Here is a 112,830-nt window from a genome sequence, read left to right as displayed (position 1 = left end):
GGCCGGGAGCGCCATCCGGCTCGTGCGGAAGACCAGGCACGCGGCGGCGAGACCGACCAGCCACAGCATGTACTGGGGGCTGATCACGCGACTGGTGGTGGTGAAGAGCAGGACCGCGGTGAAGGCCGTGTCGCAGGTCGTGCTCGCGCCGAACTTCCGTGCGGTCAGCCGCCAGAACAGCAGCCAGCCGAAGGCGGCGACGGTGAGGGCGAGTGCGAGGGCCGAGACCGTGGAGACGTACGGGCCGAGGAACTCCACCGATCCGTAGTTGAGCAGCACTTGGCCGTGCCACCCGAAGTGCCGGGCCACATGGAAGACCATCGCGCCCAGCGACTCGACCTCCGTGCCGCGGTCGCGCTGGAAGGTGAGGAAGGCCAGCGAGCCCGGCATCACGGCGGCGAAGAACAGGAGCAGACCGACCGCCGTGACGGCGGCGGCGGTCCAGGACGTACGGGTGACGCGCCCGCGCGGGGTGCCCGCGAGCAGCAGCACCGGCCAGACCTTCAGCAGCGTGCCGAGGGCGGCCAGGGCGCCCATGGTGCGCGGGTGGCGGGCGCCGGCGAGCAGGGCGGCGACGGCGACGGCGGTGACCATCAGGTCGTAACGGGCGTACGCGGTCGGTCCGAGCAGCGCGACACCCGCGACCCACACCCAGGCGCCGGCGAGCCGCCTGCCGGGGTGCCGGGCCGCGCGCAGGAGCAGTGCGAGGACCGCCGCGTCGCAGAGGAGGGCGAGGACGAAGAAGGCGGAGGCGTAGGAGAGGAAGGGCAGCAGGGCGGGGGAGAGGATGACGAGCGCGGCGGCCGGCGGGTACTGCCAGGTGACGTCGTCGAGGGGATAGGTGCCGGTCTTCAGGATCTCGTACCAGCCCTGGTAGATCACCGAGACATCGCCCGTGACATCGACACCGGGGGCGGTCAGTACATGGAAGACGCAGAGGAGCAGCACGGCTCTGGTGAGGGCCCAGACCGCGAGGATCGACTTTGTGCTGTTTGCGCCCGGCATGACCCGCCTCATCCGCTTTGGGTGTGTAGGGGAGTCATCATGCCGGGCGGCGCTGTGCGCGAGCCGTCAAGCAGGGCCGTCGGACGCCGAGTCGGAAACGGTACTGTCGGCGGCGATGCACAAGACCTTGATCGTGACCAATGACTTCCCGCCGCGCCCCGGCGGGATCCAGGCGTTCCTGCACAACATGGCGCTGCGCCTGGACCCCGAACAGATCGTCGTCTACGCCTCCACGTGGAAACGCGGCAGCGAGGGCGCCGAGGCGACGGCCGCCTTCGACGCCGAGCAGCCCTTCACGGTCGTACGCGACCGCACGACGATGCTGCTGCCGACCCCGCGCGTCACCCGAAGGGCGACGGAGCTGCTGCGTGAACACGGCTGCAGGTCCGTGTGGTTCGGCGCCGCCGCGCCGCTCGGGCTGATGGCCCCCGCGCTGCGCAAGGCCGGGGCCGAGCGCCTGGTGGCGACCACGCACGGACACGAGGCGGGATGGGCGCAGCTGCCCGCGGCCCGCCAACTGCTGCGCAGGATCGGCGAGTCGACGGACACGATCACCTATCTGGGCGAGTACACGCGCTCGCGCATCGCCTCCGCGCTGACTCCCGAGGCGGCGGGCCGGATGGCCCAACTGCCGCCGGGCGTCGACGAGAAGGCCTTCCACCCCGGCTCGGGCGGCGCCGAGGTCCGGGCCGGGCTGGGGCTCTCCGACCGTCCGGTGGTCGTCTGTGTCTCACGGCTGGTGCCGCGCAAGGGCCAGGACACGCTGATCCTGGCGATGCCCGCGATCCTGGCGAAGGTGCCGGACGCGGTGCTGCTGATCGTCGGCGGCGGGCCGTACGAGGAGGAGCTGCGCAAGCTGGCGGCCGAGACCCGTGTCGTGGACTCCGTCCGCTTCACCGGGTCCGTCCCGTGGGCCGAACTCCCTGCCCACTACGGCGCCGGTGACGTCTTCGCCATGCCCTGCCGTACGCGCAGGGGCGGCCTGGACGTCGAGGGCCTGGGCATCGTGTACCTGGAGGCGTCCGCGACCGGGATCCCGGTGGTCGGCGGGGATTCGGGCGGTGCGCCCGATGCCGTACTCGACGGGGAGACGGGCTGGGTGGTCCGCGGCGGCTCGCCCGAGGACGCGGCCGACCGGATCGTCACGCTGCTCCAGGACCCGGAGCTGCGGCGGCGGATGGGCGAGCGCGGCCGGGCCTGGGTCGAGGAGAAATGGCGCTGGGACCTGCTCGCGGAGAAGTTGAAGGCCCTGCTGTGACGCCCGAGGGGGCGCCGTCCTGACCAGGACAGCGCCCCCTCGACGTACGTACCGAACGGCCTGCTCAGCCGCGGTAGATCGCCTCGATCTCGTCCGCGAAGTCCTTCGCGACCACATTGCGCTTCAGCTTCAGGGACGGCGTGATGTGGCCCGCCTCCTCGGTGAACGTGACCGGCAGGATGCGGAACTTGCGCACCGACTCCGCCTTGGAGACCGCCGCGTTGCCGTCGTCCACCGCCCGCTGCACCTCGGCGATGAGATCGGCGTCGTCACGCAGCGAAGCCGCGGTGGAGGAGGCCGGCTTGCCGTTCTCCTCGGCCCAGCGGCCCAGGAACTCGTCGTCCAGCGTGACCAGCGCGCCCACGAAGGGCCGCCCGTCGCCGACCACCATGCACTCCGCGACCAGGGCGTGCGCCCGGATGCGGTCCTCGATCACCGCGGGGGCGACGTTCTTGCCGCCCGCCGTGACGATGATCTCCTTCTTGCGGCCGGTGATGGCGAGGTAGCCGTCCTCGTCGAGGGTGCCGATGTCGCCGGTGTGGAACCAGCCGTCGGCGAGCGCCTCGGCGGTCGCCGCCTCGTTGTTCCAGTACCCGGAGAACAGGTGCTCGCCGTGGAGCAGCACCTCGCCGTCGTCGGCGATCCGGACGACCGAACCGGGCAGCGGCTGGCCGACCGTGCCGATCTTCTGCCGGTCCCAGGGGTTGAACGCGGTGGCGGCGCAGGACTCGGTCAGTCCGTAGCCCTCCAGGACCGTGAAGCCGATGCCCCGGTAGAAGTGGCCGAGCCGCTCGCCGAGCGGCGCACCGCCCGAGATCGCGTACTCGCCGCGGCCGCCGAGCACCGCGCGCAGCTTGGAGAAGACGAGGCGGTCGAAGACCTTGTGCTTGAACTTCAGCCCGACGGACGGACCCTGGGGGGTGCCGAGCGCGCGGCTGTAGGCGATCGCGGTGTGCGCGGCCTTGTCGAAGATCTTGCCCTTGCCGTCGGCCTGGGCCTTGGCGCGCGCCGAGTTGTAGACCTTCTCGAAGACCCGCGGGACGCCGAGGATCAGCGTCGGGCGGAAGGACGCCAGCTCGTCGGTGAGGTTCTTGATGTCCGGGACGCAGCCGATCTTGATCGGCGCCATCACCGAGGCCACCTCGACCAGCCGGCCGAAGACGTGCGCGGCGGGCAGGAAGAGCAGCACCGAACACTCGCCCGTACGGAACAGGGGCTTGAGCCGCTCGACGATGTTGCCGCACTCCGCGAAGAAGCTGCGGTGGGTCAGCACACAGCCCTTGGGGCGGCCTGTGGTGCCCGAGGTGTAGACGATCGTGGCCGGGTCGTCGGCCTTCGCGCTGGAGCTGCGCTCCTCCACGGTGGCGTCGGGGACGTCGGCGCCCGCGGCGCGCAGCTGGTCGACCGCGCCCTTGTCGATCTGCCAGACGTGCTGGAGGCCGGGCAGGGAATGCCGTACGGAATCGACGGCGAGCGCGTGTGCGTCCGCCTCCACGATCACCGCGACCGCGCCGGAATCACCGAGGATCCACTGCACCTGCTCGGGCGAGCTGGTCTCGTACACCGGCACCGTGACGGCGCCCGCGCTCCAGATCGCGAAGTCCAGCTGCACCCACTCGTAGCGGGTACGGGACATCAGGGCGACCCGGTCGCCGGGCTGGATGCCCGACGCGATCAGGCCCTTCGCCGCCGCTCTGACCTCGGCCAGGAACTGGGTGGCTGTGACATCCGTCCAGACACCCGCCACCTTGCGGCCCATCACCGCCACATCGGGGTGCTGTGCGGCATTGCGGCGGATGAGATCCGTCAGATTGCCGTCCGTAGGGACCTCGTACAGGGCCGGAAGGCTGAACTCGCGCAAGACTGCTGCTCCTCTGGGCGCCATCGCCGCTATTGGACTGCCCGGACGTTACCCGCGAGTAAAGCGTTCCCGATAGGGGGTCCTGGCCAGATGTTCCATGCGTCACATGGATCGGCGGTGCTTCGCGCACAGTAGTCCACCCATATGCGGACTCGGAAGTAATCGCAGGTCCGACCCCCTCTATCCAGTCAAAGGGCATAGTTCTAGGGTGATCGCATGCGCGTGCATGTGGTCAGTGACGTCCATGGCAACACCGAGGGCCTGGCGAGGGCGGGGGACGGTGCCGACGCTCTGATCTGCCTCGGTGACCTGGTGCTCTTCCTCGACTACGCCGATCATTCGCGGGGCATCTTCCCCGAACTCTTCGGCGTCGAGAACGCCGACCGCATCGTGGAGCTGCGCACGGCGAGGCGGTTCGAGGAGGCCCGTGAGCTGGGCAGGTCCCTCTGGTCGGGGATAGACCGGGACTCGGCCATCGAGGGCGCGGTGCGCAAGCAGTACGCCGAAATGTTCGCGGCGCTGCCCACCCCGACGTACGCCACGTACGGCAATGTCGACATCCCGACCCTCTGGCCTCAGTACGCGGGCCCGGGCACCACCGTCCTCGACGGGGAGCGCGTCGAGATCGGCGGCCGGGTCTTCGGCTTCGTCGGCGGCGGACTGCGCACCCCGATGCGCACCCCCTTCGAGATCAGCGACGAGGAGTACGCGGCCAAGATCGAGGCCATCGGCGAGGTCGACGTGCTCTGCTCGCACATCCCGCCCGAGGTCCCCGAGCTGGTGTACGACACCGTGGCGCGCCGCTTTGAGCGCGGCAGCAAGGCGCTGCTGGAAGCGATCCGGCGCACGAAACCGCGGTACGCGCTCTTCGGCCACGTCCACCAGCCGCTCGCCCAGCGGGTCCGTATCGGCCGCACGGAATGCGTGAACGTGGGCCACTTCGCCTCGTCCGGCCGCCCCTGGGCGCTGGAGTGGTGAACTGCGCACACGCGATAGCCTGCAGAGCACATACGTCACCCCCCTGCCGGATCCCGCACTGGAGGCTCCACCGCGATGGCTGAACACACCAGCTCGAGCATCACGATCGAGGCTGCACCGGCCGACGTCATGGGGGTGATCGCGGACTTCGCCCGCTACCCGGAGTGGACCGGCGAGGTCAAGGAGGCCGAGGTCCTCACCAGCGACGACAAGGGGCGCGCCGAGAAGGTGCGCCTCGTCCTCGACGCCGGGGCGATCAAGGACGACCACACCCTCGCGTACACCTGGACCGGCGAGAACGAGGTCAGCTGGACGCTGGTCAAGTCGCAGATGCTGCGCTCACTCGACGGTTCGTACCGGCTCAGCTCCAAGGGCGAGGGCACCGAGGTCACCTACCAGCTGACCGTCGACGTCAAGATCCCGATGCTCGGCATGATCAAGCGCAAGGCGGAGAAGGTCATCATCGACCGCGCCCTGGCGGGTCTGAAGAAGCGTGTGGAGAGCGAGCGAGAGGCCTGATGTCCGGCCCCTCCACGGTCCTCGTCACCGGCTCGGGCGGCAGTGGCCGTACGACCGTCGCGGCGGCGACCGCGCTCGCGGCCGCCCGTGGCGGCCGGCGGGTGCTGCTGCTGACCGACGGCGCGCCGCCGGTCTTCGGCGAACCGGGGCTGACCGTCTCGCGGATCGACTCCGGGGCCCATTTCCGCAGTGAACTGATGGCGCTCCAGGAGCGCTCCGCCGTCGCGCTCGACCTGCTCGGTGCGGACCGCCTCGACGAGGGCGAGCTGACCGAACTGCCGGGAGCCGAGCAGTTCGCGCTGCTCAGTGCCCTGCTGGAGGCGTCCGCAGGCGAGAGCGACCTGGTCGTCGTCGACATGCCGCCGACAGCGCAGGCCCTCGCCGTACTGGCCCTGCCCGAGCAGCTGCGCCGCTATCTGCGCCGCCTCGTCCCGCCCGAGCGCCAGGCGGCCAGGGCGCTGCGGCCGATGCTGGCGCAGCTCGCCGGCGTACCGATGCCGGCGCAGTGGCTGTACGAGACCGCGGCGCGCTGGCAGCTCCAACTGGCCGCCGTACAGGCCGTGACAGACGACCCCGGCACCGTCGTACGGCTCGTCGCGGAGCCGGGGCCCGCCGCCACCGAGGCGCTGCGCAGCGCCAGGCTCGGTCTCGCGCTGCACGGCCACACCCTCGACATGGTCACCGCCAACCGGCTGCTGCCCACGGAATCGCCCGACCCCTGGCTGTCCGCGCTCGCAGCCCAGCAGCAGGAACACCTGAAGGCGATGTACGCCGACTTCGGCGACGTCACCGAACTCCCGCACCTCGGCCGCGACCCGCGCTCCGCCGACGACCTGCACCTCATCGGGCGCCCTGACGCACCGATCGCGGCGGGCCCCGGCTGGACGGTCGAGGACCGGCGCGGCGAGGACGGCGAAGGCGGCGGGGTGCTCGTATGGCGGCTGCCGCTGCCCGGAGCGTCCAAGGACGACCTCGGTCTGGTCCGGCGCGGGGACGAACTCCTGCTCACCGTCGGCCCGTTCCGCAGAATCGTCCCCCTGCCCTCCGCGCTGCGCCGCTGCACGGTGTCGGGCGCGGGGCTCTCGGACGGGGTGCTGAGCGTACGGTTCACGCCGGATCCCGCTCTGTGGCCGCAGACACGGTGAACGCCGTACGCCCATTCGGGTAACGTCGAGTGCAGGCACCAGAGCCCCCGTCCCTCCGCAGGAGTCCGTCATGAGCGAAGACACCGAGCGTCCCGCCACCGACTCGGACGCCTGGGAGAAGGCGTGCGCGGAGGACCTGGCCGCCGAGAAGGCCCGGCGCCGTACGCAGTACGGCACGCCGCCCGGATCGGCCGCCGAAGAGCTGCGCAAACTGCTCGACGCCGTCGCCGACAAGGTCACCTCCTTCCAGTCCTCGCTGCCCGGAATGGCCGCGCAGGGCGCCGTGCAGCAGGTGCTCAATCAGGCCAAGGCCGCGGTCGAGCCCGTCATCGAGCGCAACCCCGACGTCTTCGACCACCTCGCGGCGGCCGGCGGCGAACTCCTCGCGGCCTATCGCTCGGCGGTGGAGAACCACGAGAAGCGCTGGACGAACGACCCCAAGAAGGACGAAGGCGACAGCGGCGCAGCCGAGCACATCGACCTCGACTGACACCCCTTGGGTATGGTTGGGCGTAGCGGGGCTCGACCGAAAACTGAGGGACTAATGGGACTCACCATCGGCGTCGATATCGGCGGCACGAAGATCGCGGCCGGAGTGGTCGATGAGGAAGGCAACATCCTCTCGACATTCAAGGTGCCGACGCCCAGCACGGCGCCGTCCATCGTGGACGCGATCGCATCGGCCGTGGAAGGCGCCAGGGCCGGGCACGAGATCGTCGGCGTGGGTATCGGCGCCGCGGGATACGTCAACCGTCAGCGTTCCACCGTGTACTTCGCGCCGAACATCGACTGGCGGCAGGAGCCGCTGAAGGCCAAGGTCGAGGAGCGCGTGGGGCTGCCGGTCGTCGTCGAGAACGACGCGAACGCGGCCGCCTGGGGCGAGTACAAGTTCGGTGCCGGCAAGGGCCACCGCAACGTCATCTGCATCACGCTCGGCACCGGTCTCGGTGGCGGCATCATCATCGGCAACAAGCTGCGCCGCGGCCACTTCGGCGTCGCCGCCGAGTTCGGCCACATCCGGATGGTCCCCGACGGTCTGCTCTGCGGCTGCGGGAGCCAGGGCTGCTGGGAGCAGTACGCCTCGGGCCGGGCGCTCGTCCGGTACGCGATGCAGCGCGCCAACGCCACCCCGGAGAACGCCGAGTACCTGCTCTCGCTGGGCGACGGCACCCCCGAGGGCATTGAGGGCAAGCACATCTCGATGGCCGCGCGCCAGGGCGACCTGGTCGCCGTCGACTCCTACCGCGAGCTGGCCCGCTGGGCCGGTGCCGGTCTCGCCGACCTGGCCTCGCTCTTCGACCCGTCGGCGTTCATCGTCGGCGGCGGTCTCTCGGACGAGGGCGAACTGGTCCTCGACCCGATCCGCAAGTCGTACAAGCGCTGGCTGGTGGGCGGCAACTGGCGCCCGGTGGCCGACGTGATCGCCGCCCAGCTCGGCAACAAGGCCGGACTGGTCGGAGCGGCCGACCTGGCGCGGGAGCCCGACCCCGTCATGTGACCGCACGACCGCTTGCGACTCTGCCCGCCGTGCCCCCTGGGGACCCGGCGGGCATCGTCGTATCGTGGCGCCCATGGTGATCACCGAACTTCCCAACTCCCGCACCGAGCCGGACGGTTCGGCCGTGATCCGGGTGCTCAGCTACAACATCCGCTCGATGCGCGACGACCGCGAGGCGCTGGTACGGGTGATCCGTGCCTGCGAGCCCGATCTGGTCCTGATCCAGGAGGCGCCGCGCTTCTTCCGCTGGCGCAAGCGGGCGGCCTGGCTGGCCTCGCAGACCGACCTGGTGGTGCTCGGCGGCGGGGCGACCGCTTCGGGGCCGCTGCTGCTGTGTTCGCTGCGGGCCACGGTGGAGCGTACGGAGGACGTACTGCTGCCGCGTACGCCCGGACTGCACCAGCGCGGGTTCGCGACCGCTGTCGTACGGATCGGGGCCGCCCGGATCGGGCTGCTCAGCTGCCACTTGAGCCTGCGGAGCGACGAGCGGTACGCCCAGGCCGGGCTGCTGCTCGAGCGACTGGAGGCGATGGACGTCCCGTACGCGATCGCGGGCGGCGACCTGAACGAAGGCCCTGGGGGGCGGAGCTTCCGGCGGCTGGCGGAACGGATGCAGGACTGCTGGGCGGCGAAGCCGTGGGGTGGCGAGCACACGTCTCCGGCCGCGGCGCCGCGGCAGCGTATCGACGCGTTGTTCGCGACGCCGGGGGTCGAAGTGCTGGGCTGCGGGGTGCCGTTGGGGATCTCGGACGCTGATCTGCGCGCGGCGACGGATCACCTGCCGGTGCTGGCGGCGGTGCGGGTGCCGGCGGCGTGACGGGGGCTCTGCCCCCGTGCCCCCGCTCCTCGATCGCCGGAGGGGTGCGAACGAAGTCCAGCAAAAATCAGCCCGTCCGGCGATTGAGGACGAGCGGCCGAAGGGCCGCGATCGGGGGTGCAGGGGGCGCAGCCCCCGCTTACCGGGAGCCCCCCCGGCCTCAGACCACCGCGCCGCGCCCCGGATCGTCCCCGTCCTCGTCATCGTGCTTCATCCGCGCCACCAGCGTCCCGAACCCGCCGAGGAAGCCGCCGACCCCGAGCAGCGTGAGCCACCACGTCATCTCCCAGCCGAGGAGTACGGCCAGGAGCAGCAGCACGGGACCGCCGACCACGGCCAGCCAGGCGAACTTGGAGGTGACATCGGCCTCCGGGAGCTCCGGGTCCGGCGGGACGAAGTGGCCCTCGTCGCTGTCGTCGAGGTCGTCGTCCTTGGGCTCGGCCACGCTGAAGTCACGCGGGCCGCCGACCCCGGGGGCGAAGACCACCGAGCTGCCCAACGCCGGCTTCTCGGGCTTCTCCGGCTTCGTGGCGGGAGAAGGCGTCTCGTTGACGTCGTCCTCCAGGAGGGCGAGGTCTTCCACCGACTTGAACGGCTTGGTGCCCGTGGGGTCCTTCGGCTCCTCGCCGTACCCCGCGACAATCGCCGCCCAGACCGCTTCCTCGTCGATCGGCTGCGGCTCGCGCTCAGCGTCGTTCTCAGCCACCTGTGGTGCTCCCCTTCTTCCCGACACTCGGAGCGAGGCGGCCGATGAACGCGTAACTCTTCTCGAAAATCCGCTCCGCATCGTGGTCCAACGTCGCGACGTGGTAGCTCTGTTCCAGCAGGATCTCCTCGACATCGGTCGACGAGATCCGGCCCAGGATGCGCGCCGAGTCGACCGGCGGCACCACATGGTCCTGCGGGCTGTGCAGCAGCACCACAGGCTGGGTGACCTGTGGAAGGTCGCGGTCGACCAGCTTGCAGAAGTTACGGAAGGAGTGGGCCGCGTGCAGCGGCACCCGGTCGTAACCGACCTCCTCCGAGCCTTCGAGGGCGATGTCGCTGGCGATACCGGGCGTGGAGCGGACCAGATGCCGGACCACAGGCAGCGCCTGCGCCGCCAGGCCGTGCACCTTGTTCGCCGGGTTGACGAGGACCAGGCCGGCGACCGCGTCCCCGTGTTTGGCGGCGAGCCGCAGCGTGAGGGTGCCGCCCATGGAGAGGCCGAAGACGAAGACCGTGGTGCACCGCTCCAGCAGAGCGCGCAGCTCGCGGTCGACCTCCGCGTACCAGTCCTGCCAGCCGGTGAGCTGCATGTCCTGCCAGCGGGTGCCGTGACCGGGCAGCAGCGGCAGCGAGACGGTCAGGCCGCGCTCCGCCAGATACTCCGCCCAGGGGCGCAGCGACTGGGGGGAACCGGTGAAGCCGTGACAGAGGAGGACGCCGACCTCGCCGCCCTCGTGGCGGTAGGGCTCGGCTCCAGGAAGGACCGGCACCAGGGCCTCCTGCGTGTGTGATGGGGAAGTTCTACTCACCGTACGCGACCGGACCGACACCGACCAGGGCCGTCGTCCGCTCGGAAAGAGAGCGCGGGCCGCCCACGGGATAGGGTCGGGGCGGGCATATACAGGAGGAACCCGAGTTGATCTACGGCGCAATGAAGTTCTCCATCGGGGGATCCCTGAAGCTGGCTTTCAGGCCCTGGGTGGAGGGGATCGAGAACATTCCCGTCGAGGGGCCTGCGATCCTGGCGAGCAACCACCTGTCCTTCTCGGACTCCTTCTTCCTGCCCGCGGTCCTGGACCGCAAGGTCACCTTCATCGCGAAGGCGGAGTACTTCACTTCGCCCGGGGTGAAGGGCAAGCTGACCGCGGCCTTCTTCAAGGGCGTCGGCCAGCTGCCGGTGGACCGCTCGGGCGGTCGCGGTGCGGGTGAGGCGGCGATCAAGGCCGGCATCAACGTCATCGAGGGCGGCGGCCTCTTCGGTATCTACCCGGAGGGCACGCGCTCGCCCGACGGCCGCCTCTACCGGGGCAAGCCCGGTGGCCTGGCGCGCGTGGCACTGGCCACGGGGGCGCCCGTCATCCCGGTCGCGATGATCGACACCGAGAAGATCCAGCCGCCGGGACAGGTGATGCCCAAGCTGATGAGGCCGGGCATCAAGATCGGCAAGCCGCTGGACTTCAGCCGGTACCACGGCATGGAGAACGACCGCTTCATCCTGCGTTCGGTGACCGACGAGGTCATGTACGAGATCATGAAGCTCTCCGGCCAGGAGTACGTCGACATCTACGCGACCGCGGCCAAGCGCCAGATCGCGGACGCGGCGAAGGCGGAGAAGGCCGAGAAGGCGGCGAAGGCCGAAAAGGCCGGCAAGGCTTAGGGGCAACAGCCCATGGGGGTGGGGGAGATGACCAGACGCGAGAAGAGCGACCGCGTCATACGGATGTCGGTCGAGCAGCCGCTGTGGCGTGCTCTGACCGGCTACCGCGTGCTGACCATGGTGTACGCGATCGTGCTGTTCGGCTCGGCCTGGGAGAAGTTCGTACGCCCCTGGATAGCCGTCGGCTATCTCTCCGTGCTCGCCGTCTGGACCCTGGCCACGCTCCCCAGGGTCGCCAACGCCGTCAGCTGCACCAAACGCTTCCTCACCGCCGACCTGACGGTCGCGCTCGTCGGCATCCTGCTGACCCCCATCACCGATGCCCACCAACGCATCGTGGAGGGCGGTCCGACGCTGCCGTCCATATGGACCGCGGGCTCCGTCATCGCCTTCGCGATCAAGGGCGGCTGGCGGTGGGCGGGATTCGCCTCCTCGCTGGTCGCCGTCGCCAATATCGTCGAGCGCGGCCGGCCCACCCAGGACACCCTGCACAACATCCTGCTGGTGTGGATCGCCTCCATCGCGATCGGCTACATCGTCGAGGTCGCCCGCGCCTCCGAGCGCACCCTCGCCCGCGCCCTGGAGATCGAGGCGGCGACGCGTGAGCGCGAGCGCCTCGCCCGGGACATCCACGACGGTGTCCTGCAGGTCCTTGCCATGGTGCAGCGCCGCGGGAACGCGCTGGGCGGCGAGGCGGCGGAGCTCGGCCGGATGGCGGGGGAGCAGGAGGTCGCCCTGCGGACCCTGGTCTCCAGCGGTCTTCTGCCCGCCCAGGGCGGGCCGCCGCGCGAGGAGTCCGGCCCGGGGGCCGAGGCGGCAGGCCCGTGCGACGTACGGACGCTGCTCGCTCCGCACGCGGGGTCGCGGATCACCCTCTCGGACCCGGGTGCCCCGGTGATGCTTCCTGCCGCCGCCGCGATGGAGCTGGCGTCCGCTGTCAGTGCCGCCCTGGACAATGTCCGCAGGCACGCGGGCGAGGACGCCCAGGCCTGGATCCTGGTCGAGGACGAACCGGACGAGGTGATCGTGACCGTACGGGACGACGGCCCGGGCATCCCGGCAGGGCGGCTCGCGGTGGCCGAGGGCGAAGGACGGCTGGGCGTCGCCCAGTCGATCCGGGGGCGGTTGCGGGATCTGGGCGGCACGGCCGAACTGATCTCGGTTCCGGGGCAGGGCACGGAAGTAGAACTGAAGGTTCCACGGGGGAAGGCAGGACAGGGAAGATGACCGAGCAGCAGACGATCAAGGTGATGGTGGTCGACGACCACCCGATGTGGCGGGACGCGGTCGCCCGCGACCTGGCGGCGGCGGGCTTCGACGTGGTCGCCACGGCGGGGGACGGACCGCAGGCGGTCCGCAGGGCGACGGCCGTCGATCCCGACGTCCTGGTCCTGGACCTGAATCTGCCCGGCATGCCCGGCGTCCAGGTCTGCAAGGAGCTCGTCTCCACCGATCCGGGGCTGCGCGTGCTGGTGCTCTCCGCGAGCGGTGAGCACGCCGACGTACTGGAAGCGGTGAAATCCGGGGCGACGGGCTATCTGCTGAAGTCGGCCAGCACCGAGGAGCTGACCGACGCCGTCCGGAGGACCGCCGTCGGCGACCCCGTCTTCACCCCCGGCCTCGCGGGCCTGGTGCTCGGCGAGTACCGCCGGCTGGCCTCCGACCCGGCGCCCGCGGGCGCCGACGAACCCAAGGTCCCGCAGCTCACCGACCGCGAGACCGAGGTGCTGCGCCTGGTCGCCAAGGGGCTGAGCTACAAGCAGATCGCCGAGCGCCTCGTCATCTCCCACCGCACGGTGCAGAACCACGTCCAGAACACCCTGGGCAAGCTTCAGTTGCACAACCGCGTGGAGCTCGTCCGCTATGCGATAGAGCGCGGTCTGGACGATGCCTGACGCTCTCTAGTGACGTGGGTCACCTCACCCGTAGCTTGGGACGCACGACATCTTCCACAGTGAAGGGACGTGGTTCCATGCGGGTCGGAGTCCTGACCGGAGGCGGCGACTGCCCCGGTCTCAACGCGGTCATCCGAGGCATCGTCCGCAAGGGCGTGCAGGAGTACGGCTACGACTTCACCGGGTTCAAGGACGGCTGGCGGGGCCCCCTGGAAGGCGCCACCGTCCGGCTCGACATCCCGGCGGTGCGCGGCATCCTGCCGCGCGGCGGCACCATCCTCGGGTCCTCGCGCACCAACCCGCTCAAGGCGGAGAACGGCATCCGCCGCGTCAAGGAGAACCTCGCCAAGTACGAGGTCGACTCGCTGATCGTGATCGGCGGGGAGGACACCCTGGGCGTGGCCGCCCGGCTGAACGACGAGTACGGCATCCCCTGCGTCGGCGTCCCCAAGACCATCGACAACGATCTCTCGGGCACGGACTACACCTTCGGCTTCGACACCGCCGTCGGCATCGCCACCGAGGCCATCGACCGCCTCCACACCACCGCCGAATCCCACATGCGCGTCCTGGTCGTCGAGGTCATGGGCCGCCACGCCGGCTGGATCGCGCTGCACTCCGGGCTCGCGGGCGGCGCCAACGTCATCCTCATCCCCGAGCAGCGCTTCGACCTCGACCAGGTCTGCGCCTGGGTGACCTCCCGCTTCAAGGCTTCGTACGCCCCGATCGTCGTCGTCGCCGAGGGCGCCATGCCCAAGGACGGCGACGCGGTCCTCAAGGACGGCACCCTCGACTCCTTCGGGCATGTCCGGCTCTCCGGTGTCGGCGAGTGGCTGGCCAAGGAGATCGAGAAGCGGACCGGCAAGGAGGCCCGTACGACCGTCCTCGGCCATGTCCAGCGCGGCGGCACCCCCAGCGCCTTCGATCGCTGGCTGGCGACCCGCTTCGGGCTCCATGCGATCGAGGCGGTGCGCGACGGCGACTTCGGCCGGATGGTCGCGCTGCGCGGCACGGACATCCTGCGCGTCCCCATCGCGGAGGCGACCGCGCGGCTCAAGACGGTGGATCCCTCGCTGTACAGCGAGGTGAGCGTCTTCTTCGGCTGAGCGGGGCCGGGCTATGGGCCGTATATTCGCGATATCCGGCCCATAGTCGTACGTTCCGGGAGTCAGCGTGGAAATCATTGCATTCGGTGTGCAGGCCGATGAGAAGCCGCTGATCGAAGCGGCCTTCGAAGGCCGCTACCCGATCCACTGCCTGGACACCTTCCTCAACGAGGACACCGCGCCCCTCGCCGCCGGACACCAGGTCGTCAGCTCCAGCGTCAACGGCATCCTGGACGCCCGCGTCCTGCGCATCCTGGCGGCGGGCGGCACCAAGCTGATCGCCCAGCGTTCCACCGGCTTCAACAACATCGACCTCGACGTCGCCAAGGAGCTGGGCCTCACCGTCGCCCGGGTCTCGTACTACTCGCCGTACTCGGTCGCCGAATTCGCCTGGACCCTCGCCATGGCGGTCAACCGCCGCATCGTCCGCGCATCGGCCCGCACCCGCGACTTCGACTTCCGGCTCGACGGGCTGATGGGGCGCGACATGCGCGGCCGTACGGTCGGCGTGCTCGGCACCGGCAAGATCGGCGAAGCGTTCACCCGAATCGCCCACGGCTTCGGCATGAACCTGCTCGGCTGGGACGTCGCACCGAACCCGGCCTGCGTGGAGCTCGGCATGAAGTACGTCGAGAAGGACGAACTCCTCGTCGAGTCCGACGTGATCACCCTGCACGTCCCGCTGCTGCCCTCGACGCACCACATCATCAACTCCGCCGCCCTGCGCTCCATGAAGGACGACGCGATCCTCATCAACTCCAGCCGCGGCGGGCTCATCGACAGCGAGGCGCTGGTCCACGAGCTGCGCCAGGGGCGTTTCGCGGGTGTGGGGCTCGATGTGTACGAGGCCGAGGCCGGTCTCTTCTACCTCGACAAGTCCCTGGAGGTCGTCGAGGACGACACCCTCGCCCGGCTCGTCACCTTCCCGAACGTGCTGGTCACCTCGCACCAGGCCTACTACACGGTCGACGCACTGGGCCAGATCATCGAGGCCACCGTCCAGAACGTCCAGGACTTCGAGGCCGGCCGGCGCAGCGAGAATGTCCTGGTCCCCGCCGCGCCGCAGGACTGACCGGCTATACGAGGACCCCCGCGAGCAGCGTCGCGGTGATCGCGGCCCCGTCCAGGGTCAGCACCGACTCCGGGTGGAACTGCACGCCGGCGAACCCGGGCCCGCGCAGCGCATGGATGTCGCCGCTCGCCGCATCCCGGCTCAACTCGACGCGGTGCAGCGCCAGTTCGGCCACCGTCTGCTCGTCGCAGCGGGCCGTGAAGCTGTTGTAGAAGCCGACCGCCTCCTCGCGCCCGAAGAAGTCGATCCGCTCCTGCGCGCCCTGGAACGGCACGTCCTTGCGTACGAGTTCCAGCCCCAGCTCCGCCGCGATCAGCTCATGGCCGAGGCAGACGCCGAGCAGTCCGCCCCGGTGCTCCCGGAGCAGGTCGGCCGCCAGCTCGCGCAGGAAGCGCATCTTCGGGTCGGTCGCGTCCGCCGGATTCCCGGGGCCGGGGCCGAGCACCACGGGCCCCTCGTGGGCGCGGACCGCATCGCGCAGCCCGGGCTCGTCGTAGCGCCGTACCGTCACCTCAAGGCCGGAGCCGCGCAGCAGATGCGCCAGCATCGAGGTGAAGGTGTCCTCCGCGTCCACCACCAGCGCGTGCCCGGTCAGCTCGGCCGCCGCCTCCTGCATCCGCAGCCAGAACGGCGCCAGATCCGCCCGCCGGGCAGCCAGCGCCGCCTGCACCCGCGGATCGTCCGCGAGCCGGGGGCGCTCGGCCTCGGCGGCCGGGCGCCCGGGACGTACACCCAGAGCCGCCAGCACACCGGCCGCCTTGGCGTGCGTCTCGGCGACCTCGCCCGCCGGATCCGAGTGCCGTACGAGCGTCGCGCCGACCGGGACCCGCAGCCGGCCCTCGTGGTCGATGTCGGCGGTACGGATCAGGATCGGCGAGTCCAGGGTCTGGGCGCCGCCCGCGTCCCGCCCGATCAGCGCCAGCGCGCCCGCGTAGTAGCCGCGCCCGCCGATCTCATGGCGTTCGATGACCCGGCAGGCGTTCTGCACCGGGGACCCGGTGACGGTCGCCGCGAACATCGTCTCCTTCAGCACCTCGCGCACGTCCAGGGAGCTGCGCCCCCTCAACTCGTACTCGGTGTGCGCGAGATGGGCCATCTCCTTGAGCCGCGGCCCGATCACCACCCCGCCCTTGTCGCCCACCGTGCACATCATCTTCAGCTCCTCGTCGACCACCATGGAGAGCTCCTCGGTCTCCTTGCGGTCACCCAGGAAGTCGAGCAGCGCCTCGGCGCTCGGCCCCTCGGGCGGGTAGCGGAAGGTGCCGCTGATGGGGTTCATGACGACCGTCCCGCCGGACATCCGCACATGCACCTCGGGGCTCGCGCCGACCAGCGTCCGCTCCCCGGTGTGCACGACGAAGGTCCAGTACGCGCCCTGCTCGCCGGTGAGCAGCCGCCGGAAGAGCGCGAGCGCGTCGGCTCTGCCGAAGCCGGGGATCTCGCCCGTGTACGTACGCCTGATGACGAAGTTGGCGCCCTCGCCCCGGCCGATCTCGTCCTCGATGACCCGCCCGACGATGCCCGCGTACTCCTCGTCGCCGACGTCGAAGGCACCGCCCTCCACCCGTACGTCGTGCGCGGGGAGCCGGGCGAGCACCTCGTCGAGGGGGAGCTCGTACGTCTCCTCGGGGACCAGCACGGACAGCGGCGTCCCGTCGTCGCGCACATCGAAGCCGCGCTCCCTGATCTGCCGGAACGGTACGAGGGCGAGCGCGCGGTCCGGGATGTCCGCGAGGCGCTCGGCCTCGCGGACGTCGCCGATCAGGACCTCCACGAGGTCGTGGTCGCGGCCCGGGGTGCGGCGGCGCAGCAGGGCGAAGGGCGGGCAGTCGGCGCCGAGGAGCTTCTCGATGATCGGAGAGGTGTTCATGGGTGCGGTTCCTTCCAGAGAATCCAGTGGAGAGGAACGGCCCGCGGAAACGGAAAAGGCCGCCCTCTGGGGGCGGCCTTCGCGAACGGTGTGTACGCGCAGTCAGTGGGCCGCCGGATGAGCGGTCCACCACCAATTCTGGGTCGTCTGCGTGAACATGGGCCCGACCCTAGCGCATCCGTCCGCGCCGTGTGGCGCTGTGTGGATCAGAACAGCAGGTTGTACGAACCCCAGCCGGTGCCTACCTGCACCCGCGGGGCGAAGGGCGCGGTGGTGCTGTAGACGCCCTTGTAGAGCCACAGACCGCCACTGGCATCGCGGGCGATCATGTCGGGCTTTCCGTCGCCGGAGAGGTCGCTCACGCCTACGAGGCTGTTGTAGGCGGACCAGCCCGAGCCGATCCTCACGCGCGGCTCGAAGGGCGCCGTGGTGCTGTTGGCGCCCTGGTAGAGCCAGAGCACGCCCGTGGAGTCGCGGGCGACCATGTCGGGCTTGCCGTCGCCGGTGATGTCCCCGGTGGCGACCATCGCGTTGTAGGCGTTCCAGCCGCTGCCGACCCGCACCCGCGGCTCGAACGGGGCGGAGGGGGTGCCGGTGCCCGCGTAGAACCAGAAGACACCGGTGGTGTCCCTGGCCAGCATGTCCGCCTTCCCGTCGCCGGTGACGTCACGGATGCCGACCAGGCTGCTGTACGCCCCCCAGCCCGAGCCCACCTTCAGGCGGGAGAGGAACGGCGAGGACGGGTTCCCGCTGCCCCGGTAGTACCAGAGCACCCCGGTCCCGGTCGTGTCGCGGGCCACCATGTCGCCGGTGCCGTCCGCGCGCAGCGCCGTCATGGGGGAGATGGCGTCGAAGCCCTGCCAGCCGCCGCCGACGCGGAAGCGCGTGTAGTACGGCGAGGCGGCGTTGCCGGTGCCCTGGTACTGCCATACGACGCCCGAGGTGTCCCGCGCCAGGATGTTGTAGCGGGTGGTGCCCGCGTCCGGGACGGTGCTCGCCACCTGCTGCACATCGGAGGCCTTCAGCCAGGCGATGCGGTGGTTGTAGCGGATCGGGTAGAAGGAGTTGGTGCCCTTGACCAGGGTCCGCGATCCGACGCCCGTGCCGTCCGCGGTCCCGCCGAAGTAGTAGTCGCCGGTCACGGGCGCACCGGCGAGTGCGTACTTCTGGCCGGCCGGGATCGTGTACTTGGTCAGCGAGGCGGAGTTGCTGGTCTGGACGGGGACGTTGGTGCCCGCGTACGCGGCGTCCTCGGGGTACGCGCGACCGTAGACCGGGATGGACGTGGCCCCGGCCTTGGCCGTGATCACCGTCTGGGAGGTCTTGCCGACGGGGGCCGTGAACTGGCCGCCCGGGTTGGAGAACCAGGCCTTCTGGCCGCCGTACCAGACGGCGGTCCAGTTGTCCTGGGCCTCGGCGACGACGTAGGAACCGCCCGCGACCAGCTTGTTGGACCAGTTGGGGGCGTCGGTGGACGTCTGCGTGCCCAGGTACGCGTCGGTGAGCGGCTTGCCGCTGGTCGACGGAGTCGCGTACAGGTAGCCGAAGTTGGCGGGCTGGGTGGCGACGGCCTTGCCGCCGTAGGTCAGCTTGGGCTGGTTGGCGCTGGTGAACGGCGGTACGTAGCGGACCAGTTCACCTGCCTTGAGCGGGCCGCCGGCGCCGCTGGCGCCCGTGGGGGCACCGACCAGCGTCATGTAGTGGTTCCAGTCCCAGAAGGGGCCCGGGTCCCAGTGCTGGCCGCCGACATTGGCGTCCAGAGGACCGGGCACCTCGTCGTGGCCGATGATGTGCTCGCGGTCCAGCGGGATGGAGAACTTGGCCGCCAGGTACTTCACCAGGGTCGCCGAGGACTCGTACTGCGGCTCGGTGTACCAGCTGCCCGCCTTGATGGCGTAGCCCTCGTGCTCGATGCCGATGGCGTGCATGTTCACGGTCTTGTTGGCCGCGTGCCAGGCCTCGTCCTTCGTCTGCACCATCTGCGTGACCAGGCCGTCGGAGGCCCGGATCAGGTAGTGGGTGGACGTGTAGGTGGCCTTGTTCTGGAAGGTCGCGAGGGCTCCGGCGTAGCTGCCCTCGGTGTCGTGGATGACGATCTGGCGGATGTCCGCGCCGTTGGCGGGGCGGTTGGCGACGTTGTAGTTGCCGTAGTCGTCAGGAGCGCCGTTGGCGCCGTAGCCGGCCGGGACGAAGTTGCAGTTCAGCGTGGTCGGGCACTCAGGTGCGGGCGCCGCGGCCGTGCTCGCGTACGTCGCCGCGAGGGGCAGCTTCGAGGGCTTGACCGGGGTCACCGAGGGCTCGGCGGCGAGCGTCAGCCGCTGGCCGTCGGCGGTCAGCCGGCTCTCGCCGGTCCTGATCGAGTCGAAGACGCGCGTCGCGAAGAGCTGGGCGCCCTTGGCGTCGGGCGACTGGCTGTAACGGGCGACGGCCGGATACCACTTGCCCGCGTCCTGCGACAGAGAGGCGCCGGATTCGCGCTGGTACTCGGCGAGCAGCGCCGCGCCCGCGCGGATGGACCGTGCGGAGTCCGTCTTCAGCGAGTCCGCCGGGGCGTCGATCAGCTTGGCGGCCTTTTCGAGGGTGTGCAGCCGGGGGTCCGAGGTGTCGACCGTCGCCGGTGCGGCCTGCAGCGCGCGCTTGGCGTTGAAATGCTTCGTGACGGTCGGGTCGCCGCTCATGTTGAGGTGCGAGAGCCGGTCGTCGGTGCTCGGCTGCTCCACGTCCTGCGGGATCACCCGGGTCAGGCCCATGACGTTGTAGGCGCCGGTCGTGCTCGGCAGCCCGTCGTGCGTCTCCCAGAGCGTCTGCCGGTACGAGACCGCCATGAGCACGCTCTGCGGTACGTCGTACTCCTTCGCGGCGTCCGCGAACTGCGCCTGCAGCGACGCGGGGGCGGCCGGCTTCCCGTCGGACGGCGACTCCGGCGAGGCGACGGCCACGGTCGTGATCGCGCCGGCGGCCACCAGGGCCGCGGCGACGCCGTACGCAACGAACTGCTTCTTGCGGTCTCTTCTGTGTCTTCGGTTCAACACGCACCCCACCGATCGCCTGAATCACTCGTGAAAACCGCGTGAGAGTAGCAGTTACCGGAGTGACAGGTGGGCGTCTCAGCCACTGAGCACGGCGAAAAGCAGTGGACGCGACCCCGTAATGTGGAGCGCGTGACCGTGAACGTAAACACCTGGCGAGACCTTCCCGCGGCGCAGCAGCCCGAGTACCCCGATGCCGAGGCTCTGCGCGATGTGATCGCGGACCTCGAGTCGTATCCGCCGCTCGTCTTCGCGGGCGAGTGCGACCAGCTGCGTGCCCGACTGGGAGCCGTCGCCAAGGGCGAGGCGTTCCTTCTGCAGGGCGGCGACTGCGCCGAGGCCTTCGACGCCGTATCCGCAGACCACATCCGTGCCAAGCTCAAGACCCTGCTCCAGATGAGCGCCGTCCTGACCTACGCGGCCTCCGTGCCGGTGGTCAAGGTCGGCCGCATCGCCGGGCAGTACTCCAAGCCGCGCTCCAAGGGCACCGAGACCCGCGACGGCGTGACGCTGCCCACCTACCGCGGCGACTCCGTCAACGGCTTCGGCTTCGACGAGAAGTCCCGTATCCCGGACCCCGAGCGCCTCAAGCGGATGTACAACGCCTCCGCCTCCACGCTCAACCTGGTGCGCGCCTTCACCACCGGCGGTTACGCCGACCTGCGCCAGGTGCACGCCTGGAACCAGGACTTCGTGAAGTCGTCCCCCTCCGGGCAGCGCTACGAGCAGCTGGCCCGCGAGATCGACAACGCGCTGAACTTCATGAAGGCCTGCGGCACCGACCCGGCCGAGTTCAAGGCGGTCGAGTTCTACGCCTCGCACGAGGCGCTGCTGCTCGACTACGAATCGGCGCTGACCCGCACCGATTCGCGTACGGGCAAGCTCTACGACACCTCCGGCCACATGGTCTGGGTCGGCGAGCGCACCCGGCAGCTGGACCACGCGCACATCGAGTTCGCGGCCCAGATCCGCAACCCGATCGGTGTGAAGCTCGGCCCGACCACCACCCCGGAGGACGCGCTCACCTACATCGAGCGCCTCGACCCCGACCGCGAGCCCGGCCGCCTGACCTTCATCGTCCGCATGGGCGCAGACAAGGTCCGCGACAAGCTGCCGAACCTGGTCGAGAAGGTCACCGCGTCCGGTGCCCAGGTCGTCTGGGTCACCGACCCGATGCACGGCAACACCTTCGAGGCCGCCTCGGGCCACAAGACCCGCCGCTTCGACGACGTGCTCGACGAGGTCAAGGGCTTCTTCGAGGTCCACAAGGGTCTGGGTACGCACCCGGGCGGCATCCACGTCGAGCTCACCGGTGACGACGTCACCGAGTGCGTGGGCGGCGGCGACGAGATCTTCGTCGACGACCTCCACCAGCGCTACGAGACGGCCTGCGACCCGCGCCTCAACCGCAGCCAGTCCCTGGACCTGGCGTTCCTGGTCGCCGAGATGTACCGCGACCAGTAGGAATCACGCGACAAGGGCCGTGGGGCGCGGATCACATCGATCCGGACCCCACGGCCCTTTTACGTCTCGCACGCGGCGGGTAAGGTTAGGTTAGCCTCACCGATTAATCGGGACGGGCGTTACTTATCGATCCCGTCGGGAGGTGAACCGCGTGTACGTCTGCTCGTGCTTCGGCGTCACCGAGAAGCAGGTCAAGCAGCACGCGGACGCGGGTGCCTGCACCCCGCGGCAGATAGCCTCCGCCTGCAAGGCCGGCACCGACTGCGGCGGCTGCGTACGACGGATCCAGGCCCTCCTCGGCCGGGGCGCCTGCCCGCAGCGCGAGCTCATCGACCAGGGTGTACCGGCCCTGGCGGCAGCGCAGGAACTGGCGGCCGAGCCGGAGCGCCTGGACCTTCCCGAAGCCGCCTGAGCGCCTACGCGCCGCTCGGCTGCTCGATCAGCTGCGCGATGTAGAGCGGCTCTCCGAGCTTCTCCACCAGCTCCAGCTGGGTGTCGAGATAGTCGATGTGGTGCTCCTCGTCCGCGAGGATCGACTCGAAGATGTTCGCCGACGTGATGTCGCCCTTGCCCCGCATGACCTCGATGCCGCGCTTGAGGCGGTCGATGGCCTCCAGCTCGACCTGGCGGTCGGCCTGGAACATCTCGGTGACCGTCTGGCCGACCCGTACATGGAAGAGCCGCTGGTAGTTCGGCAGGCCGTCCAGGAAGAGGATCCGGTCGGTGAGCACCTCCGCGTGCTTCATCTCGTCGATCGACTCGGAACGGGTGTACGCCGCGAGCTTCGTCCAGCCGAAGTTCTCCTGCATCTTCGCGTGCAGGAAGTACTGGTTGATGGCGGTGAGTTCGGCGGTCAGCTGCTCGTTGAGGAACTCGATGACCTCGGTGTCGCCCTGCATCGCAGAGGCTCCTTCCAAACGGTGAACCAGGCAGGTTTCGCGCATCCTTGCATCGCGCTCCTGGGCCGTCCAGTAAGTACACGCTTAGTCGGAGTTGCCCGGATCCCAAGGGTGGCTGGTCATGACCACCCCGTGCTGTCTGTCACCATGGAGGCATGGATCAGTCCGAGCTTCCGCCGGGACAACGGCTGCAGCGTGGCTGGCCGGTGACGCACTACGGGCCCGTGCCGAAGTTCAAGCCCGAGCGCTGGGAATTCCGGGTCTTCGGGGCCACCGCCGACGGCGACAAACACTGCTGGAACCACGAGGAGTTCTCGGCGCTGCCGTTCTCCTCGGTCGTCGCCGATCTGCACTGCGTCACGAAATTCTCGATGCTGGGAGCCGAATGGGGCGGCGTGCTCGCCCGTACGCTCACCGAGCTCGCACCGCCGGCGCCCGATGTCACGCATGTCATGGTCTGGGCCGAGTACGGCTACAGCGCCAATATGCGGCTCGAGGACTTCACCGCGGAGCGCACGCTCTTCGCCACCCACAAGGCCGGTGACCTGCTCACCGCGGAGCACGGCTTCCCGCTGCGCCTGGTGGTCCCGCATCTGTACGCCTGGAAGGGGCCCAAGTGGGTCCGCGGCGTCGAGTACATGACGGCGGACCGCCGGGGCTTCTGGGAGGAGCGGGGCTACCACAACCTCGGCGACCCCTGGCGCGAGCAGCGCTACTCGTACCAGGAAGAGCTGGGCGAAGGCCCGGAGTTGTAGGGGCCCTGCCGCCAGTGGCCGCCGCGTGATCAGTGGTGGTACCGGTGGACCACCGCATGGCCCTTGCCGCGGCCGATCATCCACTTGTTGACCGGGGTGGTGACGAGGAAGGCCAGGGCCAGGGAGGCGGCGAGCGCGCCCCAGAAGAGGGCGTCGGCGAGGGTGGCGTCCATGGCGTCGGGCCACAGGGCGATCACTCCGTTGTCGATCAGCTCCATCACGGCGATCGAGAGGGTGTCGGCGGCCAGGGCGACCTTGAAGGCTGTCTTGAAGTCGACGCCCGCCTTGGTGACGGAGCGCAGGGTCAGGGCGTATCCGAAGAAGAACGCCAGGACGATCGCGGTGATCATCGTCGGCATGTTGCCCCAGCCGAGCGCGGTGCCGATGACCATGCCGAGGATCTCGCCGATGGCGCAGCCCGTGAGGCAGTGGAGTGTGGCCTGGGCGGCCATGGACCAGCTGACCTTGCCGGTGCCCGCGCCGTGGTGCTGGTGAGCGGAATGGTCGGAGTGCGCCGTGTGGTCGCCGTGCGCTGTGTGGTCGTGCTCGGCATGCGTCTCGTGCTGCATGGCTGGGCCCCCATCGCCGGATAGCGGTTCCTGTCGATGACAGGAACCGTATACCCCCCAGGGGTATTCCCTCAAGGGCGCAGCGACTTCAGCAGCGCCACGTCCGCCGCATGTCCCTCCGGGCCGCCGGGGGTCTCGATGATCAGCGGAACGCCCTCGGTCGCCGGGTGCGAGAGCAGCTCGCGGAAAGGCTCCTCCCCGATGTGACCTGCGCCGATGTTCTCGTGACGGTCCTTGTGCGCCCCGGTCACGTCCTTGGAGTCATTGGCGTGGATCAGCTGGAGACGGCCCTCGCCGACCGTGTCCACGAGCAGATCGAGGGTCTCCTTCATCCCGCCGGGACCGGCGAGATCGTGGCCCGCGGCGAAGATGTGGCAGGTGTCCAGGCAGACACCCAGCTTCGGATGCGAGTCGAGCGCTTCGAAGTACGGGCCGAAGTCCCAGGTGCGCGAGCAGAGCGAGGAGCCCTGGCCGGCCGTCGACTCCAGGAGCAGGGCCGGGTCGTCGTCGTGGGTGAGTTCGTCGAGCAGGGGCAGCAGATGGGTGCGCACCTGGGCGAGCGCCTCGGCGCGGGGGCGGCCGCCGGTCGCCGAACCGGTGTGCACCACCACGCCCAGCGCGCCGATCTCGCGGCCGCGGCGCAGCGAGTGGCGCAGCGAATCCACGGACTTCTCCACGGTCGCCTCGGTGTGCGAGCCGAAGTTGATCAGATACGGGGCGTGGACGTACGCCGGGATCGCCGCCGCCTCGCACTCGGACCTGAACTGCTCGTCCTGGGCCGGGTTCCCGTCCGGGGTGGCCCAGCCGCGCGGGTTGGCCACGAAGACCTGGACGGTCTCGGCGCCGAGCTCGCGGGCGTACGGAAGGCCGACCTTGGCGAGGCCGCCGGCCACGGGGACATGGCCGCCGATGGGATTGCGCATGAGGTGGATCAGAGTCCCTTGGTCTTGATGGTGATGGTGTCGCCCTGCAGGGCCGTCTCGCCGCCCTCGACGGACTGGCTCGCGATGGTGTCGGAGAGGAAGGGGAAGGGGCGGTCGACCTTGACCTCGAAGCCCGCCGCCTTCAGGTCCTTCGTCGCCTCGTCGATGCTCTCGCCGGTGACGTCGGGGACCTCGATCTCCTTGGGGCCCTTGGAGATGGTGAGGGTGATGGTGTCGCCCGTCGCCGCCTGCGCGCCCTCGTCCGGGGACTGCGTGGCCACGGAACCCTCGTCCTCGGGGGAGTTGACCTGCTCCGGCGCGATGGCGACCTTGAACCCCTCGTCCTCGAGGGCGGAGCGGGCGTCGTCCTCGGCATCACCGATCACGGACGGGACCTCGACCGGGGAGCCCTTGGAGACGGTGAGGGCCACGGCGGAGTCCGCCCTGCGCTCGGTGCCCGGGGCCGGATCCGTACGGATGACACTGCCCTGGTCGGCGTCCTCGCTGAACTCCCGGGTGACCAGGCCGGGGGCCAGGCCCTTCCGCTTGAGCTCCGCCCGGGCGTCGGCGAGGGACTTGCCCGTGACGTCGGGGACCGTCACGGTCCGGGGGCCGTCGGAGACGGTGAGGCCCACCGCGCCGTTGTCGCGGATACGGCTGCCCGACGCGGGGTCGGAGGCCATGACGGTGCCGCGCGTGTAGCTGTCGCTGTAGTCGTGCTCGACCTTCTTCACGTCGAGCCCGGCCGAGGCGAGCCGCGACTTGGCTTCCTTCTGGGTCTGGCCCAGGAGCGAAGGAACGCGGGTGAACTGGCCCGAGTTGATGTACCAGACGCCGGCGCCCAGGCCGAGGACGAGCAGGACGACAGCGGTGACGATCGCGATCGGGCCACGTCTGCTGCGCCGCTGCCGCTGCCGCGCGGGGTGCGCCGGATACGGCGGCTGAGGTGCGTCGGGCGCCAGGGGCGCCATCTCCAGGCGGCTGGTGCGGTGGACGGCGTCCTCGGGGGGCAGGGCGCGCGGAATCACGCTCGTACGGTCCTCGGTGCCGCTCTGCTCGATGGTCCTGGCCTGCGGCGGGACCGCGTCCAGCTGATCGTCGGAGAGCGTGGCGCGGGCTTCCTGGGCCATGCCGAGCAGCGCCACCGCGTCGTACGGGCGGAGCTCCTGATTGCGGGCGGTCGCGGCCGCGACCAGGTCGTCGAGGGCGGCCGCGAGGCCGGGCACGGAGGCGGACGGCGGGGGCACGTCCTCGTTCAGGTGGCGGTAGAGGACCTGGGCCGGGGTCTCGCCGGTGTGCGGCTTGGCGCCGGTCAGCATCTCGTACAGCACGACACCGCAGGCATAGACGTCCGCGCGGGGGTCGGCCGTACCGTGCTCGATCTGCTCCGGCGCCAGATAGGAGACCGTGCCGAGCAGGGTGCCTGTGGTGCTCGTCACCGTGTCCACGGCCAGTACGAGACCGAAGTCGGCGACCTTGACCCGGCCGTCGTCCCCTATCAGGACGTTCTCCGGCTTCATGTCGCGGTGGACGAAACCGGCGCGGTGGGCGGCGCCGAGCGCGGCCAGGACCGGCTCCAGGATGTCCAGGGCGGCGCGCGGCTGCAGAGCGCCGCGCTCGCGCAGCACGTCGCGCAGGGTGCACCCGGCGACGTACTCCATCGCGAGATAGACGTACGCGCCCTGCGCACCCTGGTCGAAGACGCCGACCACATTGGGGTGCGCGAGGCGCGCGACGGACTTGGCCTCGCGGATGAACCGCTCGACGAAAGCGGCGTCGGCGGCGAGGGCCGGGTGCATCACCTTGAGGGCGAGCACGCGGTCGAGGCGGGTGTCGACGGCCCGGTAGACCGTGGCCATGCCACCGACGGCGATGCGCGCCTCCACCCGGTAGCGGCCGTCGAGCAGCTGCCCGACCAGGGGGTCCTGAAGGGTCGTATCCACGCAGCGAGTCTACGAGGCGGGGCTGACACCCTGGTCCGGGCAGGTGCCGTCGGTGCCGGACTGAAGCCGAGCTGTGACAGGGACGGAGCCCCGGGGCTCAGAACGCCGGCCGCTCCGGGTCCAGCTCCGCCCGCCCCTCCGCAGGGGACGACGCCTCCGCGAAATGGCGGCGCGGGATGCGGCCGGCCCGGTACGCGAGCCGGCCCGCCTCCACCCCGTGGCGCATCGCCTCCGCCATCAGCACCGGCTCCTGGGCCCGCGTGACCGCCGAGGCCAGCATCACCGCCGCGCACCCCAGCTCCATGGCGAGCGTCACATCGGACGCGGTGCCCGCGCCCGCGTCCAGGATCACCGGGACCCCGGCCCGTTCGGTGATCAGCTGGAAGTTGTGCGGGTTGCGGATGCCGAGCCCCGAGCCGATCGGGGAGCCCAGCGGCATGATCGCCGCGCAGCCGACGTCCTCCAGCTTCCGGGCCAGGACCGGGTCGTCGTTGGTGTACGGAAGGACCGTGAAGCCGTCGTCCACGAGGGTCTCCGCGGCGTCCAGGAGCTCGATCGGGTCGGGCAGCAGCGTGCGCTCGTCCGCGACCACCTCCAGCTTGATCCAGTCCGTGCCCAGCGCCTCACGGGCGAGGCGCGCGGTCAGCACCGCCTCGCCCGCCGTGAAGCAGCCCGCCGTGTTCGGCAGGACCCGGATCGAGAGGCGGTCCAGTACGGAAAGCACCGAACCCTGGACCGTCGGGTCCAGGCGCCGCATCGCCACGGTCGTCAGCTCGGTGCCGGACGCGACGAGGGCGCGCTCCAGTACGTCCAGGCTGGGTGCGCCGCCCGTTCCCATGATCAGGCGCGAGGTGAAGGCGGTGCCCGCGACGGTCAGCTGGTCGTCGGCCATGGTCAGCCCCCCTGGACTGCGGTGAGGATCTCGACACGGTCGCCGTCGCCGAGCGCGGTGGCGGGCCACTGCCCGCGCGGTACGACCGTCTCGTTGACGGCCGCCGCGACGCCGGAGGGTGCCGCGCTGAGCGTGGCGACCAGCAGGTCGAGGGTGGTCCCCGGTGTGAGGGTGCGGGCGTCCCCGTTGACCGAGATGTTCATACGGACTGCTCCTGTCGTACGAGGGGGAAGCGCCGGGGCGTGAACGGCCGCGCCTCTTCGGGGAGTTCACCGGTGACCAGCACATGCGCCATGACGTCGCCGGTCACCGGCGTCAGGAGCACCCCGTTGCGGAAGTGCCCGGTGGCCAGGTGCAGCCCAGGTACCTCGGTGGGGCCGAGCAGCGGAGCGTTGTCGGGGGAGCCAGGGCGGAGCCCGGCCCGGGTCTCGGTGAGGGGGAGTTCCGTGATGCCGGGGACGAGTTCATGGGCGTCGCGCAGCAGCTCGTACACCCCGCCCGCCGTGACCGTGGTGTCCCAGCCGAGCTCCTCGCTGGTCGCGCCGACGACGAGCTCGCCGTTCTCGCGCGGCACGAGATAGATGTGGCTGCCCCGGACCACGGCCCGCACCGTCCGCGAGAGGAAGGGCGCGTACGCGGGCGGCACCGTCAGCCGCAGGACCTGGCCCTTCACCGGGCGTACGGCGACGTCCGCGAGCCGCCCGCTGAGGCTGCCCGCGGCCACCACCACCTGGTCGGCGGCCAGCTCCGTGCCGTCGGTGAGAACCGCGCCCGCGGCCCGGTCGCGTACGAGAGCGAGCCGCTCCACCCAACCGCGGTGGAAGACGACCCCGGCCCGCTCGCACGCCACCACCAGCGCCGCGGTCAGCCGCCGCGGATCGACCTGGTGGTCGCCGTCGACCCGCAGGCCCCCACGTACGCCCGGCGCGAGCATTGGCTCCAGGCGCCGGCACTCGCGCCCCGTGAGCCACTCCGATTCGAGGCCCGAGCGGCGCTGCAGGGCGTGCAGTTCGCGCAGGTGGGCGCGGTCGTCGGTGTCCAGGGCGACCGCGAGGGTGCCGCAGGTGCGGTAGCCGATGTCGCGCCCCGAGGCCTCTTCCAGCTCGGCGGCGAAGGCCGGATAGCGTGCGGCGGAGGCCACGTTGAGGGCGAGCAGGGTCTCCTCGCCGTAGTGCAGCTCGGTGACGGCGGCGAGCATGCCCGCCGCGACCTGCGCGGCACCGCCGCCGGGTTCGGGGTCGGCGAGCGCGGTCCGCAGCCCGCGCTGCGCCGCCCGCCAGGCCGTGACGAGACCGATGATCCCGCCTCCGACCACGAGAACATCTGAAGAGTTACGTGGATGCATGGGCGTCCAGCCCCTCCCTTCGCCGGCATGACCCGGATCAGGTTCGTACGGTCGGAGGCCGCCCAGCCTCCCTCTCAGCCCGGTGCGTCCGGGCTCCCGCGAGTGCCTTACGGTGGCCACCCTAGCCCCCGGTCCCAACCCCCAGTAAGGGAGCAGTCGCTGTGGCACGGTCGCTCGACGGACTCGTCCTCAGCCCGGTCGCCGACCAGGCCCCCGGGCAGGTCGGCACCAGGACCCGCTTCACGTATCACGAGCAGGGCGGCCGGATCTGGGCCGAGTACGAGGGCGGCGACGTGGAGCTCGGACGGCTCGTCGGCACGCGTGCGGGGGACCGGATCGACTTCCGTTATGTCCAGTTGAAGCGCGACGGGCAGACCGCCTCGGGGCACTGTGTGTCGGTCGTCGTCGAACTCCCCGACGGGCGGATCCGTCTCGAGGAGACCTGGGAGTGGGAGTCGCAGCAGGGGAGCGGCACGAGCGTGGTGGAGCAGCTCGTGGAGCAGCCCCTTTCCTGACGGTCCGTCAGATAGTTAGGGTGGCGGGGTGAGCGAACTGAGGAAAGTCGTCATCGTCGGCGCCGGCATGGCGGGCGTCCAGACCGCGGTGGCCCTGCGCGAACAGGGCTTCGGGGGCGCCGTCACGCTGATCGGCGACGAACCGCACCCGCCGTACGACCGGCCGCCGCTCTCCAAGGCGGTTCTCCTCGGGACGGCGGAAAGCTCCGCCTTCGACGTCGACTTCGAGGCGCTCGGCGTCGAACTCCTCCTGGGGCGCGAGGTCACAGGCCTGCGCCCGCAGGCGCGCGAGCTGGACACCACGGCCGGCCCCGTTCCGTACGACACCCTGGTCGTCGCCACCGGCGCGTACCCCCTGACGCTTCCCGGCACGGAAGGCGTCCCTGGCATCCATCTGCTCCGTACGCTCGACGACGCCGGACGGCTGCGGCCGGTCCTCGCCGCGCGCCAGGACGTGGTCGTCGTCGGGGCGGGCTGGATCGGCGCGGAGTTCGCGACGGCCGCGCGCGCGGCCGGCTGCACGGTGACCGTGGTCGAGGCGGCCGGGCGGCCCCTCGCGGGCGCGCTGCCCGCCGAGATCACCGCACCGATGGCCCACTGGTACGCGGAGAGCGGCGTCGAACTCCTCACCGGAGCAAGGGTCCTGGCGATCGAACCGGGGACGGTCGTGCTGGAGGACGGCCGCAGGCTGTCCGCCGGGGCCGTGGTCGTCGGGATCGGCGCACGGCCCGCGACCGGGTGGCTCGCGGGCTCCGGTATCGCGCTCGGCCCGGACGGCGCCGTCACCGCCGACGCGCAGCTGCGGTCCTCGCTGCCCGAGGTGTACGCCGTCGGGGACTGCGCCTCCTTCCCGTCGGGGCGCTACGGCGAGCGCCTCCTCGTCCACCACTGGGACAACGCGCTGCAGGGGCCGCGCACGGTCGCGGCGAACATCATCGGGACGGCCGGGGAGACCTACGACCCGGTCCCGTACTTCTGGTCCGAGCAGTTCGGCCGCTTCGTCCAGTACGCCGGCCACCACGCCGCCGCCGACACCCTGCTGTGGCGCGGCGACCCGCTCTCGCCCTCCTGGTCCGTGTGCTGGCTGCGCGAGGGGCGCCTGGCCGCGGTCCTCGCCGTGGGCAGGCCGCGCGACCTGGCGCAGGGGCGCAAGCTCATCGACTCGGGGGCCGGGCTGGATCCGGCGCGGGCCGCCGATCCTTCCGTACCGCTGAAGTCGGCCGTGCTGACCTAGCGCTGCGGTCCTGGCGCCGCAGTACGAGAACGGTGCGCGTCCTTCCGTCCCCCGGCCGGGGGAAGCGCAGCAGCGAACTGCTGATCCGGTGCCTTCCGAGGGCGAAACGCAGGTCGTCCAGGTGCGGGCTGCGGCGGCCGTGCGCGTCGTGCAGCGGATGGACGCGCACCTCGCCGCCTGGGGCGGTGACCCGGACCAGTTCCAGCAGCCCGGCCAGCTGGTCGGCGGGCCGGAAGACCCCCGGATAGGCGAAGAGGAGATAGGAACTCAGGGTCGTCGCGAACACCCCGTCGGCGAACGGCAGCCGGGGCAGCCGGGCCGCGACGTAGTCGCCGGGGTGCCGGCCCGCATCTGCGGCGAACAGCTCCCTGGCCCGGTCCCAGCTGCGCAGATACGCGTCGGGGCGGCCGCTCAGCGCCGCCGGCGAGACCTCGGGCGCCTCGGTCAGCTGGGCCTGCATGGCCGCCCGCCCCTTCAGGGCCCGGCCGGGGACCTCGGCCATCTCCGCGTACACCGGATCGACCGCCACGGCCCGGCCGCCGAGCGCGCGCACCTCGGCCACCAGGGCGGCCGCACCTCCGGGGCAGTCGAGCAGAGGCCCCGCGGTCAGGGCGCGGGCCAGGGACGCTCTCGTCAGGCCGAACAGGGCGCAGTACTCGTCGAGCGGGCGCGATGTGACCAGGATCATGCCCCGATCCGAACATCGGCGCGCTCCTGGCGCACGCCGGGACCGGCCCGGGTACCGACTGTCGGTCCCAGATGGCAGGCTTGTCCTGTGACCGAGAATGACGCAAAAATCGAAGCTCTCGTCCCTGCCTGGCTGTACCTCCCCGACATCGCCGAGATGTTCGACGTCGAGGTGACGAAGGTGCGCCAGCTGGTCAAGGACGGCCAGCTGATCGCCATGCGGCGCGGTGAGAACCGCTCGCTGCAGGTGCCCGCCGCCTTCATCGATGGCGGACAGATCGTCAAGGGCCTGACCGGGCTCCTGACGGTCCTGCGGGACGACGGCTTCAGCGACGAAGAGATGCTGGAGTGGCTCTTCACTCCCGACGAGAGCCTGCCCGGGACTCCCGCGCAGGCCCTGAGTGAGAATCGGGGTACGGAGGTGAAGCGCCGGGCCCAGGCGCTCGCTCTCTGACCTAGACAGATCGACGGTGTACGGGGGCCGGGCCGCGTGGCCCGGCCCCCGCACACCGGACGTTCACTGGCGCACCGACCACGGGGGAACGCTCGATGACCACGGAACAAGCTCCTGAGCTGCTCTCCGACGCCCGGCTGTATCTGTGCACGGACGCCCGCAAGCGCCAGGGCGACCTCCCGGATTTCCTCGACGCGGTCCTCACCAGCGGTGTCGACATCGTGCAGCTGCGCGACAAGGGGATGGAGGCCGCCGAGGAGCTGGAGCACCTCCAGGTCTTCGCCGACGCCTGCCGCAGGCACGGCAAGCTCCTCGCCGTGAACGACCGCGCGGACGTCGCGCACGCCATCGGGGCCGATGTGCTGCACCTCGGCCAGGGTGACCTCCCGGTCCCCGCCGCCCGCGCGATCCTCGGCCGGAACGTACTCATCGGCCGCTCCACGCACGGCGAGTCCGAGGTGGACGCGGCGGCCGCCGAGGTCGGCGTGGACTACTTCTGCACCGGACCCTGCTGGCCCACCCCGACCAAGCCGGGCCGCTATGCCCCGGGCCTGGACCTCGTGCGGTACGCGGCCGGGCTCACCACGCTGCGCCCCTGGTTCGCCATCGGCGGGATCGATGCCGTCAATCTCGACGAGGTGCTCGACGCGGGAGCGCGCAGAGTCGTCGTCGTACGGGCGATCACGGAGGCGGACGATCCCGCGGCGGCGGCAGCCGATCTGGCCAAGAGGGTCAGGGCGCGTAACCCTTAAGTGTCCGAAGCGTGGACAAGTAACGGACAAACATGGCAATTCATACAGCTCTGGTTGGGGGACAGGTCGGCCCTGACTACGCTGCGAACATGGCCTCTGGCACAGCTTCCACCAGGACTGATCGCGCACGGACCGTGCGTGACTATCTCGCGACCGGTAAGACGTCGTACTCCTTCGAGTTCCCGGCGCCCAAGACCGAGAAGGGCGAGCGGAACCTGTGGAACGCGCTGCGCCGCATCGAGGCGGTGGCCCCCAGCTTCGTCTCCGTGACGTACGGCGCGGGCGGCACCTCGCGTGAAGGCACCGTGCGGGCCACCGAGCAGATCACCTCGAACACCACGCTCACCCCGGTCGCGCACCTCACGGCGGTGAACCACTCCGTCGCCGAACTGCGCAACATCATCGGCCAGTTCGCCGACGCAGGGATCCGTAACATCCTCGCGGTCAGGGGCGACCCGGCCGGTGACCCGCTCGGCGAGTGGGTGCAGCACCCCGAGGGCGTGCTGTACGCGGCCGACCTGGTGCGCCTCATCAAGGAGTCGGGCGACTTCTGTGTCGGCGTCGCCGCCTTCCCCGAGATGCACCCGCGCTCGGCCGACTGGGAAAGCGACATCCGTCACTTCGTCGACAAGTGCCGGGCGGGCGCCGACTACGCCATCACGCAGATGTTCTTCGACCCGGAGAGCTATCTGCGACTGCGCGACCGGGTCTCCGCCGCAGGCTGCGAGACGCCCATCATCCCCGAGGTCATGCCGGTCACCACGGTCAAGATGCTGGAGCGGCTCCCGCAGCTCTCCACGGCTGTTTTCCCGCCCGCACTGAAAGATCGGATCCACGCCGCCAAGGACGACCCCGCGGCTGTACGCTCCATTGGCATCGAGTTCGCCACAGAATTCTGTGCGAGGCTGCTTGCCGAGGGAGTCCCCGGGATGCACTTCATTACGCTGAACAACTCCACGGCGACCCTCGAAATCTACGAGAATCTCGGACTGCACGCGCAGTCGTGACCGGTCGTACCCGCCCCAGTCCCGGGCGGTGGCCGTAGGAGAGGGGCGGACATGGGCTGGACGGTCCTCTATATCGCGTTCGGACTCGTTGCGCTGTGGCTGCTGGGCGAGGTTCTGCTGCAGTACAAGGCGCGGCTGCGGTGGCGTCTGGTGGCCTTCGTCGGCTTCCTCGGCGTGGTCATCGGGGTGCTCCTCGCCAATGTCCTGGTGATCGGGCTCGGTGCCGTCACCTTCGCGCTCGGCCAGACGTACGTCACGATGTCCTTCCGCCGCGGCTTCTCCACGGGCTGGGCGATCGGCGGCAGCCCCGGCGCCAGCCGCCGGCGCAAGGGCAACGACGAGGCCGAGGAGCAGGAGCCGACGCTCCAGGTCTCGGAGCTGGAGTACGAACAGGCCGGCTACGGAGCGGGCTTCGATACGCAGGGATCCCAGGGGCAGGGCTTCGAGACCACCTCCTTCGAGGCACCCTCCTACGGCAGCCCCATGGCCGCCGAGTCCGCCGGGGTCTATGCCCCGCAGCCGATGCCGGACGACACGGGTCAGTACGGCATCTACAGCGAGGCGGCGTACGGATCAGGCGCCCAGGCGCCGTACGGCGGCGGTTACGACGGCTACGCCGGTTACGACCAGCAGCAGGGGCAGCAGGGCCAGTACGACTACAACGCCACCGGCCAGCAGCAGTACGCCGCCTACTCGGACCCGTACATCGGCAGCAACACCGGCCAGTACGACAACTCCTACGGCCAGCAGCCCTATGCGGAGCCCTACAACCAGGGATACGGCGGCGAGACCCCGCCCGGCGGGGTCTGGGTCCCGCAGCAGCGCGACGGCGAGCAGCCGTACGGCACGGGAGACCAGCAGCAACAGCAGCAGGATCCGTACTACAACAACGGCAACGAGCAGCAGTACCGCTACTGATACCGCTCCCGCACCAGGCCCCCCGTCACTGCGAGCCGCGGAAAGCGTCCCCCTCGACGATCAGCCCGGCGACCAGCGCCCCCGACATCCCCGCATGGGCGAGCCCGCCGCCCGGGTGCGACCAGCCGCCCGCGCGGTAGAGCCCGGGCAGCTCCGACCGGTTGGCGGCGGCCAGGAACGCCCCGCCCGCCCCGGCCAGCGCCGGACCGCGCGCAGCGCCGGCGACGGAGGTCTCCTGCCACAGGAGGCGTGAGCGCAGCCCGGGCACCGCGGTCTCGGCCGCGGCCAGGACCTGATCCAGCTGCCCGGCGCCCGCCCCGGGCGCGGTGAGCCGCACGGCTTCGTGACCGGAGTCGGGAACGGCGGCAGGGTCGTCGGGCCGCTCCACCGTCACCACCGGCAGCGCATCACCGTCCCCGTGGACCACCGTCCGGTGGACCGTGTCCGTGGGCCGCCCGCCGCTCAGCGCCAGAAAGACCACCAGCGCGCCCGCGCCCTGCTCGCCGCGCGGCCACCCGGCCGAGGGCAGCGGCACACCCGCGACCACCTGGTCGGCCTCCACTTCCTGGCCGTCGGCCAGTTCGAGCCCGCAGGCCCGGCCTTCCTTCTCCCGTACGCCCGCGACCTCGGCGTCGAAGACGAACTCCACCTTCCGTGCCAGACACCGTTCGTACACCGCCCGCGCCAGCTCGCGCATCCCGCCGCGTACGTACCAACTGCCGAAGGTCTGCTCCATGTACGGCAGTACGGCGGCCGATGCGGGCGCGGTGTGCGGATCGAAGCCGTAGAGCCGCGCATAGCTCCCCAGGAGCGCGGCCAGCCGGGGATCACGCAACTCCCGCAGCCCCACGTCCTCCACCGTCCGAGCGGTGCGGCGCAGCAGTCCGGACTTGAGCGCCGGATACGGATCGCGCTCCAGCGGCGAGACATCGGCGGGCAGCGGCTCTTCGAGCAGCGGCCGCCGGGTCCGGTCCCAGGTCGCACGGGCCCGGTCCAGATACGCCCCCCAGCGCTCGCCCGCGCCCCCACCGAGGGCCGCGTCCAGTGCGTCGACCACACCGGCCCGCGAGGCGTTGGGCAGCGTCACCGTGCTGCCGTCGGCGAAGAGATGGCGTGCGGCGGGGTCCACCTGGACCAGCTCCACACACTTCTCCAGCGGCTCGCGGCCCGTCTTCACGAACACGTCCCGCCAGACCGCGGGCAGATGCAGCAGCCCGGGTCCGGTGTCGAAGACGAACCCGTCCCGCTCGAAGCGGCCCACCGCCCCGCCGTACGTCCCCGAGCGCTCGTACACCGTCACCCGGTGCCCCGCCACGGCCAGCCGGGCGGCCGCCGCCATCGCGCCCATACCCGCGCCGATCACCGCAATCCTTGCCATGTCAGGGACTGTAGCCCGCGCCACTGACAACGCACTCAGCCGGACTGGGGTCGAACACCCGGGCCTGAGTATCCGTACTCAGTAGAGGAGATGAGTAGGTACGCGGATGGGCCCGACCTGCGAAGACGGCAGAGTGGTGACCACGGAAGGGGCGCGGCTCCGGAACCGCCGACACGGGGCGGCGGAAACGGTGCGGCACCCCTGACGCGTACGGGGGACGTACGGGGGAATCGCCGGTCCGGTGGGGCTCGAGAGAATTCGAGCTCCGCCGGACCGGCGTCCCGCGTTCAGGGCGCCCGCCTCGACGGCGGCCAGGGTTCAACGCCGCCCGCTGACCCGCCCGTACAGCAGCCGCGACAGCGCCGCGTGCACATCGTCGAGCGACCGCTCGCTCTGGAAGGCCTGCCAGTCCAGCGCGGCCACCAGCACCATCCCGACCAGTGCGGCGGCCGTCAGCGGAATGTCGATCTCCTCGTGCAGCTCACCGGCCTCGATGCCCTCCCGCAGCACGGTCTCGACGACGGCGACCGCCTCCTGGCGCACCACCAGAAGCGTCGACTGCCAGGCCCGGTTGGTGCGCCACAGCTCGGCGACGTACAGCTGCGTGAAGGCCGGATAGCGGTCGATGAAGACCAGGCCGGCCCGGATCATCCCGTCCAGGGCCTCGACCTTGGTGCCGCCGCGCGCCGCGCTCTCGTCCGCCGCGGCCTTCAGCGACGCGGTCAACAGGCCCACGCCGTGCCGCAGCAGCTCCTCGAAGAGCTCGGTCTTGGACTTGAAGTTGTAGTAGACCGTGCCCTTGGCGACCCCGGCGCGCTCCGCGATCTCGTCCACGGTGGTGGAGGAGAAGCCCTTTTCCGCGATGAGGGTGACGGCCGCCTCGTAGAGCTTCTGGCGGGTGGCCTGCCGTCTGGTGCTGGTGTCCATGGCGTTGATTGTCACAGGCTCAGCTCCGGGTGGAGACGGTCCAGCGTCCACACCTGCTTCGAGCGTGCGGAGAGCGCGGTGAGCGCCAGGGCCCCCACCGTGAAGGCGGCGAGCACCGCGCAGCCCGTCCAGACCGGGGTCAGCGGGCCGCCGGTGATCAGTCTCCGCAGGCCCTCGACGACGTAACTCATCGGCAGGAACGGGTGGATGGCGCCGAAGAAGCGCGGGCTGGTCTGGACGGGATAGGTGCCGCCCGCCGACGTCAGCTGCAGCATCAGGAAGGCGAGCACGAGAATCCGGCCCGCTGCTCCGAAGCGCGCGTTGAGCCACTGCACGATCGCGGCGAAGCAGCAGCTGACCAGGGCCAGGAAGCCGAGCGTGCCGGCCGCTCGCACCATCTGCAGGCCGATCGCCCAGTGCAGTACGGACATCAGTGCGGCGATCTGCAGCACACCGATCGCGGCCACCGGCAGCCAGCCCGCGAGGGCGATCCGCCAGGGGTGCGCGCCGGCGGCCAGGGCGCGGCGGTTGAGCGGCTGGATGAGCATGTACGCGACCATCGCGCCGACCCAGAGGGAGAGCGGGATGAAGTACGGGGCGAATCCGGTGCCGTAGTTGGGCGCCGCGTGCAGGGGTGAGGAGGCCAGGCGGACCGGATCGGCCATCACCCCGGTGCGCTGGTCGCGGTCCTTCTTGTCGTAGTCGGGGATCTTCGCCACGCCGTCGTGCAGCCCGGAGGCGAGCTCTCCGGAGCCGTCGGCCAGGCGGTAGAGGCCGCTGTCGAGGGTGTGCGCCCCGGACTTCAGCCGCCCCACGCCCGTGTCCAGGTCGGCCGATCCCGTCCTCGCCGCGGTGAGCCCGGAGTGCAGCTTGCCGGCACCGGCAGCGACCTGCTGGGCGCCGCTGTTCAGCCGGTCGATCTTCGCGACGGCGGAGTCGAGGTCCTCGCTGAGGGTGGGAGCGTGCCGGGCCAGGTCGCGGGCCTGCTTCTGGAGAGTCGCCAACTGCCCGTCCAGTACGGAGAGATCGCTGTCCTGGTCCCGTACGAGAACATCCACATCACCGGCGATGCGGGCGGACTCCGCCGCCGCGTCCTTGGCCTTCTTCAGGAGCGGGCAGGCCGGATCGGGAAGCACCCGGTGCAGGCAGCGCGCCGCGTACACGGCGTCCAGGTCGTGGGAGGCCTTGCGGGAGCCGTCCGCCGCGAGAGGGGCCGCCTTCACCAGGAGGGCGAGGTGATTCCGTACGGCCTGGGTGGAATCGGCGACCAGCCGGGCCGCGTCACCGATCGTCCTGCCGTTGTCCTTGAGATACGGGCGGACCGAGTCCGCGGCACCGTCGACCGTGTCGGCGAGGGTCTTGGTGCCCGCGGCGACCTGGCGCGCGCCGTCCTGGAGATCGGCCGATCCCGAGTCGAGTTTCTTCATCCCGGCGGCCAGTTTCCCGCTGCCGGTCTTGGCCTCGCCGAGACCGTCGGCGAGATCCTTCGAGCCCTTCTTCGCCTTGCCGATGCCGTCTTCGAGCTGGGCCGCACCGTCCGCGGCCCTGGCCGTGGCGTCGTGCAGATCCGAGAACGAGATGAAGATGTGGTCGAGGAACGAGCGCGAGGCGTGCGTCGATGCGGCGGTCCGCACCTCGGAGAAGACGGTCCTGGCGATCTGCCCGACGATGTAGTTGTTGGCGTCGTTCGTCCGCACCTGGAGTGCACCGGTCTCGGGGGAGTCGCCCGAACTGGAGGCGATACGGCTGCTGAAGTCCGAAGGCATCGTCAGCGACAGGTAGTACGAACCGTCCTCGACCCCCTTGCGGGCCTCGGCCGCGGTCGTCTCGTGCCAGTCGAAGACCTTGCTCTCGCGCAGCCCTCTGGTGATGTCGTCGCCGGCCCGGATGTCGGTGCCCGCGGCCGTGGCGCCCCGGTCGGTGTTGACCAGGGCGACGGGTATCTTGTCGAGCCGCCCGTAGGGATCCCAGAAGGACCACAGATACAGCGCCCCGTACAGCAGCGGCAGCAGGAGCAGGGCGACCAGCGCGGCGCGCGGCATCCGCCCCCTGCCGAACCGCTTCAGCTCAAGCGCGGCCAGTCTCGGCGAGCGCATCGGCCGCCCCCTCTTCCTCTGTGGGTCCAGCTCCGGTGCGTACGGTGATCGCGCCCTCGGGCGCCTGGCTGCACACGGCGACGACGGTGATGCCGCCGTCGGCGAGCGTGCGCAGCAGCTTCCAGGCCTCGGCGCGCTCGGCGTCGGAGAGCTTGAGGTCGGTGTCGTCGACGGCGAGCACCTGCGGCCGCTCGATCAGGGCCAGCGCGACGGAGAGCCGCAGCGCCTGGAGCCTTTCCAGATCGCGTACGGAGGTGCGTCCGGCCTTCGGGAGCGCTGCGAGATCCAGCCCCGCGGACTCCAGTGCGGCGTCGATACGCGAGCGGGCCTCGGCGGCGCGCTCGGTGCGGGGCCGGAGCAGGGAGCGCAGCGAACCCGTGAACCGCCGCTGCAGCAGAGCCCGTTCGCGCAGATGCTCGGCGACAGTCAGTGCGGGGTCGAGCTCGCTGACGCCGGGGACCGGGCCGAGCGCGGTGATCCGGCGTACGGCGGTGAGCCGGCCGGGCAGCGGGAGACCGGCGACCTCCGCATGTCCCTCGGTGGTCCGCATCCGGCCCGTGAGGGCGAGCAGCAGACAGGTGCGCCCGGATCCGGAAGGGCCCTCGATCGCGACGAGCGCTCCGGGTGCGGCGGTGAGGCACACGCCCCGGAATGCCCAGCCGCGTGGGCCCTTCAGCCCGAGATTCTCGGCGGTGATCACACGGCCTCCCCCAACTTTTAAACTGACCAGTCAGTGCAAAAAGGTAGCGTCGAACCTGCGCTCGACGCAAAGCCGCAGGTCAGGGCCGATTGTCAGTGGTGACCCTCACAGTGGACACATACGGCCACAGTGCCGTCACACGACGACAGGAGGTTCGTCATGGCCAGCACCAAAGCCGCATCAGCCGCGCACCGCTCGGCGGGCGACATCCACCCCGTCCTGCGCCGGGCGACAGCGCCGCCGGCCGCCCTCGACCTGCTCGCCCAGGCCCGCACGGGTCTCGACGAAGCAGCCGACCTCGAGCAGCCGAACGACCGCTACGCCACCGCCCATCTCGCCGCCCTGCGCACCGCGGCCGCCGTGCTCGCCGCGCGGGGCCGCCCCGAAACGACTCCGCGCAGGCGGCGCCAGATCCGCAGCGCCTGGGAAGTCCTTCCGGAGATCGCCCCCGAACTGATCGAGTGGAGCGCCCTGTTCGCCTCGGGCGCCCGCCGCCGGGCCAGGGCCGAGGCAGGCATACCGGGCGCGGCCACGGTCCGCGACGCCGACGATCTGCTGCGCGACGCGGCCATGTTCCTGCGCCTGGTCGAACGGCTCCTCGTGCTCCAGCCCGTGCTGCCCCAGCCCAGGGAGGAGCACCCGAAGGCGGGATGACCAGGGGCGGCGGCGGAGGCAATAAGCTGGAGCAGCCCGCCCCGTAATTGCCCCGCCGAGGAGTCAACCGCCGTGTCGGACCCGCTGCGCCCCCGCGCCTCCCTTCGTACCGCCGTGGTGTGGGACGTCCTCAAGGACGCCCTCGACCGCAGGGCCGAGGCGAGCGGGCGGGACACCCTGGATGTCCTCGACACCGGAGGCGGCACGGGCAACTTCGCGGTGCCCGTCGCCCGCCTGGGCCACCGCGTCACCGTGGTCGACCCCAGCCCCAACGCACTCTTCGCGCTCGAGCGCAGGGCCGCGGAGGCAGGCGTCGCCGACCAGGTGCGCGGAGTGCAGGGCGACGTGCTGGGCCTCTTCGACGTCGAAGGAGTGGAGCGCGGCGGCTACGACGCGGTGCTCTGCCACGGAGTCCTCGAATACGTAGAGGACCCGGCCGAAGGCGTGCGCAACGCCGTGGAGGCGCTGCGCCCCGCAGGCGCGCTCTCCCTGCTCGCCGCTGGTCTCGGCGGTGCGGTCCTGGCCAGGGCACTGGCCGGCCACTTCAACGAGGCCAGGCACGCACTCACCGACCCGGCGGGCCGCTGGGGCGAGGGTGACCCGGTACCCCGGCGCTTCACCGCCGAACAGCTCGGGGAGCTGGTCGGTGCGGCCGGGCTGAAGGTCGGTTCGGTGCAGGGTGTACGCGTCTTCGCCGACCTGGTTCCCGGCGTCCTGGTGGACACCGAACCCGGCGCCTTGGAGGCGCTCCTGAAGCTGGAGGCGGCGGCTGCCGAGCTCCCCGCCTTCCACTCGGTCGCCACCCAACTGCACGTCCTCGGCGAGAAGCAGGGCTGATCAGCGACGCAGTCCCAGACGGAGTAGGCCACAGGCCCCCGATCGGAGGCTTCGCGCCGTATGATCGGGGTACACCATCTCCGGATTGGCGAATTGGCGTAGAGGGCGGGTTTCACGGGGGCGATTCCCTGCCTATTCTGAAAGGGCCGCACTACGGTCGCCCCCCGCGACCGACGAGTAGGAGGACTCCGTGCCGCTCTCGGAGCACGAGCAGCGCATGCTCGAGCAGATGGAGCGAGCGCTGTACGCCGAAGATCCCAAGTTCGCGACAGCGCTCCAGGGATCCGGGCTGCGTACATATACCCGGCGACGGGTCTACCAGGCAGTTGCTGGCTTCCTGGTGGGAATCGCGCTCCTCATGGCCGGAATGGTCGCCCAGCAGATCTGGATCAGCGTGGTCGGGTTCCTCGTCATGCTCGGCTGCGCGGTGCTCGCGGTCACCGGATGGCGCAAGGCGCCCAAACCAGGTGAACAGCCGCCGACCGCCGCAGATCCCGCAGCACGCAGGCAGGCCAGGCAGCGCCGCTCGGTGATGGACCGTATCGAGCAGCGGTGGCAGCGCCGCCGCGACGAACAGGGCCAGTAGAACTTCACGCCGGACGAGTGAGGGGCGACCGCTTCGGCGGCCGCCCCTCACCCATGTCCTTGCCGGGACCCTGCCGTTCTAGCCCTGGTCCCTGGACGGCCTGCGCAGCAGCCCCGACCACCGGTCGGTTCCGGCCCGGCGCCTGCTGCTCCAGCGCTCGGTCGTCGCCGACCAGCGCTCGGAGATCGCCCACACCACCCGTACAGCCGAGCGCGGTGCGAGTACTGCCCGCAGCCGCTGCCTCCGCCCGGCCCCGGCCCGCAGTCCGGCCCGTATCTGCGCCACATCGTCGGCGAGACCGCTCACCGGCTGCGGCTGCGGCGCGTACAGCACCTGCTCCACCGCACCGGCCGAACGGTGGACCGCATCCGCAGCCCGGCCCTCCAGCGACCCGAGGCGCACGATCCGCGCGGCCGTCTTGCGCGGAGTCTGCGAGTCGTCCGGCTCGACGCCGTGGTCCCAGGCCGAGTCGGTGATCTCGCGCCAGGCGTTCAGCGTCCGGGCGGCAGCGTCCGCGGGGCTGCGCCCACCGGAGGCCAGCCGTTCCCTGCGCGCCCTCAACCGCCAGAGCAGGGGCAGCAGCGGGAGCAGTACGAGCAGACCCACAGCCACGGAAACGCCCACCACGGTGGAGAGCGGCGTCCCGGTGTCGGTGGGACCGGAGTCCGCGGCCGCCGCTGCCGAACCGCACTCGTTCATCCGGCGCAGCTGCGGCGGGCAGCTGTCGGTCACCGACGGCGCCGCAGAGGGCGCGGCCGTGGTGCTGGGCTGCGGCTTCGCCGGTGTGTCCGTCCCGCCGCCAGGGGTGCTCGCCTGGGTGTACGAGGGTACGGAACCACGCGAGGGCGTCGGCTCGAACCGCGTCCACCCCACACCCTCGAAGTACAGCTCCGGCCAGGCGTGCGCATCGCGCAGACCGACCGACATCGTGCCGTCCTGCTGGGCGGCGCCCGGAGTGAAGCCGACCGCGACCCGTGCCGGGATGCCCAGCGTCCTGGCCATCGCGGCCATGGAGAAGGAGAAGTGGACGCAGAAGCCCTTCTTCTCCTGCAGGAAGCGGGTGATCGCCGACGATCCCGTGCCGGACTGCACCTGGGTGTCGTAGGTGAAACCGCCCTCGGAGGAGAACCAGTCCTGCAGCTTCACCGCACGCTCGTAGTCGTTGGCCGAGCCCCGGGTCACGTCCAGTGCCGTGGACTTCACCACGGACGGCAGCGACTCGGGGACCTTGGTGTACTCCTTCACCAGCGCGGCAGAGGCGGGCGGAGCCTGGGCCAGCTGCTGGGCCGTCGGCTCCACGAGCAGGCTGGTCACCGAGTACTGCACACCGCGGGTCGTCTGCCCGCGGTCGCCGACGAGGGTGCGCCCCTCCGGCTCGAACCGCCACTTCCCCTTGATGCCCACCTGCATGGCCGGATAGGGCAGAGGCAGCCAGTTCTGTGCGTACCAGCCGGCCGACGAGACATTGGTCTTGATCTCGGCCGTGCCGATGTCACCGCTCAGTCCCGGCGGCTTCGGAAGCTCCTTGGGCACATCGGTGACCTTGCGCTCCGAGGACTTCCACGCCGTGCCGTCGAACTGGTCGAGTGCCACGATCCGCAGATAGAGGCTCTGTACGTCCGTCGCGTTGGTGCGGTACCGGATCACCTCGCGGTCCTCGGGCTGGTTGAGGCTGTTCTGCAGCGACACCAGAGGGTTGACCGCGGAGATCGTTCCGCCGCCGCTCCCGGTGCCGGCCCCCGCGCCCGTACCACCGATGAGCCCGGAGTCCAGTGCGGGCAGCACGGCCGGGATCACCAGAGCGATCCCCAGTGCGACGGCTCCGATACGCCGGCCCGTGCGGGCCGGAGCCGTGGCGCTGCCGCCCGGGGCCTCGAAGGGCCGGCCGGTCGACCGCGTCGCGCCGCCGAAGACCCTGCCCCACTGCGAGAGCCGGTCGCGGCCCTCGGCGAGCAGGAGCAGCAGATAGCCGGAGGCCGCGAGCACGAACCACAGCCAGGCACCGCTGCCCTTGGAGAGCCCTGCCGCCACCGAGTAGAGCGCGAGCAGCGGCAGCCCGGCGGGCGCCGCGCTGCGGAACGTCACCGCGAGCGCGTCCACCGCGAGCCCGATCAGCAGGACCCCGCCGATCAGCATGAGCCGGATGGACTCGTTGGCCGGTGCCGGGATGGCGAACTGGCTGACGTCCTCACCGCCCTGCTGCAGCAACTGCCCCAGGTGCCGGAAGACTTCAGGGGTGGGCAGGACGCCGCCGAGCGCCTGGTGGTGGGCGAAGACCATCGTGAGCAGCAGCAGCACCACCAGGGCCTGGGCCCCGACGGTGAGCGGCCGTGCCAGCGGCACCCGCCGGGCGAGCGCGCCCACAGCGCTGACGATCGCCGTCAGGAACGCCGCCTGCAGGATCCAGGACGCCGGACTGACCAGCGGCAGCATCGCGCAGGTCGCCATCATCGTGGCCGCATAGGCGCACAGCGCCAGCCTTCCGCGACCGCTCATGACCAACCCCCTGTCTTTCCCGGTGTGTTGGACGTGTGTTCCCGGCCCGCCTGGCGCCACAGATCGGCCAGCTGGACCCCGGGGCGTGCCTGGAGGACGGTCCACCCGGATTCGCGCAGCTTCCGGATCCGTTCCATGGCCTGGGCCGAATCGGGCTCGCCCTCCACCCAGGCGGCACTGTCCGCGACGAAGGCGACGGCCGCGTTGCTGCGCTGCCGCATCCGGGCCGCCACGGCGGACTGCTCCTCGTCCAGATCGCCGAAGAAGGCGATCAGCAGCCCTTCGTTGCCACCGCGCAGGACGTCGTACGAGGGCGAGAGCCCGGTGCCGTCCGAGTGCCCGACGACCGCCAGGGTGTCCATCATCAGCCCCGCCGAATCCGCCGAGTCCTGGGTGGCCCCGGCGAATCCGCTGCTCCCGTCGCCGGGCACCGAGCTTCCGGTGTCCGTCAACAGCCGCACCGAGAAGCCCTGTTCCAGCATGTGCACCAGCGCGGAGGCGGCGCCCGAGACCGCCCACTCGAAAGCGGAATCCGGCCCGGCACCCTGGAAGGCGATCCGCCGGGTGTCGAGGAGAACCGTGCACCTGGCCCGCTGCGGCTGCTCCTCGCGGCGCACCATCAGCTCGCCGTAGCGAGCGGTGGAGCGCCAGTGGACGCGGCGCAGATCGTCGCCGTGCCGGTACTCGCGCGGAAGCACGTCGTCCTCACCGGCCAGCGCGAGCGAGCGCTGACGCCCGTCGCCATAGCCCGCGGCCTCGCCCGCGAGCCGTACCGGCGGCAGCGGCTCGGTGCGCGGGATGACGGTGAGGGTGTCGTACGCACTGAAGGAGCGGGTCATTTCGCACATCCCGAACGGATCGCTCAGCCGCAGCTGCAGCGGGCCCAGCGGGTAGCGCCCGCGCAGATCGGAGCGCACCCGATAGGACACCTCGCGCCGGCCGCCCGCCTCGACCCGGTCGAGGACGAACCGGGGCCGCGGCCCCAGGACGTATGGCACCCGGTCCTGGAGCATGAGCAGGCCCGTGGGCAGCCGGGAGACGTTGTCCATCCGCAGATGGACGCGTGCCTCGGAGCCCGCGGGCACCCGCGCGGGGGAGAGCCTCCTGCTGCCCGCGACGCGGTAGCGGGTGCGCTGCAGCACGCCCACGCAGACCAGCGGCAGCACGGCGAGCAGCATGCCGACCCGCAGCAGATCCCCTTGGCCCAGCGCGTACGCGCAGATCCCGGCGGCGATACCGGCCGCGAGGAACGACCGGCCGCGCGTGGTCAGCCCGGAGAGTGCGGCCCGCAGGCCGCCCTGTTCCTCGTCGACGCCGGGCGAGGCCCCGTCAGGGGGCAACCCCGCCGCCATCACAACCGCCGCGTGCCGGGCTGCTGGTGGTTGTAGACGGGGGCTCCACCGGGCGGCGGCGCCTGCTGGGGGGCGGCGGGGCCACGGTGGGGAGCGGCCGCGCTCGGTACGGGAGTGCGCTGCAGGATCTCCGTCACCACCTGCTCGGCGGTACGGCGGTTCAACTGCGCCTGAGCCGTGGGCAGCAGCCGGTGCGCGAGCACCGCCACCGCCAGTGCCTGGATGTCGTCCGGCAGGGCGTAATCGCGCCCGCTGAGCGCGGCGGAGGCCTTCGCGGCGCGCAGCAGATGGAGCGTCGCGCGCGGCGAGGCGCCGAGTCTGAGATCCGGGTGGTTACGGGTGGCCGAGACCAGCTCGACCGCGTAACGCCGTACCGAATCGGCGACATGCACGGTGCGCACCGCGTCGATCAGCTTCACCATCTCGTGCGCGTGCGCCACCGGCTGCAGATCGTCCAGCGGGGAGACCCCGCCGTGCACATCGAGCATCTGCAGTTCGGCCTCCGCGCTCGGATAGCCGATCGAGACCCGTGCCATGAAGCGGTCGCGCTGCGCCTCGGGGAGCGGGTAGGTGCCCTCCATCTCCACCGGGTTCTGGGTGGCCACCACCATGAAGGGAATGGGCAGTTCGTAGGTCTGCCCGTCGATGGTGACCTGTCGCTCCTCCATCGACTCCAGCAGCGCCGACTGGGTCTTGGGCGATGCGCGGTTGATCTCGTCGCCGATCACGATCTGCGCGAAGATCGCCCCGGGCTTGAACTCGAAGTCCCGCCGCTGCTGGTCGAAAATCGACACACCGGTGATGTCGGACGGCAGCAGGTCCGGCGTGAACTGGATACGCCGTACCGAACAGTCGATGGACCGTGCCAGCGCTTTGGCCAGCATTGTCTTGCCCACGCCCGGCACATCCTCGATCAAGAGGTGTCCCTCGGCGAGAAGCACGGTCAGCGAAAGCCGTACGACCTCCGGCTTGCCCTCGATCACACCCTCCACCGACCTGCGGATGCGCTCCGCTGTGGTGGTCAGATCTGTGAGGCTCGCTCGATCGTCATAGGTCGTCACCCGGCCCTCCTCGGCCCTTCCACTCCACGGGCCGTCGCGTTTCAGACAGCCCGGCCCACCCCGAAATACGAACACCACGCCCGGATGGTTCGACCGGGCGAGGTGTCACACTCGCATTCTTGTTGCCGTTACCGCTTCGTGTCACTCGCCTGTGGACAAGTGGGCGTGAAATGCCAGGGTTTGCCGTATTTTCTTACGTCGTTCTACGCGGACGGATCGATCTCGCGGAGCAGTCCCGTCTTCACGTCGAAGACGAAGCCGCGCACGTCGTCCGTGTGCGGAAGGAACGGAGAGGTCCGTACGCGCTGCATCGACTGGCGTACGTCCTGGTCGACGTCCTTGAAGGATTCGACGGCCCAGGCCGGCCGCTGACCCACTTCCTGCTCCAGCTCCTGCCGGAAGTCCTCGGTGAGACTCTCGAGGCCGCAGCTGGTGTGGTGGATCAGTATCACGCTGCGTGTTCCCAGCGCGCGCTGGCTGATGGTGAGGGAACGTATCGCGTCGTCGGTGACCACGCCGCCCGCATTGCGGATGGTGTGGCAGTCGCCGAGCTCGAGACCGAGCGCGGCGTGCAGGTCGAGGCGGGCGTCCATGCAGGCGACGACGGCGACGTGCAGGACCGGGGCGGCGCCCATGCCGGGGTCCTGGAAGTCGGCCGCGTACCGGCGGTTCGCCTCGACGAGTCGGTCGGTCACCGTGCCACCGTGACGGACGGTGAGGTGAGGGCCTGAAGAGGTGCCCTCTGCGGGGAGGTGCGCAGGAGTCGACATGTCAATGACGGTAGTCGGAGCTGATCGCGTAGTCCCGCCAAGGGGTGGGAAAAATACCGCCAACCCGGCCTGGTGTGACCCAACCCACAGGCCTGACCCTCCGTAGCCCGTTGGAGTGAATGACCTGCCGCGTGGCGCGCTGGCCGGTTGATTGACCGGCGGTACCAGTGGACTAAAGTGGCGCGAACCGGGAGGCGTGATCCGCCCCCCTCGTGCTTGACGCACCACCCCGCACACCCCCGCATGCGCGGCGTACGCACGGCTCGGCCCTCTCCCGCTCGCCGGCCGGCCGACGCCCCTCAACCGGCGCCGGCAGACCGTTCCCCTTCCGAGCGGGCGGGGACCCGGACGTACGTGCGACCGTGCCGTACCTGAGAGGGCGCATGAGCGAGACCCGACATGTCCCGGTGATGCTCCAGCGATGCCTGGACGTGTTGGCCCCGGCCCTCGCGGAGCCCGGAGCGGTGGTCGTCGACTGCACGCTCGGCCTCGGCGGACACAGCGAAGCACTCCTTTCCACCTTCCCCGCCGCCCGGCTGGTCGCCCTCGACCGGGACAAGGAGGCGCTGCGCCTCTCCGGCGAGCGCCTCGCCCCCTTCGGGGAGCGGGCCACGCTGGTGCACGCCGTCTACGACGAACTGCCCGAGGTGCTGGAGCGGCTCGAGATCCCGCGCGTCCAGGGCATCCTCTTCGACCTCGGCGTCTCCTCCATGCAGCTCGACGAGGCCGACCGCGGATTCGCGTACGCCCAGGACGCCCCGCTCGACATGCGCATGGACCAGACGACCGGGATCAGCGCCGCCGAGGTCCTCAACACCTACGCACCCGGTGAGCTGGTGCGGATCCTGCGCGCGTACGGCGAGGAGAAGCAGGCCAAGCGGATCGTCTCCGCGGTGGTGCGCGAGCGCGACAAGGACCCCTTCACCAACAGCGCCCGCCTCGTGGAGCTGATCCGCGACTCCCTCCCGCAGGCCGCCAAGCGCACCGGCGGCAACCCCGCCAAGCGCACCTTCCAGGCCCTGCGCATCGAGGTCAACGGTGAACTCTCCGTCCTGGAGCGGGCGATCCCGGCCGCGGTGAAGGCCCTCGCCGTGGGCGGCCGGATCGCCGTGCTCTCGTACCAGTCGCTCGAAGACCGCCTGGTCAAGCAGGTCTTCGCAGCCGGCGCCGCCAACACCGCGCCGCCCGGCCTGCCCGTCGTACCCGAGCGCTACCAGCCCCGGCTGAAGCTGCTCACCCGGGGCGCGGAGCTGCCCACCGAGGAGGAGGTCGCCGAGAACCGGCGCGCGGCCCCCGCACGGCTGCGGGGTGCGCAGCGCATCCGCGAGGAGGCGGTATGACCACAGCGGCCAGGCAGTTGAAGGGGCGGGCCGCGAGGCTCGCGCGACTGCTGCCGTCCGGGCCCAACACCGCGGCCCGTACGCCCTTCGTGCTTCTTGTCGTCGTGCTCCTGGGCGGCGGTCTCATCACGCTGCTGCTGCTCAACTCGGCACTCAATGCCGGATCGTTCCAGCTGAGCGAGCTCAAGAAGAAGACCACCGAACTCACCGACGAGCAGCAGGCGCTGCAGCGCGACGTCGACGACCGCTCCGCGCCCGACGCGCTGGAGCAGCGGGCCCGTGAGCTCGGCATGGTCCCCGGTGACGCCCCCGCTTTCCTGAACCCCGACGGCTCGGTCAAGGGCGTCCCCGGTGCGGCCTCCGCCGTGCCCCAGGCCCTGGTGGTCCCGGCCTCGCCTTCGCCGACGCCCACGCCCTCGGCCACGGCGTCCCCGGCGGGCAGCGCGAGCCCGCCTCCGTCGTCCCCCACGGGCAACCCGCCCGGCAGCCCCGCGCATCCGTCGGCCGGTACGTCCACGAAGCCGACCCAGACCCCCGGCAGGTGACGCAGTGCCGCCCAAGCAGCCAGATCCACCGCGCCGCCGCGTCCCCGCGCCCGCCCGTCGGGCACGCCCCGCCGCGCGCCCGTCGCGCCCCGCGCAGCGCCGTCCGCGCCCGGCTTCCCGATCCGCCGGGTCCGCGCGCACGCTCCGGCTCGGCAGTCCGCGCCCCCGCCTGCGGCTGGTCAGCCTCGGCCTGACCCTGGTGATGCTGGCCTTCGTCGTACGGCTGCTGCAGGTGCAGGCCGTCGATGCGAACGCGTACGCGGCCAAGGCCGAGAAGAACCGCTACCAGGACGTGACGCTGACCGCCGAGCGCGGCCAGATCACCGACCGCGGCGGCGTCGCCATGGCCACCAGCGTCGACGCGTACGACATCACGGCCGACCCGACGATGTTCACCGCGAAGTCGACCGGGGTCGCCGACGCCCCCGAGCAGGCGGGCGCGCTCCTGGCCCCGATCCTCGGTGTGGACGCCGCGGATCTCACCAAGAAGCTCAGGACCCCCAAGACCCGCTACGTCAAGCTCGCCAGCCGCCAGACCCCCCAGGTCTGGAACCAGATCAAGGACCTGCAGAGCGTCTTCACCAAGAAGGCGGCGGCCGCCCAGGCCAAGGCCCCCAAGACCTCCGAGGACACCGAGATCAGCAGCGTGCTGGCCGGCATCTTCAATGTCCCCACCAGCAAGCGCCTCTACCCCAACGGCGATCTCGCCGCCGGGATACTGGGCTGGGTCAACGCAGAGGGCAAGGGCGCGGGCGGTCTGGAGTCCTCCCTGGACAAACAGCTCGCGGGCAAGGACGGAAAGATCAGGTACGCCCAGGCCGGCGGCCGTCTGGTGCCCACCGTCGGCACCCAGGAGACCCCGGCCGTCCAGGGTTCCGACATCGCCCTGACCATCGACCGCGACCTCCAGTGGTACGCCCAGAAGGCCATCGCCGACCAGGTGAAGGAGTCCAAGGCGGACCGCGGCTACGTGATAGTGCAGGACAACCAGACCGGCGAGGTCCTGGCCATGGCCAACGCGCCCGGCTTCGACCCCAACGACCTGTCCAGGGCGAGCTCGGCCAACCTCGGCAACGCGGCTCTCCAGGACGCGTTCGAACCCGGCTCGACGTCCAAGGTCATGTCGATGGCCGCCGTACTCGAAGAAGGCGCGGCCACCGCCGACACCCACGTCACCGTCCCCAACCGGCTGCACCGCGGCGACCGGCTCTTCAAGGACGACATGGACCACGAGACCTGGTACCTCACGCTCAACGGCGTCCTCGCCAGGTCCAGCAACATCGGCACCATCCTGGCGACCGGCCAGCTCGGCAAGACCCAGCCGCAGGCCAACCAGGTCCTCTACTCCTACCTCCGCAAATTCGGCATCGGCTCCCCGACCGGCCTCGGCTACCCGGGGGAGACGCCCGGCATCCTCGCCAAGCCGCAGGACTGGTCCACCTCGCAGCAGTACACGATCCCCTTCGGCCAGGGCCTCTCGCTCAACGCCATGCAGGCGGCCTCCGTCTACTCCACGATCGCCAACGGCGGCGTACGCATCACCCCCACCCTGATCCGCGGCACCACGGGCGCCGACGGCCGCTTCACGCCGGCAGCGGCCCCGAAGAAGACCCGGGTCGTCAGCGAGAAGACCGCCAGGACACTCGCGAAGATGCTCGAGTCGGTCGTCGGCGACGCGCAGGGCACCGGCGTCAAGGCCAAGATCCCCGGCTACCGGGTCGCGGGCAAGACCGGAACCGCCAACCGCGTGGACCCCAAGACCGGCCGCTACCGCGGCTACACGGCCTCCTTCGCGGGCTTCGCACCCGCCGACAATCCGCGTGTCACCGTCTACTGCGCCATCCAGAACCCCACCAAGGGCAGCTACTTCGGCGGCCAGATCTGCGGTCCCGTCTACAAGAAGGTCATGGAGTTCGCACTGAAGACCCTCCAAGTGCCGCCCACCGGCGCCGCATCGTCCAACCTGCCGGTCACCTTCGACCCGCGCCGGTGACCCGGGATGCACTCGTGACGACCATCACCCAGGATCCGGGGAACCGCCGGTCACTTCGCGGCGGGCCGGGTGAGCCCGGTACGCTCACCGCCGTGCACCAAGCTGATCAGTCCCAAACCACCCAGAAGGACGCCTTTGTGACCTATCCGGGAGCGCCCCGTCCGGCCGAGGTCCGCCCGACCCCCCTCGGGTCGCTGGCCGAGCGGCTGGGTACCACGGCGCTGAGCGACAGCGACACGGCACCGGGCGCCGGTGAGATCACCGGCATCACACACGACTCCAGGGCGGTACGTCCCGGAGACCTGTACGCGGCCCTGCCCGGCGCCCGCTTCCACGGCGCCGACTTCGCCGTACAGGCGGCCGGCCTGGGCGCCGCCGCGATCCTCACCGACCCGGCCGGCGCCGAACGCGCGGCCGCGACCGGCCTGCCGGTCCTCGCCGTGCCCGACCCGCGCGCCGTGATGGGCGAACTCGCCGCCGAGATCTACGGCCGCCCCGGCCGCGACCTGCTCCAGATCGGCATCACCGGCACCTCGGGCAAGACCACCACCGCGTACCTCGTCGAAGGCGGAATCCGCGCCGCCGGCCGGTGCTCGGGCCTCATCGGTACGGTCGAGACGCGCATCGGCGACGAGCGCATCAAGTCCGAGCGCACCACCCCCGAAGCCACCGATCTGCAGGCCCTCTTCGCGGTGATGCGCGAACGCGGCGTCGAGTCGGTCGCCATGGAGGTCTCCAGCCACGCGCTGGTGCTCGGCCGGGTCGACGGCTGTGTCTTCGACGTCGCCGTCTTCAACAACCTCAGCCCCGAGCACATGGAATTCCACTCCGGCATGGAGGACTACTTCCAGGCGAAGGCGCAGCTGTTCACCCCGCAGCGCAGCCGCGTGGGAGTGGTCAACTTCGACGACGAGTACGGCCGCAGGCTCATCACCGAGGCAGGCGTGCCCATCACGACCTTCTCCGCCGAGGGCGACCCCGACGCCGACTGGCGGGCCGAGGACATCCAAGTCGGCCCGATGGACTCGACGTTCACCGCGGTCGGCCCCAAGGGCGAGCGCATCCGCGCCAAGTCCCCGCTCGCCGGTCCCTTCAACGTAGCCAACTCCCTGGCCGCGATCGTCACCCTCGCCGTCGCCGGCGTCGACCCGCAGACCGCGGCCGACGGCATCGCCGCGGTCCCCGGTGTCCCAGGCCGCCTGGAGCGCGTGGACGCGGGCCAGCCGTACCTCGCGGTCGTCGACTACGCGCACAAGACCGACGCCGTCGAATCGGTCCTGCGCGCCCTGCGCAAGGTCACCGAGGGCAGGCTGCACATCGTGCTGGGCTGCGGAGGCGACCGCGACACCACCAAACGCGGCCCGATGGGCGCGGCAGCCGCCCGCCTGGCCGACACCGCTGTACTGACGTCCGACAACCCCCGCTCCGAGGACCCCCTCGCGATCCTCGCCGCGATGCTCGCGGGTGCCGCAGAGGTGCCCGTGCACGAGCGCGGCGACGTCCTGGTCGACTCCGACCGGGCCGCCGCCATCGCCGCCGCCGTCGCACGCGCCCAGCCCGGCGACACGGTGCTGGTCGCGGGCAAGGGCCACGAACAGGGCCAGGACCTCGCCGGAGTGGTACGCCCCTTCGACGACCGACTTGTGCTCCGTACCGCCATCCAGAAACAGTCAGGGATGAAGTAGTGATCGCCCTCTCCCTCGCCGAGATCACCGCCATCGTCGGCGGGACGTCGTACGACATACCGGATCCGTCGCGCACGGTCACCGGCCCTGTCGTCATCGACTCCCGCCTGGTGGAGTCCGGCAGCCTCTTCGCCGCCTTCGACGGCGAACACGTCGACGGGCACGACTACGCGCAGCGCGCCGTCGAGGCGGGTGCGGCAGCAGTGCTGGCCACCCGCCCCGTCGGCGTTCCCGCGATCGTCGTCGACGACGTGGAGCGGGCGCTCGGCGCCCTCGCCCGCGCTGTCGTCCAGCGACTCGGCGCGACCGTCGTCGGCCTCACCGGATCGGCCGGCAAGACCAGCACCAAGGACCTGACGGCGCAGCTGCTGCAGCGTCACGGTCCGACGGTCTGGACGCCCGGCTCCCTCAACGGCGAGATCGGACTGCCGCTGAGCGCCCTGCGCGCGGACGAGGACACCCGTTTCCTCGTCCTGGAGATGGGGGCCCGGGGGATCGGGCACATCAGCTACCTGACCGAGCTGACCCCGCCGAAGATCGGTGTCGTGCTCAACGTCGGGACCGCCCACATCGGCGAGTTCGGCGGCCGGGAGCAGATCGCCCAGGCCAAGGGCGAGTTGGTGGAGTCCCTGCCGGCCGACGGGGTGGCCGTCCTGAACGCGGACGATCCGCTGGTACGGGCCATGGCACCGCGCACCCGAGCCCGCGTCCTGCTCTTCGGAGAGGCCCCGGACGCCGACGTACGTGCCGACAATGTCCGTCTCACAGACTCCGGACAGCCTGCCTTCACGCTGACCACACCCACCGGGTGCGGTGACGTGACCATGCGGCTGTACGGTGAGCACCACGTGTCGAACGCGCTCGCCGCGGCCGCCGTCGCCCATGAGCTGGGCATGTCCGCTTCCCAGATCGCCACGGCGCTCTCCGAGGCAGGCACGCTGTCCCGCTGGCGCATGGAGGTCACCGAGTGTCCGGACGGCGTGACGGTCGTCAACGACGCCTACAACGCGAACCCCGAATCCATGCGAGCCGCCCTGCGTGCGCTCGTGGCCATGGGCAAGGGGCGCCGTACGTGGGCGGTGCTCGGCCCCATGGCCGAGCTCGGTGACGAATCGCTCGCCGAGCACGACGCTGTCGGGCGGCTCGCCGTCCGGCTCAACGTCAGCAAGCTCGTGGCAGTCGGGGGCAGGGAAGCGTCCTGGCTGCAACTGGGCGCCTATAACGAGGGTTCGTGGGGTGAGGAGTCGGTGCACGTGTCCGACGCACAGGCGGCCGTCGACCTGCTGCGCAGTCAACTGCGCGAGGGAGACGTCGTGCTGGTGAAGGCTTCCAGGTCGATCGGCCTGGAAAAGGTGGCACTCGCGCTGGTCGAGGGCGCCACCGAGGGCGAGGTCGCCACCCGATGAAGCAGATCCTCTTCTCGGGAGTCATCGGACTCTTCCTGACCCTGGTCGGCACTCCGCTGCTGATCAAACTCCTGGCCCGCAAGGGGTACGGACAGTTCATCCGTGACGACGGCCCACGCGGTCACCACGGCAAGCGCGGCACGCCGACCATGGGTGGCATCGCGTTCATCCTGGCCACGCTCATCGCGTACTTCGCCACCAAACTGATCACCGGCGCCCCGACGACCTTCTCCGGTCTTCTCGTCCTCTTCCTGATGGGGGGCATGGGCCTGGTCGGCTTCCTCGACGACTACATCAAGATCGTCAAGCAGCGGTCGCTGGGTCTGCGCGCCAAGGCGAAGATGGCCGGCCAGCTGATCGTCGGCATCGCCTTCGCCGTCCTGTCCCTGCAGTTCGCGGACGTGCGCGGCAACACCGCCGCCTCCACCAAGCTCTCGTTCGTCACGGACTTCGGCTGGTCGATCGGCCCGGTGCTGTTCGTCGTCTGGGCGCTGTTCATGATCCTGGCGATGTCCAACGGTGTGAACCTCACCGACGGCCTCGACGGTCTGGCCACCGGCGCCTCGGTGATGGTCTTCGGTGCGTACACCTTCATCGGTGTCTGGCAGTTCCAGGAGTCCTGCGCCAACGCCACCACCCTGACCAACCCCGGCGCCTGCTTCGAGGTCAGGGACCCACTGGACCTCGCGGTCGTCGCCTCCGCCCTGATGGGCGCCTGCTTCGGCTTCCTGTGGTGGAACACCTCGCCCGCCAAGATCTTCATGGGCGACACCGGCTCGCTGGCACTCGGCGGCGCGCTCGCGGGTCTCGCCATCTGCTCCCGTACGGAAATGCTCATGGCGATCCTGGGCGGCCTCTTCGTCCTGATCACCATGTCCGTCGTCATCCAGGTCGGCTCCTTCAAGATGACCGGCAAGCGCGTCTTCAAGATGGCGCCGCTGCAGCACCACTTCGAACTCAAGGGCTGGTCCGAAGTCCTTGTCGTGGTCCGCTTCTGGATCATCCAGGGCATGTGCGTGATCGTCGGACTCGGACTCTTCTACGCAGGATGGGCAGCCGACAAGTGACCGCTTGGCACGGCAGGAACATCACCGTCGCCGGTCTCGGCGTGAGCGGCATCAGTGCCGCCCGCGCCCTGGCCGGCCTCGGCGCATCGGTGACCGTCGTCGACGGCGGCGACAGCGATACGCACCGACAGCGCGCCACCGGGCTGCGGGCGGAGGGCATTTCGGTACGGCTCTCCGACGCGGCCACCCTCCCCGATGGCACCGACCTGGTCGTCACCTCGCCCGGCTGGAAGCCCGAGAGCCCGCTGTTCGCGGCCGCCGCGGAGGCTGGCGTGGACGTGGTGGGCGATGTCGAGATCGCCTGGCAGCTGCGCGGCCCCGACGCGGCCCCCTGGCTCGCGATCACCGGCACCAACGGCAAGACCACCACCACCCAGATGCTCGCCTCGATCCTGACCGCGGCAGGGAAGCGTACGGCCGCCGTCGGCAACATCGGCACCCCGATCATCGACGTGGTGCTCGCCGAGGAGCCGTATGACGTCCTGGCCGTGGAGCTCTCCAGCTACCAGCTGCACTGGGCGCCCTCGCTGCGCGCCCACTCGGCGGCCGTACTGAACCTGGCCCCCGACCACCTCGACTGGCACGGCTCCATGGCGGCGTACGCCGCCGACAAGGGCCGCATCTACGAGGGCAATTCGGTCGCCTGCGTCTACAACGTCGCCGACCGGGCCACCGAGGACCTGGTCCGCGAGGCGGACGTCGAGGAGGGCTGCCGTGCCATCGGCTTCACCCTCGGGCCCCCCGGACCCTCCCAACTCGGTGTCGTGGACGGCATCCTGGTGGACCGCGCCTTCGTCACCAACCGGCAGAAGAACGCCCAGGAACTGGCCGAGGTCTCCGACATCACCCCCGCCGCGCCGCACAACATCGCCAACGCCCTGGCCGCGGCGGCCCTGGCCCGTGCGTACGGCGTGGAACCGAAGGCCGTACGCGAGGGACTGCGCGCCTTCCGCCCCGACGCCCACCGCATCGAGCATGTGGCGGATGTGGCGGACGTCGCGTACATCGACGACTCCAAAGCCACCAACACCCATGCCGCACAGGCCTCCCTGGCCGCGTACGAGTCCATCGTCTGGATCGCCGGCGGACTCGCCAAGGGCGCGACCTTCGACGACCTGGTCATCGGGGCCGCGAAGCACCTGCGCGGTGTCGTCCTGATCGGCGCGGAGCGTGCGTTGATCGCCGAAGCCCTCGCGCGACACGCCCCGCAAGTACCGGTGGTCGACCTCGACCGGACCGACACTGGGGCGATGCTGGCTGCGGTCCACGAAGCGGCAGGGCTCGCGAAGCCAGGGGACACCGTACTGATGGCCCCGGCCTGCGCCTCGATGGACATGTTCGCCAACTACAACAAGCGCGGCGAGGCCTTTGCCGACGCGGTACGCGAGTTGGCCGCAGCCGGCCGTTAGGTGAAACCGCCGGTGTACGGCCCGTGGAGGGGACAGGGACATGCCGGCCTATGACAGGGGCGGGCGCGGGGTGACGAAGACGGCCCGCCGCCCCGCAGCCCCGCGCCGCACCACCGCGCCGCCGCGACCGCGGGGCAACGGCCCCTTCGGCCGGGCGCGGAACGTCTACGACCAGGCGCGCCGCACCTGGGACCGGCCGCTGACGGCGTACTACCTCATCGTCGGCGCCGGACTGCTGATCCTGGTGCTCGGCCTGGTGATGGTCTACTCCGCCTCGATGATCAAGGCGCTGGAACTGTCGCTGCCCGGTTCGTACTTCTTCCGCAAGCAGCTGCTCGCCGCGGTCCTCGGCTCCGGGTTGATGATCATCGCGACCCGTGTCCCGCTGAAACTGCTCCGGGCGTTCACCTATCCGCTGCTCGCCGGCACGGTCTTCGCGATGTGCCTGGTGCAGATCCCCGGCATAGGAGTCTCCCAGGGCGGCAACCGCAACTGGATCTCGCTCGGCGGCCCGTTCATGCTCCAGCCCAGCGAATTCGGCAAGCTCGCCCTCATCCTGTGGGGCGCCGACCTCCTCGCCCGTAAGCAGGACAAGAGGCTGCTGACCCAGTGGAAGCACATGCTGGTGCCGCTCGTCCCGGTCGCCTTCATGCTCCTCGGGCTGATCATGCTCGGCGGCGACATGGGCACGGCGATCGTCCTCACCGCGATCCTCTTCGGCCTGCTCTGGCTCGCGGGCGCACCCACCCGGCTCTTCGCCGGCGTGCTCGCCTTCGCCGGATTCCTCGGTTTCATACTGATCAGCTCCAACCCCAACCGGATGTCGAGGCTCAACTGCATCGGCGCCACCGACATCGGCCCCCAGGGCCAGTGCTGGCAGGCGGTGCACGGAATCTACGCGCTGGCCTCCGGCGGATGGTTCGGATCCGGCCTCGGTGCGAGTGTGGAAAAATGGGGTCAACTCCCCGAGCCCCACAACGACTTCATCTTCGCCGTCACCGGTGAGGAACTGGGGCTGGCGGGGACGCTGTCAGTACTCGCCCTGTTCGCGGCTCTAGGCTATGCGGGTATCCGCGTGGCCGGACGCACGGAGGACCCCTTCGTGAGGTACGCCGCGGGAGGTGTGACCACCTGGATCACCGCTCAGGCAGTGATCAACATCGGTGCGGTGCTCGGTCTGCTGCCGATCGCCGGTGTCCCTCTCCCGCTGTTCTCCTACGGGGGTTCCGCCCTGCTGCCGACCATGTTCGCGGTCGGGTTGCTGATCGCCTTCGCGCGGGAGGAACCCGGTGCGAAGGCGGCCCTCGCCATGCGGAGGCCCAGGGTGAGTTGGAAGTCGATGAGACGGCGCGTCAAGAAGCGTCCGTCCGGAGAGCGGTGAATTTCGGTGCATGTCGTACTCGCCGGTGGGGGGACCGCCGGCCACATCGAGCCGGCGCTCGCCCTCGCGGATGCCCTGCGCAGGCAGGACCCGACCGTGGGCATCACCGCCCTCGGCACGGAACGCGGCCTTGAGACCCGTCTCGTGCCGGAGCGGGGTTACGAGCTCGGGCTGATCCCCGCCGTACCCCTGCCCCGCAGGCCCACGCCCGAACTGATCACCGTCCCCGGACGGTTGCGCGGCACCATCAAGGCCGCCGAGCAGATCCTGGAGCGTACGAAGGCAGACTGTGTCGTCGGCTTCGGCGGCTACGTCGCGCTGCCCGGCTATCTCGCGGCCAAGCGCCTCGGCGTGCCGATCATCGTCCACGAGGCCAACGCGCGCCCCGGCCTGGCCAACAAGATCGGCTCCCGTTACGCGGCCGCCGTGGCCGTCTCGACCCCCGACAGCAAGCTGCGCGGCGCCCGCTACATCGGCATCCCGCTGCGCCGCACCATCGCCACCCTGGACCGCGCCGCCGTACGCCCCGAGGCGCGCGCCGCGTTCGGTCTGGACCCCAACCTGCCGACGCTGCTGGTCTCCGGCGGCTCGCAGGGCGCCCGCCGCCTCAACGAGGTCGTCCAGCAGGTCGCCCCGGTGCTCCAGCGCTCCGGCATCCAGATCCTGCACGCGGTCGGCCCCAAGAACGAGATGCCGCGTGTCGACAACATGCCGGGAATGCCGCCGTACATCCCGGTACCGTACGTGGACCGCATGGACCTCGCGTACGCGGCGGCCGACATGATGCTCTGCCGCGCCGGCGCGATGACCGTGGCCGAACTCACCGCCGTCGGGCTCCCCGCCGCCTATGTCCCGCTGCCCATCGGCAACGGCGAACAGCGGCTGAACGCCCAGCCGGTGATCAACGCGGGCGGCGGCCTGCTGGTGGACGACGCACAGCTGACCCCCGAGTGGGTGCAGGGCAACGTCCTTCCGGTGCTCGCCGATCCGCACCAGCTGTTCGAGATGTCCCGTGCGGCCGCCGAGTTCGGCCGCAGGGATGCCGACGACCTGCTCGTCGGCATGGTGTACGAGGCGATTGCCGCACGCTGCAAGGCGTGACCCAGCGAGGAGCGAGCGTGGCCGGCCCCACAAGTGCCCAGACTGCCCAGCGCGGAGCCCAGCAGGGCGCGACCTCGGGGGACGGCCGCCCGCCCGCAGGGCGCAGGCCCCGGGGCGGCCTCCGCCGCCCCGGCCGGCGTCTGGTGATCCTGGTGCTGGCGCTCGCCCTGCTGCTCACCGCAGGCGGAATCTGGCTGCTTTACGGCTCCACTTGGCTGCGCGTGGAGCAGGTCAAGGTCTCGGGAACGCAGATTCTTACGCCCGACGAGGTCAAGTCGGCCGCCGCCGTACCGATCGGCGCACCGTTGATTTCCGTCGACACCGATGCGATGGCGGCCAGACTCCGGCAGAAATTGCCGCGTATCGACTCGGTGGACGTCAGCCGTTCATGGCCGCACGGGATCGCTCTCAAAGTGACCGAACGACAGCCCGTACTGCTCATGAAGAAGGCCGGAGAGTTCACCGAAGTCGACGCGGAGGGCGTGCGTTTCGCCACGGTCGAAAGGGCGCCGAAGAGTGTTCCGGTTCTGGAATTGACAGCCGGTCGGTCACCGAGCCTGCTGCGCTTCCCCGTCGACCGTCTGATCCGCGAAGCCGTACAGGTCGCCGGTGAACTCCCGGCTCCTGTAGCCAAGGACACGCGTACCATCCGTATCAGTTCGTATGACAATGTGGCACTTGAGTTGAGCGGCGGCCGCACCGTCGCGTGGGGGAGTGGCGAGTTCGGCGCGGCGAAGGCGCGAGCGCTCATCGCGCTGATGAAAGCCGTTCCCAGGGCCGTCCACTTCGATGTCAGTGCCCCCACCGCCCCTGCCGCGTCAGGGAGTTGACGCACATATGCGCTGGCCAGCACCCTGGCTGGGCAGCGCAACGGCTGATCACATAGGGTGAAAAGAAAAACGGGAGGTTCGGCGTGTTCGTTGAACGTGCGCCACTTGTCGACTTAGTGTCTCGTTCGGAGAGTCCAAGGAACAGACACACTGGTAACCCTAAACTTCACGGTTAGGGTTCGGGTCGGCGTTCGGACCGTCCCATCGGCATCCGTCGTCAGCGGCGCAACCAGCGCGCAGCGGCGACACGTAACTCGAGGCGAGAGGCCTTCGACGTGGCAGCACCGCAGAACTACCTCGCAGTCATCAAGGTCATCGGTGTCGGCGGCGGTGGTGTCAATGCCATCAACCGAATGATCGAGGTCGGCCTCAAGGGCGTTGAGTTCATCGCGATCAACACTGATGCACAAGCCCTGTTGATGAGCGACGCCGACGTCAAGCTCGACGTCGGCCGCGAACTGACCCGCGGCCTCGGCGCCGGGGCCAACCCGGCAGTCGGACGCAAGGCGGCAGAGGACCACCGCGAGGAGATCGAAGAGGTCCTCAAGGGGGCCGACATGGTCTTCGTCACCGCCGGAGAAGGCGGCGGCACCGGAACGGGCGGCGCACCTGTCGTCGCCAACATCGCCCGCGAACTGGGCGCACTCACCATCGGCGTGGTCACCCGCCCCTTCACCTTCGAGGGCCGGCGCCGCGCCAACCAGGCGGAGGACGGCATCGCCGAGCTCCGCGAAGAGGTCGACACCCTCATCGTCATCCCCAACGACCGGCTGCTGTCCATCTCGGACCGCCAGGTCAGCGTGCTGGATGCCTTCAAGTCGGCGGACCAGGTCCTGCTGTCGGGTGTCCAGGGCATCACCGATCTCATCACCACCCCGGGTCTGATCAACCTCGACTTCGCCGACGTCAAGTCGGTCATGTCCGAGGCGGGTTCGGCGCTCATGGGCATCGGCTCGGCCCGCGGCGACGACCGCGCGGTGGCCGCCGCGGAGATGGCGATCTCCTCGCCGCTCCTCGAGGCGTCCATCGACGGTGCCCGCGGCGTACTGCTCTCCATCTCCGGCGGCTCGGACCTCGGTCTCTTCGAGATCAACGAGGCCGCGCAGCTGGTGAGCGAGGCCGCCCACCCCGAGGCCAACATCATCTTCGGTGCCGTCATCGACGACGCCCTGGGCGACGAGGTACGGGTCACGGTCATCGCGGCGGGCTTCGACGGCGGACAGCCGCCGACCCGCAGGGAGAACGTGATCGGCTCCGCTTCGGCCAAGCGCGAGGAGCCCGCCCCGGCACGCGCGAGCGAGACCTCGCGTCCGCTCGGTGGCCTCGGCGCCGTGACGCAGCGGGACGAGACCCCCATCGAGACCGCTCCGGTCAACGAGGCGCCCGCCGCACCGGTCGCCCCGCCGCACGTCCCGCCGGCCCGTCCGTACCAGGACACCCAGGCCGAAGAGCTGGACGTACCGGACTTCTTGAAGTGATAACGGAGCAAAACCACGTGAGCGGCGCGCACTTCGCTTTCACCGACAGGTGGGGCGGGGTGAGCGCCGTTCCGTACGAAGAGCTCAATCTCGGCGGTGCGGTCGGCGACGAGGCCCCGGCCGTGCTGACCAACCGCGAGCTCGCGGCCAAGTCCCTGGGGCTGGACCCGGCGCGGGTCGTCTGGATGAACCAGGTGCACGGGCGCGACGTGGCCGTCGTCGACGGCCCCTGGGGCGACGCGCAGCCGCCCTCCGTGGACGCCGTGGTGACGACCCGTCGGGGGCTCGCCCTCGCCGTGCTCACCGCGGACTGCACGCCCGTCCTGCTCGCCGACCCGGTCGCGGGCGTCGCGGCCGCCGCTCATGCGGGGCGTCCCGGGCTGGTCGCCGGAGTCGTACCTGCCGCCGTCGAGGCGATGGTCGCGCTCGGCGCCGAACCGGGCCGCATCGTCGCACGCAGCGGCCCCGCGGTCTGCGGACGGTGCTACGAGGTCCCCGCCGACATGCGGGACGCGGTGGCGCAGAGCGTTCCCGCGGCCTGGTCGGAGACGAGTTGGGGCACGCCCGCCGTCGATGTCGTCGCCGGTGTGCACGCACAGCTCGACGCACTCGGGGTACAGGACGTGCGGCGTTCCGGCGTGTGCACGCTGGAATCCCGTGATCACTTCTCGTACCGACGCGACCGCACCACCGGGCGGCTCGCCGGATATGTCTGGCTGGACTGGTAGGGCATGACGGACCGTAGAGACGAACTCGCCGCGAATCTGGCACATGTGGAGCAACGCATCGCTTCCGCCTGTGCGGCGGCCGGGCGCAAGAGGGACGACGTGACCCTCATCGTGGTCACCAAGACCTACCCGGCGAGCGATGTGCGACTGCTCGCGGAGCTCGGGGTGCGCCACGTCGCGGAGAACCGCGACCAGGACGCCGCACCCAAGGCCGAGGCGTGTGCGGATCTGCCGCTCTCCTGGCACTTCGTCGGACAGCTGCAGACCAATAAGGTCCGTTCCGTGACCAGTTATGCCGATGTGGTGCAATCCGTCGACCGCGCGAAGCTGGTCACCTCGCTCTCCACCGCGGTGGTGCGGGCCGGGCGCGAACTGGGGTGCCTCATCCAGGTCGCCCTGGACGCCGAGTCGGGCGAGCGGGGTGAGCGGGGCGGCGTCGCACCGGACGGTGTCGAGGAGTTGGCCGCACAGGTGGCGGCCTCACCAGGACTGCGGATCGACGGTCTGATGACCGTCGCTCCGCTCGCCGGCCCGTACGCGGGACGGCAACAGGCGGCGTTCGAGCGGCTGATGGAAATCTCATCCGGCCTGCGCGCAGCCCATCCGGCTGCGAACATGGTGTCAGCAGGGATGAGTGCGGACCTCGAAGATGCTGTGGCTGCCGGTGCGACACATGTACGCGTCGGTACTGCGGTACTCGGAGTTCGTCCCAGGCTCGGGTAGCGTCGCCAAGCAAGTCGGACCACAGCAGAAAATATGGTCATTCCCGCTGTTCGGCGGGGAGATCGAGTGGATCGCGGGCGCTTGGTGGCACTGCAGTTTTGGCACAAGGGCCGATCCACCACAGAGCGGAGGACTCAGAGCATGGCCGGCGCGATGCGCAAGATGGCGGTCTACCTCGGCCTCGTGGAGGACGACGGTTACGACGGCCCGGGGTTCGACCCCGACGACGAATTCGAACCCGAGCCGGAGCCCGAGCGCGACCGGCGGCGGCACCAGCCCACGCACCAGTCGCAGCAGGACGAACCGGTACGAGTCGTGACACCGCCCGCCCAGCGCGAGGCGTCCCACCGACCCGCTCCGCTTCCCGCAGAAAGCGGACGTCCCGCGCGAATTGCCCCCGTGGCGTCCATCACACCTGAACGCCCGAGCATGGAGAAGAACGCCCCGGTGATCATGCCCAAGGTTGTGTCCGAGCGGGAGCCCTACCGCATCACCACGTTGCACCCCCGGACCTACAACGAGGCCCGTACCATCGGGGAACACTTCCGTGAGGGCACTCCGGTGATCATGAATCTCACGGAGATGGACGACACGGACGCGAAGCGACTTGTCGACTTTGCGGCAGGACTCGTCTTCGGTCTGCATGGCAGCATTGAGCGGGTGACGCAGAAGGTGTTCCTGTTGTCGCCTGCTAACGTCGATGTCACGGCGGAGGACAAAGCCCGTATCGCAGAGGGCGGTTTCTTCAACCAGAGCTGAGACAAGGCACCGGGAACAACCCCGGCCGGGAGGCCGGAAGACAGAGAGATCAGGGGAGAGGGAAGCGCGAGATGGGCATCGCACTACAGGTGATCTACATCGCGCTGATGTGCTTCCTGATTGTCTTGATCTTCCGGCTTGTCATGGACTACGTCTTCCAGTTCGCCCGTTCATGGCAACCCGGGAAGGCGATGGTGGTCGTTCTGGAGGCCACCTACACTGTCACCGATCCACCGCTCAAGCTTCTGCGGCGGTTCATTCCGCCGCTGCGTCTCGGGGGCGTGGCACTCGACCTGTCCTTCTTCGTTCTGATGATCATCGTCTACATCCTGATCAGCATTGTGAGCCAGGTGTGAACGATACGGTCCTGCCGACTGCCGACGACTACGTAGAGGTGAAGAAGAGATGCCGTTGACCCCCGAGGACGTGCGGAACAAGCAGTTCACGACCGTCCGCCTCCGAGAAGGTTATGACGAGGACGAGGTCGATGCCTTCCTCGACGAGGTCGAGTCCGAGCTGACCCGACTCCTTCGTGAGAACGAGGATCTGCGCGCCAAGCTCGCTGCCGCGACGCGAGCCGCCGCACAGAACCAGCAGCAGGGCATGCGCAAGCCGGAGCCGCAGGACGGACGCGGCGGCCCGGGTGCGCCGGTGCCTGCCGCCATATCCGGACCGCCGCAGGTCCAGCAGCAGCAACAGATGGGCCCGCCGCAGCTCCAGAGCGGTGCCCCCCAGCTGCCGCCGGGTCCTGGTGGCCACGGTCCCGGTCCGCAGGGCCAGCACGGTCCCGGCCCGATGGGCCAGGGTCCGATGGGCCAGAACCAGCTCGGTCAGGGCCCCATGGGCCAGAACCAGCTCGGTCAGGGTCCGATGGGTCAGGGTCCGATGGGCCAGGGCCCCATGGGTCAGGGTCCGATGGGCGGCCCCATGGGCGGCCACGGTCCGCAGCTCCCGCAGCAGGGCCCCGGCGGCGACAGCGCCGCGCGTGTCCTGTCGCTCGCCCAGCAGACCGCCGACCAGGCGATCGCCGAGGCCCGTTCCGAGGCCAACAAGATTGTCGGCGAGGCCCGTAGCCGCGCCGAGGGTCTGGAGCGCGACGCCCGTGCGAAGGCCGACGCCCTCGAGCGGGACGCGCAGGAGAAGCACCGCGTGGCGATGGGCTCCCTGGAGTCCGCTCGCGCAACGCTGGAGCGCAAGGTCGAGGACCTGCGCGGCTTCGAGCGCGAGTACCGTACGCGGCTGAAGTCCTACCTGGAGTCGCAGCTGCGTCAGCTGGAGACCCAGGCCGACGACTCGCTCGCGCCGCCGCGCACCCCGTCCGCCCCGTCGCTGCCTTCGGCTCCGTCGATGCAGCCGGCCGGTGCGGGTGCGATGGGTCATGGCGGCCACACCATGGGTGGTCAGCCGTCCATGGGCGGGCAGCCCTCGATGGGAGCCCCTTCGTACGGCGGCCAGCAGCAGATGTCGCCCGCGATGACTCAGCCGATGGCGCCGGTGCGGCCGCAGGCGCCGCAGCCGATGCAGCAGGCTCCTTCGCCGATGCGTGGCTTTCTGATCGACGAGGACGACAACTGACGGGCGGTTCGCGCGTGATACACGCGTAGCCGTCGGCAGGCTGAGGGCCGGGCCCCTGGGGAGTAATCCCCAGGGGCCCGGCCTGCTTTTGCGGCTAAACCGCCGCCGCTCTTGCGGATGTGGCTGGCACTGGTGGGGGGTTACTCAATGGCCGCCTACGGTCCGTTCAGATGCGACACCGGAGAAGATCAAGCCGTCCGGCGATTGAGGACCGGGGTCCGGGGCGGAGCCCCGGTGGGGTCTTGGGGCGGCGCCCCAAGTTTCGGGAAGGGGCGGGGTGGGGGAACAGAAAGGCCCGGCCGGTGTTTCCGGCCGGGCCTCATCCGTCGTGCTGGTTACTTCTCCGTCTTGCGGAGGTGGAACGTCAGGGACAGGCCCTCGTCCGTGAAGGCCGCGCCGTACGTATCGTCCGGGGCGCCCTCCGCGTAGTCCAGGGCCAGGACCTCGTCCGTGATCAGCGGGGCGTGTGCCGTCAGGGCCTCGGAGGTGGCCGGGTCCGTCGTCGTCCAGCGGACGGCGATGCGGTCCGCCACGTCCAGGCCGCTGTTCTTGCGGGCCTCCTGGATCAGGCGGATCGCGTCACGGGCCAGGCCCGCACGCTTCAGCTCCGGGGTGATCTCCAGGTCCAGTGCGACCGTCGCACCGGAGTCGGAGGCCACGGACCAGCCCTCGCGCGGGGTCTCCGTGATGATCACCTCGTCGGGGGAGAGGGTGACCGCTTCGCCGTCCACCGTCACCGTCGCCGTACCTTCGCGCAGGGCCAGCGAGAGCGCTGCCGCGTCCGCCTCGGCCACCGCCTTGGCCACCGCCTGGACCCCCTTGCCGAAACGCTTGCCCAGCGCGCGGAAGTTGGCCTTGGCCGTCGTGTCGACGAGCGAGCCGCCCACCTCCGAGAGGGAGGCGAGCGAGGTGACGTTCAGCTCCTCCGTGATCTGGGCGTGGAGGTCGGGCGAGAGGGTGTCGAAGCCCGATGCCGCGACCAGGGCGCGGGAGAGGGGCTGGCGGGTTTTGACGCCCGACTCGGCGCGCGTCGCGCGACCCAGCTCCACCAGGCGGCGGACCAGCGCCATCTGGGAGGAGAGAGCCGGGTCGATCGCCGAGAGGTCGGCCTTGGGCCAGCTGGAGAGGTGGACCGACTCGGGGGCGTCCGGGGTCACGGGCGCCACCATGTCCTGCCAGACCCGCTCCGTGATGAAGGGGGTCAGCGGGGCCATCAGGCGGGTGACCGTTTCCACGACCTCGTGGAGGGTGCGCAGGGCCGCCTTGTCGCCCTGCCAGAAGCGGCGGCGCGAGCGGCGTACGTACCAGTTGGAGAGGTCGTCGACGAAGGAGGAGAGCTGCTTGCCGGCGCGCTGGGTGTCGTAGGACTCCAGGGCCTGGGTGACCTGGTCGACCAGGGCGTTCAGCTCGGACAGCAGCCAGCGGTCCAGGACCGTGCGGTCCTCGGGGGCCGGGTCGGCCGCCGAGGGCGCCCAGTTGGACGTGCGGGCGTACAGGGCCTGGAAGGCGACGGTGTTCCAGTACGTGAGGAGCGTCTTGCGGACGACCTCCTGGATCGTGCCGTGACCCACCCGGCGGGCCGCCCAGGGGGAGCCGCCGGCTGCCATGAACCAGCGCACCGCGTCCGCGCCGTGCTGGTCCATGAGCGGGATCGGGTCGAGGGTGTTGCCCAGGTGCTTGGACATCTTGCGGCCGTCCTCGGCGAGGATGTGGCCCAGGCAGACCACGTTCTCGTAGGAGGACTTGTCGAAGACCAGGGTGCCTACCGCCATCAGCGTGTAGAACCAGCCTCGCGTCTGGTCGATGGCCTCCGAGATGAACTGCGCCGGGTAGCGGCTCTCGAAGAGCTCCTTGTTCTGGTACGGGTAGCCATACTGCGCGAAGGGCATCGAACCCGAGTCGTACCAGGCGTCGATGACCTCGGGGACGCGCGTCGCCGTCTGCGAGCAGGTGGGGCAGGGGAAGGTCACGTCGTCGATGTACGGGCGGTGCGGGTCAAGGTCGGAGAGGTCCGTGCCGGTGAGCTCGGTGAGCTCGGCGCGGGAGCCGATCACCGTGAGGTGGTCGTCCTCGCAGCGCCAGATCGGCAGCGGGGTGCCCCAGTAGCGGTTGCGGGAGAGCGCCCAGTCGATGTTGTTGTTCAGCCAGTCGCCGAAGCGGCCCTGCTTGACCGACTCCGGGTACCAGTTGGTCTTCTCGTTCTCGCGCAGCATCGCGTCCTTGACCGCGGTGGTGCGGATGTACCAGGACGGCTGCGCGTAGTAGAGCAGCGCGGTGTGGCAGCGCCAGCAGTGCGGGTAGCTGTGCTCGTACGGCACGTGGCGGAAGAGGCGGCCGCGTGCGTCGAGGTCGGCGACCAGCTGCTCGTCGGCCTTCTTGAAGAAGACGCCGCCGACCAGCGGGACGTCCTCCTCGAAGGTGCCGTCGGGGCGGACCGGATTGACCACGGGCAGGCCGTACGCCTTGCAGACCTGGAGGTCCTCGGCGCCGAAGGCGGGGGACTGGTGGACGAGTCCTGTGCCGTCCTCGGTGGTGACGTACTCGGCGTTCACCACGTAGTGGGCCGGCTCGGGGAATTCGATGAGGTCGAAGGGCCGGTCGTACGTCCAGCGCTCCATCTCGGCGCCGGTGAACGTGGTGCCGGTCGCCGACCAGCCCTCGCCGAGGGCCTTTTCGAGGAGGGGTTCGGCCACGACGAGCTTCTCCTCGCCGTTCGTGGCGACCACGTAGGTCACGCCCGGGTGGGCCGCGACCGCCGTGTTGGAGACCAGCGTCCAGGGGGTCGTCGTCCAGACCAGGAGGGCGGCTTCGCCCGCGAGGGGGCCGCCGGTGAGGGGGAAGCGGACGAAGACCGAGGGGTCGACGACCGTCTCGTAACCCTGCGCCAGCTCGTGGTCCGAGAGGCCGGTGCCGCAGCGCGGGCACCAGGGGGCGACGCGGTGGTCCTGGACGAGGAGGCCCTTGTTGAAGATCTCCTTCAGCGACCACCAGACCGACTCGACGTAGGAGGGGTCCATGGTGCGGTACGCGTTGTCGAGGTCGATCCAGTAACCCATGCGGGTCGTCAGGTCGGCGAAGGCGTCGGTGTGGCGGGTGACGGACTCGCGGCACTTGTCGTTGAAGGCGGCGATGCCGTACGCCTCGATCTCGGGCTTGCCGCTGAAGCCGAGCTCCTTCTCGACGGCGAGCTCGACGGGCAGGCCGTGGCAGTCCCAGCCGGCCTTGCGGGGGACGTGGTAGCCCTGCATCGTACGGAAGCGGGGGAAGACGTCCTTGAAGACGCGGGCCTCGATGTGGTGGGCGCCGGGCATGCCGTTGGCGGTCGGCGGGCCCTCGTAGAAGACCCACTCGGGGCGGCCGTCGGACTGCTCCAGGCTCTTGGCGAAGACCTTGCTCTCGCGCCAGAAATCGAGCACGGCGTGCTCGAGGGCGGGCAGGTCCACCTGGGCGGGCACCTGGCGGTACTGGGGTGTCGACATCGCTGGCTCCTCCGGCGGATCTTCTTGCTTCCGTCGGAGGGACGAGAGCACTCGGCTCCCGCGGTACCACCCTCCTTGGCCCCGGGCGTCTGCCCGTGGCCCCCTCATTGGGGTCGCGATGCCGGGTCTAGTCGGCCCCTGTGGGACGGGGCCTTTCTTCCGGCGGCTCCGGGGTGATGCTTCGCGTCGTGCCTGCCTCCGGGCTCACACCGTCCCCGGATCGCTCTTGGCCGCGTGCGACGTTACTCGTCCCCGTCCGTGCCTCTCGCTGAGGCCAGTGTACGGGCCGCCCACAGGGTCGGCCGACCGGTTTTTGCCGGGCCGCGCCAAAGGCGCGCCGATGACCCGAATGGCCACAAGGCCGCCGACTGTGTGGCGGGGAGTGCAGAACGGTCCGTGGAGCGGATTACCCGCCGGGGAGCTGGGCACAACGGATGCAGGTCACCCTCGCCGCGGACGCGGGGTGGGCTGAATGAGCGGCGTGCCCCGTTGCCGCGGGGCTGGGGTCGATTTATCGTCCCAGCACGTATCGCGAGCAAGATCACAAAATGTGAAGGGGCCGCGGCCATGGTGGCGAAGAAGACCGCCGCAGAGAAGTCGGCGTCCGCAGAATCCACTGGCGCGACGGCCAAGGATCAGACCGGCGAGAAGAGCACCGTCGCACCTGGAACCACGGCGAAGAAGTCTGCCGTGAAGAAGACCACGGCGGCGAAGAAGGCGCCTGCGAAGAAGGCGGCGGCGAAGAAGCCGGCGCCCGGGGAGAAGGCGGCCTCGGAGGCAGTGGCGGCCAAGAAGGCGCCCGCCAAGAAGGCCGTGGGTACGAAGGCGCCCGCCAAGAAGGCGGCGAAGAAGGCCGCCCCGGCGGCCGAGGGGGCGGCGCAGGCCGCGGAACAGACGGGAGCCAGGACAGTGGTTGCGAAGAAGACGGCGACGGCACGCAAGCCCGCGGAGAGCACAGGGACGGCGGTGCCCAAGGCGCGAATCGTCGAGGCCGCCGTTCCTGGCGTGCTCGCCGTACGTCCGGGAGAGGATCCATGGACGCCGGACGAGGTCGCGGACGCCCGTGCCGAGCTGCAGAGCGAGGACCTGCGCCTGGCCGCCGAGATCGAGGCCGCCGAGACGGCTCTCGCCGGTCTGATGCGGGACTCCGGGGACGGTGCGGGCGACGACCAGGCCGACACCGGCACCAAGAACATCACGCGGGAGAGCGAGATGGCCCTGGCCGCCAACGCGCGGGAGATGCTGGAGCAGACCGAGCGGGCGCTGGAGCGGCTGGACGCGGGGACGTACGGGATCTGCGAGAACTGCGGGGAGCCGATCGGCAAGGCGCGCATGCAGGCCTTCCCGCGGGCCACTCTGTGCATGGAGTGCAAGCAGAAGCAGGAGCGCCGGTACTGAGCCGGCCGTGAGCGGACACGGAGCGGGGCGGGGTGGCCCCTGAGCCTCGGTGTCCGCACTGGCGTGTCGTACCCTCGTCCTCAGTCAGGCCAACCAGGACGAGGGACTCACGTGGCAGAGGCGGAGCGCATCATCGGTACGCCGGAAGATCCCGAGGCGGCTGAGACCGGGGGCGAGCAGCCGGAGGAGTCCTCCGATGCCGCCGCCGAGCGCCCCAAGGGTGCGCGCAAGCTCAAGGTGCTTTTCGGGGTCGCCGTCTTCGCGTACCTCCTCGACCTGGTCAGCAAGATGATCGTGGTGGCCAGGCTGGAGCACCACGAGCCGGTCGAGCTCCTCGGTGATCTGCTGCGGCTCGAGGCGATCCGGAATCCGGGTGCGGCCTTCGGGGTCGGCGAGGCCTTCACCGTGATCTTCACCTGCATCGCGGCGACCGTGATCATCGTGATCGCGCGCCTGGCGCGCAAGCTCTACAGCCTGCCCTGGGCGATCGCGCTCGGGCTGCTCCTCGGCGGTGCGCTGGGCAATCTCACCGACCGGATCTTCCGCTCGCCCGGCATCTTCCAGGGCGCGGTCGTCGACTTCATCGCGCCGTGGCACTTCGCGGTGTTCAACCTCGCGGATTCGGCGATCGTGTGCGGCGGGTTCCTGATCGTGATCCTGTCGTTCAAGGGCCTGGACCCGGACGGGACCGTCCACAAGGACTAGCCCGACCGGGCGGCAAGGCATACTCGACGGGTGAGTACGTTTCCTGAAACCCGCACCCTGCCCGTTCCCGATGGCCTTGAGGGCGAGCGCGTCGACGCCGCCATCTCCCGGATGTTCGGGTTCTCCCGTACGAAGGCGGCCGAGCTTGCCGCCGCGGGAAAGGTGCAGGTCGACGGGGCTGTGGTCGGGAAGTCCGACCGGGTCCACGGCGGTGCCTGGCTCGAGGTGGAGATGCCGCAGGCGCCCGCGCCGGTGCAGATCGTCGCCGAGCCCGTCGAGGGCATGGAGATCGTCCACGACGACGACGACATCGTGGTCATCGCGAAGCCGGTGGGCGTCGCCGCCCATCCGAGCCCGGGCTGGACCGGTACGACCGTGATCGGCGGGCTTGCCGCCGCCGGGTACCGGATCTCGACCTCGGGTGCCTCCGAGCGCCAGGGGATCGTGCACCGCCTGGACGTGGGGACGTCCGGGCTGATGGTGGTCGCCAAGTCGGAGCGCGCGTACACGCTGCTGAAGGCGCAGTTCCGGGACCGCGTCGTGGAGAAGAAGTACAACGCGTTGGTGCAGGGGCACCCGGATCCGATGAGCGGCACGATCGACGCTCCGATCGGGCGCCACCCGAACCACGACTACAAGTGGGCCGTGACGGCCGAGGGCAAGCCGTCGGTCACGCACTACGACCTGATCGAGGCCTTCCGGGCCGCCTCGCTGCTCGACATCAAGCTGGAGACCGGGCGTACGCACCAGATCCGTGTGCACATGTCCGCCCATCGGCACCCGTGTGTGGGGGACCTCACGTACGGCGCCGATCCCACCATGGCCAAGCGGCTGGGGCTGACCCGGCAGTGGCTGCACGCCGTGAAGCTGGGCTTCGAGCACCCCTCGGACGGGCGCTGGGTGGAGTTCGAGAGCGGCTACCCGGCCGACCTGCAGAAGGCGCTGGACGCGATCCGTGCGGAGAGCGAGTGAGCGCGGAATTCCAGGTCCGGGTGGTCGAGGGTCCCGACGATCTCGAGGCCTGCTTCAGCGTGCGCAAAGAGGTCTTCGTCGTCGAGCAGGGCGTGCCCGCCGAGCTCGAGTACGACGACCGTGACGCGGGTGCCCTGCACGTCCTGGCGGTCGGCGCCGACGGCCCGTTGGGCACCGGGCGGCTGCTGAGCGGCATCGAGGAGGACGGGGTCGGCTCGCTGGGGCGGCTCGCGGTCGCCAAGGCGGCGCGCGGTCTCGGCGTCGGTGTGGCGCTGGTGCGGGCGATCGAGGACGCGGCGCGCGAGCGCGGTTTCACCGCGGTCGATCTGCATGCGCAGACGCATGCGCTGGGGTTCTACGAGCGACTCGGATACGCGGCGTACGGCCCGGAGTTCCCCGATGCGGGGATCCCTCACCGGGCCATGCGCCGCGCCCTGTGAAGGTCTCAGGAGGGCAGCCCCCACGGGGCTGTTGATCCGTTCGACGGTACGTCCCGCGGGGCGCGCAGCGTGTGCTCCCCGCGTGGGGTGATCACCGCGGTCGCCCCGCGCGGCAGGTGTACGGAGATCCGGCCCGGGCCCGATTCCCGCCAGGGGACGGGGTGTCCGCGCTCGGTGCGTACCTGCACAGCGCCTGCCATCCCGTGGTCGAGCGTGAGCGGTTCGCCCGCCTCGCTGTGGATCCGTATCCAGCGGGTGGCGCCGGCCGAGCGGTCCGCGTCGACCAGGAAGGCGCCCTGGGTGCGGAGCGAGGCGATCGAGGCGTCCGCCCAGCGGGTGGAGACGGACGGGAAGACCTTGACCACTCCGTCCTGTGACTGAACTGCCATGTCGAGCATCGACTGGACGGCGGAGAGCGGGGATTCGAGGGCGAAGTTCTTGCCCTCGCGGTACATGGTGTTGGGGGTCATCGCGCAGTCCGCGACCACCTTCAGGTCGGTGAAGAACGTCAGGAAGTCCAGGGCCTTTTCGGGCTCGGACATCACCGAGTAAATCGAGGACGCCGTCGCATAGCTGTAGCCGTGCCAGGCACTCTGCATGCTCGTCCAGTGGTCCATGGAGCGGCGCATCACGTCGCGGTCGGCCTCGCGGTCCCAGGTGCGCTCGCGCAGCGGGTAGAGCCAGAGCAGATGCGAGTGGTGGCGGTGGGAGTCGGCGAGGGGCACGTCCTTGCCGATCATGACCCCGGCCGCCGGGTCCTCCGCGTACGGCGTCAGGCGCGTGACGATGTCCTGCCACTGCCTGGCGCGCGGGTCCTCGGTGCGCAGGATGCGGGCGGAGTCCAGGAGGGTGCGGGCGGCCCAGCGGATCAGCGAGAGGTCGTAGGTGCAGTCGGCGGCGTTCGCGTACTCGGGGGAGCGGGTGGTGAGCAGGTGGAGCTTGCCGTCGGGGCCCTCGTGGAGGAACTGGGCATAGAAATTCAGCGCCTTGGCGAGGATCGGGAAGACGACGTCGCGCAGGGTGCCCCGGTCCATGGAGTGGCGGTAGGACTGCCAGACGTTGTGCAGCGCCCAGGTGAGATTGCCGAAGTTGTCGGAGATGTGGTCGGAGCCGGGGGCGCCGACGTCGTAGGTGTCGCCCGCGCGCAGCTGCCAGTCCGAGGGGTGGCCCAGCGCGTAGCTCTGGCCGTCGCGGTGGGCGAGGGGGACGGAGGCGGGGAGGTTCTTCTCGAAGCGGCGGAACGCGCCGGTGACCGAGTCGAGTTCGGGGTGGTTGGAGCCGTGGATCGGGGCCATGCCGATCTGGACGTTGAGATTCCACCAGACCGCGGTCCAGTTGTTGCCGATCTCGGGGAACCAGGGGCCCCATTCGGAGATCGTCGGGCCCTCGGCGCGGGTGGCCGAGGCCAGTTTGTAGAGCTGCAGGATGAAGAAGGACTGCAGGCGTTTGTCGGGTACGGAGAGGAAGCTGCGCCGGTAGTAGGCGTGCCACCAGCGGCGGTGACGGGCTGCCAGCCGGTCGGGCCCTGTGGCCAGGGTGCGGTCGACGGCGCGGAGCGCGTCGGTGGTCGCCGCGGTCACGTCGCCGGGGAAGCGGTGGACGAGATGGGCCGCCAACAGCCGCCCGGTTCCAGTGCGTTGCTCGCGCCAGGCCGTCGTCCAGCCGCCGCCCGCCAGCAGTGGCTGCTCGACGTATCCGTCGCCGACCGTGGGGTCGGGGTTGGGCGTGTAGTCGTCGGGTTTGCCGCTGGTGCGGGTCGAGGCGGCCTGCAGCCACTGGAAACTCCAGGCGGAGGCCTCTTCGCCGGCGCTGGGGCGGGTGGAGATCAGCAGGGCGCCGGAGTCGTTGTGGACGAGGGCGGACAGGGTGAGCGAGCCCTGCGTGGTGGTCACGCTGCCGGTCAGCTCGGCGTCGTACGGGTCGAGAGTCCAGTCGACGGCGGTGACCGCCCCGGCCAGGGTGAGCGTGAAGTAGCCGATGGGCAGGCGTGAGTAGCCCGTGCCGCCGCGCCACTGGCCGCGCTGGTCCTGCACCTGGCTGTGGCTGAGCATCACCTTCAGGGTGTTGGCGCTCGTGCCCCGGTAGATCTGGACGCCGAGGAATCCATTGGCCAGGAAGGGGGCGTCCTGCCAGCCCGTGGGCAGGCGGCACCACTTCATCGCCGCGGCGCGCACCGTCTGTTCGTACACATCGGGTGCGGGGGAAGCGGCGGGCGCGGCCCAGGCGGTGGGGGATCCCGCCAGCCAGAGCGCGGCCGTGGAGCCCGCCGCGGTGGCGGCGAAGTGTCTCCGGGAGAACGCGTGCGCGGAGGGCATCGATCGACTCCAGTCAGATATGTGGCGGAGGTTTCTGTCCCTGAACATGCACTCCGCATAGTGCCCTCGTCCCGACCGCACCGGAAGACCTCTCGCACCACATACATCGGATGAAAGAGCCGCCACGGGAGAGGGAGTGGCGCCTATTGGGACGATAAGAGGGGTTTGCGTGGCACGCTGGGGGCCCTGATCGTCAAGGTTTAGAGCGTGCCGGAGGGCATCCCGTGGACCAATTGGCACTGCTGCTCGCGCTGTTGCTCGGCGCTGTGATCTCGGTGCCGATCGGGCGGCGGCTCGGGCTGCCCGCCCCCGTGCTGATGACGCTCGGCGGGATCGTGCTGGCGCTGATCCCCGACGTACCGAACGTGAACATCCCCTCGGACTTCATCCTTCCGCTGATCCTGCCGCCGCTGCTCTACGCCGCCGTGCAGCGCACCTCCTGGCGGCAGTTCGCCGCCAACATGCGGCCGATCCTGCTGCTGGCCGTGGCGCTGGTCTTCGTGACCACGGCCGCCGTGGCCGCCGTGGCCAGCGCCATGGTGCCCGGTCTGCCGCTGGCCGCCGCCGTCGCACTCGGCGCGCTGATCGCGCCGCCCGATCCGGTGGCGGCCACCGCTGTCGCCGGATCGCTCGGGCTTCCCCGGCGGCTCGTCTCCATCCTGGAGGGCGAGGGGCTGTTCAACGATGTGACCGCGATCGTGCTGTACCACGTGGCGATCGCGGCGGCCGTGACGGGAACCTTCTCCTGGCCGGAAGCGGCCTGGGAGTTGGTCCTGTCCGCCGTGGTCGCCACAGCGGTCGGGCTGGCGCTCGGCTGGGTCTCCAACAAGCTCATGGGCCTCCTCGGGGACGCCACGCTGCAGATCGGTCTCACGCTGCTGGTGCCCTTCGTGGCGTACGTCCTCTCCGAGGAACTGATGGGCTCGGGCGTCCTCGCCGTCCTCATCACCGCCCTCTTCCTCGCCGAGCACACCGCCGACGCCGACGACGTCCAGGGCCGGCTCACCGGGGCCGCCTTCTGGGAGATCGTCGACACGCTCGTCACGGGGGTCGCCTTCGGGCTGATCGGGCTCGAACTCCATGTGGTCTTCGGCACCGCCGACGGCCGCCAGCTGCAGATGTTCGGCTGGGGCGCGGCGATCGTCGGGGTGGTCGTGGGCGTACGGCTGCTGTGGCTGCTGCCCGCCACCTGGCTGGCGAAGAAGATGCACACCCTGCGCGACTACGACGAGGAGATCCCGACCACCTGGCGCGAGACGATCATCATGTGGTGGGCCGGGATGCGCGGCGTGGCCTCGGTCGCGCTGGCGCTCGCCATCCCGCTCACGACGGATGCGGACGAACCCTTCCCCGGCCGCGACGAGATCCTCTTCATCGCCTTCTGCGTGATCATGGCCACCCTGGTGATCCAGGGTCTGACGCTGCCCTGGCTCGTGCGGAAGCTGGGGGTACGCGCCGATACGAACGCCGAGCGGGAGCTGGAGCGGAGCCTGGCGATCCGGGCCGCCAAGGCCGCCAAGTACCGCCTCAAGGAGATCCAGGAGGTCGAGGAGCTCCCGGAGGACGTGATGGAGCGGCTGATGCGCCAGGCCTACGACATCGGGGGCAGGATCAGCCCGGACATGGTCGACGAGGAGCGGCGCGACGCGTTCGCCAAGCGGGCGCAGCGGCTCAAGGCCGTGCAGCGGATCCAGCGGGAGATGATGTCGGCCGCGCGCCACGAAGTGCTCGCCGCCCGCAGCGAACCCGGGGCGGATCCGGAGATCGTGGACCGGGTGCTGCGGCAGCTGGACGTGCGGAGCCTGCGCTGAGGGCTGCCGCCCGACGGCTCAGCCGCGGCCCGTGTGCGGCTGGTCGGGTTCGGGGTGGGGGATCTCCGCGGGCTTGGGGAGCTCCGCGGGCGCTGTCGTGATGCGGGGCAGGGCGTACGGATGCTGCTCGTACAGCCAGGCGATCATCTGCTCGCGCACCGCGCAGCGCACCGTCCAGATGTCGTCCGCGTCCTTCGCGGTGACCACGGCCCGCACCTGCATTGTCGAGGGGGTGCTGTCGGTCACCGCCAGGGACCAGTCGCGGCCGTCCCACGCCGGGCACTCGCGCAGGATGTCCTGCATCCGTTCGCGCATCTGCGTCACCGGCGCCGCGTGGTCCAGATGGAAGAAGACGGTTCCGGTCATCTGGATGCCGCCGCGGGACCAGTTCTCGAACGGCTTGCTGGTGAAGTACGAGACGGGCATGGTGATCCGGCGCTCGTCCCAGGTCCGTACGGCGAGGAACGTGAGGGTGATCTCCTCGACCACGCCCCATTCGCCGTCCACCACCACGGTGTCCCCCAGGCGGACCATGTCCCCGAAGGCGATCTGGAATCCGGCGAAGAGGTTTCCGAGCGTGGACTGGGCGGCGACACCGGCGACGATGCCCAGGACGCCGGCGGAGGCCAGCAGGGACGCGCCGGCCGTGCGCATCGTGGGGAAGGTCAGCAGCATCGCCGAGACCGCGATCACACCGACGATCGCGGTCACCACCCGCTGGATGAGCGTGACTTGGGTCCGTACGCGGCGCACCCGGGCCGGGTCGCGGGTGGTGGCGGCGTACCGGGCGTAGGTGGAGTCGACGACCGCCGTCGCGATGCGGACGGCGAGCCAGGCGGAGGAGGCGATCAGGACCAGGGAGAGGATCTGGCCGATCCCTGCCTCGTGATCCTTGCGGATTCCGGTGCTGCGATAGGTGCCGCGGAGCAGTGCCGTGCACAGGACGAGCTGGAAGGGGATTCTGCACCGGCGCAGCAGTCCCCAGAGCGGGGTGTCGTGGCGGCGCGCGTCCACCTTCTGCAGCATCCGGTCGACGAGCCAGCCCACAGCGAGGGTGAGCACGACCGAGCCGCCGACGACGATCAAGGGGCGCAGTACGTTCTCCATGCCTCCGACCGTAACTGGCACGATGGCCCCATGAACATCATGCTTTTCCATTCGACGTACGGTCTGCGCCCCGCGGTGCACGCCGCGGCCGACCGGCTGCGCGCCGCAGGGCACCAGGTCCACGTGCCGGATCTCTTCGACGGCAGGACCTTCGACGCCGTGGAGGAGGGCATGGATTTCAAGGACGAGATCGGCTCGGAGGAGCTGCTCAAGCGGGCCGTCGTGGCCTCGGCGCCTTACTCCGACCAGGGGCTCGTCTACGCGGGCTTCTCGCTCGGCGGGTCGCTCGCGCAGAATCTGGCGCTGGGCGACGAGAAGGCGCGCGGGCTGCTTCTGCTGCACGGTACCTCCGACATCGCGGAGGGCGCGTCCGTGGACGAGCTGCCCGTACAGCTGCATGTCGCGGATCCCGACCCCTTCGAGACGCACGACTGGCTGAACAGCTGGTATCTGCAGATGCGCCGGGCCGGGGCCGACGTCGAGGTGCACCGCTATCCGGGCGCTGGGCACCTGTTCACCGACCCCGATCTCACGGACTACGACGCCGAGGCGGCCGAGGCGACCTGGAAGGTCGCGCTCGGCTTCCTGGACTCGCTGTGAGAAGGGCTTGAATCAGCCCTTCAGGGCCTTGTCGATCGCCGTGGTGTAGTCGGCCACCGTCATCGGGGCGTTCTTGCTGCCGGCGGCGGTGACCGCCTTGCCGTCCATCTTGAAGGTGGGCGTGCCCTGGACCCCGCTCTTGTCGAACGTGGCGGACATCTTCATCGCCCAGGCGTCGTAGGTGCCGTCGTCGACCGCCTTCTGGAAGGCGGAGTTGTCCTTCAGGGCGGGGACCGTCTGCGCGATCTTGATCAGGTACGAGTCGTCCTTGAACTTGTCGGACGTCTCATCCGGGTGCCACTTCGTCGAGTACAGCGCGGTCTTGTACGCGGTGAAGGCCTCCGGGCTCACATCGAGCGCCGCACCCAGCGCGCTCAGGGCGTTCTTGGAGCCTTCGCCGCCGTTGTTGTCGATGAACGTGGCGCCGATGTACTGGATCTTGTACTTGCCGGCGTCGATGTCCTTCTGGACCGTGGAGCCGACCGTCTGCTCGAAGGCGGCGCAGACCGGGCAGCGCGAGTCCTCGTAGACCTCGAGGGTCTTCTTGGCGGTCGACTTGCCGATGGTGACCGTGGTGCCGTTGGTGCCCGAGGTGTTGGCCGGGGCGGTGACCTTGGCGTCCTTCGCGGCTTCCCAGGTGCTGGGCTTGTTCATCTGCATCACGCCGTAGCCGATGCCGCCGGCTATCGCGAGGACGCCGACGATCGAGCAGGCGACGATGATCTGGCGGCGGGCCTTGGCCTTCTTCTCCTGGCGCGCGCGCTCGGCGCGCAGCCGCTCGCGGGCCGCTGCCTTGTTGGCCTGGTTGTTGCGTGCACTCATGATCGTTTTCTCCGTGTGGTGACGTGGTTCGGGGGACGGTGCCGGGCTCAGGCGAAGGAGAGCGCCGGGCGCGGAGGTCCCCGCCGCCCCACGGAGTGCACGAGCAGCCGGGCCAGTGCGGTGCGCGGCCGGTACGAGGGGCGGGCCGCCCGCGGTGCGGTGTGGTGGGTTGCGCCCAGCACGGTGGCCGCGATGAGCAGCGGCCGGAACGCGAAGGCGGCGAAGGCGCGCAGCAGCGAGGCCAGCGCGGACTCGCCGCGGCGCAGCCAGGCGGCGGCCAGCAGGCCGATCACCACATGGGCGGCGAGCAGCAGCCAGGGCAGCGCGGGATCGGGGGAGTTGAGCAGATCCGTGGCCCGCGGGCCCGGGCCCGCCACCGCCGCGAGCGGGGTGCCGACGCCGGCGCCGCCGCAGAACACATCGACGCCGACCGAGCGCAGGGCTCCGGCGACGGGACCGCCCGCCGGTCCGTAACAGAGGTGCTGTCCGGCGGTGAAGACGGTGTCCGCGGTCAGCTCCAGCGGGATGAGGACACCCGCTATCGCGGCGAAACCGCGCTCCCGGCCGGCCAGTGCGTACGCCACGGCGAAGACCGCGGCGGCGAGCACCGCGACGGTGACCGGCGGCAGCGGGACGCGGGAGAGGAGCACATGGGACGCGGCGGAGAGGGTCACGACGAGCGCTGTGAAAAGCGCTGCGCGGACCGCCCTCAGCTGCGTACCGGATATGCCCATGGTGAGAGGGAGTTTGCCATGCCCTCCTGTAAGGGATTCCTAAAGCGTCTCGGGACTAAAGGCCCGGAATCCGGCCATTGCGGAACAAGTCGACGAAGATCTGGTGGTCGGCGCGCGCCCGCGCTCCGTAGGCGTGCGCGAAGTCGACCAGGAGCTCGGCGAAACCGTCCTCGTCGGCGGCGATCGCCGCGTCGATGGCCCGCTCCGTGGAGTACGGCACCAGGGAGTGGCCGCTCTCGTCGTCGGCCGCCGCGTGCATGGTGGCCGTCGCCCGGCCGAGGTCGGCGACGACCGCCGCGATCTCCTCCGGGTCGTCGATGTCCGACCAGTCCAGGTCCACCGCGTACGGAGAGACCTCGGCGACCAGCTGCCCGGCCCCGTCCAGCTCCGTCCAGCCCAGCCACGGGTCGGCCGCGTCCTGCAGGGCGCGCTGCGAGATCACCGTGCGGTGGCCCTCGTGCTGGAAGTACTCGCGGACCCGGCCGTCGGTGATGTGCCGGGAGACCGCCGGGGTCTGCGCCTGCTTCATGTAGATGATCACGTCGTTCTCGAGGGCGTCGCTGTGCCCTTCGAGCAGGATGTTGTACGAGGGCAGTCCGGCCGAGCCGATCCCGATGCCCCGGCGGCCCACGACGTCCTTGACGCGGTAGGAGTCCGGGCGGACCAGGCTCGCCTCGGGCAGCGTCTCCAGATAGCCGTCGAACGCGGCCAGCACCTTGTAGCGGGTCGCCGCGTCCAGGTCGATGGAGCCGCCGCCGGGCGCGAACCTGCGCTCGAAGTCACGGATCTCGGTCATCGAGTCGAGCAGGGAGAAGCGGGTGCGCGAGCGGGCCGAGCGCAGGGCGTCGAGCAGCGGGCCCTCGGCGGTGTCCAGGGTGAAGGGCGGAAGGTCGTCGTCCTTGGCGTCGTTGGCCAGGGCGTGGATGCGCTCGCGGTAGGCCTGGGCGTAGGTCCGCACCAGGGCGGATATCTGGTCGTCGCTGAGCGCCTTGGCGAGGCCGATCAGGGCGAGCGAGGCGGCGAAGCGCTGGACGTCCCAGGTGAAGGGGCCGACGTATGCCTCGTCGAAGTCGTTCACGTTGAAGATCAGCCGGCCGTTGGCGTCCATGTACGTGCCGAAGTTCTCGGCGTGCAGATCACCGTGGACCCAGACCCGGCTGGTGCGCTCGTCGAGATACGGGCCCTTGTCCCTGCCCTCGCGCAGGTCCTCGTAGAAGAGGCAGGCGGTGCCGCGGTAGAAGGCGAAGGCGGAGGCCGCCATCTTGCGGAACTTGACCCGGAAAGCCGCCGGGTCGGCTGCCAGCAGCTCGCCGAATGCGGTGCCGAACACGGCAAGTATCTGCTCGCCGCGCTCTTCGGCGCTGGGCTGCGGGACCGACATCGCTGGGTGCCTCCTGGTACATGACAATTGGGACAGGTGTGCTGTCCTGTTCAACGCCCGAAGGTACTCCTGAGTGCCCCTCGGTTGTCAGTCGGCCGACGTAGACTTCCACGCTGTCCCCCCGACTCTCGCTGGAGGCCCCCGTCGTGACCAAGCCGCCCTTTACGCACCTTCACGTCCACACCCAGTACTCGATGCTGGACGGTGCCGCGCGGCTCAAGGACATGTTCAACGCCTGCAATGAGATGGGCATGTCGCACATCGCCATGTCCGACCACGGCAACCTCCACGGGGCCTACGACTTCTTCCATACGGCGAAGAAGGCGGGCGTCACGCCGATCATCGGCATCGAGGCGTACGTCGCTCCGGAGTCGCGGCGCAACAAGCAGCGCGTCCGCTGGGGACAGCCGCACCAGAAGCGCGACGACGTGTCCGGTTCGGGTGGTTATACGCACAAGACGATCTGGGCGTCCAACAAGACGGGTCTGCACAACCTCTTCAAGCTGTCCTCCGACGCGTACGCCGAGGGCTGGCTGACCAAGTGGCCGCGCATGGACAAGGAGACGATCTCCAAGTGGTCGGAGGGGCTCATCGCCTCCACCGGCTGCCCGTCCGGCGAGGTGCAGACGCGCCTGCGGCTCGGCCAGTTCGACGAGGCGGTGCAGGCGGCCTCCGACTACAAGGACATCTTCGGCGAGGGCAAGTACTTCCTGGAGCTGATGGACCACGGCATCGAGATCGAGCGCCGGGTCCGCGACGGGCTCCTGGAGATCGGCAAGAAGCTCGGCATTCCGCCGCTGGTCACCAACGACTCGCACTACACGTACGCCCACGAGGCGACCGCGCACGACGCCCTGCTCTGCATCCAGACCGGCAAGAACCTCTCGGACCCCGACCGCTTCCGCTTCGACGGCACCGGCTACTACCTCAAGTCCACGGACGAGATGTACGCGGTGGACTCATCGGACGCCTGGCAGGAAGGGTGCGCCAACACCCTCCTGGTCGCGCAGCAGGTCGACACCGACGGCATGTTCGTCGAGAAGAACCTCATGCCGAAGTTCGAGATCCCCGACGGATACACCGAGGTCACCTGGTTCCGCGAGGAGACCATGCGCGGCATGGCGCGGCGCTACCCGGGAGGCATCCCCGAAGACCGGCAGAAGCAGGTCGAGTACGAAATGGGGATCATCCTGGAGATGGGCTTCCCCGGGTACTTCCTGGTGGTCGCCGACTTCATCATGTGGGCCAAGAACCAGGGCATCGCGGTGGGCCCGGGACGTGGCTCCGCGGCCGGTTCGATCGTCGCGTACGCCATGGGCATCACCGACCTCGACCCCATCACGCACGGGCTGATCTTCGAGCGCTTCCTCAACCCCGAGCGCGTCTCCATGCCCGATGTCGACATCGACTTCGACGAGCGCAGGCGCGTCGAGGTGATCCGTTACGTCACCGAGAAGTACGGCGCCGACAAGGTCGCCATGATCGGCACGTACGGAAAGATCAAGGCCAAGAACGCGATCAAGGACTCCGCCCGCGTCCTCGGCTACCCGTACGCGATGGGCGACCGCCTCACCAAGGCCATGCCCGCCGACGTCCTGGGCAAGGGCATCGATCTCTCCGGCATCACCGACCCCAAGCACCCGCGCTACAGCGAGGCGGGCGAGATCCGGGCGATGTACGAGAACGAGCCGGACGTGAAGAAGGTCATCGACACCGCGAAGGGCGTCGAGGGCCTGGTCCGTCAGATGGGTGTGCACGCGGCCGGCGTGATCATGTCCAGCGAGCCGATCGTCGACCACGCGCCGATCTGGGTGCGGCACACCGACGGCGTCACCATCACGCAGTGGGACTACCCCCAGTGCGAGTCGCTCGGCCTGCTGAAGATGGACTTCCTGGGCCTGCGCAACCTGACGATCATGGACGACGCCGTCAAGATGGTGAAGTCCAACAAGGGCATCGACCTGGAGCTGCTCTCGCTCCCGCTGGACGACCCCAAGACGTACGAACTGCTCTGCCGCGGTGACACGCTGGGCGTCTTCCAGTTCGACGGCGGCCCGATGCGGTCCCTGCTGCGGCTGATGAAGCCTGACAACTTCGAGGACATTTCCGCCGTCTCGGCCCTGTACCGGCCGGGCCCGATGGGCATGAACTCGCATACGAACTACGCCCTGCGCAAGAACAAGGCGCAGGACATCACGCCGATCCACCCGGAGCTGGAGAAGCCCCTGGAGGAGGTCCTCGGCATCACGTACGGCCTGATCGTGTACCAGGAGCAGGTGCAGAAGGCCGCCCAGATCATCGCCGGCTACTCGCTCGGCGAGGCCGACATCCTGCGCCGCGTGATGGGCAAGAAGAAGCCTGAGGAGCTGGCCAAGAACTTCGTCCTGTTCCAGGCGGGCGCGAAGAAGAACGGCTTCAGCGACCAGGCGATCCAGGCGCTGTGGGACGTGCTGGTGCCGTTCGCCGGGTACGCGTTCAACAAGGCGCACTCCTCCGCCTACGGCCTGGTCACGTACTGGACCGCCTACCTCAAGGCCAACTACCCGGCCGAGTACATGGCGGCCCTGCTCACCTCGGTCAAGGACGACAAGGACAAGTCGGCCGTCTATCTCAACGAGTGCCGGCGCATGGGCATCAAGGTGCTGCCGCCCAATGTCAACGAGTCGATGTCCAACTTCGCCGCCCAGGGCGACGAGGTGATCCTCTTCGGCCTCTCCGCGGTCCGCAACGTCGGGACCAACGTCGTCGAGTCGATCATCCGCTCGCGCAAGGCGCGCGGTAAGTACTCCTCCTTCCCCGACTACCTGGACAAGGTCGAGGCGGTCGCCTGCAACAAGCGCACCACGGAGTCCCTCATCAAGGCCGGTGCGTTCGACGAGATGGGGCACACCCGCAAGGGCCTCACCGCGCACTTCGAGCCGATGATCGACAACGTGGTGGCGGTCAAGCGCAAGGAGGCGGAGGGGCAGTTCGACCTCTTCGGCGGCGGTGAGGAGGAGAAGGGCGCGCCGGGCTTCGGGCTCGACGTGGAGTTCTCCGACATCGAGTGGGAGAAGGCGTATCTGCTCGCCCAGGAGCGGGAGATGCTCGGCCTGTACGTCTCCGACCACCCGCTCTTCGGCCTGGAACACGTCCTCTCGGACAAGTCCGACGCGGCGATCTCCCAGCTGACCGGCGGGGAGCACTCGGACGGCGCGGTCGTCACGATCGGCGGCATCATCTCGGGCCTCCAGCGCAAGATGACCAAGCAGGGCAACGCCTGGGCGATCGCGACCGTGGAGGACCTGGCGGGCTCCATCGAGTGCATGTTCTTCCCCGCGTCCTACCAGCTGGTCTCGACCCAACTGGTCGAGGACACCGTGGTGTTCGTCAAGGGACGCCTGGACAAGCGCGAGGACATCCCGCGGCTGGTCGCGATGGAGATGATGGTCCCGGACGTGTCCAACGCCGGGACGAACGCGCCGGTCGTCATCACCATCCCCACGGTGCGGGTCACCCCGCCCATGGTCAGCAGGCTCGGCGAGATCCTCTCCAACCACCGGGGCAATTCGGAGGTACGGATCAAGCTCCAGGGGGCGCGCAAGACCACGGTGCTCCGCCTCGACCGGCACCGGGTCACGTCCGATCCGTCGCTCTTCGGTGATCTGAAGGTGCTGCTCGGCCCGTCCTGTCTGGCCGGCTAGCAAGCGCGGAACACGAAGAAGAGCACGCGGCAGAACACGCAGAACGCCGAGGGGCGCGTCCGGTACCGGACGCGCCCCTCGGTCATTCCGTTACTGCGAGCGTCAGTTGTGACCGAAGCGCTTCTGGTGCTTACGGGCGACATCCGAGGGGCTGCCCTGCGCCTGAGCCTGCGGCTCCGCCTGGGACTCGAAGGCGCTGGACTCGACTTCCTGGGCTCCGCGCTCCGACTGGGATGCGCGGTCCGACTGGTTGCCGCCCTGCTTGCGGTTCTTGTTCTTGGCCATGGGGATTGCCTCCTGAGGGGGACTAGGGGCCAGGGCCAACGTCAGACTCACACACCGGGCAAACCGCCGCATTTTGGATCATTACCGTGCGTAATTGAGGCTGGCGCAGTGCGACTTCCGAGCAACTTCCCGATACGCCACGCCGATGATCGAGTTCCGGCCGTTAACGCCCGCGCAGTCGGGCAGACTCGAAGAAAACCTCTTGCACTTTCCCTTCCCCCGTCGTATCCGATGTCGTATCCGAAAGTGGGTGGATCACGTGGACCGTTGCGTAGTCCTGGTGGACGCCGGATATCTCCTGGGCGCGGCCGCGAGCCTCCTCGCCGGAGAGCCCGCCCGCTCACGCATCACCGTTGATCACGCGGCCCTCATCCAGGGCCTCCGCGAGCGCGCCGAGGACGACACCCAGCAGCCGCTGCTGCGGATCTACTGGTTCGACGGCGCCCCCGACCGGGTCCCGCAGCCCGAGCACCGCCGGCTGCGCGTCATGCCGCGCGTGACCGTACGGCTGGGAGCCCTGACCCGCAGCGACGGGCGCTGGGCGCAGAAGGGCGTCGACGCCGCGATGCACGCCGAACTGACCGAACTGGCCAGAAATCGCGCCTGCTCCGACATCGTCCTGGTCACCGGCGACGGCGATCTGCTGCCCGGGCTGATGTCCGCCAAGGAGCACGGGGTCGCCGTGCACCTGTGGGCCGTGCAGGCCGCCGACGGCGACTACAACCAGTCCGAGGACCTGGTCGCGGAAGCCGACGAGCGGCGGGTCCTCGACCGGGCCTGGATCACCAAGGCCGTACGCGCCAAGGACCTCAGCGGGCTCTGTGCCCCCGCCCCCGCCCCCCGGCCCGAGATCGCCGCCATCCTCTCCGCGCCGCTGCCCGAATCAGCGCTGGCCGCATCGGCGGAGCGCGCCGCGCAGGCCGCCGTACGCAACGGATCGCCCGCCGGGCCGACCGCCGAGGGCCAGGAGGACGCCGACCACGCCCCGGCGGGCGGCAAGGGCGTACCGACGCCGAAGGACCTGGCCGGCCTGCGCGGCCCGGGCACCCAGCCCGCCCAGCACCCCACCAGCGCCACACTGCGCTGGTCCTCCGACAAGGGCTGGGTCGAGCGGCCCGGCGGCCCCCTGGGCGAGCCCGCGGAGACCGCGTCCCTGCCGACCCTGGCCCAGCTGACCAGCGCCGAGCAGCGCTGGGCGGACCGCGAGGAGGACATCACCACGGTCGGCGGCGACCCCTTCGAGGTCGGCCAGGTCTTCGCCCGGCGCTGGATGGAGCGGCTGCCCGAGCAGAGCCACGTGCCGAAGCTGTCGACGATGTACCCGCGGATCCCGCACCGCATCGACGGCGAGCTGCTGCGCTACGCGGCCCGCTTCGGTCTCCTCGCGCACAAGGACGACCAGATCGACGAGCACGACCGCTATGCGATCAGGGCCGGGTTCTGGCGCGAGATCGACGTGCGGGCGGCCGCGGAGCACGCACCTGCGGGGGAGTAGCGAACCGGGGCGCTCCGGGCCCCCGGGCGCAATCCGGGGCGTCCAACCCCGTACCCTCGTACCTCGTGAGGACGGGCAGCGTATGCGTGGTGCGGGATCTGGTGAAGACGTACCCCGCCGCGCGCGGACGGCGCGGGGTCCCGGCCACCGAGGCCGTGCGGGCCACCGACGAAATCTCCCTGGACGTGCACCGCGGCGAGATCTTCGGGCTGCTCGGGCCCAACGGCGCGGGCAAGTCGACTCTCGTACGGCAGCTGACCGGGCTGATGCGGCCCGATTCCGGCAGCGTGGACGTCCTCGGACATGATCTTGTACGGCACCCGGAGCGCGCCTCCCGCCTGCTGGCCTACCTCGGGCAGGAATCGACCGCCCTCGACGAGCTGACCGTGGCGCTCGCCGCCGAGACCACGGGGCGGCTGCGCGGGCTGAGCCTTGCGGACGCGCGCGCCGAGCGGGATGCCGTCATCGAAGAACTGGGGCTCGGCGAGATCGCCTCCAGGCCCCTGAAGAAGCTCTCCGGCGGTCAGCGCAGGCTCGCCTGCTTCGCCGCCGTCCTCGTCGGCGAGCGGCCGCTCCTGGTCCTGGACGAACCCACCACCGGGATGGACCCCGTCGCGCGCCGCGCCGTCTGGGCGGCCGTCGACCGGCGGCGGGCCGAGCACGGGGCGACCGTGCTGCTGGTCACCCACAACGTCATCGAGGCCGAGACGGTCCTCGACCGGGTCGCCGTCCTTGAGCGCGGGCGGGTCATCGCCTGCGACACCCCGGCCGGGTTGAAGGCGCAGGTCGCGGGTGAGGTGCGGGTCGATCTCGTCTGGCGGGAGCGGGCGCCGCTGGAGGTGCCCGAGGTGGCTGCGCTGCGAGCCTCCGCCGACGAGTCGGGGCGCCGCTGGGTCCTGCGGCTCGCACCCGACGAGGCGCGCGCCGCCGTGGCCGCCGTCACCGGCGGGGCGGCCTTCGCCGCGCTCGACGACTTCACGCTGTCCACGCCGAGCCTGGAGGACGTCTACCTGGCGCTCGGCGGAGTTGCGAAAGGGCTGGTGAAGGCGTGAGTGCCGTCGTATCGGCGGGGGCGGTGACCTCTGTGCGTACCGAAGGTGAGGGAACGGACAGCGGGGCGGCTCCGCTCGCACCGCGTGCCCGGCTGCTGCCCGCGCTCGCCGCGGTCTACCGGGCCCAGCTGTCGCGGGCCCGTGTCTCCCGGATCCCGCTGCTCTTCGTGGCGACCTTCCAGTCCGTCGGGATCATGATCCTGATGCGCGGGGTCGTCGACGGGGGGAGCGAGGCGCGGGCCGTCGTCGCCGGGTCGAGCGTGCTCGTCGTCGCTTTCGTCGCGCTGAATCTGCTGGCGCAGTACTTCGGACAGCTCCGGGCCGGCGGCGGGCTCGACCACTACGCCACCCTGCCCGTGCCGCCCGCCTCGGTGGTCCTGGGCGCGGCGGGCGCGTACGCCTCCTTCACCGTGCCGGGGACGCTCCTCACCGCGGTCACCGGATCGCTCCTCTTCCAGCTGCCGATGGCGCATCTGTGGGTGCTGGTCGCGGTCATCCCGCTGTCGGGTGCCGCGCTCGCGGGGCTGGGCGCCGCACTGGGGCTGCTTGCGCCCCGGCAGGAAATCGCCACGCTGCTCGGGCAGTTGGGGATGTCGGCGGCGCTGCTGCTCGGGGTGCTGCCGGCCGGGCGGCTTCCGCAGCCCATTGCGTACGCGCGTGATCTGCTGCCTTCGACGTACGGCGTCGAGGCGCTCGCCAGGAGCTTCGACGCCCGTCCCGACTGGGGTGTCATCGGCCTTGACCTGGGGGTGTGCGGGGCGGTGGGTGTGCTCTCGCTGGCGGTCGCCACCTGGGCGTACCGGCGGGCGGCGGTCCGGTGAGGCAGCGGTCGGACGCGCCTGGCACGATGGCAGGGTGACCGCACCACTGACGCCTCCTCAGCCGCCTCATCAGCCGTCTCATCAGGAGACCCCTCCGCCCGGAGGGCCCTATGAGGATGCCTCCGCGGTGGACGAGGGGCCCGGGGTCGGGACCGAGATCTGGCAGGCCGCGGTCGTGGCTGTGGCGGTCGCCGTTCTGGGTGTGCTGCTCGGGGTGCTGTGGGCCTGGCTCGCGCCCAAGGTTCCGCTGGTCTCCGACGGCAAGGCCGTCTTCCTCAAGAACAGTGAGAGCGAAGAGGCGATCGGGGCCGACGGGACGTTTCTGCTGCTGGCACTGGGTTTTGGTGTCGTCACCGCTGTCGCCGTGTTTCTGTTCCGGCGGCGCGGGGGGATCGCGCTGGTGCTGGGGCTCGCGGTGGGCGGGCTGCTCGGTGCGGTGCTCGCGTGGCGGGTGGGGCTGGTGCTCGGGCCTTCCGATGACGTGGTCGCCGCCGCGTTGAAGGCGGGCAAGGGGGTCACCTTTGATGCGCCGCTGAAGCTTGCGGCCAAGGGGGCGCTGCTGGCTTGGCCTGTGGCGGCGATGATCGTGCATCTGGCGTTGACCGCGTTGTTCGGGCCTCGGGATCCGGAGCCTTGGGCGTCGTATGCGACGCCGGGGGCGGTGGGGCCCTATGAGGAGCCTTTGCCTCCTCTGGGGGAGCGGGACGCGGGGGCTTAGGGCGGGCTTGATCCCCCACCCCGCCCCTTCCCGAAACCGGGGGTGAACCCCCGGGCCCCCGATCGCGGCCTCCGGCCGCTCGTCCTCAATCGCCGGACGGGCTTGATTGTGCGGATACCGGCTCGCACGTGCGGGTGCGGGCCGGATCTCGTGGCACTGGCTCTACGCCGGGCGGCGGCCGTGGTTCGAGCGGCTCTTCTTGACCCGCCACTTCCGTTTGCGCGTTTTCTTCGACATGCCTCCGTCGTAATCGAGGACGGCCGTCGCGTCGAGACCCTACGCGCGCCCGATCGGCGCCAGGACCGCAGCCGTCAGCGTGGTCAGGTCGCCGGGGGACAGCTCCACCTCAAGGCCGCGGCGGCCCGCCGAGATGCAGATCGTGGTGTGCGCCGAGGCCGAGGCGTCCAGTACGGTGCGGAGCTTCTTGCGCTGGCCCAGGGGTGAGATGCCGCCCAGGACGTAGCCCGTGGAGCGTTCCGCCGCCGCCGGGTCCGCCATCGTCGCGCGCTTGCCGCCGACCGCCGTGGCCAGGGCCTTGAGGTCCAGGGAGCCCGACACCGGGACCATCGCCACCGTCAGCTCGCCGTCGACGTCCGCGAGCAGCGTCTTGAAGACCCGGTCGGGGGTGACGCCCAGCGCCTCGGCGGCCTCCTCGCCGTAGGAGGGGGCCGACGGGTCGTGCTCGTACGCGTGCAGGGTGTACGGCGTGCCGGACGCGGTGAGGGCCACCGTCGCCGGAGTTCCGCCGGACTGCTTCTTCGGCTTCTTCGCCATGGGGGGCCTCAGTTGGGGTTCGTCGGGTGCCGCGTCAGTTCCGTGGCGGGCAGCGACGGGAGGTGGCGGATCACCGCGGTTTCCGCGCGCAGCAGTTTCAGTTCCTCACGGAGCCTGCTCGCCGTGTCGGGAGCCTGGAGCAGGCGCTGCTTCGCCGGTACGTCCAGTACGACGGCCGCCGCGACCAGGTACGAGACCACCGACGGCTCGTCGGGCAGGTCAGCGCCCGTGGTGAGGGAGCGCTCGCGCGCCCCGGCCAGCCGCTTCTGGTAGCTGCGGAAGGCGCGCAGGACGCCTTCGGCGAGCGCGCCGGCGCCGTCGCCCGCGTCCTCCTCCAGCTCCTCGATCTCGGCCGTCAGGAACGGACCGCTCGCGTCCACCGAGAGGATCTTCACCCGGGTGGTGCCCGTGGCGAGCACCTCGAAGCTGCCGTCGTCGCGTTCCCTGATCGTCGCCGCGTCGGCGATGCAGCCCACCGGGTGGAAGGCCTTCGCGGGGTCGGTGCCGAAGCCGGCCGCAGGGCCGCGCTCCAGGAAGTTGGTCTGGTCCGGCATGCCGGGGGCAGTGGGGGCGACCTCCAGACCGTCCCGGATGGCCACCACGGCGAAGCGGCGCGGCTCTTCCTCGTCGGTCTTGAGCAGCTCGCGCATCATGGCGCGATAACGCTCCTCGAAGATGTTCAGGGGCAGCACGAGGCCCGGGAACAGCACCGAGTTGAGCGGGAAGAGGGGGAGACGAACGGTGGTCACAACGCTCAAGCGTAATGGCCGCCGGAGCGGCGGCGACCGGCCGCCTGGCCCAGGGGCGTCGAGGCGGCGGCCCGGATGCACGCGGTGTCGCGCAGTTCGAGGACGCGGCGCAGCGGATCGTCGCCCAGCTGGGCCCAGGGGAAGGACGTCGCATAGGGGCCGATCAGCCGGAACTGTTCGAGCGCATCGGCCCATCGCTCCCGCCGGATCAGGACGTACGCGAGCAGATTGCGCACCTCCGCCGGCCAGGCGTCGCCGACCTCGTACCCGGCCGAAAGCGCGATCGCGAGGTCGGCCGCCGCGTCGATCCGGTCCGTCGCGACGGCCAGGCGGCCGCCGTTGAGGAGGTACGCGAAGGCCGCGCGGACGGGCAGAGCCTGGATCAGCGAACCGGGCAGCGCGTCCTGGGCGGCCTCCTCGGCGAAGTCGAAGCACTCGCTGTGCGAGCCGTACCACTGGGCGGAGAGGTACTGGAGGGCGGCGACGTGGCAGCCGTAGTGGTGCGAGGAGCGCCGTACGGCCTGCTCCCACAGGTCCTCGAAAGCGGTGTGCGTGGCGTGCGTGCCGCGGGCGTGGTCGAGCGCGATGCGCCAGGGCACCGGGTCGCGCGGATCGGCGTCGGCGGCAGCCGTGATCAGCGGGCCGATCTCGCGCAGCCGCTCGGCGCGCGCGGGCGACTCCCAGGCCCTGCGGACCGCGAGTTCGGCCTTGAGCACCAGTGCGTCCGGGTCCTCGGGGAGGGCTCCGAGCCAGTCGGCCAGCCACTCGTGGCGGCTGTGCGCGAAGGCGGCGAGCCGCAGGACGTACCGGTCGCGGTTCTCCCATTCGGCGGCGTCACGGGTGGTCGCGAGGAGCTTGGCGGCCGGTTCGTACTCGCCCAGGGCAGCGGCGACGAGCGCCGGGGCGAGCCGCTCGTCCGGGGCGTCGAGCAGCATCTCGTCGTCGGCGGGCAGGCCGGGGGCGAGCGGTGGCTGCTGGCGCAGCATGCGCTTGGTGCCCATCAGGGCACGTACGAATGACATGGTGCGATCCATTGAAAACCGCAGGTGGGAGCGGCGCCAGTAGGGCACTGTGAAGCTTTGGCAGAGGCCGTGATGGTTGTACGCAGTCAGGTCAAGGCCCGGCAAAGAACCGGGTAGGGCTGTGCCGGTTCCGGGTGCGGGCGAGCTGGGGCTCCGGTCACCCCCGGCGCAGCAGCCGGGACGCGCCCGTCGCCACCGTCGTCGCCAGGATCCAGCCCAGCAGGATCAGCGCCGCCGCCGCCCACTGCCAGCCGCCGTACAGCTTCCAGTAGCCGTCCTGGCCGAGATTGATCACCGGGACCAGCAGGTCGAGGGCGTAGAGCGCCGCGTTCCACTGGGGGTGCTGGTCCGGCTGGATCGGCGCCGGGTCGTAGCGGGAGAAGGCCAGCGCGCCCGCCGCCCACAGGACCGCCATCCACAGGGCGGCGCGGCCCGGCCGGTAGCCGTAGGCGACCGTCCAGTCCTGCAGATAGCCCCAGAGCTTCGCGGCCAGCGGCAGCGTCTCGCGCCGTCTGCGCTGCTTGGCCAGGAGCACCTCGCGGGCGTCCGCGTCCTCGCCGCTGGAGCGCAGGACCGCCGCGAGGCGCTCGTACGGTTCCGGGGCGTACTCCGGGGTCGCGGCAAGGACCCACTCCAGACGCCGGGTGAGCGGGAAGTGCCCGACGGGGATGAGGTTCTCGTAACTGAAGCCGCCCATCGCCAGGCCCCCGGGTCCCGGCCAACTCGTCGCCACATCGACCAGGTTGACGACTCTGGCGCCCGAAAGCACCACCTTGCCCTGCTCGGGATGCTCGCCGAGGAAGCGCAGCTCGGGCGTCTGGATCCGGCGCAGCGACAGCTCCTGTCCCTCGCGCATCACGAACCGCGCTGCCTCGAAGTCCACCGCGTCACCGAACCGCGCGTCGTCGAGCCGCATCCCGCCCTCGCACACCAGTGGCTGGATGCGGGTGCCGCGCGCGGGGGTCTGGTTCATTCCGTACGGGGAGGTGCCCGCGTCGAACACCGCAGACGCCGTCAGATAGAAGGTCCGCTCGACGGTCAGCTGCGGGGCGTTCAGCGCCCGGCGACCGGCCGGGTTGATCAGCCGGCTGCCGTTCAGGGTCAGGGAGACCCCGACCTTCGCCGCCCGCAGGCTGATCTCGCCGTGCGACTCGAGCTGCTCGGCCTGCAGGTCCTGGGCGACGAAAAGCCCGTCGGCGGCGATCGAGCGGCCCTTGCGGTCGGGTCCCACCACGAGCTGGCTGATCAGCAGGTCGGTACCGATATGGGCGTCGGTGAGCCGGATCCCGCCCGGCACCCGGCAGCGCGGCAGATGCAGATCGCCCTCGGTGGTCAGCCGGGCCGCTTCGAGGCGGGGGATCGCGCAGGCGACCAGGCGGATCGTGGTGAAGCGGCACTCGGGCAGCAGCACCTCGTTCTCGAAGCGGCAGTTGTTCAGTTCCACGTACGGGGTGACCGTGCCGCCGGAGAGATCGAGCGTCCCGCTGATCTGCACCCCGTCGAGCTTCAGCGCCGCCACCCGCCCCGCCAGCGCGGGCGGCCCGCTGAGCAGCAGCAGGGCCACGACCCGGGCGCGGACCGTGCGCTCGGGGCCCCAGGGGCGGGCGGACATCGGATCGTCGAGCGCCGGATTGAGGGTGCGCAGGTCGTAGGTGCTTCCGTTGCGGAAGGCCTGCCACATCCCCAGCTCGCATCCGGTGAGCCAGTCGGGCGCATCCCCGTCGTCCTGCTGCGCCTCCGTCACTGCCGCCCCTCCCTGCCCATGAGTGATGGGTCGAACGCTAGTGGTCACGACAGGAGGTCGCGGTGTGTATCAGCCATTGATACGGGCGACGGGCGCCGGAGGCCGTCTGAGAGAATTGGTCCCGTGATCTCACGAATCGATCTGCGCGGCGACGCCCTCCCCGAGGGCGGCGCCCTGCGCGACCTGCTGCCCCGTGCCGACTTCGACGTGACCGCCGCCCTGGAGAAGGTGCGGCCCATCTGCGAGGACGTGCATCATCGTGGCGACGCGGCGCTGATCGACTTCGCGGCGAAATTCGACGGAGTGCGGCTCGCGCAGGTCCGCGTGCCCGCCGCCGCACTCGCCGACGCCCTCCGGCAGCTCGACCCCAAGGTCAGGGCCGCCCTGGAGGAGTCGATCCGCCGCGCCCGCATCGTGCACCGCGAGCAGCGCCGCACCGACAAGGTCACCCAGGTCGTCCCCGGCGGCACCGTGGCCGAGAAGTGGGTGCCGGTCGACCGCGTCGGGATCTACGCACCCGGCGGCCGCTCCGTCTACCCGTCCTCCGTGATCATGGGCGTCGTCCCGGCGCAGGAAGCGGGCGTCGAGTCGATCGCTCTCGCCTCCCCGGCCCAGGCCGAGTTCGACGGCCTGCCGCACCCCACGATCCTGGCCGCCTGTGTGCTGCTCGGTATCGACGAGGTGTACGCGGCCGGAGGGGCCACCGCCGTCGCGATGTTCGCGTACGGCACCGAGTCCTGCCTCCCCGCCAATTTGGTCGTCGGCCCGGGCAACATCTGGGTCGCCGCCGCCAAGCGCTACTTCGCCGGCCGCATCGGCATCGACGCCGAAGCCGGTCCCACCGAGATCGCCGTCCTCGCCGACGAGACCGCCGACCCGGTGCACGTCGCCGCCGACCTGATCAGCCAGGCCGAGCACGACCCGCTCGCCGCGGCCGTCCTGGTCACCGACTCCGCGGAGCTCGCGAGCGCCGTGGAGAAGGAGCTGGAGCCGCAGGTCGCCGCCGCCAAGCACCGTGCGGACCGGATCACCCCTGCCCTCGCGGGCAGGCAGTCCGCGATCGTCCTCGTCGAGAACATCGAGGACGGCCTCGCCGTCGTCAACGCGTACGGCGCCGAGCACCTGGAGATCCAGACCGCGAACGCGGCACAGGTCGCCGACCGCGTGCGCAACGCCGGAGCGATCTTCGTCGGCCCCTGGGCCCCGGTCTCCCTCGGCGACTACTGCGCCGGTTCCAACCACGTCCTGCCCACCGGTGGCTGCGCCTGCCACTCCTCGGGCCTCTCGGTCCAGTCCTTCCTGCGCGGCATCCACATCGTCGACTACACGCGCGACGCCCTCGCCGAGGTCACCCACCATGTGGTGACGCTCGCCGAGGCCGAGGATCTGCCCGCACACGGCGCGGCGCTCAAGGCGCGCTTCGGTTGGAAGGTGCCGTCATGACCGGGATCGACGATCTTCCCGTACGGGACGAACTGCGCGGCAAGTCCCCTTACGGCGCGCCCCAGTTGGACGTCCCCGTACGCCTCAACACCAACGAGAACCCCTACCCGCTCCCCGAAGCCCTCGTCGAGCGCATCGCCGAGCGCGTGAAGGAAGCGGCCCGCGACCTCAACCGCTACCCCGACAGGGACGCGGTCGAGCTCCGTACGGAACTCGCGAAATACCTCACCCGCACCGCCGGCCACGAGGTCTCCACCGCCCAGGTCTGGGCGGCCAACGGCTCCAACGAAGTCCTCCAGCAGCTGCTGCAGACCTTCGGCGGACCCGGCCGCACCGCCATCGGCTTCGAGCCCTCGTACTCGATGCACGCCCTCATCTCCCGCGGCACCGGCACCGGCTGGATCTCAGGACCGCGCAACGACGACTTCACCATCGACGTCGACGCCGCCTGCGCGACCATCGCCGCCGAGAAGCCCGACGTCGTCTTCATCACCTCCCCCAACAACCCCACCGGCACCGCGGTCGGCGCCGAGACGGTCCTCGCCCTGTACGAGGCCGCGCAGGCGGCGAAGCCCTCGATGGTCGTGATCGACGAGGCGTACGGCGAATTCAGCCACGCCCCGTCCCTCCTCCCGCTGATCGAGGGCCGCCCGCACCTGGTCCTCTCCCGCACCATGTCCAAGGCCTTCGGCGCCGCGGGCCTGCGCCTGGGCTACCTGGCCGCCGACCCGGCCGTCGTGGACGCCGTACAACTGGTGCGCCTGCCGTACCACCTGTCCTCCGTCACCCAGGCGACCGCGCTGGCCGCCCTGGAGCACACCGACACGCTCCTCGGCTACGTCGAGCAGCTCAAGGCCGAGCGGGACCGCCTGGTCACCGAGCTGACCGCCATCGGATACGAAGTCACCGCATCCGACGCCAACTTCATCCAGTTCGGCCGCTTCGAGGACGCCCACGCCGTCTGGCAGGCGATCCTCGACCACGGCGTACTGATCCGCGACAACGGAGTCCCCGGATGGCTCCGCGTCTCGGTCGGCACCCCCGCCGAGAACGACGCGTTCCTCGAAGCGGTACGCACACTCTTCAAAGAGATCAGCGCCAAGGAGATCACCGCATGAGCCGCATCGGACGCGTCGAGCGCACGACCAAGGAGACCTCGGTCGTCGTCGAGATCAACCTCGACGGCACCGGCAAGGTCGACGTGTCGACCGGCGTCGGCTTCTACGACCACATGCTCGACCAGCTCGGCCGCCACGGCCTCTTCGACCTCACGGTCAAGACCGAGGGCGACCTGCACATCGACTCCCACCACACCATCGAGGACACCGCCCTCGCGCTGGGCGCCGCCTTCAAGCAGGCGCTCGGCGACAAGGTGGGCATCTACCGCTTCGGCAACTGCACGGTCCCCCTGGACGAGTCCCTCGCCCAGGTCACCGTGGACCTCTCGGGCCGCCCGTACCTCGTGCACACCGAGCCCGAGAAGATGGCGCCGATGATCGGCGAGTACGACACGACGATGACCCGGCACATCCTGGAGTCCTTCGTCGCCCAGGCGCAGATCGCGCTGCACGTCCACGTGCCGTACGGACGCAACGCCCACCACATCGTCGAGTGCCAGTTCAAGGCCCTTGCGCGGGCGCTGCGTTACGCAGCCGAACACGACCCGCGTGCCGCGGGCATCCTTCCTTCGACCAAGGGCGCGCTGTAAGCATGACCGGCCTCAACACCATCCTCATCGTCCTCGGCCTCTTCCTCGCCGGCGGCGTCTACTCCTTCGCCAAGCAGAAGATGCCCGCCAGCCTCATCGTGCTGCTCTCCATCGGCGCGGTCATGTGCCTGGTCTCCGGCGTCCTGCGCATCCAGGGACTCTGGTCATGAGCACTCCCAAGAAGGTCGTGGTCTTCGACTACGGATTCGGCAACGTCCGCTCCGCCGAGCGCGCCCTGGCCCACGTCGGCGCGGAGGTCGAGATCACCCGCGACTACGACACGGCGATGGCCGCCGACGGCCTGCTCGTCCCCGGCGTCGGCGCCTTCTCCGCCTGCATGCAGGGGCTCAAGGAAGCGCGCGGCGACTGGATCATCGGCCGCCGGCTCTCCGGCGGCCGCCCGGTGATGGGCATCTGCGTCGGCATGCAGATCCTCTTCGAGCGCGGCATCGAGCACGGCGTGGAGACCGAAGGCCTCGACGAGTGGCCCGGCACGGTCGGCCCGCTCAAGGCCGACATCGTCCCGCACATGGGCTGGAACACCGTCGAAGCCCCGGCCGACTCCCAGCTCTTCGCGGGCCTGGACGCCGATGCGCGCTACTACTTCGTGCACTCCTACGCGGCTCACGACTGGTCCCTGGAAGTCACCAACCCCGCCATCAGGGCCCCGCGCGTCACCTTCTCCACGCACGGCGAGCGCTTCGTGTCGGCCGTCGAGAACGGCGCCCTCATGGCCACGCAGTTCCACCCCGAAAAGTCCGGCGACGCCGGCGCCCAGCTGCTGACCAACTGGATCGGAACCCTGTAATGGCCAAGCTCGAACTCCTCCCCGCCGTAGACGTACGCGACGGCCAGGCAGTGCGCCTCGTCCATGGCGAGTCCGGCTCCGAGACGTCCTACGGCTCCCCGCTCGAAGCCGCCCTCACCTGGCAGCGCGCGGGCGCCGAGTGGCTGCACCTGGTCGACCTCGACGCCGCCTTCGGCACCGGCGACAACCGTGCGCTGATCGCCGAGGTCTCGGCCGCGATGGACATCAAGGTCGAGCTCTCGGGCGGCATCCGCGACGACGCCACGCTCGCAGCGGCCCTCGCCACCGGCTGCACCCGCGTCAACCTCGGCACCGCGGCCCTGGAGACCCCCGAGTGGGTCGCCAAGGTCATCGCCGAGTACGGCGAAAGGATCGCGGTGGGCCTGGACGTACGGGGAACGACCCTGCGCGGCCGCGGCTGGACCCGCGACGGCGGCGACCTCTACGAGACCCTGGCCCGCCTCGACTCCGAGGGCTGCGCCCGCTATGTCGTCACCGACATCGCCAAGGACGGCACGCTCACGGGCCCGAACCTGGAGCTCCTGCGCAATGTCTGCGCCGCCACCGACAAGCCCGTCGTCGCCTCGGGCGGCGTCTCGTCCCTGGACGACCTGCGCGCCATCTCCACCCTGGTCCCCGAGGGTGTCGAGGGCGCGATCGTAGGAAAGGCCCTGTACGCCGAGGCCTTCACGCTGGAAGAAGCCCTGAAGGTGGTGGCGTCGTCATGACCGACTCCGTACGCAAGATCTCCTCGGGCGGCCCCTGGGAGGAGTCCATCGGCTACTCGCGCGCCGTGGAACTCCCCAACGGCCTTGTCCTGGTGTCGGGTTGCACCGCCGTCGTCAACGGCAGGATCGCCGAAGGCGGCCCGTACGAGCAGGCGATCGCCGCCTTCAGCGTGGCCGTCGACGCGCTCAAGGAGCTCGGTCTGGACGCGGGCCACGTGGTCCGCACCCGGATGTACATCACGCACGCACGGGACGTCGACGACGTGGGCCGCGCCCACAAAGAGGTCTTCGACGCGGTCCGCCCGGCCGCATCCATGATCATCGTCTCCGGATTCGTCGACCCCAGCCTGGTCGTCGAGGTCGAGATCGAGGCGTACCGGGGCGAATCATGAGTCTCGCCATACGCGTCATCCCCTGCCTGGACGTGGACAACGGCCGGGTCGTCAAGGGCGTCAACTTCCAGAACCTGCGAGATGCGGGCGACCCGGTCGAGATGGCCAAGCTGTACGACGCCGAGGGCGCGGACGAGCTGACCTTCCTCGACATCACGGCGTCCTCCGGCAACCGCGAGACGACGTACGACGTGGTCCGCCGCACCGCGGAGCAGGTCTTCATCCCCCTCACGGTCGGCGGCGGCGTCCGTACGACCGAGGACGTCGACAAGCTGCTGCGTGCGGGCGCGGACAAGGTGGGCGTGAACACCGCGGCCATCGCCCGCCCCGACCTGATCCGCGAGATCGCCGAGCGCTTCGGCCGCCAGGTGCTGGTCCTGTCGGTGGACGCCCGCCGTACGGCATCGGGCTCCTTCGAGGTGACGACGCACGGCGGCCGCACCTCGGCGGGCATCGACGCGGTCGAATGGGCGCACCAGGCAGCCGAATTGGGCGCGGGCGAGATCCTGCTCAACTCCATGGACGCCGACGGCACCAAGGACGGCTACGACACGGAGATGATCGCGGCGGTACGCAAGCACGTGACCGTCCCCGTCATCGCCTCCGGCGGAGCGGGCCGGCTGGCCGACTTCCCCCCGGCGATCGAGGCGGGCGCGGACGCGGTCCTCGCGGCCTCGGTCTTCCACTTCGGCGATCTGCGCATCCAGCAGGTCAAGGACGCCCTGCGCGAGGCGGGTCACCCCGTCCGCTAATCGGGTTGCGTGCCCACTGCACATGCCCCTACGGTCCTCCCTGCTGATCGCCGCGAGCAGGGGGACCGTTGAACAGGGCCGCGCAGAAGAACACGACCACCGGGGAGATACGCCCCCGGCCCGCCTACCGCGACCGCAATGTGCTGCGCTGGCTGGTCGCCTACAGCGCCTCGCTTCTCGGCGACGGGATCTACTTCGTCGCCCTCGCCTGGGCCGCCAACTCCGTTGCCTCGCCCGCCGAGGTGGGGATCGTCATGGCGATGGGCTCCATCCCCCGGGCGGTGCTCATGCTCGGCGGGGGAGTGGTGGCCGACCGCTTCGGGCCGCGTGCCGTCGTCCTGGGCTCGGACGCCCTGCGCTGCCTGGTGATCCTGGCCGTCGCCGCCGCGCTGGTGTTCTCCTCGCCGGGGCTGTGGGTGCTGATCGCGGTGGCGCTGGTCTTCGGGGTCGTCGACGCGCTGTTCCTCCCGGCCGTGGGTGCGCTGCCGCCGCGCATCACCGAGCCCTCCGAAGTCGTACGCCTGCAGAGCATGGTGATGCTGGCAGGCCGTCTCAGCCGCACCACCGCCCCGCCAATCGCCGGTATGGCCATGGGACTTGGCGGCTCGGCCGCCGCATTCGCCCTCGCGGGCGCCCTGTTCTGTCTGTCGCTCGCGCTCCTGTGGGCGGTACGGATCGGCTCGCTCCCCGCCGACGACACGATCAAGGACGCCGCCCCCGCGACGCCCACCACCCCCTGGCGCGATCTGGTCGAGGGCTTGACCTACATCCGCCGCCACAAGGTGATCGGCCCGCTCGTGCTCTCCGGTGCCATGAGCCAGTTCGGCATCATCGCCCCGCTCACCGTCGGCCTGGTGCTGCTCTGCGACCAGCGCGGCTGGGGCGCCGGCGGCATGGGCTGGATCTCGGGTGTGTTCGGCGTGGGGACGACATCGATGGCGCTGCTCCTGACCGTACGAGGGCGCCTCCCGCGCGCCGGCATGGTGCAGAACGTCTCCCTGGTCGTCGCCTCCGCGGGCATCGCCGCGATCGGCCTCGTGCCCTCGCTGCCCGGAGCGGTGGCTGTCGCCTTGCTGTCCGGGCTGGCCAGCGGGGTCTGCGGCGGTCTTGCGGTGAGCCTGATCCAGACGGCCACCGACCGGGCGTATCTGGGCCGGGTCAGCTCGGTCATGGCGCTGACGGGTGTGGGCATCGCCCCGCTCGCGTACCCCCTCTTCGGCGTACTGACCGAATTCACCGGCACCGCCCCGCTCTACGTCGCGGGCGGCGCGCTCAGCGCACTGGGCGCGACGATCGGGCTCGCTTCCCGGGCGGTACGGGGTGCGGAGCTGCCCGAGGTGCGGGCGTAGGAGCCCCGGATTCCGAAAGAATAGTTGCGCAATTTTTATTGCGCAGTTTTTCTTTCCTATCTACGGTGGAGGCATGACGGAGCGAGAAACCCGATACATCAAGGACCTGGGCACCCTGAAAGCGCTCGGGCACCCGTTGCGCATGCGGCTCTACCGGGCGCTGTACATCGCCCGCGTCGCCACCGCGTCCCAGTTGGCCGAACGCGTCGACGAGGCGGTCTCGCTGACGAGCTACCACCTGCGCAAGCTCGCCGAGCACGGCCTCGTCGAGGAGGCGGAGCCGCAAGGCACGGACGGCCGGGAGCGGTGGTGGCAGCTCACCTCGGACGGGATGGGTGTCCGGCACGAGGATGTACGGGAGGCGCCCGAGATGCTCGCCGCGCAAGGTTCTCTCGTCCGGACGTTCTTCCAGCAGCGCTCGGAGCTCTACCTCCGCCACCTCGACGAGGCGGAGACCTGGAACACGGAATGGCGTTCCGCATCACTCGACTCCGAGTGGGTGCCCCGACTCACTGCCGCTGAACTGGCGTCCATGCGCGGTGAGTTGAGCGACCTGGTCAAGAAGTACCAGGACAAGGGCAGGGCCGCCGACGAAGCGGGCGACACCGAAGGGCGCGAGCATGTCGCGCTCCACGTCTATGGCTTCCCCTTCCGCCCATGACCGCCGCCGACGCCGCGCTCATAGCCGCGGCCACCCCCGAGCGCCCCGCCCACCGCGACGGCAACGTCCTGCGCTGGCTCGCCGCGTACACCGCGTCGACCGTCGGCGACAACATCTACTTCCTGGCGCTGTCCTGGGCCGCCGTCCGCTCGGGCAGCCCCACCCAGGCCGGGCTCGTCCTCGCCGTGGGCGCCGTACCGCGCGCCCTGCTGATGCTCGGCGGGGGAGTGGTCGCCGACCGGTTCGGGCCGCGCCGGGTCGTCATCGGCAGCGACGCGGCGCGCGCCGCGGTGATCCTGGGCATGGCTCTCGCCCTGCTCTTCGTGAGCCCGGCGCTGTGGATGCTGATCGCCGTGGCCCTGATGTTCGGGGTCGTGGACGCCCTGTTCATGCCCGCCGTCGGCGCCCTGCCGCCCCGGATCGTGGCTCCCGGGCAGCTGGCACGCGTGCAAGGGCTGCGCGGCATCGCGTACCGGGCAGGCGGCATTTCCGGGGCGTCCCTGGGCGGACTCGCCGTCGCGCTCGGGGGTTCGGCGGCCGCGTTCGCCGCCGCCGGGATGCTCTTCGTGCTCTCCCTGCCGCTGTTGTCCGGCCTGAGGATCGGACCGCTCCCCGACACTGGGGAGGCCAAGGAGGATGGCACCGCCTGGCGCCAACTGGCCGACGGCATACGGTACATACGCCGCCACCGCGTCCTCGCCCCGCTCATGCTCGTCATCGCCGTCGGCGAATTCGGCTTCTCGGGTCCGGCGAACATCGGCCTCACCCTGCTGGTCCAGGAGCGGGGCTGGGGCGCGTCCGGCATGGGCTGGATCGTCGCCGGATTCGGTGCAGGCGCGGGGGTGGCGGCCCTGTTCCTGGCGATACGGGGACGCGTCCCGTACGCGGGTCTGGTCCAGTCGTACGCACTCATCGGGGGAGCGGCGGCCATCGCGGGCCTCGCCTTCACCCACGCCATAGCCCTCGCCGTACTGGCGGGCTTCGCCATCGGCGCCCTGGCCGGCCTCGCCGGGGCGATCTGCGGGGCGCTCACCCAGACCCAGAGCGACCCGGCCTACTTGGGCCGCGTCACCTCGGTCTCGATGCTGATGGCGCTCGGCATCGCCCCGCTCACCTACCCGCTCACCGGCGCGGCGATCGGCCTCTGGGGCACGGTCCCGGTCTTCGTCACGAGCGCCGCGGTGTGCGCGACGGGCGGCCTCCTCGGACTCGCGTCCAAGGAGCTCCGCCGCGTCCAACTCCCGCGCTAAAGCCCGAGTTTGGCTTCCAAGGCCTTCGCCGAGGCGTCCTTGTCCCCGTCCAGTTCCACCCGGGCCGCGTCCTGCCGTCCGTAGACGAACAGCGTCAGCTCGCCCGGCTCGCCGGTCACCGTCACCACCGGGGCGCCCCGGTGCGCGACCGCCGTCTGGCCGTCGGGGCGGCGCAGCACCAGACCCACCGGCGACTTGCGCCCCACCAGCCGGGCGGCCTTCTCGAGTCGACGCCACAGGGTGTCGGAGAAGACCGGGTCCAGCTCGCGCGGCGTCCAGTCGGGCTGGGCGCGGCGGACGTCCTCGGCGTGGATGTAGAACTCCACGGCGTTCGCGCCCTCGTCGATCTGCTTGAGGGCGTACGGGGAGAACTTCGGAGGCCCGGTGCGCAGGAGCTGGATCAGCTCCTCGTACGGCTTCGAGGCGAACTCCGCCTGCACTCGTTCCAGGCGCCCCTTGAGCGCGCCGAGGACGATTCCGCCGGCCGCGTCCAGGCGGCGCTCGCGCACCACCACATGGGCGGCGAGATCTCGGGTCTTCCAGCCGTCGCAGAGCGTCGGGGCGTCCGGTCCGGCCGCTTCCAACAGATCGGCGAGGAGAAGTCGTTCACGCTTCGCATGGGTCGACATGGGCGCCAGCGTACGACCGGGAGACCCGTCCCGCCCAGTGGACGTGACGCGGAGGTGTCCGCGCGTCGCGGCACAATGGACGTATGACCAGCACGCCCAGCAGTCTCGACCCCGCCGTCGCCGCCCGCCTCAAGCGCAGCCCCGAGGGCCTGGTGCCGGCCGTCGCCCAGCAGTACGACACCGGCGAGGTGCTGATGCTGGGGTGGATGGACGACGAGGCGCTCCACCGGACGCTGACCACGGGACGGTGCACGTACTGGTCGCGCAGCCGCAGGGAGTACTGGGTCAAGGGCGACACCTCGGGCCACTTCCAGCACGTGAAGTCCGTCGCGCTGGACTGCGACGGCGACACCCTCCTCGTGAAGGTCGACCAGATCGGCGCGGCCTGTCACACGGGCGAGCGGACCTGCTTCGACGCGGACGTGCTGCTGACCGTGCCCACCCCGTAGAACAGCTTGATGTCGTCCTTGTCGTGCAGCACGATGCGCGACGGGTCGCCGCGGAACGCGACGCCGTCGACGGTCGCGCGCCCGCCGGAGCACCGCACTCCCCACTCGACGAGGAACTGGCCCAGCGTGAAATCGCGCCACACCGCCGACTCGACGTGCAGTTTCCCCGAGCGGTCGTGGGTGTGCAGCGGGCTGTAGCGGGGCTTGGGTCCGGTGCGGTCGATGCCGACATCCGCCGGGACGGGGACCCGCCGGCCGTCCACGTAGACCGTCAGATGCGGATGGATGTGCATCGCCATCGCCTCTTCGTCGAGCATCGTCAGACCGGCGGCCTTCACGCGCGACGCCACGTCCCCCGTGACGGGCACGCAAGGCCCGGGGCCTGTGAGGAGGACGGTCAGGGCTGCGGCGGAAGCGAGGAGCGGCGTGATCATTCCTCGGTTCTAGTGGGTCGCGGTCCACTCCTCGGCCTGCAACGCCGACCGCCCCCCGCACAGCTCTAAGCTTTCCGCCATGGACCTTGAGACCTTCCGCAAGCTCGCCGTCGACCGCCGTGTCATTCCCGTCAGCCGCCGGCTGCTCGCGGACGGCGACACCCCGGTCGGGCTCTACCGCAAGCTCGCCGCCGAGCGCCCGGGGACGTTCCTGCTGGAGTCCGCGGAGAACGGCCGGTCCTGGGCCCGCTATTCGTTCATCGGCGTACGGTCCGCCGCCACCCTCACCTCCCGCGAAGGCCAGGCCCACTGGCAGGGCACCCCGCCCGTCGGCGTCCCGGTCGACGGCGACCCGCTGCTCGCGCTGCGCGCCACGGGCGAGGCGCTGCACACCCCGCGCGACCTGGCCGGCGGACTGCCGCCCTTCACCGGGGGCATGGTCGGCTATCTCGGGTACGACATCGTGCGCCGCCTGGAGAAGATCGGCCCGGGGGAGCGCGACGACCTCCAGCTGCCCGAGCTGACCATGCTGCTCACCTCGGACCTTGCGGTCATGGACCACTGGGAGGGGTCGGTGCTGCTGATCGCCAACGCGATCAACCACAACGACCTGGCGAGCGGCGTCGACGAGGCGTACGCGGACGCGGTCGCCCGCCTCGACGCGATGGAGGCCGACCTGGCGCGGTCCGTGCCGAGCGCGCCCGTCGAGCTGCCCGCCTCCGAGCTCCCGGAGTACACCGCGCTGTGGGGCGGCAAGGCCTACCAGGACGCCGTCGACGACATCAAGGAGCGGATCAGGGCGGGCGAGGCCTTCCAGGTCGTACCGTCCCAGCGCTTCGAAACCCCTTGCACGGCAAGCGCGTTGGACGTCTACCGGGTCCTGCGGGCCACCAACCCCTCCCCGTACATGTACCTCTTCCGCTTCGACGGTTTCGACGTGGTCGGCTCCAGCCCCGAGGCCCTGGTCAAGGTCGAGGACGGGCGCGCGATGGTGCACCCCATCGCCGGCACCCGCCACCGCGGCGCGACACCGCAGGAGGACCAGGCGCTCGCCGAGGAGCTGCTCGCCGATCCCAAGGAGCGGGCCGAGCACCTGATGCTGGTCGACCTCGGCCGCAACGACCTGGGGCGGGTCTGCGAGCCGGGCTCCGTCGAGGTCGTCGACTTCATGTCGGTCGAGAAGTACTCGCACGTCATGCACATCGTCTCGACGGTGACCGGGCAGGTCGCCGAGGGCCGCACCGCCTTCGACGTGCTCACCGCCTGCTTCCCCGCCGGCACGCTCTCCGGCGCTCCCAAGCCCCGCGCGATGCAGATCATCGACGAGCTGGAGCCCTCCCGGCGCGGCCTGTACGGCGGCTGCGTCGGCTACCTCGACTTCGCAGGCGACTCCGACACGGCGATCGCGATCCGCACCGCGCTGCTGCGCGACGGGACCGCGTACGTGCAGGCCGGAGCCGGCGTGGTGGCCGACTCCGACCCGGTGGCGGAGGACACGGAGTGCCGCAACAAGGCGGCCGCCGTGCTCCGCGCGGTGCACACGGCCAACAGGATCAGCCGGTGATCAGCCGGTGAAGGCCGCCGTTCCGCTCGGCGTGCCGAGGCCCGTCGGACCGTCGTAGCCGGACTTCGCGGTGCACAGGTAGGTCCCCGAGCAGCTGCCGTTCGATCCGCTCGTCACGTCGTTGAGCGAGGTGGTGTGGGCGTACGGGAACGAGGTCGGGTACGAGCCCGACGACGGCGTCCCGGCCAGCGCGTACACCGCCGCGATGATCGGCGAGGAGGCGCTGGTGCCGCCGAAGGTGTACCAGCCCGCGGTGATCCCGTACGAGTCGTAGACCGCCACGCCCGTCGCCGGGTCGGCGACCGCCGAGACGTCGGAGATCGTGCGCTTCGCGCAGCCGGTGTCCTTCTGCCAGGTCTGCTTGGCGTCGTACGCGGAGCAGCCGGATCCGGTGCCCTCGGTGGAGTTCGTCGACCAGACGGACTCGGTCCAGCCGCGGGTGTTGGACGCGGAGGAGAGGGCGGTGCCGCCCACCGAGGTCACGTACTTGGAGGCCGCCGGGTACTCCGCGCCGTAACCGGAGTCGCCCGCGCTGACGGTGATCGCGACGCCCGGGTGGTTGAAGTACTTGGTGTCGTAGCCGGTGTCACTGGAGGACTCGGAGCCGCCGTAGCTGTTGGAGACGTACTTGGCGCCGAGGGTGACCGCCTCGTTGACCGCGGTGCCGAGGTTGGCCATGGACGCGGTCTTCGCCTCGACGAGCAGGATGTGGCAGTTGGGGCAGACGGCGCTGGCCATGTCGAGGTCGAGGGATATCTCCTCCGACCAGCCGGCGTCGGCGGCGGGCAGCGAGGTGGTGGAGCCGGTCTGGCCGACCTTCTTGAAGCAGCCGTTGGCCGTGGTGCAGGCCGAAAGCCCGTACTGGGCGCGGTACTTGGCGAGGTCCGCCTCGGCGTTCGGGTCGTTGTACGCGTCCACGATCGCGATCGTGGCGCCGCTGCCCTGGGAGGCGGCGGCCGAGGTCAGTCCGTAGGCGCTCTGCAGATTGCCGGGCCCGTAACCCGAGGGGGCCGCGGCGGCGGCGTCCGGCTTCACGGTCTCGGTCCGCGCGGCGTGCACGGTGCCGCCGCTGACCCGAAGTGCCTTGCAGGCCATGACGTTCTTCTGCGTCGGCGCCGCACAGGCGCGGGTGACGGTGACGCCGCTGTGGGGGGAGGATGCGGTCGCCGCGACGCCCGAGGGGGCACCGAAGGCGAACAAGGCCGTGGCGAAAGCAGCCGCCGCGGCGAGGGTGAGGGGTCTGCGCATCGAGATGCCTCCGAGAGGTCGGTGAACCGGGGAAGGGTGCGGGTGCGCTGTGCAGCCCGTTGCGCCTGGTGGGCGACGGGCCGAAGTGAACGTAGGAGTGATGCGAGCACGTCAACAAGCGGAACCTCGGAAGCTCTACCTCCGCTTTGCCTTCGGGGGAATTCGATGGCGGATCGCTGACCAGAGCATGGGCATGACAGGGGTCTACGCGGGTTGACCCGGGGCCCGGCTGTCGGCCGGAAGGCCCCGCAGGGGATAGTGGAGTACGTGACCGCCGTACCCCCGCCCCGAACCGAAGCCGGCCCCGAAGCCGCTGCCGCCGCCTCCGGCCGCCGCAGCCTCGGCATCGCCCTGCTGCTCGGCGCCATCGGCGCTGCCGTCGTCCTGATGACCTCGGGCCAGACCTGGGCCGAAGGCACGGTCGCGGTCGGCGGCGGAACCGTCCCGCTGAAGGCCACCGGAGGCGACGTCACGGGTCTGCCCACCGCGCTCGCCATCGTCGGCCTGGCCGCCCTGGTCGCGGTCTTCGCCGTACGCAAGGCCGGCCGTCTCCTCGTCTCCGCGCTCCTCGCCCTGAGCGGCGCCGGAGCCGCGGCCGCCGCACTGCTCGGCGTCTCGGACACCTCCGCGCTGGACGAGAAGGCCGCGAAGACCGCGGGCGACACCTCCGCGACCATCGACGCGGTCACCCACACCGCCTGGCCCTACATCACCGCCGCGGGCGCCGTGCTGATCCTCCTCGCCGGCCTCCTCGCCCTGCGCTACGGCAAGCTCTGGCCCGCGATGTCCGGCCGCTACGAACGCGACGGCAGCCCCCGCCCCCGGGCGGCCCGCACCGCACCGGACCCGGAGCGCCCCGAGGAGATCTGGAAGGCGCTCGACCGGGGCGAGGACCCGACGCGCGAAGAGTGACCCCCAACTCACGCCCCGAGGCTCCGTACGGAACAATGGGCGGCGAGCGTTCGACACACAGCAACAACGAGGAGCAACTCATGGCGGGCAGCGCCCACGGACACAACCCGGCCGCCTGGACCGGCGTCATCATCGCCTTCATCGGCTTCTGCGTCTCGGGCGCCTTCATGGTGCTCGCCAACCCGCTCGGGTTCTGGGCCGGGCTCGTCGTCATCGCCCTCGGTGGAGTCGTCGGTCTCGCCATGAAGGCCGCGGGCATGGGCGCGCCGAAGGAGTCCGAGGCCGTGGCCCAGGCCCGGATCCGCGCCAGCGAGCTGCAGACGCGCTGAACCACCGCGCGACAGATCTGAGGCGCAGCCCCGTCCGGGCTGCGCCTTTTCGCGCGAACGGCGACAATCACCAGGTGGAAACAGTGGAGCCTCCCGCAGCGTTCGTCCCCGCCCCGACGCCTGTCCCCGCCTCGCCGGCGCGCCGGCTTCTCACCCCGGTGGGCAGCATCGCCGCCGTCGCGGCGGCTTTCGCGTACGTCGGCTCCGTGAACCCCAACCACCCCGGGCACTACCCCGTCTGCCCGCTGTACGCGGTCACCGGGATCTACTGCCCCGGCTGCGGAGGTCTGCGCAGCGCCTACGCGGTCGCCCACGGCGACCTGGTCACGGCGCTCGGAGACAACGCCCTGGCCGTCGTCGGCTACGGCGTCTTCGCCGTCGTGATGGTGGGCTGGATCGTCCGGGCGGTGCAGAACCGGACCACGCGGATCGCGATCCCCGCACGCTGGTGGTGGGCGATCGGCGGCGTCGCGTTGATCTTCTCCGTTGTCCGGAACCTGCCGTTCGGATCAGCACTCATCCCGTAAATGCCCAGGTAGTGGGACAGGCGTCAACCGGATGCGGGCCCTTCGCCCATCTGCGGATACCATCAGGATGGCTGAACGTCATGGCTGAAGAAGACCCGAAGACAACCACTGGACACCCGTCCACACCGTCCCGGAAGGGGGCCGCTCGCGTGAGTGTGCTCGACGAGATCATCGAAGGCGTACGCGCCGACCTCGCGGAGCGGCAGGCGCGCGTCAGCCTCGACGAGCTCAAGGAGCGCGCCGCGAAGGCGCCCCAGGCCCGGGACGGAGTCGCCGCCCTGCGCGGCGACAGCGTGAAGGTCATCTGCGAGGTCAAGCGCTCCAGCCCCTCCAAGGGTGCGCTGGCCGCGATCGCCGACCCCGCCGCTCTCGCCGCCGACTACGAGGCGGGTGGCGCGGCCGTCATCTCCGTACTGACCGAGGAGCGCCGCTTCGGCGGATCCCTGGCCGACCTGGAGACCGTACGGGCCAAGGTCGACACGCCCATCCTGCGCAAGGACTTCATCGTCACCGCGTACCAGCTGTGGGAGGCACGGGCCTACGGCGCCGACCTCGCGCTGCTGATCGTCGCCGCCCTGGAGCAGGAGGCGCTGGTCTCGCTGATCGAGCGCGCGCACTCCATCGGACTCACCCCGATCGTCGAGGTGCACGACGAGGACGAGGCCGAGCGGGCCGTCGACGCAGGGGCCCGCATCATCGGCGTCAACGCACGCAACCTCAAGGACCTCAAGGTCGACCGGGGCGTCTTCGAGCGCGTCGCGCCCGAGATCCCCAACCACATCGTCAAGGTCGCCGAGTCCGGCGTCCGCGGGCCGCACGACCTGATCGCGTACGCCAATGCCGGCGCGGACGCCGTCCTGGTCGGCGAGTCCCTGGTCACCGGCCGCGACCCGCGTGCCGCCGTCGCCGACCTGGTCGCCGCAGGCGCCCACCCGGCGCTGCGCCACGGACGGGGCTGACCACCACCATGTCCGTCCACGCCCGACTTGCCCGGGGCTGCAAGCCCCGTGGCTGCCGTGCGCCCGCACGGCGGGTGCTCGGGCGGCGTGTGCGCTACCACATCGGCTCGGAGCCGGGTCAGATCAACGGAATGCGATGGCGCTGCGCGCGCTGACCTTGGCACGGCCTCCGGCCGTACTTTGTCAGCAACCCGTGGCCACCTGACAGTTCTGATCCGGGGTTCGCCCCGCTAGGAGCACGCGCATGTCCGAAAGCTTCTTCATTCCCGACCCTGCGGGCCAAGTGCCCAGCGCCGAAGGCTACTTCGGTGACTTCGGCGGCAAGTTCATCCCCGAGGCGCTCGTCGCCGCGGTGGACGAGGTCGCCGTCGAGTACGACAAGGCCAAGGCCGACCCCGCCTTCGTGGCCGAGCTCAACGACCTGATGGTCAACTACACCGGCCGGCCCAGCGCCCTGACCGAAGTGCCGCGGTTCGCCGAACACGCCGGTGGCGGACGGGTGTTCCTCAAGCGCGAGGACCTCAACCACACCGGTTCGCACAAGATCAACAACGTGCTCGGGCAGGCCCTGCTCACCAAGCGCATGGGCAAGACCCGCGTCATCGCCGAGACCGGAGCCGGACAGCACGGCGTCGCCACCGCGACCGCCTGCGCGCTCTTCGGGCTCGAATGCACCATCTACATGGGCGAGATCGACACCGAGCGCCAGGCGCTCAACGTCGCCCGGATGCGGATGCTCGGCGCCGAGGTCATCGCCGTGAAGTCCGGATCCCGGACCCTGAAGGACGCCATCAACGAGGCGTTCCGCGACTGGGTCGCCAACGTGGACCGCACCCACTACCTCTTCGGCACCGTCGCGGGCCCGCACCCCTTCCCCGCCATGGTCCGCGACTTCCACCGCGTCATCGGAGTCGAGGCGCGCCGCCAGATCCTGGAGCGCGCCGGACGGCTGCCCGACGCCGTCGCCGCATGTGTGGGAGGTGGCTCCAATGCCATCGGCCTCTTCCACGCCTTCATCCCGGACGCCGATGTGCGGCTCGTGGGCTTCGAGCCCGCCGGGCACGGCATCGAGACCGGCGAGCACGCGGCCACCCTGTCCGCGGGCGAGCCCGGCATCCTGCACGGCTCGCGCTCGTACGTGCTGCAGGACGAGGAGGGCCAGATCACCGAGCCCTACTCGATCTCGGCGGGGCTCGACTACCCGGGCATCGGACCGGAGCACTCGTATCTGAAGGACATCGGCCGCGGCGAGTACCGCGCGGTCACCGACGACCAGGCCATGCAGGCGCTGCGGCTGCTCTCGCAGACCGAGGGCATCATCCCGGCCATCGAGTCCGCGCACGCGCTCGCCGGCGCCCTGGACCTCGGCAAGGAGCTGGGGAAGGACGGGCTGATGGTCATCAACCTGTCCGGTCGAGGCGACAAGGACATGGACACCGCGGCCCGTTACTTCGGGCTGTACGACGGCGCTTCGGAGGGGGACAAGTGAGCGGCAACGTAGAGCTGTTGGGGCAGGTCCTCGCCAAGGCGAAGTCCGAGGACCGGGCCGCGCTCATCGCGTACCTCCCGGCCGGATTCCCCACCGTCGACGGCGGGATCGCCGCGATCAAGGCCGTCCTCGCTGGCGGCGCCGACGTCGTCGAGGTCGGGCTGCCGCACAGCGACCCGGTGCTCGACGGACCGGTCATCCAGACCGCCGACGACATCGCGCTCAAGGGCGGCGTGAAGATCGCCGACGTGATGCGCACCGTTCGTGAGGCGTACGAGGCCACCGGCGCGCCGATTCTCGTGATGACGTACTGGAATCCGATCGACCGCTACGGCGTCGAGCGCTTCACCGCCGAGCTCGCCGAGGCGGGCGGCGCCGGGTGCATCCTGCCCGACCTGCCCGTCCAGGAGGCGGGCCTGTGGAGGGAGCACGCGGCCAAGCACGGGCTCGCGACCGTCTTCGTCGTCGCGCCCAGCAGCAAGGACGCACGCCTCGCCGAGATCACCGCGGCGGGCTCCGGATTCGTGTACGCCGCCTCGCTGATGGGCGTCACCGGCACCCGCGCCTCGGTGGGCGAGCAGGCCCAGGGCCTGGTCGAGCGGACCCGCGCCACGACCGAACTGCCGGTCTGCGTCGGCCTCGGCGTCTCCAACGCCGCCCAGGCCAAGGAGGTCGCCGCCTTCGCCGACGGAGTCATCGTCGGTACGGCCTTCGTCAAGCAGATGCTGGACGCGGCGGATGACGCCGCGGGTCTGGAAGCCGTACGAGAACTGGCCGGAGAGCTCGCACAGGGCGTACGACGCGGCTGACGCGTGTAGCCCGTACGGGTGGAAATCGGACCGGGGAGGCACGCTCGTGCCTCCCCGGTTCGTTGCTGCGGGTGTGAGCGAGAAGAACCGAGATGGCAAGCGGGCTGCCCGAGAGCAGCTCAAGATCGACCGCGAGAAGCAGAAGGCGGCCGAGAAGCGCAAGCGTGCACTGATCGTCGGGGGCGCGGTGGTCGCGGTGCTCGCGATCGCCGCCGTGATCGGGGTGGTGGTGTCCAACTCCGGCGGCGACGACAGCTCCACGGCGAGCGGCCCGGTCGTCGCGCCCAAGGGGGCGAACGGCAAGGACGATCTCGCGATCCCGGTGGGCGCGAGCGACGCACCGTCCACGCTCACCGTGTGGGAGGACTTCCGCTGCCCGGCCTGCGGCGCGTTCGAGAAGACCTTCCGAGACACCATCCACGAGCTGGAGAGCTCGGGCCAGATGAAGGTCGAGTACCACCTCGCCACCCTCATCGACAGCAACATGCAAGGCAGCGGATCGCTGCGCGCCGCCAACGCGGCGGCCTGCGCACAGGGCGCAGGGAAGTTCCCCGCGTACCACGACGTGCTCTACGAGAACCAGCCCGAGGAGACCAATGACGCCTTCGCCAAGAACAGCTATCTGATCGAG

Annotated in this window: 108 protein-coding genes and 1 riboswitch (2 of these 109 cut by a window edge); of the genes, 71 read left to right on the top strand and 37 right to left on the bottom strand. The window is 70.4% G+C overall.

All coding sequences use genetic code 11. The features are described 5' to 3' along the window. Nucleotides 1-1,005, bottom strand: partial view of a glycosyltransferase 87 family protein gene (locus AB0H78_RS29920; protein ID WP_363237768.1) — the 5' portion only. It extends 237 nt beyond the left edge of the window; 1,005 of the gene's 1,242 nt are visible here — the first part of the coding sequence; its start codon is at nt 1,003-1,005; the stop codon falls past the left edge of the window. 115 nt (nt 1,006-1,120) lie between these two features. Between AB0H78_RS29920 and AB0H78_RS29915 the strand changes: the two genes are divergently transcribed. Then, nucleotides 1,121-2,263: a glycosyltransferase family 4 protein gene (locus AB0H78_RS29915; protein ID WP_363237767.1), complete on the top strand. Its 1,143-nt coding sequence runs from the start codon at nt 1,121-1,123 to the stop codon at nt 2,261-2,263. 64 nt (nt 2,264-2,327) lie between these two features. Here AB0H78_RS29915 and AB0H78_RS29910 read toward each other — a convergent pair whose 3' ends face one another. After that, complete coding sequence (locus tag AB0H78_RS29910) at nt 2,328-4,124, bottom strand: AMP-dependent synthetase/ligase (RefSeq protein WP_363237766.1); 1,797 nt, start codon at nt 4,122-4,124, stop codon at nt 2,328-2,330. 216 nt (nt 4,125-4,340) lie between these two features. On the opposite strand from AB0H78_RS29910, the gene AB0H78_RS29905 reads away from it, so the two are divergent. The 6 genes from AB0H78_RS29905 to AB0H78_RS29880 all read left to right on the top strand — a co-directional run bounded on the left by AB0H78_RS29905 (nt 4,341) and on the right by AB0H78_RS29880 (nt 9,081). After that, entirely contained in the window at nt 4,341-5,102 is a 762-nt protein-coding gene (locus tag AB0H78_RS29905) for a metallophosphoesterase (RefSeq protein WP_363237765.1), read from the top strand. Between the two features lie 75 nt (nt 5,103-5,177). After that, a complete protein-coding gene (locus tag AB0H78_RS29900) occupies nt 5,178-5,621 on the top strand; it encodes an SRPBCC family protein (protein WP_363237764.1) in 444 nt (147 codons plus the stop codon). After that, on the top strand, nt 5,621-6,766 hold the full coding sequence (locus AB0H78_RS29895) for an ArsA-related P-loop ATPase (RefSeq protein WP_363237763.1): 1,146 nt from the start codon (nt 5,621-5,623) through the stop codon (nt 6,764-6,766). Before AB0H78_RS29900 ends, AB0H78_RS29895 begins: the two co-directional genes overlap by 1 nt. Before the next feature lie 70 nt (nt 6,767-6,836). Further along, nucleotides 6,837-7,256 (top strand): DUF5304 domain-containing protein, encoded by a 420-nt coding sequence (locus AB0H78_RS29890; protein ID WP_363237762.1) that lies wholly within the window; start codon nt 6,837-6,839, stop codon nt 7,254-7,256. 54 nt (nt 7,257-7,310) lie between these two features. Further along, nucleotides 7,311-8,264 (top strand): ROK family glucokinase, encoded by a 954-nt coding sequence (locus tag AB0H78_RS29885; protein ID WP_363237761.1) that lies wholly within the window; start codon nt 7,311-7,313, stop codon nt 8,262-8,264. Nucleotides 8,265-8,337: 73 nt separating this feature from the next. Further along, nucleotides 8,338-9,081, top strand: a complete 744-nt coding sequence (locus AB0H78_RS29880) for an endonuclease/exonuclease/phosphatase family protein (RefSeq protein ID WP_363237760.1) — start codon at nt 8,338-8,340, stop codon at nt 9,079-9,081. 160 nt (nt 9,082-9,241) lie between these two features. Here the strand turns inward: AB0H78_RS29880 and AB0H78_RS29875 are convergent, their stop codons facing one another. Continuing rightward, entirely contained in the window at nt 9,242-9,868 is a 627-nt protein-coding gene (locus AB0H78_RS29875; RefSeq protein ID WP_363237759.1) for a hypothetical protein, read from the bottom strand. Then, entirely contained in the window at nt 9,780-10,559 is a 780-nt protein-coding gene (locus AB0H78_RS29870; protein ID WP_363237758.1) for an alpha/beta fold hydrolase, read from the bottom strand. The genes AB0H78_RS29875 and AB0H78_RS29870 overlap by 89 nt, the downstream gene beginning before the upstream one ends. A 146-nt stretch (nt 10,560-10,705) precedes the next feature. Here AB0H78_RS29870 and AB0H78_RS29865 point away from each other — a divergent pair, with 146 nt between their 5' ends. The 5 genes from AB0H78_RS29865 to AB0H78_RS29845 all read left to right on the top strand — a co-directional run bounded on the left by AB0H78_RS29865 (nt 10,706) and on the right by AB0H78_RS29845 (nt 15,519). Next, complete coding sequence (locus tag AB0H78_RS29865) at nt 10,706-11,446, top strand: lysophospholipid acyltransferase family protein (protein WP_363237757.1); 741 nt, start codon at nt 10,706-10,708, stop codon at nt 11,444-11,446. A gap of 27 nt (nt 11,447-11,473) precedes the next feature. Further along, entirely contained in the window at nt 11,474-12,673 is a 1,200-nt protein-coding gene (locus AB0H78_RS29860; RefSeq protein WP_363237756.1) for a DUF5931 domain-containing protein, read from the top strand. Next, complete coding sequence (locus AB0H78_RS29855; RefSeq protein ID WP_363237755.1) at nt 12,670-13,341, top strand: response regulator transcription factor; 672 nt, start codon at nt 12,670-12,672, stop codon at nt 13,339-13,341. The genes AB0H78_RS29860 and AB0H78_RS29855 overlap by 4 nt, the downstream gene beginning before the upstream one ends. A gap of 77 nt (nt 13,342-13,418) precedes the next feature. Next, nucleotides 13,419-14,447, top strand: coding sequence for a 6-phosphofructokinase (locus AB0H78_RS29850; RefSeq protein WP_363237754.1), 1,029 nt, complete (start codon nt 13,419-13,421; stop codon nt 14,445-14,447). A gap of 67 nt (nt 14,448-14,514) precedes the next feature. Then, nucleotides 14,515-15,519, top strand: a complete 1,005-nt coding sequence (locus AB0H78_RS29845; protein WP_363237753.1) for a 2-hydroxyacid dehydrogenase — start codon at nt 14,515-14,517, stop codon at nt 15,517-15,519. Nucleotides 15,520-15,523: 4 nt separating this feature from the next. On the opposite strand, the gene AB0H78_RS29840 is transcribed toward AB0H78_RS29845, so the two are convergent. The 3 genes from AB0H78_RS29840 to AB0H78_RS29830 all read right to left on the bottom strand — a co-directional run bounded on the left by AB0H78_RS29840 (nt 15,524) and on the right by AB0H78_RS29830 (nt 20,418). Beyond that, nucleotides 15,524-17,389 (bottom strand): anthranilate synthase family protein, encoded by a 1,866-nt coding sequence (locus AB0H78_RS29840; protein WP_363237752.1) that lies wholly within the window; start codon nt 17,387-17,389, stop codon nt 15,524-15,526. A 102-nt stretch (nt 17,390-17,491) separates the two neighbouring features. Next, a complete protein-coding gene (locus AB0H78_RS29835) occupies nt 17,492-17,548 on the bottom strand; it encodes a trp operon leader peptide (RefSeq protein WP_123954659.1) in 57 nt (18 codons plus the stop codon). A 47-nt stretch (nt 17,549-17,595) separates the two neighbouring features. Next, nucleotides 17,596-20,418, bottom strand: coding sequence for an N-acetylmuramoyl-L-alanine amidase (locus AB0H78_RS29830; protein WP_363237751.1), 2,823 nt, complete (start codon nt 20,416-20,418; stop codon nt 17,596-17,598). Nucleotides 20,419-20,550: 132 nt separating this feature from the next. On the opposite strand from AB0H78_RS29830, the gene AB0H78_RS29825 reads away from it, so the two are divergent. Both AB0H78_RS29825 and AB0H78_RS29820 read left to right on the top strand, forming a co-directional pair. Next, a complete protein-coding gene (locus AB0H78_RS29825; protein WP_363237750.1) occupies nt 20,551-21,882 on the top strand; it encodes a class II 3-deoxy-7-phosphoheptulonate synthase in 1,332 nt (443 codons plus the stop codon). A gap of 142 nt (nt 21,883-22,024) precedes the next feature. Beyond that, complete coding sequence (locus tag AB0H78_RS29820) at nt 22,025-22,294, top strand: (2Fe-2S)-binding protein (protein ID WP_363237749.1); 270 nt, start codon at nt 22,025-22,027, stop codon at nt 22,292-22,294. A gap of 4 nt (nt 22,295-22,298) precedes the next feature. On the opposite strand, the gene bfr is transcribed toward AB0H78_RS29820, so the two are convergent. Continuing rightward, nucleotides 22,299-22,781 (bottom strand): bacterioferritin, encoded by a 483-nt coding sequence (gene bfr, locus AB0H78_RS29815; RefSeq protein WP_363237748.1) that lies wholly within the window; start codon nt 22,779-22,781, stop codon nt 22,299-22,301. A 155-nt stretch (nt 22,782-22,936) separates the two neighbouring features. On the opposite strand from bfr, the gene AB0H78_RS29810 reads away from it, so the two are divergent. Further along, the gene (locus tag AB0H78_RS29810; protein WP_363237747.1) at nt 22,937-23,536 is read left to right on the top strand and encodes a sulfite oxidase-like oxidoreductase; all 600 of its coding nucleotides are present in this window, start codon (nt 22,937-22,939) and stop codon (nt 23,534-23,536) included. Nucleotides 23,537-23,565: 29 nt separating this feature from the next. Here AB0H78_RS29810 and AB0H78_RS29805 read toward each other — a convergent pair whose 3' ends face one another. From AB0H78_RS29805 to thiO, 6 genes are all read right to left on the bottom strand, one after another. Next, nucleotides 23,566-24,105 carry a DUF4396 domain-containing protein gene (locus AB0H78_RS29805; RefSeq protein WP_363237746.1) on the bottom strand — a complete coding sequence of 180 codons (540 nt, stop codon included), beginning with the start codon at nt 24,103-24,105 and terminating at the stop codon, nt 23,566-23,568. A gap of 71 nt (nt 24,106-24,176) precedes the next feature. After that, nucleotides 24,177-25,028 (bottom strand): deoxyribonuclease IV, encoded by an 852-nt coding sequence (locus AB0H78_RS29800; protein ID WP_363237745.1) that lies wholly within the window; start codon nt 25,026-25,028, stop codon nt 24,177-24,179. 8 nt (nt 25,029-25,036) lie between these two features. Then, the gene (gene pknB, locus AB0H78_RS29795; protein WP_363237744.1) at nt 25,037-26,971 is read right to left on the bottom strand and encodes a Stk1 family PASTA domain-containing Ser/Thr kinase; all 1,935 of its coding nucleotides are present in this window, start codon (nt 26,969-26,971) and stop codon (nt 25,037-25,039) included. A gap of 97 nt (nt 26,972-27,068) precedes the next feature. After that, entirely contained in the window at nt 27,069-27,863 is a 795-nt protein-coding gene (locus tag AB0H78_RS29790) for a thiazole synthase (protein ID WP_363237743.1), read from the bottom strand. 2 nt (nt 27,864-27,865) lie between these two features. Beyond that, a complete protein-coding gene (gene thiS / locus AB0H78_RS29785; protein ID WP_363237742.1) occupies nt 27,866-28,066 on the bottom strand; it encodes a sulfur carrier protein ThiS in 201 nt (66 codons plus the stop codon). Next, complete coding sequence (gene thiO / locus AB0H78_RS29780; protein WP_363237741.1) at nt 28,063-29,208, bottom strand: glycine oxidase ThiO; 1,146 nt, start codon at nt 29,206-29,208, stop codon at nt 28,063-28,065. The genes thiS and thiO overlap by 4 nt, the downstream gene beginning before the upstream one ends. Continuing rightward, nucleotides 29,206-29,318, bottom strand: a riboswitch (TPP riboswitch). (Overlaps the previous gene by 3 nt.) 51 nt (nt 29,319-29,369) lie before the next feature. Between thiO and AB0H78_RS29775 the strand changes: the two genes are divergently transcribed. Both AB0H78_RS29775 and AB0H78_RS29770 read left to right on the top strand, forming a co-directional pair. Then, nucleotides 29,370-29,723, top strand: a complete 354-nt coding sequence (locus AB0H78_RS29775; RefSeq protein WP_363237740.1) for a hypothetical protein — start codon at nt 29,370-29,372, stop codon at nt 29,721-29,723. Between the two features lie 67 nt (nt 29,724-29,790). Beyond that, on the top strand, nt 29,791-30,957 hold the full coding sequence (locus AB0H78_RS29770; protein WP_363237810.1) for an FAD-dependent oxidoreductase: 1,167 nt from the start codon (nt 29,791-29,793) through the stop codon (nt 30,955-30,957). On the opposite strand, the gene AB0H78_RS29765 is transcribed toward AB0H78_RS29770, so the two are convergent. Further along, on the bottom strand, nt 30,878-31,645 hold the full coding sequence (locus tag AB0H78_RS29765) for a hypothetical protein (protein WP_363237739.1): 768 nt from the start codon (nt 31,643-31,645) through the stop codon (nt 30,878-30,880). The two genes, AB0H78_RS29770 and AB0H78_RS29765, sit on opposite strands and share 80 nt — an antisense overlap. 87 nt (nt 31,646-31,732) lie before the next feature. Here AB0H78_RS29765 and AB0H78_RS29760 point away from each other — a divergent pair, with 87 nt between their 5' ends. The 4 genes from AB0H78_RS29760 to AB0H78_RS29745 all read left to right on the top strand — a co-directional run bounded on the left by AB0H78_RS29760 (nt 31,733) and on the right by AB0H78_RS29745 (nt 34,775). Then, on the top strand, nt 31,733-32,098 hold the full coding sequence (locus tag AB0H78_RS29760; protein WP_363237738.1) for an Rv2175c family DNA-binding protein: 366 nt from the start codon (nt 31,733-31,735) through the stop codon (nt 32,096-32,098). Between the two features lie 95 nt (nt 32,099-32,193). Further along, entirely contained in the window at nt 32,194-32,850 is a 657-nt protein-coding gene (gene thiE, locus AB0H78_RS29755; protein WP_363237737.1) for a thiamine phosphate synthase, read from the top strand. A gap of 89 nt (nt 32,851-32,939) precedes the next feature. Continuing rightward, nucleotides 32,940-33,857, top strand: a complete 918-nt coding sequence (gene metF / locus AB0H78_RS29750; RefSeq protein WP_363237736.1) for a methylenetetrahydrofolate reductase [NAD(P)H] — start codon at nt 32,940-32,942, stop codon at nt 33,855-33,857. 51 nt (nt 33,858-33,908) lie between these two features. Beyond that, nucleotides 33,909-34,775 (top strand): hypothetical protein, encoded by an 867-nt coding sequence (locus AB0H78_RS29745; protein WP_363237735.1) that lies wholly within the window; start codon nt 33,909-33,911, stop codon nt 34,773-34,775. Nucleotides 34,776-34,800: 25 nt separating this feature from the next. Here AB0H78_RS29745 and AB0H78_RS29740 read toward each other — a convergent pair whose 3' ends face one another. From AB0H78_RS29740 to AB0H78_RS29725, 4 genes are all read right to left on the bottom strand, one after another. Continuing rightward, nucleotides 34,801-36,153: an NAD(P)/FAD-dependent oxidoreductase gene (locus AB0H78_RS29740; RefSeq protein WP_363237734.1), complete on the bottom strand. Its 1,353-nt coding sequence runs from the start codon at nt 36,151-36,153 to the stop codon at nt 34,801-34,803. 318 nt (nt 36,154-36,471) lie between these two features. Then, complete coding sequence (locus tag AB0H78_RS29735; RefSeq protein WP_363237733.1) at nt 36,472-37,080, bottom strand: TetR/AcrR family transcriptional regulator; 609 nt, start codon at nt 37,078-37,080, stop codon at nt 36,472-36,474. 11 nt (nt 37,081-37,091) lie between these two features. Further along, nucleotides 37,092-39,176: a YhgE/Pip domain-containing protein gene (locus AB0H78_RS29730; protein WP_363237732.1), complete on the bottom strand. Its 2,085-nt coding sequence runs from the start codon at nt 39,174-39,176 to the stop codon at nt 37,092-37,094. Continuing rightward, nucleotides 39,148-39,876 (bottom strand): ATP-binding cassette domain-containing protein, encoded by a 729-nt coding sequence (locus AB0H78_RS29725; RefSeq protein ID WP_363237731.1) that lies wholly within the window; start codon nt 39,874-39,876, stop codon nt 39,148-39,150. Before AB0H78_RS29725 ends, AB0H78_RS29730 begins: the two co-directional genes overlap by 29 nt. Nucleotides 39,877-40,035: 159 nt before the next feature. On the opposite strand from AB0H78_RS29725, the gene AB0H78_RS29720 reads away from it, so the two are divergent. The 3 genes from AB0H78_RS29720 to AB0H78_RS29710 all read left to right on the top strand — a co-directional run bounded on the left by AB0H78_RS29720 (nt 40,036) and on the right by AB0H78_RS29710 (nt 41,953). Beyond that, a complete protein-coding gene (locus tag AB0H78_RS29720) occupies nt 40,036-40,530 on the top strand; it encodes an SAV_6107 family HEPN domain-containing protein (RefSeq protein ID WP_363237730.1) in 495 nt (164 codons plus the stop codon). Nucleotides 40,531-40,602: 72 nt separating this feature from the next. Continuing rightward, entirely contained in the window at nt 40,603-41,367 is a 765-nt protein-coding gene (locus tag AB0H78_RS29715; protein ID WP_363237729.1) for a methyltransferase, read from the top strand. Nucleotides 41,368-41,557: 190 nt separating this feature from the next. Beyond that, nucleotides 41,558-41,953 carry a DUF3040 domain-containing protein gene (locus AB0H78_RS29710; RefSeq protein WP_363237728.1) on the top strand — a complete coding sequence of 132 codons (396 nt, stop codon included), beginning with the start codon at nt 41,558-41,560 and terminating at the stop codon, nt 41,951-41,953. Between the two features lie 78 nt (nt 41,954-42,031). Here the strand turns inward: AB0H78_RS29710 and AB0H78_RS29705 are convergent, their stop codons facing one another. From AB0H78_RS29705 to AB0H78_RS29690, 4 genes are all read right to left on the bottom strand, one after another. After that, nucleotides 42,032-44,449: a DUF3488 and transglutaminase-like domain-containing protein gene (locus AB0H78_RS29705; protein ID WP_363237727.1), complete on the bottom strand. Its 2,418-nt coding sequence runs from the start codon at nt 44,447-44,449 to the stop codon at nt 42,032-42,034. Next, nucleotides 44,446-45,801, bottom strand: coding sequence for a DUF58 domain-containing protein (locus tag AB0H78_RS29700; RefSeq protein WP_363237726.1), 1,356 nt, complete (start codon nt 45,799-45,801; stop codon nt 44,446-44,448). The genes AB0H78_RS29705 and AB0H78_RS29700 overlap by 4 nt, the downstream gene beginning before the upstream one ends. Continuing rightward, nucleotides 45,801-46,862 carry a MoxR family ATPase gene (locus tag AB0H78_RS29695; RefSeq protein WP_363237725.1) on the bottom strand — a complete coding sequence of 354 codons (1,062 nt, stop codon included), beginning with the start codon at nt 46,860-46,862 and terminating at the stop codon, nt 45,801-45,803. The genes AB0H78_RS29700 and AB0H78_RS29695 overlap by 1 nt, the downstream gene beginning before the upstream one ends. A 203-nt stretch (nt 46,863-47,065) precedes the next feature. Continuing rightward, nucleotides 47,066-47,632 carry a carbonic anhydrase gene (locus AB0H78_RS29690; protein WP_363237724.1) on the bottom strand — a complete coding sequence of 189 codons (567 nt, stop codon included), beginning with the start codon at nt 47,630-47,632 and terminating at the stop codon, nt 47,066-47,068. 383 nt (nt 47,633-48,015) lie between these two features. Between AB0H78_RS29690 and rsmH the strand changes: the two genes are divergently transcribed. The 16 genes from rsmH (at nt 48,016) to AB0H78_RS29610 (ending at nt 65,652) form a co-directional block, all read left to right on the top strand. After that, complete coding sequence (gene rsmH, locus AB0H78_RS29685; RefSeq protein ID WP_363237723.1) at nt 48,016-48,972, top strand: 16S rRNA (cytosine(1402)-N(4))-methyltransferase RsmH; 957 nt, start codon at nt 48,016-48,018, stop codon at nt 48,970-48,972. After that, nucleotides 48,969-49,517, top strand: coding sequence for a septum formation initiator family protein (locus AB0H78_RS29680; protein ID WP_363237722.1), 549 nt, complete (start codon nt 48,969-48,971; stop codon nt 49,515-49,517). Before rsmH ends, AB0H78_RS29680 begins: the two co-directional genes overlap by 4 nt. A 4-nt stretch (nt 49,518-49,521) precedes the next feature. Continuing rightward, entirely contained in the window at nt 49,522-51,510 is a 1,989-nt protein-coding gene (locus AB0H78_RS29675) for a penicillin-binding protein 2 (protein ID WP_363237721.1), read from the top strand. Between the two features lie 14 nt (nt 51,511-51,524). Beyond that, nucleotides 51,525-53,195 (top strand): UDP-N-acetylmuramoyl-L-alanyl-D-glutamate--2,6-diaminopimelate ligase, encoded by a 1,671-nt coding sequence (locus AB0H78_RS29670; protein ID WP_363237720.1) that lies wholly within the window; start codon nt 51,525-51,527, stop codon nt 53,193-53,195. Beyond that, nucleotides 53,195-54,601: a UDP-N-acetylmuramoyl-tripeptide--D-alanyl-D-alanine ligase gene (gene murF, locus AB0H78_RS29665; protein ID WP_363237719.1), complete on the top strand. Its 1,407-nt coding sequence runs from the start codon at nt 53,195-53,197 to the stop codon at nt 54,599-54,601. The genes AB0H78_RS29670 and murF overlap by 1 nt, the downstream gene beginning before the upstream one ends. After that, nucleotides 54,598-55,668, top strand: coding sequence for a phospho-N-acetylmuramoyl-pentapeptide-transferase (mraY, locus tag AB0H78_RS29660; RefSeq protein ID WP_363237718.1), 1,071 nt, complete (start codon nt 54,598-54,600; stop codon nt 55,666-55,668). Before murF ends, mraY begins: the two co-directional genes overlap by 4 nt. Beyond that, a complete protein-coding gene (murD, locus tag AB0H78_RS29655; RefSeq protein WP_363237717.1) occupies nt 55,665-57,077 on the top strand; it encodes a UDP-N-acetylmuramoyl-L-alanine--D-glutamate ligase in 1,413 nt (470 codons plus the stop codon). The genes mraY and murD overlap by 4 nt, the downstream gene beginning before the upstream one ends. A 40-nt stretch (nt 57,078-57,117) precedes the next feature. Continuing rightward, complete coding sequence (ftsW, locus tag AB0H78_RS29650) at nt 57,118-58,458, top strand: putative lipid II flippase FtsW (RefSeq protein ID WP_363237716.1); 1,341 nt, start codon at nt 57,118-57,120, stop codon at nt 58,456-58,458. Between the two features lie 6 nt (nt 58,459-58,464). Further along, the gene (murG, locus tag AB0H78_RS29645; protein WP_363237715.1) at nt 58,465-59,559 is read left to right on the top strand and encodes an undecaprenyldiphospho-muramoylpentapeptide beta-N-acetylglucosaminyltransferase; all 1,095 of its coding nucleotides are present in this window, start codon (nt 58,465-58,467) and stop codon (nt 59,557-59,559) included. Nucleotides 59,560-59,576: 17 nt separating this feature from the next. Further along, complete coding sequence (locus AB0H78_RS29640) at nt 59,577-60,389, top strand: FtsQ-type POTRA domain-containing protein (protein WP_363237714.1); 813 nt, start codon at nt 59,577-59,579, stop codon at nt 60,387-60,389. Between the two features lie 275 nt (nt 60,390-60,664). Further along, nucleotides 60,665-61,867, top strand: coding sequence for a cell division protein FtsZ (gene ftsZ / locus AB0H78_RS29635; protein ID WP_363237713.1), 1,203 nt, complete (start codon nt 60,665-60,667; stop codon nt 61,865-61,867). After that, entirely contained in the window at nt 61,864-62,595 is a 732-nt protein-coding gene (gene pgeF, locus AB0H78_RS29630; protein WP_363237712.1) for a peptidoglycan editing factor PgeF, read from the top strand. Before ftsZ ends, pgeF begins: the two co-directional genes overlap by 4 nt. Nucleotides 62,596-62,598: 3 nt before the next feature. Then, nucleotides 62,599-63,318 (top strand): YggS family pyridoxal phosphate-dependent enzyme, encoded by a 720-nt coding sequence (locus AB0H78_RS29625; RefSeq protein ID WP_363237711.1) that lies wholly within the window; start codon nt 62,599-62,601, stop codon nt 63,316-63,318. Between the two features lie 141 nt (nt 63,319-63,459). Further along, nucleotides 63,460-64,077 (top strand): cell division protein SepF, encoded by a 618-nt coding sequence (gene sepF, locus AB0H78_RS29620; RefSeq protein ID WP_329115999.1) that lies wholly within the window; start codon nt 63,460-63,462, stop codon nt 64,075-64,077. Nucleotides 64,078-64,148: 71 nt separating this feature from the next. Then, a complete protein-coding gene (locus AB0H78_RS29615; protein WP_363237710.1) occupies nt 64,149-64,433 on the top strand; it encodes a YggT family protein in 285 nt (94 codons plus the stop codon). Nucleotides 64,434-64,482: 49 nt separating this feature from the next. Further along, on the top strand, nt 64,483-65,652 hold the full coding sequence (locus AB0H78_RS29610) for a DivIVA domain-containing protein (RefSeq protein ID WP_363237709.1): 1,170 nt from the start codon (nt 64,483-64,485) through the stop codon (nt 65,650-65,652). Between the two features lie 335 nt (nt 65,653-65,987). On the opposite strand, the gene ileS is transcribed toward AB0H78_RS29610, so the two are convergent. Further along, the gene (gene ileS, locus AB0H78_RS29605; RefSeq protein ID WP_363237708.1) at nt 65,988-69,131 is read right to left on the bottom strand and encodes an isoleucine--tRNA ligase; all 3,144 of its coding nucleotides are present in this window, start codon (nt 69,129-69,131) and stop codon (nt 65,988-65,990) included. 567 nt (nt 69,132-69,698) lie between these two features. On the opposite strand from ileS, the gene AB0H78_RS29600 reads away from it, so the two are divergent. The 4 genes from AB0H78_RS29600 (at nt 69,699) to AB0H78_RS29585 (ending at nt 72,646) form a co-directional block, all read left to right on the top strand. Then, complete coding sequence (locus AB0H78_RS29600) at nt 69,699-70,529, top strand: TraR/DksA family transcriptional regulator (protein WP_363237707.1); 831 nt, start codon at nt 69,699-69,701, stop codon at nt 70,527-70,529. Nucleotides 70,530-70,640: 111 nt separating this feature from the next. Next, nucleotides 70,641-71,234, top strand: a complete 594-nt coding sequence (gene lspA, locus AB0H78_RS29595; protein ID WP_363237706.1) for a signal peptidase II — start codon at nt 70,641-70,643, stop codon at nt 71,232-71,234. Between the two features lie 30 nt (nt 71,235-71,264). After that, complete coding sequence (locus tag AB0H78_RS29590) at nt 71,265-72,206, top strand: RluA family pseudouridine synthase (RefSeq protein WP_363237705.1); 942 nt, start codon at nt 71,265-71,267, stop codon at nt 72,204-72,206. Beyond that, the gene (locus AB0H78_RS29585) at nt 72,203-72,646 is read left to right on the top strand and encodes a GNAT family N-acetyltransferase (protein WP_363237704.1); all 444 of its coding nucleotides are present in this window, start codon (nt 72,203-72,205) and stop codon (nt 72,644-72,646) included. The genes AB0H78_RS29590 and AB0H78_RS29585 overlap by 4 nt, the downstream gene beginning before the upstream one ends. Before the next feature lie 5 nt (nt 72,647-72,651). Here AB0H78_RS29585 and AB0H78_RS29580 read toward each other — a convergent pair whose 3' ends face one another. Then, nucleotides 72,652-74,961 carry a glycoside hydrolase family 95-like protein gene (locus AB0H78_RS29580; RefSeq protein WP_363237703.1) on the bottom strand — a complete coding sequence of 770 codons (2,310 nt, stop codon included), beginning with the start codon at nt 74,959-74,961 and terminating at the stop codon, nt 72,652-72,654. A 224-nt stretch (nt 74,962-75,185) separates the two neighbouring features. Here AB0H78_RS29580 and AB0H78_RS29575 point away from each other — a divergent pair, with 224 nt between their 5' ends. Further along, nucleotides 75,186-76,772, top strand: a complete 1,587-nt coding sequence (locus AB0H78_RS29575; RefSeq protein ID WP_363237702.1) for a Na+/H+ antiporter — start codon at nt 75,186-75,188, stop codon at nt 76,770-76,772. 18 nt (nt 76,773-76,790) lie between these two features. Here AB0H78_RS29575 and AB0H78_RS29570 read toward each other — a convergent pair whose 3' ends face one another. Beyond that, nucleotides 76,791-77,879, bottom strand: coding sequence for a mechanosensitive ion channel domain-containing protein (locus AB0H78_RS29570; RefSeq protein ID WP_363237701.1), 1,089 nt, complete (start codon nt 77,877-77,879; stop codon nt 76,791-76,793). A gap of 30 nt (nt 77,880-77,909) precedes the next feature. Here AB0H78_RS29570 and AB0H78_RS29565 point away from each other — a divergent pair, with 30 nt between their 5' ends. Beyond that, nucleotides 77,910-78,479 (top strand): dienelactone hydrolase family protein, encoded by a 570-nt coding sequence (locus tag AB0H78_RS29565; protein ID WP_363237700.1) that lies wholly within the window; start codon nt 77,910-77,912, stop codon nt 78,477-78,479. A 12-nt stretch (nt 78,480-78,491) separates the two neighbouring features. Here AB0H78_RS29565 and AB0H78_RS29560 read toward each other — a convergent pair whose 3' ends face one another. Genes AB0H78_RS29560 through AB0H78_RS29550 form a run of 3 tightly spaced genes read right to left on the bottom strand, consistent with a single transcriptional unit; the run spans nt 78,492 to nt 81,416 of the window. Then, nucleotides 78,492-79,301, bottom strand: a complete 810-nt coding sequence (locus AB0H78_RS29560; RefSeq protein WP_363237699.1) for a DsbA family protein — start codon at nt 79,299-79,301, stop codon at nt 78,492-78,494. Nucleotides 79,302-79,348: 47 nt separating this feature from the next. Further along, nucleotides 79,349-80,035 carry a hypothetical protein gene (locus AB0H78_RS29555; protein WP_363237698.1) on the bottom strand — a complete coding sequence of 229 codons (687 nt, stop codon included), beginning with the start codon at nt 80,033-80,035 and terminating at the stop codon, nt 79,349-79,351. Between the two features lie 55 nt (nt 80,036-80,090). Then, nucleotides 80,091-81,416: a DUF2252 domain-containing protein gene (locus AB0H78_RS29550; protein ID WP_363237697.1), complete on the bottom strand. Its 1,326-nt coding sequence runs from the start codon at nt 81,414-81,416 to the stop codon at nt 80,091-80,093. A 146-nt stretch (nt 81,417-81,562) separates the two neighbouring features. Here AB0H78_RS29550 and dnaE point away from each other — a divergent pair, with 146 nt between their 5' ends. Beyond that, a complete protein-coding gene (gene dnaE / locus AB0H78_RS29545; RefSeq protein ID WP_363237696.1) occupies nt 81,563-85,099 on the top strand; it encodes a DNA polymerase III subunit alpha in 3,537 nt (1,178 codons plus the stop codon). Nucleotides 85,100-85,201: 102 nt separating this feature from the next. Here dnaE and AB0H78_RS29540 read toward each other — a convergent pair whose 3' ends face one another. Then, nucleotides 85,202-85,384, bottom strand: coding sequence for a hypothetical protein (locus AB0H78_RS29540; RefSeq protein WP_363237695.1), 183 nt, complete (start codon nt 85,382-85,384; stop codon nt 85,202-85,204). A 250-nt stretch (nt 85,385-85,634) separates the two neighbouring features. On the opposite strand from AB0H78_RS29540, the gene AB0H78_RS29535 reads away from it, so the two are divergent. From AB0H78_RS29535 to AB0H78_RS29520, 4 genes are all read left to right on the top strand, one after another. Continuing rightward, the gene (locus tag AB0H78_RS29535) at nt 85,635-86,879 is read left to right on the top strand and encodes an NYN domain-containing protein (protein WP_363237694.1); all 1,245 of its coding nucleotides are present in this window, start codon (nt 85,635-85,637) and stop codon (nt 86,877-86,879) included. Between the two features lie 86 nt (nt 86,880-86,965). After that, entirely contained in the window at nt 86,966-87,931 is a 966-nt protein-coding gene (locus AB0H78_RS29530; protein WP_363237809.1) for an ABC transporter ATP-binding protein, read from the top strand. 23 nt (nt 87,932-87,954) lie between these two features. Next, entirely contained in the window at nt 87,955-88,752 is a 798-nt protein-coding gene (locus tag AB0H78_RS29525; RefSeq protein ID WP_363237808.1) for an ABC transporter permease, read from the top strand. Between the two features lie 34 nt (nt 88,753-88,786). Next, nucleotides 88,787-89,470: a hypothetical protein gene (locus tag AB0H78_RS29520; protein ID WP_363237693.1), complete on the top strand. Its 684-nt coding sequence runs from the start codon at nt 88,787-88,789 to the stop codon at nt 89,468-89,470. Nucleotides 89,471-89,746: 276 nt separating this feature from the next. Here the strand turns inward: AB0H78_RS29520 and ybaK are convergent, their stop codons facing one another. From ybaK to AB0H78_RS29500, 4 genes are all read right to left on the bottom strand, one after another. Beyond that, nucleotides 89,747-90,244 (bottom strand): Cys-tRNA(Pro) deacylase, encoded by a 498-nt coding sequence (gene ybaK, locus AB0H78_RS29515; RefSeq protein ID WP_363237692.1) that lies wholly within the window; start codon nt 90,242-90,244, stop codon nt 89,747-89,749. Between the two features lie 8 nt (nt 90,245-90,252). After that, nucleotides 90,253-90,993: an LON peptidase substrate-binding domain-containing protein gene (locus AB0H78_RS29510; RefSeq protein WP_363237691.1), complete on the bottom strand. Its 741-nt coding sequence runs from the start codon at nt 90,991-90,993 to the stop codon at nt 90,253-90,255. Between the two features lie 5 nt (nt 90,994-90,998). Beyond that, nucleotides 90,999-92,027 (bottom strand): hypothetical protein, encoded by a 1,029-nt coding sequence (locus AB0H78_RS29505; RefSeq protein WP_363237690.1) that lies wholly within the window; start codon nt 92,025-92,027, stop codon nt 90,999-91,001. 145 nt (nt 92,028-92,172) lie between these two features. Continuing rightward, nucleotides 92,173-93,696 (bottom strand): oxidoreductase, encoded by a 1,524-nt coding sequence (locus tag AB0H78_RS29500; protein WP_363237807.1) that lies wholly within the window; start codon nt 93,694-93,696, stop codon nt 92,173-92,175. 186 nt (nt 93,697-93,882) lie between these two features. On the opposite strand from AB0H78_RS29500, the gene hisD reads away from it, so the two are divergent. The 11 genes from hisD (at nt 93,883) to AB0H78_RS29445 (ending at nt 102,850) form a co-directional block, all read left to right on the top strand. Then, nucleotides 93,883-95,202 (top strand): histidinol dehydrogenase, encoded by a 1,320-nt coding sequence (gene hisD / locus AB0H78_RS29495; protein ID WP_363237689.1) that lies wholly within the window; start codon nt 93,883-93,885, stop codon nt 95,200-95,202. Further along, a complete protein-coding gene (locus AB0H78_RS29490; protein WP_363237688.1) occupies nt 95,199-96,320 on the top strand; it encodes a histidinol-phosphate transaminase in 1,122 nt (373 codons plus the stop codon). Before hisD ends, AB0H78_RS29490 begins: the two co-directional genes overlap by 4 nt. Further along, nucleotides 96,317-96,910 (top strand): imidazoleglycerol-phosphate dehydratase HisB, encoded by a 594-nt coding sequence (gene hisB / locus AB0H78_RS29485; protein WP_363237687.1) that lies wholly within the window; start codon nt 96,317-96,319, stop codon nt 96,908-96,910. Before AB0H78_RS29490 ends, hisB begins: the two co-directional genes overlap by 4 nt. 2 nt (nt 96,911-96,912) lie before the next feature. Further along, on the top strand, nt 96,913-97,080 hold the full coding sequence (locus AB0H78_RS29480) for a hypothetical protein (protein ID WP_363237686.1): 168 nt from the start codon (nt 96,913-96,915) through the stop codon (nt 97,078-97,080). Next, on the top strand, nt 97,071-97,718 hold the full coding sequence (gene hisH / locus AB0H78_RS29475) for an imidazole glycerol phosphate synthase subunit HisH (protein ID WP_363237806.1): 648 nt from the start codon (nt 97,071-97,073) through the stop codon (nt 97,716-97,718). Before AB0H78_RS29480 ends, hisH begins: the two co-directional genes overlap by 10 nt. Beyond that, the gene (priA, locus tag AB0H78_RS29470) at nt 97,718-98,446 is read left to right on the top strand and encodes a bifunctional 1-(5-phosphoribosyl)-5-((5-phosphoribosylamino)methylideneamino)imidazole-4-carboxamide isomerase/phosphoribosylanthranilate isomerase PriA (RefSeq protein ID WP_363237685.1); all 729 of its coding nucleotides are present in this window, start codon (nt 97,718-97,720) and stop codon (nt 98,444-98,446) included. The genes hisH and priA overlap by 1 nt, the downstream gene beginning before the upstream one ends. Continuing rightward, nucleotides 98,443-98,838: a RidA family protein gene (locus AB0H78_RS29465; RefSeq protein WP_363237684.1), complete on the top strand. Its 396-nt coding sequence runs from the start codon at nt 98,443-98,445 to the stop codon at nt 98,836-98,838. The genes priA and AB0H78_RS29465 overlap by 4 nt, the downstream gene beginning before the upstream one ends. Continuing rightward, nucleotides 98,835-99,590 (top strand): imidazole glycerol phosphate synthase subunit HisF, encoded by a 756-nt coding sequence (gene hisF, locus AB0H78_RS29460; RefSeq protein WP_363237683.1) that lies wholly within the window; start codon nt 98,835-98,837, stop codon nt 99,588-99,590. Before AB0H78_RS29465 ends, hisF begins: the two co-directional genes overlap by 4 nt. A 68-nt stretch (nt 99,591-99,658) precedes the next feature. Then, the gene (locus AB0H78_RS29455) at nt 99,659-100,939 is read left to right on the top strand and encodes an MFS transporter (protein WP_363237682.1); all 1,281 of its coding nucleotides are present in this window, start codon (nt 99,659-99,661) and stop codon (nt 100,937-100,939) included. Nucleotides 100,940-101,012: 73 nt separating this feature from the next. Beyond that, complete coding sequence (locus AB0H78_RS29450; protein ID WP_363237681.1) at nt 101,013-101,600, top strand: helix-turn-helix domain-containing protein; 588 nt, start codon at nt 101,013-101,015, stop codon at nt 101,598-101,600. Continuing rightward, nucleotides 101,597-102,850: an MFS transporter gene (locus AB0H78_RS29445; RefSeq protein WP_363237680.1), complete on the top strand. Its 1,254-nt coding sequence runs from the start codon at nt 101,597-101,599 to the stop codon at nt 102,848-102,850. The genes AB0H78_RS29450 and AB0H78_RS29445 overlap by 4 nt, the downstream gene beginning before the upstream one ends. On the opposite strand, the gene AB0H78_RS29440 is transcribed toward AB0H78_RS29445, so the two are convergent. Continuing rightward, on the bottom strand, nt 102,847-103,479 hold the full coding sequence (locus AB0H78_RS29440; RefSeq protein ID WP_363237679.1) for a TIGR03085 family metal-binding protein: 633 nt from the start codon (nt 103,477-103,479) through the stop codon (nt 102,847-102,849). The two genes, AB0H78_RS29445 and AB0H78_RS29440, sit on opposite strands and share 4 nt — an antisense overlap. Nucleotides 103,480-103,562: 83 nt before the next feature. Here AB0H78_RS29440 and hisI point away from each other — a divergent pair, with 83 nt between their 5' ends. Then, the gene (hisI, locus tag AB0H78_RS29435; protein WP_363237678.1) at nt 103,563-103,928 is read left to right on the top strand and encodes a phosphoribosyl-AMP cyclohydrolase; all 366 of its coding nucleotides are present in this window, start codon (nt 103,563-103,565) and stop codon (nt 103,926-103,928) included. On the opposite strand, the gene AB0H78_RS29430 is transcribed toward hisI, so the two are convergent. Continuing rightward, nucleotides 103,868-104,362: a hypothetical protein gene (locus AB0H78_RS29430; protein ID WP_363237677.1), complete on the bottom strand. Its 495-nt coding sequence runs from the start codon at nt 104,360-104,362 to the stop codon at nt 103,868-103,870. The genes hisI and AB0H78_RS29430 overlap by 61 nt on opposite strands. Nucleotides 104,363-104,441: 79 nt before the next feature. Between AB0H78_RS29430 and AB0H78_RS29425 the strand changes: the two genes are divergently transcribed. Next, the gene (locus AB0H78_RS29425; protein WP_363237676.1) at nt 104,442-105,926 is read left to right on the top strand and encodes an anthranilate synthase component I; all 1,485 of its coding nucleotides are present in this window, start codon (nt 104,442-104,444) and stop codon (nt 105,924-105,926) included. Here the strand turns inward: AB0H78_RS29425 and AB0H78_RS29420 are convergent, their stop codons facing one another. Next, the gene (locus tag AB0H78_RS29420) at nt 105,927-107,021 is read right to left on the bottom strand and encodes a S53 family peptidase (protein WP_363237805.1); all 1,095 of its coding nucleotides are present in this window, start codon (nt 107,019-107,021) and stop codon (nt 105,927-105,929) included. It abuts the gene before it with no gap. A 411-nt stretch (nt 107,022-107,432) separates the two neighbouring features. On the opposite strand from AB0H78_RS29420, the gene AB0H78_RS29415 reads away from it, so the two are divergent. The 7 genes from AB0H78_RS29415 to AB0H78_RS29385 all read left to right on the top strand — a co-directional run. After that, nucleotides 107,433-108,086 (top strand): TIGR02234 family membrane protein, encoded by a 654-nt coding sequence (locus AB0H78_RS29415; RefSeq protein ID WP_363237675.1) that lies wholly within the window; start codon nt 107,433-107,435, stop codon nt 108,084-108,086. Nucleotides 108,087-108,166: 80 nt separating this feature from the next. After that, nucleotides 108,167-108,415: an HGxxPAAW family protein gene (locus tag AB0H78_RS29410; protein ID WP_363237804.1), complete on the top strand. Its 249-nt coding sequence runs from the start codon at nt 108,167-108,169 to the stop codon at nt 108,413-108,415. An 83-nt stretch (nt 108,416-108,498) separates the two neighbouring features. Further along, nucleotides 108,499-108,942: a DUF2752 domain-containing protein gene (locus AB0H78_RS29405; protein WP_363237803.1), complete on the top strand. Its 444-nt coding sequence runs from the start codon at nt 108,499-108,501 to the stop codon at nt 108,940-108,942. Nucleotides 108,943-109,091: 149 nt separating this feature from the next. Further along, nucleotides 109,092-109,901, top strand: a complete 810-nt coding sequence (gene trpC, locus AB0H78_RS29400) for an indole-3-glycerol phosphate synthase TrpC (protein ID WP_363237674.1) — start codon at nt 109,092-109,094, stop codon at nt 109,899-109,901. Nucleotides 109,902-110,145: 244 nt separating this feature from the next. Beyond that, nucleotides 110,146-111,390 (top strand): tryptophan synthase subunit beta, encoded by a 1,245-nt coding sequence (trpB, locus tag AB0H78_RS29395; protein WP_363237673.1) that lies wholly within the window; start codon nt 110,146-110,148, stop codon nt 111,388-111,390. After that, nucleotides 111,387-112,199 (top strand): tryptophan synthase subunit alpha, encoded by an 813-nt coding sequence (gene trpA / locus AB0H78_RS29390; protein WP_363237672.1) that lies wholly within the window; start codon nt 111,387-111,389, stop codon nt 112,197-112,199. Before trpB ends, trpA begins: the two co-directional genes overlap by 4 nt. 73 nt (nt 112,200-112,272) lie before the next feature. Continuing rightward, nucleotides 112,273-112,830, top strand: partial view of a thioredoxin domain-containing protein gene (locus AB0H78_RS29385; RefSeq protein ID WP_363237671.1) — the 5' portion only. The gene runs 270 nt beyond the window's last position; 558 of the gene's 828 nt are visible here — the first part of the coding sequence; it begins with the start codon at nt 112,273-112,275; its stop codon lies off the right edge, out of view.

The sequence above is a fragment of the Streptomyces sp. NPDC050738 genome (assembly GCF_040654175.1).
GTDB lineage: Bacteria > Actinomycetota > Actinomycetes > Streptomycetales > Streptomycetaceae > Streptomyces.
Note: the sequence above shows the minus strand (reverse complement) of the source record. Positions and strands in the feature narration are given on the sequence as shown.

What these genes read in the sequence shown, in the direction of transcription:
- AB0H78_RS29915 (WP_363237767.1), top strand. Translation starts at nt 1,121, where the DNA reads ATGCACAAGACCTTGATCGTGACCAATGACTTCCCGCCGCGCCCCGGC.
- AB0H78_RS29905 (WP_363237765.1), top strand. Translation starts at nt 4,341, where the DNA reads ATGCGCGTGCATGTGGTCAGTGACGTCCATGGCAACACCGAGGGCCTG.
- AB0H78_RS29900 (WP_363237764.1), top strand. Translation starts at nt 5,178, where the DNA reads ATGGCTGAACACACCAGCTCGAGCATCACGATCGAGGCTGCACCGGCC.
- AB0H78_RS29895 (WP_363237763.1), top strand. Translation starts at nt 5,621, where the DNA reads ATGTCCGGCCCCTCCACGGTCCTCGTCACCGGCTCGGGCGGCAGTGGC.
- AB0H78_RS29890 (WP_363237762.1), top strand. Translation starts at nt 6,837, where the DNA reads ATGAGCGAAGACACCGAGCGTCCCGCCACCGACTCGGACGCCTGGGAG.
- AB0H78_RS29885 (WP_363237761.1), top strand. Translation starts at nt 7,311, where the DNA reads ATGGGACTCACCATCGGCGTCGATATCGGCGGCACGAAGATCGCGGCC.
- AB0H78_RS29880 (WP_363237760.1), top strand. Translation starts at nt 8,338, where the DNA reads ATGGTGATCACCGAACTTCCCAACTCCCGCACCGAGCCGGACGGTTCG.
- AB0H78_RS29875 (WP_363237759.1), bottom strand. Translation starts at nt 9,868, where the DNA reads ATGCGGAGCGGATTTTCGAGAAGAGTTACGCGTTCATCGGCCGCCTCG.
- AB0H78_RS29860 (WP_363237756.1), top strand. Translation starts at nt 11,474, where the DNA reads ATGACCAGACGCGAGAAGAGCGACCGCGTCATACGGATGTCGGTCGAG.
- AB0H78_RS29855 (WP_363237755.1), top strand. Translation starts at nt 12,670, where the DNA reads ATGACCGAGCAGCAGACGATCAAGGTGATGGTGGTCGACGACCACCCG.
- AB0H78_RS29850 (WP_363237754.1), top strand. Translation starts at nt 13,419, where the DNA reads ATGCGGGTCGGAGTCCTGACCGGAGGCGGCGACTGCCCCGGTCTCAAC.
- AB0H78_RS29840 (WP_363237752.1), bottom strand. Translation starts at nt 17,389, where the DNA reads ATGAACACCTCTCCGATCATCGAGAAGCTCCTCGGCGCCGACTGCCCG.
- bfr (WP_363237748.1), bottom strand. Translation starts at nt 22,781, where the DNA reads ATGCAGGGCGACACCGAGGTCATCGAGTTCCTCAACGAGCAGCTGACC.
- AB0H78_RS29810 (WP_363237747.1), top strand. Translation starts at nt 22,937, where the DNA reads ATGGATCAGTCCGAGCTTCCGCCGGGACAACGGCTGCAGCGTGGCTGG.
- AB0H78_RS29805 (WP_363237746.1), bottom strand. Translation starts at nt 24,105, where the DNA reads ATGCAGCACGAGACGCATGCCGAGCACGACCACACAGCGCACGGCGAC.
- AB0H78_RS29800 (WP_363237745.1), bottom strand. Translation starts at nt 25,028, where the DNA reads ATGCGCAATCCCATCGGCGGCCATGTCCCCGTGGCCGGCGGCCTCGCC.
- AB0H78_RS29790 (WP_363237743.1), bottom strand. Translation starts at nt 27,863, where the DNA reads ATGGCCGACGACCAGCTGACCGTCGCGGGCACCGCCTTCACCTCGCGC.
- thiS (WP_363237742.1), bottom strand. Translation starts at nt 28,066, where the DNA reads ATGAACATCTCGGTCAACGGGGACGCCCGCACCCTCACACCGGGGACC.
- thiO (WP_363237741.1), bottom strand. Translation starts at nt 29,208, where the DNA reads ATGCATCCACGTAACTCTTCAGATGTTCTCGTGGTCGGAGGCGGGATC.
- AB0H78_RS29770 (WP_363237810.1), top strand. Translation starts at nt 29,791, where the DNA reads ATGGCGGGCGTCCAGACCGCGGTGGCCCTGCGCGAACAGGGCTTCGGG.
- AB0H78_RS29765 (WP_363237739.1), bottom strand. Translation starts at nt 31,645, where the DNA reads ATGATCCTGGTCACATCGCGCCCGCTCGACGAGTACTGCGCCCTGTTC.
- thiE (WP_363237737.1), top strand. Translation starts at nt 32,194, where the DNA reads ATGACCACGGAACAAGCTCCTGAGCTGCTCTCCGACGCCCGGCTGTAT.
- metF (WP_363237736.1), top strand. Translation starts at nt 32,940, where the DNA reads ATGGCCTCTGGCACAGCTTCCACCAGGACTGATCGCGCACGGACCGTG.
- AB0H78_RS29745 (WP_363237735.1), top strand. Translation starts at nt 33,909, where the DNA reads ATGGGCTGGACGGTCCTCTATATCGCGTTCGGACTCGTTGCGCTGTGG.
- AB0H78_RS29740 (WP_363237734.1), bottom strand. Translation starts at nt 36,153, where the DNA reads ATGGCAAGGATTGCGGTGATCGGCGCGGGTATGGGCGCGATGGCGGCG.
- AB0H78_RS29735 (WP_363237733.1), bottom strand. Translation starts at nt 37,080, where the DNA reads ATGGACACCAGCACCAGACGGCAGGCCACCCGCCAGAAGCTCTACGAG.
- AB0H78_RS29730 (WP_363237732.1), bottom strand. Translation starts at nt 39,176, where the DNA reads ATGCGCTCGCCGAGACTGGCCGCGCTTGAGCTGAAGCGGTTCGGCAGG.
- AB0H78_RS29720 (WP_363237730.1), top strand. Translation starts at nt 40,036, where the DNA reads ATGGCCAGCACCAAAGCCGCATCAGCCGCGCACCGCTCGGCGGGCGAC.
- AB0H78_RS29705 (WP_363237727.1), bottom strand. Translation starts at nt 44,449, where the DNA reads ATGAGCGGTCGCGGAAGGCTGGCGCTGTGCGCCTATGCGGCCACGATG.
- AB0H78_RS29700 (WP_363237726.1), bottom strand. Translation starts at nt 45,801, where the DNA reads ATGGCGGCGGGGTTGCCCCCTGACGGGGCCTCGCCCGGCGTCGACGAG.
- AB0H78_RS29690 (WP_363237724.1), bottom strand. Translation starts at nt 47,632, where the DNA reads ATGTCGACTCCTGCGCACCTCCCCGCAGAGGGCACCTCTTCAGGCCCT.
- rsmH (WP_363237723.1), top strand. Translation starts at nt 48,016, where the DNA reads ATGAGCGAGACCCGACATGTCCCGGTGATGCTCCAGCGATGCCTGGAC.
- AB0H78_RS29680 (WP_363237722.1), top strand. Translation starts at nt 48,969, where the DNA reads ATGACCACAGCGGCCAGGCAGTTGAAGGGGCGGGCCGCGAGGCTCGCG.
- mraY (WP_363237718.1), top strand. Translation starts at nt 54,598, where the DNA reads ATGAAGCAGATCCTCTTCTCGGGAGTCATCGGACTCTTCCTGACCCTG.
- ftsW (WP_363237716.1), top strand. Translation starts at nt 57,118, where the DNA reads ATGCCGGCCTATGACAGGGGCGGGCGCGGGGTGACGAAGACGGCCCGC.
- AB0H78_RS29625 (WP_363237711.1), top strand. Translation starts at nt 62,599, where the DNA reads ATGACGGACCGTAGAGACGAACTCGCCGCGAATCTGGCACATGTGGAG.
- sepF (WP_329115999.1), top strand. Translation starts at nt 63,460, where the DNA reads ATGGCCGGCGCGATGCGCAAGATGGCGGTCTACCTCGGCCTCGTGGAG.
- AB0H78_RS29615 (WP_363237710.1), top strand. Translation starts at nt 64,149, where the DNA reads ATGGGCATCGCACTACAGGTGATCTACATCGCGCTGATGTGCTTCCTG.
- AB0H78_RS29610 (WP_363237709.1), top strand. Translation starts at nt 64,483, where the DNA reads ATGCCGTTGACCCCCGAGGACGTGCGGAACAAGCAGTTCACGACCGTC.
- ileS (WP_363237708.1), bottom strand. Translation starts at nt 69,131, where the DNA reads ATGTCGACACCCCAGTACCGCCAGGTGCCCGCCCAGGTGGACCTGCCC.
- AB0H78_RS29600 (WP_363237707.1), top strand. Translation starts at nt 69,699, where the DNA reads ATGGTGGCGAAGAAGACCGCCGCAGAGAAGTCGGCGTCCGCAGAATCC.
- AB0H78_RS29580 (WP_363237703.1), bottom strand. Translation starts at nt 74,961, where the DNA reads ATGCCCTCCGCGCACGCGTTCTCCCGGAGACACTTCGCCGCCACCGCG.
- AB0H78_RS29570 (WP_363237701.1), bottom strand. Translation starts at nt 77,879, where the DNA reads ATGGAGAACGTACTGCGCCCCTTGATCGTCGTCGGCGGCTCGGTCGTG.
- AB0H78_RS29565 (WP_363237700.1), top strand. Translation starts at nt 77,910, where the DNA reads ATGAACATCATGCTTTTCCATTCGACGTACGGTCTGCGCCCCGCGGTG.
- AB0H78_RS29560 (WP_363237699.1), bottom strand. Translation starts at nt 79,301, where the DNA reads ATGAGTGCACGCAACAACCAGGCCAACAAGGCAGCGGCCCGCGAGCGG.
- AB0H78_RS29555 (WP_363237698.1), bottom strand. Translation starts at nt 80,035, where the DNA reads ATGGGCATATCCGGTACGCAGCTGAGGGCGGTCCGCGCAGCGCTTTTC.
- AB0H78_RS29550 (WP_363237697.1), bottom strand. Translation starts at nt 81,416, where the DNA reads ATGTCGGTCCCGCAGCCCAGCGCCGAAGAGCGCGGCGAGCAGATACTT.
- AB0H78_RS29540 (WP_363237695.1), bottom strand. Translation starts at nt 85,384, where the DNA reads ATGGCCAAGAACAAGAACCGCAAGCAGGGCGGCAACCAGTCGGACCGC.
- ybaK (WP_363237692.1), bottom strand. Translation starts at nt 90,244, where the DNA reads ATGGCGAAGAAGCCGAAGAAGCAGTCCGGCGGAACTCCGGCGACGGTG.
- AB0H78_RS29505 (WP_363237690.1), bottom strand. Translation starts at nt 92,027, where the DNA reads ATGGATCGCACCATGTCATTCGTACGTGCCCTGATGGGCACCAAGCGC.
- AB0H78_RS29500 (WP_363237807.1), bottom strand. Translation starts at nt 93,696, where the DNA reads ATGTGGCAGGCCTTCCGCAACGGAAGCACCTACGACCTGCGCACCCTC.
- AB0H78_RS29490 (WP_363237688.1), top strand. Translation starts at nt 95,199, where the DNA reads ATGACCGGGATCGACGATCTTCCCGTACGGGACGAACTGCGCGGCAAG.
- hisB (WP_363237687.1), top strand. Translation starts at nt 96,317, where the DNA reads ATGAGCCGCATCGGACGCGTCGAGCGCACGACCAAGGAGACCTCGGTC.
- AB0H78_RS29480 (WP_363237686.1), top strand. Translation starts at nt 96,913, where the DNA reads ATGACCGGCCTCAACACCATCCTCATCGTCCTCGGCCTCTTCCTCGCC.
- priA (WP_363237685.1), top strand. Translation starts at nt 97,718, where the DNA reads ATGGCCAAGCTCGAACTCCTCCCCGCCGTAGACGTACGCGACGGCCAG.
- AB0H78_RS29465 (WP_363237684.1), top strand. Translation starts at nt 98,443, where the DNA reads ATGACCGACTCCGTACGCAAGATCTCCTCGGGCGGCCCCTGGGAGGAG.
- hisF (WP_363237683.1), top strand. Translation starts at nt 98,835, where the DNA reads ATGAGTCTCGCCATACGCGTCATCCCCTGCCTGGACGTGGACAACGGC.
- AB0H78_RS29450 (WP_363237681.1), top strand. Translation starts at nt 101,013, where the DNA reads ATGACGGAGCGAGAAACCCGATACATCAAGGACCTGGGCACCCTGAAA.
- AB0H78_RS29445 (WP_363237680.1), top strand. Translation starts at nt 101,597, where the DNA reads ATGACCGCCGCCGACGCCGCGCTCATAGCCGCGGCCACCCCCGAGCGC.
- AB0H78_RS29440 (WP_363237679.1), bottom strand. Translation starts at nt 103,479, where the DNA reads ATGTCGACCCATGCGAAGCGTGAACGACTTCTCCTCGCCGATCTGTTG.
- hisI (WP_363237678.1), top strand. Translation starts at nt 103,563, where the DNA reads ATGACCAGCACGCCCAGCAGTCTCGACCCCGCCGTCGCCGCCCGCCTC.
- AB0H78_RS29430 (WP_363237677.1), bottom strand. Translation starts at nt 104,362, where the DNA reads ATGATCACGCCGCTCCTCGCTTCCGCCGCAGCCCTGACCGTCCTCCTC.
- AB0H78_RS29425 (WP_363237676.1), top strand. Translation starts at nt 104,442, where the DNA reads ATGGACCTTGAGACCTTCCGCAAGCTCGCCGTCGACCGCCGTGTCATT.
- AB0H78_RS29420 (WP_363237805.1), bottom strand. Translation starts at nt 107,021, where the DNA reads ATGGCCTGCAAGGCACTTCGGGTCAGCGGCGGCACCGTGCACGCCGCG.
- AB0H78_RS29410 (WP_363237804.1), top strand. Translation starts at nt 108,167, where the DNA reads ATGGCGGGCAGCGCCCACGGACACAACCCGGCCGCCTGGACCGGCGTC.
- trpB (WP_363237673.1), top strand. Translation starts at nt 110,146, where the DNA reads ATGTCCGAAAGCTTCTTCATTCCCGACCCTGCGGGCCAAGTGCCCAGC.